Raw genomic sequence first — 115,343 nt, forward strand, 5'->3', positions numbered from 1 at the left:
CAGCCTGCAGCGCCCTTCCAGCAGCTCGCAATTGATCCACACCTGGGCCGACCTTGCCGGGTTGAGCTTCGATGAATGGGACCGCAGCAAGAGCCTGGTCAATGCCAGCTTCAAGCCGCGTCCGCTGATGATTGGCGATCCTTATATCGGCCAGAAAAAGGGCCTGATCGATTTCAGCATGCTCCAGCCGAAGAAGCCGAATGCCGCTGAAGTGGTCATCAAGTAGCCAGGGCTTTGTAACAGAAAGATAACAATCATTCTCGTTTAAACCTAAAGTTCCACGCCTCCTTTCGTCTTTGAGCCATGGCCTTCCCTTTCCGGGGTGGCTTCAAAGACGACAAGGAGTCTGCCGCGATGCTCGCGCCGTTTACCCGTTCCATGACCCTCACCCTTGGCCTGTTCGGTGCCGTTCTGAGCCCGGACCTACTGGCCGAAACCGACCCCGAACACCCGCCGACCAACACGCTGGAGCTGGGCGCCACCAGCATCACCGCCGAAGGCCTGGGCGCCACCACCGAGCACACCGGCGCCTACACCACCGGCGCGATGAGCACGGCGACCAAGCTCAACTTGTCCATCAAGGAAACCCCTCAGTCGGTCTCGGTGGTCACCCGTCAGCAGATGGATGATTTCAACCTCAACACCCTGACCGAGGTGCTGCGCCAGACTACCGGTGTCAACGTCCAGCACTATGACTCCGACCGCGTCTACTACTCCTCCCGTGGCTACGCCATCACCAATTACCAGATTGACGGGATGCTCAATACCTTCGGCTATATGAAGTCGGACGCCGACACCATCATCTACGACCATATTGAGGTCGTACGTGGCGCCACGGGCTTGACCACCGGCGCAGGTGACCCTTCGGCCACCGTCAACATGGTACGCAAGCGCCCTACCGCGCAATGGCAGGCAAAAACCGGCGTGAGCGGTGGCAGCCACGACAACTACTACAGCTACGTGGACGTGGGCGGCCCGCTGGCATTTGACGGCCGCTTGCGCGGGCGCAGCGTGCTGGCCTACCGCGACAGCAAGTCGTTCCGTGACAACTACGGGCTGCAGCGCACTGTCGGCTACGGCATTCTGGAAGGCGATCTTTCAGACGACACCGTGCTGGCCGTAGGCTTTGATTACCAGGACAAACACGTGCAAGGCACGTCCTGGGGCACAGTGCCCTACTGGAACAGCCAGGGCGGCAAGGCCGGGCTGTCGCGCTCCACCAACATGGCGGCAGACTGGAGCTCCTGGCCGCTGACGGACAAAACCACCTTCGCAACGCTGGACCATCGGCTGGCGGGTGACTGGCATCTGAAGGCGGCGTATACCCATCGCCAAAGCGATACGGATGGCAAGGTCTACTACGGCGGCGCGGGCTTTCCCAATGATGATCGCAGCGGCATGAAAGCCTGGAACAGCCATATGCTCGGCACGTCCAGGATGGAAGCGATTGACCTCAACCTCGCCGGCACTTATACGCTGCTAGGCCGCGAACACAAGCTGATGGTGGGTTATGGCGAAGCCGCTCAACGCGACACCTCACCGTTTATGCGCCCGGGCAAGACGCCCGCCGGGTACAACAACATCGACGACTGGAAACACATGGGCGGGATCGCCAAGTTTCCTGACACGGTCACGTCGCTCAAGGGTGAGCACAGCTCTAAAAAACAGAAGGCGGGTTACCTGGCCACTCAACTGAACCTGACAGATCGCCTGCACGCGGTGCTGGGCAGTCGCTATGGCAGTTGGGAGTACGAAAAAGCCGAACCTGACTATGACGCCAATGACCAGTTGAAGAAGAGCGGCAAGACGCGTCAGACCCACAATGACATGTGGACGCCTTATGCGGGGCTGCTCTATGACCTGACGCCGGAGTACACGGTCTACGCCAGTTACACCGATATTTTCAAGCCACAGGATTCCGTCGACGTGGGTAAGAAGTATCTGGAGCCCGTTGTGGGCAGCAACTATGAAGTGGGGCTCAAAGGCAGCCTGCTGCAGGAGCGCTTGAATGTGGCCGCGGCTTATTTCTGGAGCACCCAGGACAACGTCGCAGAACTGGACGACTCGGTGCCGCCGAACCCGGTCACGGGCGAGGAATACTACAAATCCGGCGGCAAGGGTAACAAGGTCAATGGCTTCGAACTCGAGGTTGCCGGTGAAGTCATGCCCGACTGGAATGTGACCGCAGGCTATACCTACACCCACTCGTTGAATGGCTCGGGCAAACGTAACAATACCCAGCAACCACTCAACCTGCTGAAGCTCTCCAGCGCTTACCGGCTGCCGGGCCAATGGCGCAACCTCACGGTGGGTGGCGCGGTGAATTGGCAGAGCGACATGTATGACTTCAGCAACCGGCCGACAGGCGCGCGGGATGACAAGGGCAACCTGATCACCACCCGGGCCAAGATCACCCAACAGGCTTACACCGTGGTCAACCTGATGTCGCGTTACCAGTTCGACGAACATGTTTCGGCGTCGATCAACGTGAACAATCTATTTGATAAAAAATATTACGAACGTGTCGGCTTTTATAACGGCGTGTATTGGGGAGACCCGCGCTCCATCACGCTTGCCCTGGACTGGCAGCTGTAAGCCCTGCCCCGGAAGTTAACAAAAACGTTAACTTCCGGGTGGTTCCACGTTAATTCCCACTTAATAAGACGCCGCCATAGTCGCCCCATGAACCGGATCAAGGAGTGATCGGACACCTTTCACTTTTAATCGGAATACTGCCATGAAACTCTCCACCTTGATGCTCGCCAGCCTGATGACCGTGACCTCCGTTGCCGCCTTTGCAGAGGGCGGTTCAGAGCGCTCCAAGCAGTTCTACAACGACTTCACCTTCATGCAGCAAAAGACACACGGCACGAATGACAAAACAGCGATTGCCGATGGCAAGACTGTAAAGCCTCGCACTACCGAACAACCGGATGCCGAGCAAAAACCGAACAGCTGATTTAATACTTAGTTAATCCGCATTACCCTGTGCCATCCCGCTCCGTTGGTAAAGGCTAACTTGGCGCCATTTAATGGCGCCTTTTTTTTGCCCTGCGTTTAATCAGAGCAACTATTAAAGCGGTTTACTCCAGAACAACATGCGCCCGTGGGCCGGGTCAAAGATCGAATCATCAAACCCAAACTTGCGATACGCCGCCTGAGCCACGTCATTGCCTTCAAGCACCTCCAGGGTGATCTTGCAGCAACCTCGCTGGCGCGCGATTTCCTCGACCTTCTGCAACATTTTCTGACTCAACCCCAGGCCACGAAACGGGTTCATCACCACCACGTCGTGAACGTTGACCAGCGGGCGGCAGGCAAACGTCGAGAACCCTTCAAAGCAGTTAACCAAACCTGCCGGCTCGCCACCGACGAACGCCAGTACGCTGAACGCGTGGGGGCGCTTGGCCAACTCGGCCGGCAATTGCTGCAACAGGTCGGCAGGCAAGGTATGACCGCCGCCCATCGGGTCTTCGGCGTAATGGTTAAGCGCCAGGCCAATCGCCTCGGCATGCACGGGGTTGGTGTAGCTGGCTTGCAGCACCAGGATGTCAGGGGTGTCCATTTCCTTCCTCAATAACGACAACAAGGGAACAGGCTCCCTTTGAGAGGACGATTGTAAGCGCGGAGTCGGCCCTGGATGAAGGAGATTAACTACAAATGCCTGCCTGAAAGCACGAAGGTTGGGCTCATCAACAGGCGCCTTCAGCCTGGGATTTGTCCTATGCGCCGAAACGCTGAAGTTGCATCTCCTGTAATCGGCTCAGGGTGCGGCGGAATGCAAACTCCAGATAGCCTTCGGTGTAGAGATGTTCCAGCGCCACACGGGCCTCGATAAACAACGGCACTTTGCGGTCGTAGCACTCGTCCACCAGCGCGATGAAGCGCCGCACACTGTCATCGTGCACCGACAATTGCGGCAATTCGCGATCACCGGCCACCACGCGCTGGGCGGCATCCTCTGTGCCACGGGCAATACGACCGGGGCGTTTCTGCGCACTCAGGTTGGGAACCTCACCCAACAAAATAGCGCTGAAGCGATCACACACCAGCATAAAGTCCATGGCGGCCAACGGCTGCTCGCACAGATCGCAGTAGCGACACCAAAGCACCGTATCGCTGGACAGTACCGCCACAATCGAGCGATGGCCGACACTGACCGGCCCGCTGCTCACCGCCTGCCCTTCGCTCAGCTGTTTGAACACCGTGCCGAGTGCCTCCGGCTGATTCACCCAATAGCGCTGCAAGCTCGCGCCGGGATGCAAACGGTGATCTTCCTCACCGTCTACCGCCACCACCTGCATATGCTGCTTGATCGCCGCGATGCCCGGCAGGAAGCGTTCGCGGTTGAAGCCATCGGCATACAGCTGGTCAGGAGGCTGGTTCGAGGTGCACACCATCACCACGCCTTCTTCGAACATCACCTGGAACAGGCGACCGAGAATGATCGCATCACCAATGTCACTCACGAACAGCTCGTCGAAACACAGCACCCGCACTTCCTGGCTGAGCTCACGGGCCAAGGCCTGCAACGGGTCGTGGATGCCGCTGAGCTGGAACAAACGCTGGTGCACCCAGCCCATGAAGTGATGAAAATGCTGACGCCGCGCGGGCACCCGCAGGGTCTGGTAGAACTGGTCCATCAACCAGGTTTTACCGCGGCCCACCGGCCCCCAGAGGTAAACCCCGGTGATCGGTGAACGGCCTTGGTGCAAGGCTTCGTGGCAGTGCTGCAAGGCGTCCACCGCCCGGCGCTGGGCGTCGTCGACGACGAAACCTGGCTGGGCGATGGCGTGTTGATAAGCGGCGAGAGGCGAGTCGAAAGTCATGCGTGCCAGTATGACTTACAGGGAGATATCCAGCCGTGAAATCTTGCCCTGCTCGTTCAGGCGAAAGGTGTAGCGCAGCTCAAGCGGGCTGCCGGGGAAATTGCCGGACACCCCATTGCTGACCAACACCTTGCCGGTGCGATGCTGCACATTCAGCACTTCGACCCGCGGCTGATAACGGCGCCCGGTGTCTTCCATCCAACGAGCAATGGCGGCGATACCGACTTGATGCTCGCCTTCATCGAACACATTGGCATCGTCAGCAAAACAATGGGCGATGGCCGAGGTATCGCGGGTATTGGTCGCAGCGATATAGGCGACGATGGCCGGGGCCAGTTCAGGCAGGCTCGACATGGCACAGCTCCTTTTTAGTAATGTATAGCGCCATGCTAAGCCAGGGACGTGTCAGTTTTTGTCAGGAGTAAAGGGCCCGGATTCATTCTGCTCCATCAGCTTGCGCCAAGCCCGCAGCCAGTCGCTGCGCCGTCCCGGATAACGGTCGCCCTGGGCATTCGCGGCGGCTACACGGTCGGTGCGAAAGGTGCGATAGGCACCGCGCAATTCGCACCACGCCACAATCACCCGCACTTCATTCAGAAAGCCCAGCGCCAAGGGCCAGATCAGCCGCTGGCTTTGGGTCTGGCTGGCGTCTGCGTAGTCGATATGCAGCTTGGCCTGGTTGCGAATGGCCTCGCGAAACACGTTGAGCGGCACGCGGTTTTCCGGGTAGCCAAACCCCGGCGGGCCCGGCAGCAGCGTTGGGTTACGCAAGGCTTCCTGCGCGGTGGGATCGAGCACGTCGGCAATCTTTGCCAAGGCATTGGCTGCGGCGCGGCTGAGCACGTCATCGCCACGCTGATCCACGTAGCGCAAGCCGAGCACGATGGCCTCGGTTTCCTCGGCGTTAAGCATCAACGGCGGCAGAAACAAGCCACTGCGCAACACATACCCAACCCCCGCCTCGCCGAAAATCGGCGCGCCCAACGCAGTCAATTCAGCGATATCGCGGTACAGCGTGCGCTCCGACACCTCCAACTGTGCGGCCAGCACGGCGGCAGTCACCGGGCGTTTTTTGCCCCGCAGGGCCTGGAGCAAGGTCAGTAGACGAGTGGTACGCGACACGTTGATCCCGCCGAAAAGGAAAAAGTGCCGCAGCTTAGCAGAGCCTCCTGTCAGAAAACGTCAGCAGTAAAAAACCCGCTTGACCGAAAACATTACAGGCATCATATTATTTACATGTTACTGAACATTTAATAAAACCGAACGGTCAGGAGTTCTCCTATGCGCAATAAAGTCTTTGGCCGCCGCAGCGGTCTGCAAGTCTCTGAACTGGCCTTGGGCACCGGAAATTTCGGTACGGGTTGGGGCCATGGCGCCGAGCGCGAGGAAGCCAAGCAGATCTTTGATGGCTACCTGGAAGCCGGTGGCAACTTCCTCGACACCGCCAACGGCTACCAGTTTGGCCAGGCGGAAAAACTGCTGGGCGAATTTATCGCCACCGAGCGCGACAACCTGGTCGTCGCCAGCAAATACAGCCTGCGCACTCAGCCGTCCGATGCCGGTACGATCAAACTCGGCAACAATCGCAAGAACCTGGTGCGCGCCGTCGAAGAAAGCCTCAAGCGCTTGAACACCGACCGCATCGACCTGCTCTGGGCGCACATGAGCGACAACGTCACGCCCATGGAAGAGATTCTGCGCGGCTTCGATGACCTGGTCCGCGCCGGTAAAATCCACTATGCCGGCCTCTCCAACTTCCCGGCCTGGCGGATTGCCCGCGCTGACCTGCTGGCCGAAGTACGCAGCTTCGCGCCGATTATTGGCGTCCAGGTCGAATACAGCCTGGTCGAACGCAGCGCCGAACGCGAACTACTGCCAATGGCCGAAGCACTCGGCCTGGGCGCTACGTTGTGGTCGCCCCTGGGCGGTGGCTTCCTCACCGGCAAGTACCGCGAAAGCCTCGACGACAACCGCGCCAACAAGCTGGGCATGCTGATCCACTCGGAAACCAGCGCGCGCGAAACCGCCGTGCTCGACACCCTGCTGGCAGTCGCCGCTGAACTCGACGCCAGCCCAACCCACGTCGCCATCGCGTGGATAAGGGCAAAGGCCCGCCGTTCGACCACCGCACTGATCCCGATCCTCGGCTCACGCACCCGCGCGCAGTTTGACGCCACATTGGGCGCGTTGGACGTGGAGTTGTCGGCCGAGCACGTCGCGCGCCTGGACACCGCCAGCGCCATACCGCTGGGTGTGCCGCACGGGATCATCGCCGAGCGTTTCCCCATCGATAACGGCTTGGACAGCCCTCGCCCTCCGGTTATTTGAGACGAAAAAAAACGGCCTGAACAGGCCGTTTTTTTTAAACGCAGAACTTACGCAAGGCTTTTGCTGACCACCTCGAACACATCACTCGACAGCTCGCCGGATGCACGAATGCGCTCCAGCTCTGCCTTCATCAGCGCCTGGCGCGCGCTGTCGTATTTACGCCAGCGGGTCAGTGGCGCCAATTGGCGCGAGGCGATCTGCGGGTTGAAGCCGTTCAACTGGATCACCAGGTCGGCGAGGAAACGGTAGCCCGAGCCATCGGCGGCGTGGAAGTTGATCAGGTTCTGACCGGCAAACGCGCCGATCAGCGCCCGCACCTTGTTCGGGTTCTTGATGTTGAACGCCGGGTGTTCCATCAACGCTTTAACCCGTGCCAGCCCGCCCGGCAACGTGCAGCCAGCCTGAACGCTGAACCATTGGTCCATGACCAGCGGGTTGTCTTTGAAGTTCTCGGCAAACACCGCCAGCGCCTGGGCCTTCTCCGCCTCGAACGGCGAATTCACCAGCACCGCCAGCGCGGTCAGGCGTTCGGTCATGTTGTCACTGGTGTCGAACTGGTCCAGCGTTGCCGCCAGCACTTCAGGCTTGCCGCTGAGCATCAGATAAGACAGCGCGATGTTCTGCAAGGCGCGGCGCGCAAAGTGCTCGGCCGCCGCCACGTAAGGGGTTTGCTTGGACAGCTCGCGGTTGGCCTGGTAACGCAGCCACAGCGATTCGTACAGGTTGTCGGCCAGCTGCTTGCGGGCGAATTCACGGGCAGCGTGGATGGCATCCACATCCGCCACTTCACTGATTTCCGTCAGGTAGGCTTCGCTTGGCAACGAGAGCATTTCGGCGACCATCGCCTGGTCCAGGCTTTCATCACTGAGCACCGTGCGCAACGCGTCGATCAGGCGCTGATCGAGCTTCAACGGCTGACCGGCTTGATGCTGAGCAATCAACTCCTGCAACACCTGCACCGACAGTTGCTGGCCGGCGTCCCAACGGTTGAACCCGTCGCTGTCGTGCTGCATCAGGAACATCAGTTGGTCGCGGTTGTACGGGAAGCTCAACTTCACCGGCGCCGAGAAGCCGCGCAGCAGCGAAGGCAACGGCTTTTCAGCGATATCGACGAAGGTGAACGTCTGCTCGGCTTCGGTCACCGAGATCACCCGCGAGGTGCCGCCCGCTGCTGCCTCACCGGCCAGGCGCAAGGCAATGCCGGCGCCCCTGGCGTCCAGCAGGCCCAATTCCACCGGAATCACGAATGGCAGCTTTTCAACCTTGTCCGGGGTTTGCGGGCAGCTCTGGCGGAAGGTCAGGCTGTAGGTCTTGGCGGCGGCGTCGTAGGACTCGCTCACCGCCAGGCGTGGCGTGCCGGCCTGGCTGTACCAGCGCTTGAACTGGGTCAGGTCGGCGCCGTTGGCGTCTTCCATGGCCTTGATGAAATCGTCGCAGGTCACGGCCTGGCCGTCGTGGCGCTCGAAATACAGGTCGCTGCCTTTACGGAAGCCTTCGGCGCCGAGCAAGGTGTGGATCATGCCGACCACTTCCGAGCCCTTTTCGTACACGGTCAGGGTGTAGAAGTTGGAGATTTCGATGAAGCTGTCCGGGCGCACCGCGTGGGCCATGGGACCGGCGTCTTCGGCGAACTGGTGCGTGCGCAGGTAGGCCACGTCCTGGATGCGCTTGACGGTGGCCGAGTTCATGTCGGCGGAAAAACCCGAATCACGGAACACGGTGAAGCCTTCCTTCAGCGACAGCTGGAACCAGTCGCGGCAGGTCACGCGGTTGCCCGACCAGTTGTGGAAGTATTCGTGGGCGACGATGGCCTCGACGCGCTGGTGCGCGGCGTCGGTGGCGGTTTCGGCGCGGGCCAGCACGGCGCTGGAGTTGAAGATATTGAGGCCCTTGTTCTCCATGGCGCCCATGTTGAAGTCATTCACTGCGACGATCATGAAGATGTCGAGATCATACTCGCGGCCGTAGGTCTCTTCGTCCCAACGCATGGACTTTTTCAGGCTGTTCATGGCGTGCTGGCACTTGTCGATGTTTTCCGGCTCGACGTAGATGCGCAGCGCCACGGTGCGCTCGGTCATGGTGGTGAAGGTGTCTTCAACGCACCACAAATCACCGGCCACCAGCGCGAACAGGTAAGCGGGTTTCTTGAACGGGTCTTCCCAGGTCGCCCAGTGGCGGCCGTCTTCGCCGGGGCCGCTGGCAATCGGGTTGCCGTTGGACAGCAGCACCGGGTAGCTGTGTTGCTCGGCGATCACCGTGGTGGTGAAGGTGCTCATCACGTCCGGGCGGTCGAGGTAATAGGTGATCTTGCGGAAACCTTCGGCCTCGCACTGGGTGCAGAACATGCCGCTGGATTTGTACAACCCTTCCAGCGCGGTGTTGGTTTCCGGGTGGATGCGCACGCTGGTGTCGACCGTGAAGGTCTCGCTGGTCGGGTGCAGGGTCAGGTGGCTGTCGGTCAACTGGTAGTCGGCTTCGCTCAGTTCGCGGTCGCCCAGGTTGACGGTCAGCAGTTCAAGCTGCTGGCCATCGAGCACCAGCGGCGGCAGGCCGGGGCCACGCTCAGGGTTGCGGCGCATCACCAGTTGCGCGTGGACCAGGCTGTGGTCCTCGAACAACTCGAAGGTCAGGTGCGTTTCTTCGATCAGGTAGTCCGGCGCCTGATAGTCCTTCAGGTAAATCATCTTCGGTTGTTCGGTGCGCATGGGTGGCATCCTTCTACTGATGCACGGCGAGCTGATAGGCCGTGTACTTACGAATGTTGATAACGCCGGTGTCGAAGATCAGGTATTGGCCCTTGATCCCCAGGAGCGTGCCTTCGGCAATTGGGTTCTTGTCCAGGTTGAAGCTGACAATCTTGGTGGGATACTGCTCCACCGGGTAGCGGATTTCGAGCGGTTCGAGGTCGGTTACCGGTTGGATGGCCTGCAGGCCAAAGCGTTCCTGCAAACTCAACAAGCCTTCGGCGCAGGAGGCGAACAGCGCATCGCGCACCTGCTTGAGGTCCACCGATTGCGCGTCGCCCTTGAGCAATGCGCGCCAGTTGGTCTTGTCCGCCACCTGGCTGCGGAACAGGTCTTCGACGAAGCCGGATTGCTGGCGAGTCGCGACGCGCATGATCGGCAACGCCTGGCTGGCGCCCTGGTCAAGCCAGCGGGTCGGCAACTGGGTGGCACGGGTGATGCCGACCTTGATGCCCGACGAATTGGCCAGGTAAACCACGTGGTCGGTCATGCAGAACTGCTCGCCCCAACCCGGGTCACGGCAGGTGCCGGCGTCGTAATGGCAACGCTCGGGGCTCATGATGCACAGGTCACACTGGGCCAGTTTGGTCATACACGGGTAGCAGTAACCCTGGCTGAAACTGGTCTTGGTCTTGCGGCCGCAATGGCTGCAATGGATGGCACCGAGGAACTCCAGACGCACGTGAGTACCGATCAATGGGTTGACCGGCACCTCGGTATCGCCTAGACGAAACGCGTATTGAACAGTCGGCTCACCGAGTTGCGCCGACATTTTGCTGACTGCACCGCGACCAATTTCAATCAATGGATCGCATCCGACTTGAACAGGATATTCGGCACCGGCGCCGATTTGGACGCGCATTCCTGCGGGCCCATGTAGCCGGTGCGCTGCTCTTCCGGCAGGTTCTGGATTTCCCAGGCAATCACCGCTTGCAGCGACAGCTCGCGCTGCTCGGCGGTGAGCTTGCGGCCATCGGACCACTTGCCGATTTCCACGGCCAGCTTGAGGCTCTCGTAGATGTCCGGGGTGATGTTTTCGATCATTTCAGCAAAAGAGGACATTAGGCTCTTCCTTATCAAATGGAGGCTTTGCGGCGGTTGTACAACCCACCCAGCAAACCCGTCAGGCAACCGATGACCAAGCCGCTCAGATGAGCCGCGTTGGCGATTTCGCCGAAACCGATCATCGAGATCAGCCCCGACATGCAGAGCACAAGCCATATCAGCATCATCGCCAGCACCCCACGTGGCAGGCGATAAGCCGGGTTGGGCGAAAGCAACTGGAAAATCCAGCAATGCCCAAGCAAGCCATACAACACACCGGACAGGCCGCCAAACAGGCTCGGGCCGCCATAAGCGTATTGCGCGTAATTGGAAACCAGGCTGAACAACAGGGTCAGGCCCAGCAGGTTGATACTGCCCTGGCGCACTTCAATGCGCCGGCCGAGTTCCCAGTACCACATGCCGTTCATGGCCAAATGCAGGATGCCGAAGTGGATCAGCATCGGCGTGACCAACCGCCACCATTGCCCCGACGCCATAGTCTCGGCAAATGGCGTGAACTGGAGGTACTCGCCCGCCACATGGAACGGCAGAAACGTCAGCCAGCTCATGGTTTGCAGGTTTTCACCCAGCAAGGTCACCGCGCCGACAATGATGCTCGCCAGCAGCACCAGCGCCGTCACCGGGCTGTGGCGTACCTGCTGAACAAAGCTGGGACGCGTAACGGGCGCCTGCTCGGGGATGTCCAGTTGCTGGTCTGGGTCCCCGGCGGGAAAGCGTTGGTACAACACGCGCACGTCGTCGCTGATGCTCTCGGGCACCCACAACACCTGCTCGCCGGCCTCTTCGCTGACACGATGGGGCACTTGCATGCGTTGCAGCAACTTGACGAAACCCGCCAGGTCGACACTCAGCGGCAAGCGCAAAACAGCTACGGTGCTCATGAAATAACCTCAGGGCGCTCAACGTCGACCCATACAAATTTACGCGGATCCAGCTGGGTTTCCTGATCCAGCCGATACGCCACCAGCTTGCCGTACAGCACGGCGCTGTAATCCAGGCAAGCCAGGTTCTCGCGAATCGGCGCGGGTTTGCCGCTGCGCCAGTAATGGCCGACGAACAACAACGGTTCGTCGACGCCATAACGCAGCAGGGAATTTTTTTCAGTCGACGACAGCGGCGTACGCGCCACCGGCTCCGGCAGTGCATCGGGCTGGAACACAATGTCGCCGTAGGTCTTCGGGTCGTCTTCCCAGAATTTGGTGCGAAAGAACGAGCGCGTCAGGCCATCGCCACCGGTCAGCGTCAGGCCGTCCGGCAGGCGCATGTCGGTGCCGCGCAGCAGGCGGTCGAAGGCGTTGCAGGCAAAACTGCCGGGCACGGCGGCGGCCTGCAGGAAGTGCTGGTCGATGCAGCCATCCGGGAAGGTGGCGCGCAACGGCGCGATAAACCCGTCATCCCAGCACGCGTGCACCACGCGGAAACGCCCGGCGTCGACAAACAACGGCATGTCGTAGAACCAGCCGAGAAAGTCATGCCAGTCGGCCGGGTGGTGCTCGAACTGGGTCAGGGTTTCGTGGATCAACCGCGCGTGGCGTGGGTTGTGTTCGCGCACGAACTGCTTGCCACTGCCCGGCGGCGCCGGCGTGGTCCAGCCCAGCGCGTTGAACTCGTGGTTACCCATGATGCACAGCGCCTGGCCGGCTTCGGCCATGTCGTGGACGATGTGCAGCGCTTCGCGAATGCGCGGGCCACGGTCGATGATATCGCCGAGGAACACCGCCATTCGCGTCGGATGGCGCCAGGTGCCGCCCTGTTTCTGGTAGCCCAGCCGGTCGAGCAAGTGCTCAAGGGTATGGGCGCAACCGTGCACGTCACCAATCAGGTCGTAGCTACGCGCGGGATCGAGCATCAGTCGCCTCCACCCCCCAAGCGGCTGCCCCAGCCCAGCTTGGTGCGGCACACTTCGTAGTAGTTGTGATCCAGCGGGTGGATCAACCGCAACTTCTGCGCCTTTTTGCTCACGGTGATGGTGTCACCGGGGGCACAGGTGAAATGGTTCTGCCCGTCACAGGAGACTTGCGGGTAAATCTGCATGTCTTTGGACACCACGATTTTCAGCTCACTGTTGCCGTCGACCACAATTGGCCTGCTGGACAACATATGGGGGTACATCGGCACGATCACAATGGCATCCAGCTTGGGGTGCATGATCGGGCCGCCCGCCGACAGCGCGTAGGCCGTGGAACCGGTCGGCGTGGCGACGATCAGGCCGTCGGCCTTCTGGCTGCACACGAACTGGCCGTCGATATACAGCTCGAACTCGATCATCCGCGTGGACTTGCCGGGGTGCAGCACGACATCGTTGAGTGCATCGCCCTGGCCGATGGCTTCGCCGTGGCGGCGCACTTCGGCCTGCAGCAGGAAGCGGTTTTCCACCAGGTAATGGCCGTCGAGCACCTTGGCCACTTCGACTTCCAGGTCATCGGGGCGGATATCGGTGAGGAACCCCAGGCTGCCCCGGTTGATCCCCAGCACCGGCACGTTGTGCCGCGCCAGGGCCCTGGCCGCACCCAGCAGGCTGCCGTCACCGCCGACCACGATGACCATGTCGCAGACTTCGCCGAGCATCTTGCGCGACGAGGTTTGCAAGCCGTGGCCCGGCAGGATTTCGGCGATGGTGTCTTCGAGGATCACGTGCAGGTGGCGCTCGAGCAGAAACTTTTTCAGTCGGCGGACGGTGTCCAGCACCTGGGTACTGCCCAGGCGACCGATAATGCCGATATTGCGAAATTGCTCCATGGGGCTCCTGCGGGGTTGGGGTGTGGCGAAAAACAACGATTATGGGCGAAAGGCCGCGTCAGGCAAAATCCTTTGTCGCCGTGAACCCTTGATGACAATGGTTCTCAGCCACCTGCGCGGCGGTTAAAAGGCTATGCTCGGACCATGACTGTGTTCCCGGATTTGCACAACCTGCCCCGCCAACTGCGCCACCCCGAAGTGCGCGACTTGGCGTGGGTGATGCTCGCCCCGCCGATGCTCGCGCAAACGCCCTGGCCGCAGCGCCACCCGCTGGCGGGCAGTGACTGGGTGCAGGCACCGCATCGGCTGGAACAATGGTTGCGCGCGCTCGATCAAGACAGCAGCGCCTTGCAGCATTGGCTAAGCCTTGCCCGCACCCGGCGCCTGGGCTTGTATTACGAGCGCCTGTGGCAATTTGCCGTGCAGCACGCGCCGGGCGTTGAATTGCTGGCCGCCAACCTGCCGATCCGCCGCGCCGGGCACACCCTGGGCGAGCTGGACATGCTGCTGCGCGACCGCGACGGCGTGCACCATTTGGAACTGGCGATCAAACTCTATCTGGGGCCGCAGGACGGTAACGGTCAGGACGCGGCGCAATGGCTGGGCCCCGGCTGCCATGACCGGCTGGATCGCAAGCTGGCGCACCTGGCCCAGCACCAATTGCCGATCTCGGCACGCGCCGAAAGCCGCGAAGCACTGGCAGCGCTGGATATCCAGCAGTTTGATGCGCATTTGTGGCTTGGCGGGTATTTGCTCTACCCCTGGCCCGGCGAGGCGGAACCACCCCACGGCGCCCATCCCCAGCATTTGCGTGGGCGCTGGCTGCACCAGCGCGATTGGCCGGCGTTCGTGCGTGGCAGCCCGTCAGGGCGCTGGCAACCCCTGCCCCGCCACGCCTGGCTGGCGCCGGCGCATTACGCACCGGTTGAGGTGTGGAGTGAGGAACAGATGCACGGCTGGCTGGCGGAATTGGACCCCATGGCGCCCGCGCAGCTACTGGTGCGGCTGGTTCGCAATGGCGAAGATTGGGAAGAAGCCGAACGCCTGTTCCTGGTGGCGGACCTGTGGCCAAACGTCCCCGGCGTTACTTGACCTTCAAGTGCCGCGCATACCAGGGCCGTCTCGGCACACGTTTGAACAACGCCTGCAACCCCTCATCTTCAGCAGCAAACGTAATCCGTAGCGCCAGCTTCATGGTCTCCGGGTCCATTTCCATCGACCGGCCCATCTGCAAGCCCGGCGTGGTGCTGCAGCCATGGGTATCCGGCCCCAGCCACGGATCGCCCACTTCCACCCAGCGCCCCTGGGCGAACCAGTTCACGCCATTGACCTCAAGCCGGCTGACCTCGCCTGGATTAAAGCGCTCATGGGCGCGAAACCAATCCTCGACACGGTCATCGATCCAGCCGTGGAAGTGCCAGAACACCGGGTTTACATGGGATGAAAACGGGTCGCCAAGAAAGTCGTTCTCGGCCGCGTACCAGCGCGCGGCAAAGTCCGACGGGTCGCGGGCGAACGGCACCGGCGCGCCATTGGACGGGTCGCGGGGCACCGAGGCCCAGCGCATGTGCAGCCAGTCGTGCAGGCCCAGTTCCATCTCGGAACCGAGTTGCCCGAGGGTCAGTTTGGCCAGGTAACGCGGGTCGCGGTACTGGGATTCCCAGACCTGGAAGTTGCTGTGATACGTCTGGGCGGCCTTGATATCGCCGACCCATTGGGTGTAATCGGCGTCATCCGGCGCCGACCAACTGGGCGGCAGGGCAAAGCCGTCATGGTTGTCGAAGTAACGCACAAAGCCCAGGCGATCACGCTCCAGGGCCGGCTGCGGCTCTGGGAACTGCGGCCACGAGGGCAAATCTTGCATCGAGCGTGCAGTGCCGAGCATATGGCGGTGCATGAAGAAAAAATCGATCCCCGAACCGTTGCGGTCCTTGCGCTTGCCACGGGCGTCGCGCTCCTGGCCGCGCGGCCCGGGCTGCCAGCCAATGCCGCGCAGGGCGTCACGTTTTTCTTCCGAGAGCTTGTGCCACTGATCACGCGTGGCGTGCCAGAGCTGGTGAAACAGGCGGTGTTCGGGTGAAATCAGCCAGGCCAGCAGCGTCGGATTAAGGCCGATGCGTTGCCGGGCTTCGGGAAACAGCTGTTTGTGGGCGACAAAGCGGTTGTCACGTTCGGTCAACGCCAGGGGGCGATCGAGGTTGAGGATCTGCCCGCTGAGCGTGCTGCTGCCGGCATTGGCGAAGTCGGCCCAGACTTCGTCGAGGGTCATCTTGAATTCATAAGCCGGTGCGCCGTTGGCGGCGTCGCGGTCGATCAGCCGCCAGTAGAGCAACGCGCCGTCACCGCTCAGCAGGTCACCGAGCACGCGGTAGCGCGGCTCACCTTCGCCCCGCAGGTTTTCGGCGGTGTCCAGGTAGCCGCGCAAGCCGCGCCCGCGCGGGGCGATATCCAGCAGCAATTCCAGGCCGTGCAGCGGCAAGCCTTTCAGGCCGGCATCGCGGCCTTCCAGACGCAGGCTCCACACACCGCGCAGGATATTCGCCAAATGCTGGCCCGCCGTGTCAGCCAGATCCACCGTGGCCTCGCCCGGGGTGATGGGGAATTCTTCTTCACGCGTCAGCTCGCGATGGGCATAAAAGGCCGCGGGCACGGCGGCGCCTGTCAGCGCCAGGCCTGCGATGAACCCACGTCGAGAGATCGTCATTGTCTACCTTAGGAAACGGCTTAATCAGAGCTAGAACGTTGGCGGCTCGAAGAAATTTACCGGCGCGCCGCCCAGGCCTAAATTTCCCCCGCCATGGCTCGTTCTTCCCTGATAGCAAAGGCCTCAACTGACTGAGATGGCAATGACAAAACCACGTTCGAAAAAGGCGCTGTATATCGGCCTGCCACTGGCATTGGCGATCGGCGCCGGGGCGGGCTTCCTGGCCTGGGACTATTGGTTCCGGGGCAATGCGGGTTACCCGCTGGAGGTGATCAAGCAGGCCAATGAAATGCAGGACCGCCTGCTGTCGTTCGACAGCCATATCACTGTGCCGATGGATTTCGGCACCGCCGGCAATGAGGCCGATAAAGACGGCAGCGGCCAGTTCGATCTGGCCAAGGCTGCGCGAGGGCGCTTGTCGGGCGCGGCCCTGACGATTTTCGGCTGGCCGGAAATCTGGAACGGCCCCAACGCCCCGCACAAACCCACCGAGGGGTTTGTCGAGGAGGCCCGTCACGAGCAGGAAGTGCGCTACAAGATCATCTCCGGCATGGTCCGCGACTTTCCCAACCAGGTCGGCATTGCCTACACCCCGGACGATATGCGCCGCCTGCATGGCGAGGGCAAGTTTGCGGTGTTTATCAGCATGCTCAACGCCTACCCGCTGGGCAACGACCTGAACCAGTTGGACCTGTGGGCGGCGCGCGGCATGCGCATGTTCGGCTTCAGCTATATCGGCAACAACGCCTGGTCTGACTCGTCGCGCCCGCTGCCATTTTTCAATGACAGCACCGACGCCCTCGAAGGGCTGTCGCCCATCGGCCAGCAAGCGGTGCATCGCCTCAATGACCTAGGCGTGATCATCGACGTGTCGCAAATGTCGACCAAGGCGCTGGAACAAGTGGCGCAGTTGAGCCGCACGCCGATGGTGGCCTCGCACTCGGCGCCGCGCGCCTCGGTGGATATCCCGCGCAACCTCAGCGACAAAGAACTGCAACTGATCAAGAACAGCGGCGGCGTGGTGCAGGTGGTGGGCTTTCCTGCGTATTTGCGCCCGTTGAGCCAGCCGACCCAGGACAAACTCAACGCCCTGCGTACGCGTTTCGATTTGCCGCCGCTGCCTAACCTGGCCATGGCCTTGATGCCCGGCGACGCGATTATCGCCGCCTGGTCCGAGCAGAAGTTCGGCCAGTACGCCAGCGCGCTGTACGCCATTCTCGAAGAAGAACCCAAGGCCACCCTCAAGGATTGGGGCGATGCCATCGACTACACCGTGCGCAAGATCGGCATTGATCATGTCGGTATCTCGTCGGACTTCAACGACGGCGGCGGCATCCAGGGCTGGGAGAACGTCGGCGAGGTGCGCAACGTCACTGCCGAGCTGATCCAGCGTGGTTATTCCGAAGCCGATATCGCCAAGCTGTGGGGAGGCAACTTCCTGCGCGTGTGGGACCAGGTACAAAAAGCCGCCAAGCCATTGGCCAACCGCTAATCAATCAGAAGCAAGTCCATGACCGACCGCCGTACATTTCTCAAGCAGGCCGGCGTATTCGCCGCCAGCCTGCCGCTGGGTGCCGCCCTCCTCCCGCAGGCCTTGGCGGCCAATCCGGCACCTGCTGCGAACGACCCATGGACGGGGTTCAAACAGCTGTTCACCCAGGACCCGAACTACCTGCATTTTTCCAATTTCCTGGTGACTTCACACCCCAAACCTGTGCGCGACGCGATTGACCGCTACCGCCAGCAGATCGACCATAACCCCGGCCTGGCGATGGACTGGGGCCTTGAGGAAACCTGGAAACGTGAAGGCCAGGTGCGCGAATGGGCCGGCCGCTATCTGAATGCCACGCCACCACAAATCGCACTGACCGGCAGCACCTCGGAAGGCCTGGCGATGATCTACGGCGGCATCAAGCTGCGGCCCGACCAGGAAATTCTCACTACCGAACACGAACACTACGCCACGCAGAACGTGCTGGATTTTCGCGTCGCCCGGCAAGGCACGCAGGTGCGCCGCATCCGCTTGTTCGAGCAGGCCAGCCAGGCCTCCAGCGACGAAGTGCTGGGCAATATCAAGCGCAACATCCGCCCCAACACCCGCGTGCTGGGCATGACCTGGGTGCAGTCCGGCAGTGGCGTGAAGCTGCCCATCGGTGAGATCGGCAAGCTGGTTGAAGAACTCAACCGCAACCGTGACGAGCAGGACCGCATTCTCTACGTGGTCGACGGCGTGCACGGCTTTGGCGTGGAAAACCTCGACTTCCCGGCCATGCACTGCGACTTCTTTATCGCCGGCACCCACAAATGGATGTTCGGCCCGCGCGGCACGGGCCTTGTCTGCGCCCGCGAAAGCCAGAACACATACGTCACGCCGATGGTGCCGACGTTCTCCGAGGACACCAATTTCGCCACCACCATGACGCCCGGCGGCTACCACGCCTTCGAGCATCGCTGGGCCGCCGACGAGGCCTTCAAGCTGCACCTGCAGCTGGGCAAGGCGCCGGTGCAGGCGCGTATTCATGCACTTAACACTGAGCTCAAAGACCAACTGCTGGCCCACCCGCAGATCGAACTGGTCACGCCGCGCAGCCCCGAGCTGTCGGCAGGCTTTACCTTCTTCCGCGTCAAGGACCAGGACAGTGAAGCCGTGGTGGCCCACATGATGAAAAACCGCGTGGTGATCGATGCCGTGGACCGCGACGTCGGCCCAGTGATTCGCACCTCGCCCGGCCTGCTTAACAGCTCAGATGAGATCCAGCGCTTCATGACCTTGCTGAGCCAACGGTTGTGACGGCTATTTTTTCCTTTGAACGAGATGCCCCAATGACTCCATCCCGACTCAAGCCCCTCACAGCCCTGGCGCTGACCGCCCTGTGCGGCGCGCTGTTGCCCGGCCTGGCCCAGGCCGCCACTGTGCAGCCGGGCAAAGTATTCAAGGACTGCAAGGACTGCCCGGAAATGGTGGTGCTGCCTGCCGGCACCTTTACCATGGGCACTCCGGAAGACGAAGTCGGCCGTGAGCCCGATGAAGGCCCGATGCATGAGGTGACCTTCGCCAAGCCCTTTGCCATGAGCCGCTTTCACATCACGGCCGGCGAATGGGACAGCTATGTGCGCCAGACCGGGGTCAAGATCGCCAATGGCGACGACCGCCCAGGCCGCGAATGCATCGCCAGCAAGCCGCGCTACCCGCAAGGCCCACGCCAGCCGGCGGTGTGCATGGACATGGACGACATCAAGAACTACGTGGCCTGGCTGTCGAAAAAGACCGGGCAGAAATACCAGATGGTCAGCGAAGCGCAGCGTGAATATGCGGCCCGCGCCGGCTCGACCGGGCCCTTCCCTTTCCCTTTCGATGAAGGCAAGGGTTACAGCATCGCCGAACATGCCAACACCTACGGCCCGGCCGATGGCTACAGCTACTCATCGCCGGTGGGCAGCTACCCGCCGAATGCGTTTGGCATGTACGACATGCATGGCAATGTTTACGAGCGAGTTGCCGACTGCGAACACCCCAACTACATCGGCGCACCCACCGACGGCAGCGCCTGGGTGGAACCGAACTGCGAGAGCTACCAGATTCGCGGCAACGACTGGGGCGAAGCGCCGGTATTTTCACGCTCGGGTAACCGCAACAATATCTACCCGCAGACACGCGGCGACTGGATTGGCTTTCGGGTAGTGCGCGAGCTCTAAGCGCAACCCCTTCCAATTGTGGGAGCGGGCTTGCTCGCGAAAGCGGTGTGCCAGTCACCAGCAATATCGACTGATCCGCCGCCTTCGCGAGCAAGCCCGCTCCCACATTTTGCCTGCGTGCACCGATCAATAACCGAAGCGGACACTCTCCAGTGTGGGAGCTGGCTTGCCTGCGATAGCGGTCGGTCAGGCAAATAATGTCAACCGGCCTGCCGTCATCGCAGGCAAGCCAGCTCCCACATTTGGCTTGCCTATATCAGGTAAAAATTTGCAGCAATGACTGCGGGAATTGAGCTCAAGGTCGTGTGCGAACCCTAAGGCCGGCGCCGCCCAAATGTGGGAGCGGGCTTGCTCGCGAAAGCGGTGTGCCAGTCACCAGCAGTATCGACTGATCCACCGCCTTCGCGAGCAAGCCCGCACATTTTGCCTGCGTGCACCGAACAATAACTTAAGCGGACACGCTCCAGTGTGGGAGCTGGCTTGCCTGCGATAGCGGTCGGTCAGGCAAATAATGTCAACCGGCCTGCCGTCATCGCAGGCAAGCCAGCTCCCACATTTGGCTTGCCTATATCAGGTAAAAATTTGCAGCAATGACTGCGGGAATTGAGCTCAAGGTCGTGTGCGAACCCTAAGGCCGGCGCCGCCCAAATGTGGGAGCGGGCTTGTTCGCGAAAGCGGTGTGCCAGTCACCAGCAGTATCGACTGATCCGCCGCCTTCGCGAGCAAGCCCGCTCCCACAGTTTCGATCTGAATGTGCCAATCAGCCTATGTTCAGGCCTGCTTGGCCAACAGCTCCAACCCTTCATGCAACGCCGGGAACAGGCTGTTGTTGAAGTTGTTCCAGCGCAGTTCGAGGATGGTGTCCTCGGGCGAAATCTCGGTTTTCAGTACGTCGTGGAACACTTCGCCAGAGTCGATGCCGTTGTCCACGTAGTGGAACGACGCGCCGGTGAGGTACAGCGGTTCTGACGGCGTGGTGGCCTTGGTCGCCCAATCCACCACGGTTTGCCCACGCGCGCCGTAGAGGGCATTCCAGGTGGCATAGGCACCACGACGCTCATAGGGCGACTCGATGCGGGTGATACCAGGATGAATGTTCATGATCCGCCGCGCGAACGGCGCGCCCGGCCGCACCAGCTCATCCAGAATCACCAGCAAACCATCCAGCACCACGATATCGGCCTTCAACTCCACCAGCGTGTCGTGCAGGCGACGCTCGAAATCCTGCTTGCCGGCGATGTGTTCCGCACTGCCGCGCGGCAGGCGGCGATAGGTGGACGGCACGCTCAACAGCAGGTCGTTGACCAGACGGCCCTGTACCTGCAGATCCGCCGGATATAGCCATTGGCGGCCCGGCTTATAGGCAAAGCCGTAATCGCTGACCAACTGCTGGTCCCGCGGGTTCTGCTCATCATCGTCGTAGACCACGCCGACCAGGTTGTAAGCCTCGCCCAACGGGGTGTCGTTCAGCGACCCCACCAGAAACTCCAGCACCGACTTCATATAGCGCTCGTGGTCCTTGTAGGCCACCGGCTGCCCGGCCTTGTCGGCGGCGGCATTTCTCAGGGACCACACATACACCAGGTTCTTTTTCGTCATTTTTCGCTCTCGCTGAGTGGGCTGCGCAGCGCGTCGATGCACGTGCGCCTACAGCACAAGAACGAACCAGCCCCGGCGCAATTTATCCCGCTGCGCTGGCGCCGAGCACGCCGAGCTAAATAGTCGCACCGACGCTTCGTTTGTCATGGGTAAGGGTCTGTGTGCCCAGCCCCTCTTTTCACTCTCCGGGATGTATTTATGACCGACCCCAAACGCAGCGCCTTCAAGGGCCTGCTCGCCTTGCTCAGGCCCTTCCGTACCATCGTGACGGTCTCCGTCGCCCTCGGCATGGCGGGCGGCCTGGCCATCACCTTGCTGCTGGCCACCATCAACAATGCGCTGCATTCGGCCAACGGCATGACCCAAGGCGTGGTCCTGACCTTTGCGGCGTTGTGCGTGCTGGCGCTGGTCAGCTCGATCATTTCGGACATCGGCACCAACTACGTCGGCCAACGCATCATCGCCGCCTTGCGCAAAGACCTGGGTGAAAAAGTACTGTCGGCGCCCATCGGCCAGATCGAGCGCTACCGCTCGCACCGCCTGATTCCGGTGCTGACCCATGACGTCGACACCATCAGCGATTTTTCCTTCGCCTTCACGCCGTTGGCCATCGCCGCCACCGTCACGCTCGGTTGCCTGGGTTACCTGGCCTACCTGTCGGTGCCAATGTTCCTGATGATGGTGGTGGCGATCATTATCGGCAGTGCCGTGCAGTTCATTGCCGGCGGCAAAGGCATCCAGGGTTTCGACCTGGCGCGCAGCCATGAGGATGAGCTGCAGCGCTACTACAACGCGATCGCTTCCGGTGCCAAGGAACTGCGCATGCACCGGCCACGGCGTTTTCGCATGAACACCCATCGCATCCAGGAAACCGCCGACCGCATCAGCGACATTCAGGTGCGTTCGGTGAACATCTACATCCTCGCCAAGACCTTCGGCTCTATGCTGTTCTTCGTGGTAATCGGCCTGGCCCTGGCGATGCAGGCCTACAACCCGAACCCGGACCCTACGGTAATCACCGGCTTCGTGCTGGTACTGCTGTACATGAAAGGCCCGCTGGAACACCTGCTTGGTTATCTGCCGGTGGTGGGCAAGGCCAAGATTGCGTTTGGCCGGATCAGCGAGCTGTCGGAGCGCTTCTCTTCCCCCGAACCGCACCTGCTGATGGATGACAGCGAAGCACCCAAACCGGTGGTCAACAGCCTGGAACTGCGCGGCGTGAGCTACAGCCCACCGGCGATTGAAGGCAGCGAACCGTTCCACCTGGGGCCGATCAACCTGAGCATCAAGCAAGGCGACATCGTATTCATCGTCGGCGAGAACGGCAGCGGCAAGACCACCCTGATCAAACTGCTGCTGGGCTTGTATCCGCCACAGGCCGGCGAGATTCGCCTCAACGGCGAGGCCGTCACCGACCCCGAGCGCGATGACTACCGCCAACTGTTCACCACGATTTTTTCCGACTACTACCTGTTCGACGACCTGGTTCAAGGCAGCGCCACCCAGTCACTCGACAGCGCGGCCAAATACCTGGAGCGCCTGGAAATTGCGCACAAGGTCAGCGTCAAGGACGGCGTGTTCAGCACCACCGACCTGTCCACCGGCCAACGCAAACGCCTGGCATTGGTCAACGCCTGGCTCGAAGAACGCCCGGTGCTGGTGTTCGACGAATGGGCCGCCGACCAGGACCCGGCGTTCCGCCGGATTTTCTACACCGAGCTGCTGCCGGACCTCAAGCGCCTGGGCAAAACCATCATCGTGATCAGCCACGACGACCGCTATTTCGATATCGCCGACCAGTTGGTGCGCCTGCGCGCCGGCCAGGTGGTGCACGAAATGGAACCGGCCTGAAATTTATTTTCCGGTTTCTCCAAGTAGGAACGTCTCACTAGTGGTAATGAGAATAATACTCAATAGTCACCTATAACTTGCCCACTTAAACATAGAAGAGAACGCATCCATGCCAGCAAGACTCGGTCTCAGCCCCCTGAGCAAAGCGCTATCCATGCGCCGGGCCCTGAACATCAATCTTCTTCCGAGCGCACTCGCCCTGGCGATATCACTGCCGGTTGCAGGCTATGCGCAGGCACAGGAGATCGAGCTGGATATTCCTGCACAGTCGCTGGGGAGCGCGCTGCAGGAGTTTGGGCGCCAGACCAACGTGCAGGTGCTGTACAGCCCGAGCGATGTGCAGGGCAAGAGCAGCCGCGCAGTCAAAGGCAAACTGGACCCGCAGCGGGCAATCGACACCTTGCTGGGTGGGACCGAGACAACCCACACCCTCAGTGGCAACTCGCTGACCGTGACCGCCGTCGGCACCTCCGCCGGGCTGGAATTGAGCCCGACCCAAGTGACCGGCAACGCCTTGGGCAATATCACCGAAGACTCCGGCTCCTACACGCCGGGCACCATTGCCACGGCAACCCGCTTGACCCTGACGCCGCGGCAAACCCCGCAGTCGATCACGGTGATCACCCGCCAGCACATCGAAGACTTCGGCCTCAATAACGTCGATGACGTGATGCGCCACACCCCGGGCATCACCGTGTCGGCCTATGACACCGACCGCACCAACTACTATTCCCGTGGTTTTTCGGTCAATAGCTTCCAGTACGACGGCATTCCGTCCACCGTGCGCAACGTCGGTTATTCGGCAGGCAACACCCTGAGCGACATGGCGATCTATGACCGCGTCGAAATCCTCAAGGGCGCCACCGGCCTGCTCAACGGTGCCGGCTCCCTGGGCGCGACCATCAACCTGATTCGCAAGAAACCCACCTCGGAATTCAAGGGCCATGTGCAACTGGGCGCGGGTTCCTGGGACAACTATCGCAGCGAAGTCGACGTCAGCGGCCCGCTGACCGACAGCGGCAACGTCCGTGGTCGCGCAGTGGCGGCGTACCAAGACAAAAACTCCTTCATGGACCACTACTCGCGCAAAACCGAAACCTACTACGGCATTACCGAATTCGACCTGTCCCCCGACACCATGCTGTCCGTGGGCTTCGACTACCAGGACAGCGTTCCACAAGGTTCCAGCTGGTCCGGTTCCTTCCCGCTGGTGAAATACGACGGCAGCATCAACAAGATGCCGCGCTCCTACAACAACGGCACCACCTGGAGTTCCTGGGAACAAAACACCCGCACCGCCTTTGCCATGCTCGAGCATGACCTGGGCGATGGCTGGGTCACCAAGTTCCAACTCGACCACAAGATCAACAGCTACCACGCCGACCTTGGCTCGATCCAGTTCGTTGAGCCCCAGTCCGATGGCAGCGCGTCGATCAACGGGCAGAAGTACACCGGCGAAACCAAAAGCACCTCGGCCGACCTGTATGCCACCGGGCCTTTCAGCTTGTTCGGCCGCGACCATGAATTGGTCGTAGGCGGCTCGATCGGCACCTCGCGCTGGCAGGGCAAGGGTTATTGGTCGCCGGAATGGCCAGGCGGCAACAAAGTCGATTTCTACAACTGGAATGGAAAGATCGCCAAGCCTATCTACGGCCCGGTGCAACAGTACACCGACGACAATATCCGTCAGACCGGCTACTACGTGACCACACGCTTGAACGTGATGGATGACCTGAACGTGATCCTCGGCGGGCGCGTCGCCAACTATCACGTCACCGGTATAAACCCTTCCTACAAGGAAACCGGCCGGTTTATCCCGTATGCGGGTGTGATCTATGACCTGAACGACAATTTCTCGGTGTACACCAGCTATACCGATATTTTCCAACCTCAGGAAAGCACCTATAAAGATCGCAACCAAACGCTGCTCGAGCCGGACGAAGGGCAGAACTACGAGATAGGGTTAAAAGGCGAGTTCTTCGACGGCCGCTTGAACACCAGCCTTGCGTATTTCGAGGTGCATGAGACCAATCGCGCTATCCCGGACGATGCCTACAACAACCAAACCCCGACACCCGACAACTATGCGTTCAGGGGTTCCAAGGCCGTTACCAAAGGCTACGAGGCAGAAATCTCCGGTGAGTTGAGTCCAGGCTGGCAAGTGCAGGGCGGTTACACCCACAAGATCGTGCGCGACGAAGACGGCAAGAAAATCTCCACCTTCGAGCCGGAAAATCAGGTCAACCTGAACACCACCTACAAGCTCAAGGGCGCTCTGGACAAGTTCACCGTCGGTGGCGGTGTGCGCTGGCAGACCAAGGCCTGGAACGAGATCTGGAACCAGCCGTTGAATAAAAACCAGGACATTACCCAGTCGTCCTACACCGTGGTGGACCTGATGACCCGCTACCAGGTCACCAAGAACCTCTCGGCCACCGTCAACCTCAACAACGTCTTCGACACCACCTACTACACCAACGTGGGCTTCTATAACTCGGCCGCCTACGGTGAGCCACGCAACGTGATGTTCAGCACCCGCTGGGACTTCTGATCGAATGCACTGATCGCCCCAGGCGATCAACCCAACGCCCGATGAAAAGCACCGCTTTCATCGGGCTTTTTTATGCCTGTGTGTTAAGCCCATGCTCGGTCAACTGTGGGAGCTGGCTTGCCTGCGATGCAGGCACCTCGAACTATCAGGCACCCAGTCGATGCCATCGCAGGCAAGCCAGCTCCCACACAAAAGCATGTCTGCCCGGGCTGAAATCCAGCAAAAAAAACCCGGATCGATGATCCGGGTTGATTCATGAGTCGCCCCCCTTAGTCCATGGCGGCCACCAGGCTGTTGATGAACGCGGCGCTGTCGATGATCCCGTCATGATCAGTGTCGATCATGACCGAACGCTCAATGCGCCCCTGGCCAATCACACCGGCCATGCTCTGTTCGATCAGGTCCTTGAACTGCCCCGCGCGGCTTAACGAGGCCCACCAGCAACTGACCGGCGCCTTGATCGGTTTGAAGTCCGCCGCCTCCAGGCGCTCGCTCAACGCACGGTCAACCTCCCAGGAAATCTGCGCCTCATTGCCACGCAGCAATTCTTCCTTGATGCCGGTAAACGCCTCACCCAGAGTCTGTTCGGCCCAGACAACAAACGCCTGCCATTGTCCGTCTTCATCCGCAGCCTGACGCTGGCATTGCTGCCACGCGCCTTCAATCTGCTCGGCAAACGCCGGGAACATCACACCAAGCAACGCCGCACGGCGCTCATTGGCGCAGGCCTCGCGCCCCTGCTCGACGACCACCGCGTCCCAATACGGCGTGAGCCACTGCGGCGGCGCCGAATCGATCCAGCCGACAAACTCCACCTCGCGACCTGCTTGCTCCAGTGCGTAAGCGACCTCCATCGCCAGGTTGCCGCCCAACGACCAACCCGCCAGGCGATAGGCGCCCTGGGGCTGAGCCGCGAGTAATTGCGCGGCGTAATCATCAACCATCGCCTGCCACTCAGGCACCGACGCGCCCTCTTCCACCAGCGCACGGCAGATCACTCCGTAAACCGGGCGTTGCTCGCGCAGCGCCAAGGCAATCGCGGTATAGCAATGCACCGAGCCAAAACTCGGGTGGAACATGAACAGCGGCGTACCTTGAGCCTGGCTGTTGAGCTTGACGATCAACTCGCTGCGCGCGCTGCCCTGCAGGCAATTGACCTGCCCGCGCACGGTAGGGTTAAGCATCAACTGGCTGACAGACAGGTTGACCCCGCTGACCTGCCGGATACGTTCCTTGAGCAACAGCACACGCAAGGAATGCCCACCCAATTCAAAGAAGTTGTCGTTCAGCCCTACCCGCTCAACACCCAGCACCTCGCTCCAGATCGCAGCCACCTGTTGCTCGATCTCGCTGTGCGGCGCCTGGTATTCCTCTGCGCCGTTGGCTTCAGGCTTGGGCAGCGCCTTGCGATCCAGTTTGCCATTCGGGCTCAGCGGCATCTGCTCAAGCACCACCCACTGCGCGGGCACCATGTAGTCCGGCAAGTGCGCAGCCAAGTGTGCGCCGACCAGGGTTTTCCAATCCGCACTCGGCGCCTGCAATACCACGTAACCCACCAAGTGCGTGCCGTCCACGGCCAGCACGGCTGCTTCACGCACAGCGTCATGCTCCAGCAGACGCGCCTCGATTTCACCCAACTCGATGCGCAGCCCGCGCAGCTTGACCTGATGGTCGATGCGGCCCGCGTACTCGATCACCCCGTCGTCGCGATAGCGCGCCAGGTCGCCCGTGCGGTACAGCCGTTCCCCGCTGCCGAAGGGGTCAGTCACAAAACGTTCAGCGGTGAGCGCCGGGCGACGGTGATAACCCCGCGCCAAGCCGATACCGCCCAGGTACAACTCGCCCAACACGCCCACCGGCGCTGGTTCCAGGTTGCTGTCCAGCACGTAGCAGCCCAGGTTGGCGATAGGTCGGCCAATCGGCACGGTGTCACTGCCTTCGTCAACGCACGTCCAGTGGGTCACATCAATCGCGGCCTCCGTCGGCCCGTACAGGTTGTACAACCGTGCAGCAGGCAACTTGGCAAAGACCTGTTGCTGGGCGTCCACCGGCAAGGCTTCACCGCTGCACACAATGCGTTGCAGGCTGTGGCAGGAACCCACCGCCGCATCCTGCAAGAAGGCCTGCAGCATGGACGGCACAAAGTGCAGCGTGGTGACCTGCTCGGCGTTGATCAAGCTGACCATCCGGGCCGGATCGCGATGATCCCCCGGCGCCGCCACCACCAGGCGTGCGCCGGTCATCAGCGGCCAGAAGAACTCCCACACCGACACGTCAAAACTGAACGGGGTTTTCTGCAGCACTGTATCGCCGCCATCCAGGCCATACGCCTGCTGCATCCAGCAGAGTCGATTGGTCAGTGCCGAATGCCGATTACCGGCGCCCTTGGGCTGCCCGGTAGAACCCGAGGTGTAGATCACATACGCCAGGTTCTCGCCATCCACTGCGACATCAGGGTTGTGCTCGCTGTAGCCATCAAGCCACGCCTCGCCGCTCTCCAGCACCAGGCTCTCCAGCACCAGGCTCTGCACGCCTGCCGGGAGCGGCAGGTGCGCCAACACATGAGCCTGGGTCAGCAGCAGATTCACGCCACTGTCTTGCAGCATGTAGGTGAGTCGGTCACGCGGGTATTCCGGGTCCAGCGGCACATAGGCGCCACCCGCCTTGAGCACGGCCAGCAGGCCGATGACCATCTCGATGGAGCGCTCCACCGCCAAACCGACCAGCACGTCCGGCCCCACACCCGCCGCCATCAGGCGATGCGCCAGGCGGTTGGCACGGCGGTTCAGCTCGGCGTAACTCAGCTGCTGACCGGCAAAGGCCAGCGCCGGGGCGTCCGGCGTACGCAGCACCTGAGCCTCAATTAACTGATGCACGCCCTGTTGCAGCGGGTAAGGCTGCGCCGTGGCGTTCCAGGCTTGCAGCATCTGGCGCTCGGCCTGCGTCACCGACGGCAGCGCGCCCAGGCGCTGGTCGGCATCGACAATCAGCGCGTTCAGCAACTGCTGGAAGTGCTCGGCCAGGCGCTGGATATGCGCAGCGCTGAAGGCCTGCCGGTCGTAGTTGAATTCAAGCCCGAGGCTGTCGCCCATGCCCAACAGCACGGTCAGCGGGTAATGCGTCTGCTCCAGGCTGTGCACGGCACCAAAGCGCAGGCCCGACGGCGCGCCCTGCTCCAACGCTTCGGACACCGGGTAGTTCTCGAACACCAGGATGCTGTCGAACAGCGCCTCGCCGCCCAACCCGGCCCAGCGCTGAATCTCGAACAGCGGCGTGTGCTCTTGCTCGCGCAAGCGCACGTTCTGCGCCTGGATCTGCTGCAGCCACTGGCTGACCGACAGCTGCGCCTCAGGCGTGGCCACTACGGGCAGCGTGTTGATAAACAAACCGACTTGCTGCTCGATACCGCGCAGCTCGGCCGGGCGCCCCGCCACGGTGGCGCCGAAGGCCACGGTGGCCTGCCCGGTGTGATATTGCAGCAGCAATAGCCAGGCGGCTTGCACCAAGGTATTGAGCGTGACCTTATTGCTTTGCGCGAACGCTTTGAGGCGTTCGGTATGAGCGGCATCAAAGCTCAAACGATGTTCGCCGTTGGCCTCCAGGGCCGCAGGCGCTTCAGTCGAAAGGTCACGCGCCAGACGCGTAGGCGCCTGCAGGTTGGCCAGTTGAGCTTTCCAGAAGGTTTCGCTGACGGCCTCGTCCTGGGCCTGCAGCCAGGCAATGTAGTCGCGATAACGCCCGGTCGGTGCCGCAAGCGGCTCGCCGGCGTAATGTTGCAGCACCTCGCCGAACAGCTGCGAACCGCTCCAGCCGTCCATCAGGATGTGGTGGTTGGTGTAAATCAGGTGATAACTCGACGCCCCCGTGCGGATCACCGACAGGCTCAACAGCGGCGCCTGTTCCAGCACAAAACCCTGGGCGCGTGCCGACTCGGCCAGGCTGTCGAGCGCTGTGAGGCAATCCGCGCGGCCTTGCCAATCAAGCTCGTCCAGTGGCATGCGCCGCTGCTTGTAGACCACCTGCAACGGTTGCTCCACATCGGTCTGCCAGAGGAAGCCGCTGCGCAAAATCTCATGGCGATCCACTGCCGCCTGCCAGGCATGGCGGAAGCGCGGCACATCAAGGCCGTCCACATCGATGCGCATCTGGTTGATGTAGTCGCCCGAGCCCTCGCCATACAGCGACTGGAACAACATGCCCTGCTGCATCGGCGACAAAGGGTACAGGTCTTCAACCTCGGCGACGCTCAGTGGCAGCGCGTCCAGTTGACCTTGAGACAAGCGCGCCAGCGGGAAGTCCGACGGCGTCACGCCTTGATGGGCCGCCGCGCAGCAATGCTCGATCAGGGCTTTGAGTTCCTGCGCGTAGTCATCCGCCAATTGCTGCACGGTGGCTTGCGCGAACATTTCCTGACTGAAACTCCAGTTCAGTTTCAGCTCACCGCCGTACACCTGGCCATTGATCTCCAGCCAGTTACCCAGCGGCGCATCCAGGCTTTGCTCGGTGCCACTGGCGTCACCGGAAGGCGCGAACAGGCCTTCTTGTTCGCCGCCTTCGAAACTGCCGTCGAATTGCCCCAGGTAGTTGAACGTGATGCGCGGTCGCGGCAAGGCGCTCAATGCCTGTTGCGCCTTCGCATCGCCCAGGTAACGCAAGGCGCCAAAGCCAAGGCCTTTGTTCGGGACGGCGCGCAGTTGTTCCTTGATCAGTTTGAGCGAGCCTGCCAGCGAGTCGGTCGGCGCCAATTGCAACGGATAGAGGCTGGTAAACCAACCGACGGTGCGGGTCAGGTCGATCTCATCGAACAGGTCTTCGCGGCCGTGACCTTCCAGGCGGATCAGCATCGATTCATCACCGGTCCAGCGCACAATCACGCGCGCCAGGGCGGTCAGCAACAGGTCGTTGATCTGGGTTCGATAGGCACTTGGAGCGTCCTGCAGCAAGCGACGGGTAAACCCTTGATCCAAGTGCGTCGTCACGCTCAGGGCGTGACGGTTACTCACGCTGGCCTGCGGGTCGGCGCCCGGCAAACCGGCGCGACTGCCCTGCAACTGCGCCTGCCACCACACCAACTCCCGCGCCAGCGCCGGGGTGGCTGCGTATGCCTGCAGCCGCGCGGCCCAGGCGCGGGTGGAGCTGGTTTTGGCCGGCAGTACCACGCGGGCGCCTTCGGCCAGTTGACGGTAAGCGGTTTGCAAATCTTCCAACAGGATGCGCCAGGACACACCGTCCACCACCAAGTGATGGATCACCAACAGCAAGCGCTGCGCGCCGTCAGCCATGTCCACCAACACCGCGCGCAGCAACGGGCCTTGATTCAAGTCGAGACTGCGCTGAGCTTCATCGCCCAGGGCCTCCAGCTCTTCGACGCTGTTCAGCGTGGTTTGCCACAGCACCTGTTCGGCCTGATGCTGCTGGGCGCCTCGGTACGCCGCGCTCCAGCCATTCGCACCTTGGGTAAACGTGGTGCGCAGGGCATCGTGGTGCACAATCAACGCCTCCAGCGCCGCCACCAGCACCGGCACTTCCAGCCGTTGGTGCGGTTGCAGCACCACGGACTGGTTCCAGTGCTCACGCTGCGGGATGTCATCGGCAAAAAACCCGTGCTGGATCGGCAGCAGCAGCAACTCGCCGGTCAGCGCCGACTGATCCAGCACCACCGCGCCCTCGCCCTCGCGGGCCACGGCTGCCAGGCTCTGCACCGTCTGGTGCTGGAACAGGTCCTTGGGCGTGAAGCGCACACCCGCTTGGCGGGCACGGCTGACCACTTGGATCGAAATGATCGAGTCACCGCCCAGTTCGAAGAAATTGTCATGCAAGCCCACACGCGGCAGGCGCAGCACGTCGGACCAGATCGCGGCGATTTTCTGCTCCAGTTCGCTCTGCGGCGCGACATACACCTGCTGCATCTGGCTCACGTCGGGCAGCGGCAAGCCTTTGCGGTCCAGCTTGCCATTCGGCGTCAGCGGCATGCGCGGCAAGAACATCAAGTGCGTGGGCACCATGTAATCGGGCAGCCGGGTTTTCAAGGCGCGGCGCAGCGCTTCGCGGCCGTTCGATTGCGCCACGGCATCGTCGATCAACGCCGGGTCCAACGGTACGACATAGGCGACCAACTGCTTGCCGGTCGGGCCCTCCTGGGCCACCACCACGGTTTCACCGACGCTGTCCTGCTCACGCAGGCGCGCTTCGATTTCACCCAGTTCGATACGGAAACCACGAATTTTCACCTGATGGTCGACACGCCCCAGATAATCCACCACACCGTCCGGGCGCCCACGGGTCAAGTCGCCGCTGCGGTACACGCGGCTGCCGGGTTTGCCGAACGGGTCCGGCACGAAGCGTTCGGCGGTCAGTGCAGGGCGCTCCAGGTAACCCCGCGCCACACCCTCGCCGCCCAGGTACAACTCGCCGGCGACGCCGATGGGTTGCAGGTTCAACTGCGCGTCCAGTACGTAGCCGCTGCGGTTGCCCAGCAACGTACCAATCGGTGCGTAGACGGCTCCGCATGGGTCGCCCTTGCGCGCCTTCCACAACAGCGGCGTCACCACGGTTTCAGTGGGGCCGTAGCCATTGAACAGATAGGTCGGCTTCAGCGCGCGCCAGGCCAGGTCGTAGCTGGCTTGGGCGACAGCATCACCACCAAAGCAGTAAACCCGTACGGCCGGTGGGTTGCCGTCACGCTCGGCGTGCTCGGCCAGTTGTTGCAGGTAAACCGGCGGGAACACCGCCATCGTCACGTTGTGGCGGTGCATCTGCGCGTAGGTGTATTCCGGCAGCCACAGGCTGTCATCGCGGATCAACACACTGGCGCCGTTGATCAGCGGGTGCATCCAGCCCTCGTGGGAACCGTCAAAAGCGAACGACATAAAGTGCAGTTCGCAGTCGGCCGGGCCGGTTTCATAGCGCTCGCCGGTGGCGATGATATGTGCCACCAACGGGCCGTGGGACACCGCCACGCCCTTCGGCATGCCGGTGGAACCGGAGGTGTAGATCACGTAGGCCAGGTTGTCACCATCCAGTGCGACCTGTGGAGCGCTATCGTCAACGTTCGCCCAGGCTTCGACCTGATCAACTGCCAGTGCTTCCAGGCCTTCGGGGATCGGCAAGCGCTGCTGCACCGCCGAGTGGGTCAGCAACAGTTTGGCGCGGCTGTCTTGCATCATGTAGAGCAGGCGATCGCGCGGGTATTCCACGTCCAGCGGCACGTAAACGCCACCGGATTTCATCACCGCCAGGAACGCCACCATGATCTCGGCACTGCGCGGCATGGCGATGGCCACGCGCACTTCCGGGCCGACACCGCGGGCGATCAGCGCATGCGCCAGGCGATTGGCCTGGCGGTCGAGTTCACCGTAGGTGAGGGTTTGCGCATCGAATTTCACCGCCACGGCAGTCGGGGTTTCCCGTGCGCGGTCGGCGACCATTTCGTGTACCAGGCGCTTGGCCGAGAAGCCCGAGTCGGTACGATTCCACAGCTGAAGAATCTGTTGCTGCTCGGCACTGTCCAGCAGTGGCAATTGGCTAAGGCTTTGCTGCGGGTCGGCGACCATGCCCTGCAACAGGTTCTGCCAATGGCGAGCCATGCGTTGCACGGTGGCGGCTTCAAACAGGTCTTGGGCATAACCCAGCGTGGCCCAGATACCCTCGTTGGATTCTTGAATATCCAGGTCCAGATCGAAGTGCGCGGTCTTGCTCTCCCAGTCCAGCCCTTCTACCCGCAGCTGCGGCAGTTGATGCTGGACCTGGGCCTGGCCGACATCGGTCTGGTGGTTGAACATCACCTGGAACAACGGGTTGTGGCTGAGGCTACGCTCCGGTTGCAGGGCTTCCACCAGTTGCTCGAACGGCAGGTCCTGATGCGCCTGGGCATCCAGCGCGCGTTGGCGTGTGTGCTGCAATAGCTGCTCAACGCTCATCTGCCCATGCAGGTCGGCCTTGAGCACTTGGGTGTTGACGAAGAAGCCGATCAGGCGCTCGGTTTCGCTGCGATTGCGGTTGGCAATCGGCACGCCGACGCGGATCTCTTCCTGGCCGCTGTAGCGGTGCAGCAAGGTCTGGAACGACGCCAGCAACAGCATGAACAGCGTCACGCCTTGCTGCTGGGCCAAGCCTTTGAGGTCGTGGGCCAGTGTCGGCGCCAGCTCGATAGGCAGGCGCGCGCCACGGTGGCTCTGCACCGCCGGGCGTGGGTGATCGAAGGGCAACTCCAGTACGCTCTGCTCACCACCCAGCACCTCGCGCCAATACGCCAACTGACGGGCTTTTTCGCCGGCGTCCATCCAATTGCGTTGCCACACGGCATAGTCGGCGTACTGAATCGGCAGCGGCGGCAGCTGCACGCCCTGCCCTTGACTGTAAGCGGCGTAAAGCTGCACCAGTTCTTCCACCACCAACTGCATCGACCAACCATCGGACACGATGTGATGCTGGACCAGCACCAGCACATGCTCATCCTCGGCCAGGCGCAACAGCGTCACGCGCAACAACGGCCCTTGTTGCAGGTCGAACGGCTGGGCGATTTCTGCTTCTACACGGGCCTTGAGCTGGGCTTCGTCGACATCGCCCAGCGCGATTTGCACCGACACCCGCGGGTCAATCACCTGCACCGCACCGTCGTGGGTCTGGCGCACACAGGTGCGCAGGCTTTCATGCCGGGCCAGCAAGGTGTCGAAACTGCGCTGCAACGCGGCAATGTCCAACCGCCCTTTCAAACGCAAGGCGCTGGGCACGTGATACGCCGCGCTTTGCGGCTCCAGTTGCCAGAGGAACCATTGGCGCTCCTGGGCATACGACAACGGCAGCGGTTGTTCACGCCCTACCGGCACCAGTGCCGGCGCCTTCGGTGCAGTCGGGGAATGGGCTTCAATGGCGGCGACAAATCCATCCAGGCGCGGCTGCTCGAACAGGGCCTTGAGCGGCACTTCCAGGTTCAGCGCGTGACGAATACGCGAGACCACCTGCATCGCCAGCAACGAATGCCCACCCAGCTCGAAAAAATGCTGGGTCAGGCCTACACGCTCAGTGCCGAGGATATCGGCCCAGATCGCCGCAACCTGCTGTTGCAAGGCGGTGACTGGCGCTTGCCAATCGGCTTGCACCGCGGCGGCATCGGGTGTTGGCAGGGCCTGACGGTCCAGCTTGCCATTGGGGTTCAACGGCATGCGTGGGAGGAAGATCAGGTGCGCAGGCACCATGTAATCCGGCAATTGCTCGCGCAGTGTGGCCTTGAGCTGTTCACCCACCACAACCTGCTCGTGCTCGGGCAGCGCGTGAGTGGGTACTACGTAGGCCAGCAGTTGGTTGTCAGCCGCCAGAAGCAGGGTTTCGCGCACGCCTGGCTGGGCCAGCAGCAATGCTTCGATTTCACCCAGCTCAATGCGGAAACCACGGATCTTGACCTGATGATCGACCCGCCCGACGTACTCGATCACGCCATCGGCGCGACAGCGAGCCAGGTCACCAGTGCGATACAGGCGCGCGCCCGAATGACTGAAAGGGTCGGCGACAAACCGTTCCGCCGTCAGCGCCGGGCGTTGCAGATAGGCACGCGCCAGGCCGCTTTCACTGGCGATATACAGCTCACCCACGGCACCGACCGGCAGCAGGTTCAAATCCCGGTCGAGCACATACAACCCACGCCCCGCCAGCGCGCGGCCGATAGGGCTGGCGCTGGCGCCGATCATAGTGGTGTCGGCGCTGCAGTCCAGCACGCTGGACACCACGGTCGCCTCGGTCGGCCCATAAGTATTGAGCAGGCGTACATGCCCAAGCCCTGCACGACGCCACAACGCCGGGCCATCCAGCGGCATGGCTTCGCCGCCGATATGCACCTGGCGCAGTGCGCCGTAAGCACGCGGGCCGGCTGCCAGGCAATCCTGCAAAAAGAGTTTCCAGTAGGCGGTGGGCAAGTCGGCCAAGGTGATGCCCTGAGCAATAATCTGCCGGTACAGCTCGGCACCGTCCCACAGTTGCGGGCCACGCAGCACCACGGTGGCACCTAGGGTCAGGGCCGGGTACAACTGCTCGACGAAACCGTCGAAGTTCAACGTCGCGAACTGCAGAACTCGGTCGTCCGCAGTCAGGCACGAATAGTCAGCGGCAATGCTCGCGAACTCACTCAAGGCGGCATGGTTGATGGCGACACCCTTGGGCTTGCCGGTAGAGCCTGAGGTGTAGATGACGTAGGCCAGGTTGCGCGGTTCGAAGTCGAGCCCTGGATTGTGCTCGGCACAGTGCGCCAGTTGCGCATCCGCCAGGTCGATGTCCAGGGTCGCCAAGTGCTCAGGCAGCGGCAGGCGCTGACGCAGCGATGATTGCGTGAGCACCAGCCGCACGCCGCTGTCTTCAAGCATGTGCAGCAGGCGCTCACGCGGGTATTGCGGGTCGAGCGGCACGTAAGCACCGCCCGCCTTGAGCACCGCCAGCAGGCTCACCACCATGGCAAACGAGCGCTCCACGGCGATGCCGACCAGCACTTCCGGGCCTACGCCCTGGGCGATCAGGTAGTGGGCCAGACGGTTGGCCTGGCGGTTCAACTCGCCATAGCTGACGGCCTGTTCGTCCAGCGCCAAGGCCTGGCGTTCAGGGTGCTGCCGGGCCTGAGCCTCGAACCGTTGATGCACCGCGTGCAGTTCGATGCTGGTAGCCGGCGCGTTCCAGGCCTTGAGTACCCCCGTTTGTTCGGCGGCGCCAAGCATCACCACATCACTCAGACGACTCTGCGGTGCGTTCACCACTGCTTGCAGCAGGTTCTGCCAGTGCTGCGCCAAACGCTCGATCGTCGCGGCCTCGAACAGGTCGGTCGCATAGGTCAGCGCCGCCCAGATGCCTTCTGCGGACTCATGGGTGTCCAGGCTCAAATCGAAGTGCGTGGTCTGGTTGTCCCAGTCCAGTTCCGAGACGCGCAGGCCCGGTAATTGCTGGCCCTCGCGCCCGCCCTGGGCGTCGGTCTGGTGGTTGAACATCACCTGGAACAAGGGGTTGTGGCTCAGGCTGCGCTCGGGCTGCAACGCCACCACCAGTTGTTCGAACGGCAGGTCTTGATGGGCCTGGGCTTCCAGCGAGCGACGCTTGGTCTGCTGCAGCAGTTCGACGAAGCTCATCTGCCCGTCAAGGTCGGCCTTGAGCACTTGGGTGTTGACGAAAAAGCCGATCAGCCGCTCGGTCTCGACCCGGTTGCGATTGGCAATCGGCACGCCGACACGGATGTCCGACTGCCCGCTGTAGCGATAGAGCAAAGTCTGGAACGCAGCCAGCAGCAGCATGAACGGGGTCGCGCCCTCTTGCTGCGCAAGGCGCTTGATACCACTGACCAGCATCGGTGACAGATGCACCTGCAAACTGGCGCCGCGATGGCTTTGCTGGGCCGGGCGCGGGTGATCGAGGGGCAATTCCAGCACCGGTTGCTCGCCGCCCAGCAGTGCCTGCCAGTACGCCAATTGACGGGCTTTCTCACCCGCTTCCATCCAGCCGCGCTGCCACAGGGCATAGTCAGCGTACTGGATCGGCAGCTCGGGCAATTCCAGGTTGCGGCCCTGGCTGCTGGCGGCGTAGAGCTGCACCAGCTCCTCGACCATGACCTGCATCGACCAGCCATCGGAAATGATGTGGTGCTGCACCATCACCAGCACATGTTCATCGTCGGCCAGTTGCAGCAGCGTCACGCGCAACAGCGGCGCCTGGAGCAGATCGAAAGGCCGCGCAACTTCGGCTTCCACCTCAGCCATCAAGTGCTGTTCGTCCGTGCGCCTGTGCACGATTTCAACCCGGGCCTCAGGCATCACGGCCTGGGTCAGCTGTTCAGCGTCCTGCACCAGGCGGGTACGCAGGCTTTCGTGGCGGGCCAGCAGGCGGTCGAAACTGTGTTGCAGCGCCGCCAGGTCCAACTGGCCTTGCAGGCGCAGCGCGCCAGGGATGTGATAAGTGGCGCTGTCAGGGTCCAACTGCCACAGGAACCACTGGCGCTCCTGGGCGTATGACAAAGGCAATGCCTCGACACCCTCGCGGGTGGGCGCAATCGGCAATTGCGCGAAGCTCATGCCGCGCGCTTGCAGGCGCTGATAAAACTGCTGGCGTTGTTCAAGCGGCAGGCGAAGAAAGCGCGAGACCAGATCGATATTAGGGTTGGAAAGCATGGTTCAAATCGCCTCTAGTTCGCTCAAAAAGTCACGAAGATCATCAAAATCTTCCGCGCTGCCGGCGCGGAAAGTGGCTGCGGCCTGCACATAGGCGCGCAGCGTTTCGGTCTGGAACACTTCAACCAGGGGCACTTCCAGGCCCAGTTCGGACTGCACCCGCGAGGTGATCTGGATCGCCAGCAAGGAATGGCCGCCGACTTCGAAGAAGTTGTCGTCCAGGCCCACTTGCGGCAGGCGCAGCACTTCGGCCCAGATCGCCGCGACCTGCTGCTCCAGTTCGGTTTCGGGGGCCACATAACGTTGCTGCATCAAGCTCGCATCCGGCGCGGGCAAGCCTTTGCGGTCGAGCTTGCCGTTGGGTGTCAGCGGCATCTGCGCCAGGCACATAAAGTGCGTGGGCACCATGTAGTCCGGCAGGCGGGTCTTGAGCGCACGGCGCAAGGCATCGCGGAACTCGGCCTGGTCGATCAGGGCCGGGTCAGCCGGCACTACATACGCCACCAGCTGCTTGCCGGTCGGGCCTTCCTGGGCCACCACCACGGTTTCACCGACGCTGTCCTGCTCGCGCAGGCGCGCTTCGATTTCACCCAGCTCGATACGGAAACCACGGATTTTCACTTGATGGTCGACACGCCCGAGATAATCCACCACGCCGTCCGGGCGGCCACGGGTCAAGTCGCCGCTGCGGTACACGCGGCTGCCAGGTTTGCCGAATGGGTCCGGCACGAAGCGTTCGGCGGTCAGGGCCGGGCGCTCCAGGTAACCCCGCGCCACGCCCTCGCCGCCCAGGTACAACTCACCGGCGACGCCGATGGGTTGCAGGTTGAGCTGCGCGTCCAATACATAGCCGCTGCGGTTGCCCAGCAACGTACCAATCGGTGCGTAAACGGCGCCGCAAGGGTCGCCCTTGCGCGCCTTCCACAGCAGCGGCGTTACCACGGTTTCAGTGGGGCCGTAACCATTGAACAGATAGGTCGGCTTCAGCGCGCGCCAGGCCAAGTCATAGCTGGCTTGCGCCACCGCATCACCACCAAAGCAGTAAACCCGCACGGCCGGTGGGTTGCCGTCACGCTCGGCGTGCTCGGCCAGTTGTTGCAGATAAACCGGCGGGAACACCGCCATCGTCACGTTGTGGCGGTGCATTTGCGCGTAGGTGTATTCCGGCAGCCACAGGCTGTCATCGCGGATCAGTACACTGGCGCCGTTGATCAGCGGGTGCATCCAGCCTTCGTGGGAACCGTCGAAAGCGAACGACATAAAGTGCAGTTCGCAGTCGGTCGGGCCGGTTTCATAGCGCTCGCCGGTAGCAATGATATGCGCCACCAACGGCCCGTGGGACACCGCTACGCCCTTCGGCATGCCGGTGGAGCCGGAGGTGTAGATCACGTAGGCGAGGTTTTCGCCATCCAGTGCAACCTGCGGTGCGGCATCGCTGTAGTCGGCCCAGTCTTCGCTGCAATCGATTGCAAGCGTGTTCAGCCCTTGCGGGATCGGCAATTGCTGCAAGGCGCTCGTATGCGTGAGCAGCAATTGGGCGCGGCTGTCTTCCATCATGTAGAGCAGGCGATCACGCGGGTACTCAATATCCAGCGGCACGTACACGCCACCGGCTTTGAGTACGGCGAGGAACGCCACCATGATCTCGGCACTGCGCGGCATGGCGATGGCCACGCGCACTTCCGGCCCGACACCGCGGGCGATCAGCGCATGCGCCAGGCGATTGGCCTGGCGGTCGAGTTCGCCGTAGGTGAGGGTTTGCGCATCGAATTTCACCGCCACGGCATCCGGCGTTTCCCGCGCGCGGTCGGCAACCCTTTCGTGCACCAGGCGTGTCGCTGGGAAGCCCGAATCGGTGCAATCCCACAATTGCAGGATGTGCTGTTGTTCATCCGGGTTCAGCAGATTCAGTTGCCCGATGGCCTGCTGTTGATCGTCAACCATGGCCTGCAAGAGGTTCTGCCAGTGCCCGGCCATACGCTCGATGGTGCCGGGGGCAAACAGATCGGTGGCGTAACTCAGGGACGCATGCAGCGCCTCGCGGGATTCCTCCACATCCAGCGCCAAGTCGAACTGGGCCACGCCTTCATCCCAGCTCAACACGTCGACCTGCAGGCCGGGCAAGTCCTGCAAATGACGGCGTGCCGAGGTCACGCGGTGGTTGAACAGCACTTGGAACAACGGGCTCAGGCTCATGCTGCGTTCCGGCTGCAGCGCCTCCACCAGTTGCTCGAACGGCAGGTCCTGATGCGCCTGAGCGTCCAGGGAGCGTTGCCGCACCTGATCCAACAGTTGCGCCACGCTCATCTGCCCGTTGATGTCGGCCTTGAGCACTTGGGTGTTGACGAAGAAGCCGATCAGGCTTTCGGTTTCCAGGCGGTTGCGGTTGGCAATCGGCACGCCCACGCGCACATCTTCCTGGCCGCTGTAGCGGTGCAACAAGGCCTGGTAGGCGGCCAGCAGCACCATCGGCAACGTGACGCCGGCCGCGTTCGCCAGGCTGCGCAAGCCGGCCAGCAGTTGCGGCTTCAACTCAACGCCAAGACGCGCGCCGCGATGGGTCGGCAATGCCGGGCGCTGGTAGTCGAACGGCAACTCCAGTACCGGTTGCTCGCCGCCCAACTGCTCGCGCCAGTAAGTCAGCTGCCGCGCTTTCTCACCCGCTTCCATCCAGTTGCGCTGCCACAGCGCGTAGTCGGCGTACTGGATCGGCAGCGCCGGCAGCTGCGGCGTGTGGCCGGCGCTGAAGGCGGCATACAGTTTCACCAGTTCTTCGACCATCAACTGCATCGACCAGCCATCGGAGACGATATGGTGCTGCACCAGCACCACAACGTGATCGTCCTCGGCCAGTTGCAGCAACTTGACCCGCAGCAGCGGCCCGCGCAGCAGATCGAACGGCCGCGCGACCGCCTCGGCCACCTGCGCCTTGAGCCCGGCTTCATCGGTGCTGGCCCGTTCGATGTCGATCAGGCCCAGTTCTTCGATCACTTGCACCGCGCCGCTGGCGTCCTGGCGCAGATGCGTGCGCAGGCTTTCGTGGCGCGCCAACAAGGTGTCAAAACTGCGTTGCAAGGCAGCCACGTCGAGCACGCCTTTCAAACGCAAGGCGCTGGGGATGTGGTACGCCGCGCTGTGCGGGTCGAGTTGCCAGAGGAACCATTGGCGCTCCTGGGCGTACGACAGTGGCAACGGTTGTGTGCGGTCGGCCTTGAGCAGCGCCGGTGCGGTAACGCCCTGCTCGCCCAATGCACGTACGAAGTCACCGAGCACCGGCTGTTCGAACAGGGTTTTGAGCGCCACTTCCAGCGCCAGCGTCTGGCGCACGCGCGACACGACCCGCGTGGCCAGCAGCGAATGCCCGCCGAGTTCAAAGAAGTGGTCATCGAGCCCCACCTGCGCTACCTCCAGCACGTCGGCCCAAATCGCCGCGACGTGCTGTTCGCGCTGGCTGACGGGCGCCACATGCGCTTTGTGTAGCACGCTGGCATCGGCGTTGGGCAAGGCCTTGCGGTCGAGTTTGCCGTTGGGGGTCAAGGGCAGGCTATCGAGGAATATCAGCTGCGCAGGCACCATGTAATCCGGCAGGCGCTCGCGCAAATCGGCTTTGTAGCGGTCACGCAGCGCCGCCTGTTGGTCAGGGGCGAAGGTCACCAGGTAGGCGATCAGGCGGTCGTTGTCGGCCAGCACCACGGCCTCACGCACCGCTGCATCTTCACGCAGGCAGGCTTCGATTTCGCCCAGCTCGATACGGAAACCACGCACCTTGACCTGATGATCCACACGGCCGATGTACTCCACTACGCCGCCTGGGCGATAGCGCGCCAGGTCGCCGGTGCGGTACAGGCGCTCGCCGGGCGCGCCATAAGGGTCAGGCACGAAGCGTTCGGCGGTGAGCGATGGCCGCGCGTGATAACCGCGCGCCAGGCCAACCCCGCCGATCAGCAATTCACCGGCCGCGCCCTGCGGGCATGGCGTCAGCCCGGCGTTGAGAATGAACAGCGACGTATTGGCAATCGGTCGACCGACAAAAGGCTCGGCCGCCAATAAACGATGGGCGGCCGACCAGATGGTGGTTTCCGTCGGGCCATAGAGGTTCCACACCGGGCCCTGCAGGTCGAGCAGCCGTTGGGCCAGGTCGACCGGCAACGCTTCGCCGCCACACAGGCACTTGATGCCCTTGAGCAGAGCGGCACGCGGGCTTTCCAGCAGCATGCGCCAGGTCGACGGGGTGGCTTGCAGCACCGTGGCGGATTGGTTATGCAGCAGATCGAGAATCGCCTCCGGATCGAGCGCCAGCGCCTGGTCGCTCAGCAGCACCGTGGCGCCGACGGTCAGCGGCACGTACAGCTCGAGGGCAAAGATGTCGAACGAGAAGGTCGTCAGCGACAGCACCCGCGCATCGGCGCCAATTTCCAGCGTATCGGCCATGCCGCAAGTAAAGCTGCACAGTGCCTGATGACGCACCATGACGCCCTTGGGCTTGCCGGTGGAACCGGAGGTGTAGATCACGTAGGCCAGGTGCTCCGGCGTGACATTGACCTGCGGGTTGTGTTCGTCGCCGCCTGCGTCATGGACCAACAGCACACGCAGGCCGTGCGGTTGCGCCAGGCGACCGTTCAGGTGGGGCTGGGTCAGCAATACCCGCGCGCGGCTGTCTTCAAGCATGAACGCCAAGCGGTCGGCCGGGAATTGCGGGTCGAGCGGCACATACGCGCCACCGGCCTTGAGGGTTGCGAGCAAGCCGACCACCATGTCCAGCGAGCGCTCGACATGCACCGCCACCAGCACATCCGGGCCGACGCCCGCTGCGATCAGGCGATGGGCGAGGCGGTTGGCGCGGCGGTTGAGTTCGCGGTAACTCAGGGTGTCGCCATTGAATTGCAGCGCACTCGCCTCCGGGGTCGCCAGTACTTGCGCTTCGAACAGCTGATGCACGCAGCGTGTATGCGGGAACTCAACGTGGCTGTCGTTCCAACCGTGCACGGTCTGCTGCCATTGCTGCTCGCTGAGCATCGGCAGCTCATCCAGCGTTCTCGATGCGTCGTTCACCACCGCACGCAGCAGGTTCTGCCAATGCTGCGCGAGGCGCGTCAGCGTCGCGGGCTCGAACAGGTCCGTGGCGTAGGCCAGCGAAGCCCACAGGCCTGCGGCGGACTCTTCGGTCTCCAGGCTCAAATCGAACTGGGTGGTGTTGCCTGCCCAATCCAACGGTTGCAAGGCCAGGCCCGGCAGATGCACCGGGCCGGCACGCAAGGTGTCCTGATGATTGAACATCACTTGGAACAATGGGTTATGGCTGAGGCTGCGCTCCGGTTGCAGCGCTTCCACCAATTGTTCGAACGGCAGGTCCTGATGGGCCTGGGCTTCCAGGGCGCGCTGCTTGACCTGGGCGAGCAATTGGTCAAAAGGCATTTGCCCGTCAAGGTCGACCTGGATGACTTGGGTGTTGACGAAAAAGCCGATCAACCGCTCGGTTTCCAGGCGGTTGCGGTTGGCGATTGGCACCCCGACACGCAGCCTGGACTGGCCGCTGTAGCGATGCAGCAAGGTCTGGAACGAGGCCAGCAAGAGCATGAACAGGGTCACGTCTTCGCGCTGGGCCAAGGTTTTCAGGTCGGCCAATAGCGCAGGCTCGAGTTGAACCTGCTCACGCGCGCCCCGGAAGCTCTGCACTGCCGGGCGCGGGTGGTCCAGCGGCAGTTCCAGCACCGGATGTTCATCGCCCAGGTGCTGTTGCCAGTAATCGAGCTGGCGCTGTTTTTCACCGGCCGCCATCCAGTTGCGCTGCCACACGGCGTAGTCGGCATATTGGATCGGCAACACCGGCAGCGAAGCCTGGCCCTGATACAGGGCCACCAGTTCATCGACCATCACCTGCATCGACCAACCGTCGGAGATGATGTGGTGTTGGGTGATCACCAGCACATGGTGATCGGCCGCGACCACCAGCAGTTTGACGCGCATCAGCGGGCCGTTGCGCAGATCGAACGGGCGCTGAATCTCTTGCTCCACACAGGCTTGGATTGCCGCGGCCTCCGCCCTCGCCTGCTCGACAGGCACTCTCAGGTCGGGATGAATCACTTGCCAGGTCTGCTCAGCGTCCTCAACAAAGGTGGTGCGCAACGGCTCATGGCGCAGCACCAGCGCCTGGAACGCGCGCTCCAGCGCGGTGATGTCCAGTTGGCCGCGCAGATGCAGCGCCGTGGGTACGTGATACGCGGCGCTGGTGGGGTCCAGTTGCCACAAAAACCATTGGCGTTCCTGGGCGAACGACAGCGCCATCGGCTGCCCACGCTCCAGCGCCACCAGCGGCTGAGCGCTGTGTTGCTGCAAGCCCGAACAGGCCGTCGCAAACCCTTGCAGCGTCGGCTGCTCAAACAGTGCGCGCAGCGGCACTTCCAGTTTCAAGTCATGGCGCACACGGGAAATCACCTGGGTCGCCAGCAACGAGTGCCCACCCAGCTCGAAGAAGTGATCCGTGAGGCCGACCTGCTCCACCTGCAACACCGCCTGCCAGATCGCCGCCAGCTGCACTTGCAGCGGGCTGTGTGGCGCCACATACGCCTGTTGACGCAGGTTCAGGTCTGGCGCGGGCAGCGCGCGGCGGTCGAGCTTGCCGTTGTTGTTCAGTGGCAAGGCATCCAGCACCTGCCAGTGCGCCGGCACCATGTAGTCCGGCAGTGACTGGCGTAGAGTGGCCGCCAGGTTCTGGGCGTCCAGGGTGTGACCGTGGGCGGGCACCATGTAGGCGACCAGTTGCATGCCGACTGCACTTGGCTGGGCGATGACTGCGGCTTCTCGCACTTGCGGCAAGGCTTGCAGGCAGGCCTCGATTTCGCCCATTTCGATGCGATAGCCGCGAATTTTCACCTGATGGTCGATCCGCCCGACGTACTCCAGCGCGCCGCTTTCGTTGTAGCGCGCCAGGTCGCCACTGCGGTAGAGCCGTGCACCCGGCACCGCGGAAAACGGGTCCGGCAGGAAGCGTTCGGCGGTCAAGGCCGGGCGGTCGAAATAACGCTGGGCCAGGCCCGCTTCGGCACCGATGCACAGTTCGCCTACGCCGTCGGTGGCCAGCAGTTCGAAACCACTGTCGAGCACATACAACGAACGGCCGGCGATGGCGCGACCAATCGGCACGCCGAACGCATCACTGGCATCCGTCAGCTGGCAATCGTGCACGCTGGACACCACCGTCGCCTCGGTCGGCCCGTAGGTGTTGACCAGGCGCACACCGCCCAGCCCTGCCGCGTGCCAGGCGCGCACGCCTTCTACCGACATAGCCTCGCCGCCCACGTGCACTTGGCGCAGGTTGCCCAGCGTGCGTGGGTCGGCGGCGCATTCCTTGGCGAGCAAATACCAGTAAGCGGCCGGCAAGTCGGCCAGGGTCACGCCCTGCTCGACGATCTCGCGTGCCAGTTGGCCGGCGTCCCACAGCTCATCGCCGCGCATGATCAAGGCGGCGCCCACGCACAGCGGCGGGTAGCACTGCTCGACAAAACCGTCGAAGCTGAAGGTCGCAAATTGCAGTACGCGGTCGTCTGCACTCAGCCGGCTGTAGGCCTCGGCGCTGTCGCAGAACTGGCCAAGGGCGGCGTGGTCGATGGCTACGCCTTTGGGCAGGCCGGTGGAGCCGGAGGTGTAGATCACATACGCCAGGTCGGCCGCCGCCGCTTGGTTGGGTGGGTTGGTCGCCGGGTAGCTGTCCAGCTCTTCACCGGACGTGCTGAAGTCCACACGGGTCAAGCCCTGCGGCAATGGCAAGTCGGCAAGCAACCCGGCTTCGCTGAGCAGCAGGTCCAAACGGCTGTCGGCCAGCATGTAGGCCAGGCGTTCGGCCGGGTAGTTCGGGTCCAGCGGCACGTAGGCGGCGCCGCTTTTGAGCACTGCCAGCAGGCTGACAATCAGCTGCGGGCCACGCCGACTGGCCAGGCCTACGCGCTGGCCCGGCGCTACGCCGAGTGCCAACAGGCGATGCGCCAGGCGGTTGGCTCGCGCGTTGAGCTGGGCGTAGCTCAGGCGCTCACTGCCCGCCTGGACTGCCAGCGCGTCAGGGGTGGTCTGGGCTTGAGCAGCGATGCGCTCATGTACCCGCTGAGGGCGCTGGGCGGCACCGGCAGATTGGCTGAGGGCAAGTACGTGGTGCTGCGCGGCGGCGTCCAGCAGTTGCAGGTTGCCCAGCGGCGCACTGGCGTCCGCCACCAGTTGCACCAGCAGGTGACGCAAGTTGGCGCCCAGCCGCGTGACCTGTTGCTCGCTGAAATGCGCGCGGTCGTAGCTGAAGTCCAGGCGCAGACCGGCACCCAGCTCGACGCCCAGGGTCAGCGGGTAGTTGGTGCGTTCATGGTTGTGCATGCGGCCGAAGCTCAGGCCTGCGGGTGCGCCTTGCTTCAATGCTTCGGCCACCGGGAAGTTTTCGAACACCAGCAGCGTGTCGAACAACGCGGCACCTTGCTGACCGGCCCACGCCTGGATGTCGTAGAGCGGCACGTGTTCGTGGTCACGCAAGCTCAAGTTCAGGGCTTGCAACTCACCAAGCCAGGCGCCAGCCGTTTGCGCGGGCGACGCGGCACTGATCATCGGCAAGGTGTTGATGAACAAGCCCAACTGCTGCTCGATCCCCGGCAGCGGCGCTGAACGCCCGGCGACGGTGGCGCCGAACGCCACGCAATCCTGGCCGCTGTAGCGTTGCAGCAACAGGCTCCAGGCGCCTTGCAGCACGGTGTTGAGCGTAACTTTTTGCTGGCGGGCAAATTCGCCGAGTGCTTGGGTAAAGTCGTTGTCCAACAGCACGTGATGGTCAGCCATCCCCGCGCCATCGACCGGCGCACGCAGTGCTTGCGCCAGCAAGGTTGGCGCTTGCAACGGCGCCATGGCCTGTTTCCAGAACGCCTCGCCCGAAGGCTGCTGTTGCAGCCAGCCCAGGTAATCGCGGAACTGCCCCAGCGGCGCCGGCAACGCCTGGCCTGCGTAGTGAGCAAGCACTTCGCCGAGCAACTGCGCGTTACTCCAGCCATCCATCAGGATGTGGTGGCTGGTGAACATGAAGTGCCAGGCAGAACCGGCACCGCGCACCAACATCAGGCGAAACAGCGGTGCGGTATTTAATTCAAAGCCGCGTGAACGCTCAGCATCGGCGAGCGCGTCGAGGTCGGCATTCACGTCTTCGATCACTTGCAACTGCACGTCGACATGACGCTTGATCAGCTGATGGGCGCTGTCCAGGCCCAGCCAGTGGAAGCTGCTGCGCAGGATGTCATGGCGGTCGAGTACCGCTTGCCAGGCACGGCCGAACGTCAGCAGGTCGAGGCCATCGATGTCCAGGCGCAGTTGGTTGATATAGGCCTGGGCCTCGGGTGCGTACAGGGTGTGGAACAGCATGCCCTGTTGCATCGGCGACAGCGGGTAAAGATCGGCGATGTCGGGCCCGGCCACGGGCAGTGCGTCCAGCTGCTGCTGGGTGAGGCGTGCCAGTGGGAAATCCGACGGCGTCACCTGCCCGGCCGGCGTGGCGCAGCAATGCTCGATCAACGCCTTGAGTTCCGTGGCGTAGTCATCCGCCAGGCGCTGGACGGTGGCGGCGTTGAACATCTCGCGGCTGAAGCCCCATTGCAGCGACAGCTCACCGCCATACACCTGCCCTTCCACCGTCAGCCAATTGGCCAACGGTGCTTCGGTGTCCTGGGCCTGGCCGCTGCTCTCGCTGGCGGGGACAAACAGCGCCGCCTCGTTGAACTGGCGGTCGAACTGGCCCAGGTAGTTGAAGGTGATACGCGGCGCAGCCAGGCCCGCCAGGGTTTCGCGTGACTGGGGGTTACCCAGGTAGCGCAACAGGCCGAAGCCCAGCCCCTTGTCGGGGACGGCGCGCAGTTGCTCTTTGACGGATTTAATCGCGTCCGACAGCTCACCATCGGCCTGCAAACGCACCGGGAACAGGCTGGTGAACCAACCGACCGTGCGGCTCAGGTCGATGCTGTCGAACAGGTCTTCACGACCATGTCCTTCCAGTTGAATCAAGGCCGTGTGGCCGCTCCAACGGCTGATCACCCGCGCCAGCGCGGTCAGCAGCAGGTCGTTGACCTGGGTGCGATAGGCCGCCGGAGCATCCTGCAAAAGCTGACGGGTGAGCTCGGCGTCCAGGCGGGTTTCGAGCTTGGCGCCCAGGCGGTTTTGCAGGCCGCCGTGGGGGTTGTCGCAGGGCAGTTCGACGTCGCTGGTCTGCGCCCGCCAGAAAGGCAGTTGGTCATCGAGGGTGTGTGCGTGGGTCTGCAACTGCTGCGCCCATTGCTGGTAGCTGCTGGTCTTGGCCGGCAAGCTGGCTTCTCGATAAGCCTGTTGCAGGTCTTCCAGCAGGATGCGCCAGGACACGCCGTCGACCGCCAGGTGATGCACCACCAACAACAGGCGCTGGCTGCCATCGGCCATCTGAACCAAGGCCGCGCGCAGCAGCGGGCCTTGCTCCAGGTTCAGACTGCGCTGGGCTTCATCGCACAGCGCGGCCAATTGTGTGTCGTCGCTTGCAGCGGATTGCCAAAGCGCTGGCGCGTTGACGGGCGCACCGTGGGTTTGCTGCCACGTGTCGCCCTGCTGCACAAAACGCAGGCGCAGCACGTCGTGATGGTTGATCAGTTGGGTCAGCGCCGCTTCCAGGCGTGCAGGCTCCAGCACCTCACGCGGGGTCAGCAGCAGGGACTGATTCCAATGCTGCCGCGCCGGGATGGCCTGGGCGAAAAAGTTTTGCTGCACCGGGGTCAGGATCACGTCGCCGGTGACCGGGCCTTGATCGATAGCGGCCGCCTCTTCAAAGCTCGCCACCAGCGCCAGGCTGCGCACGCTCTGATACTGGAACAGGTCGCGCGGGCTGAGACGAATGCCGGCCTGACGGGCACGGCTGACCACCTGGATGGAGATGATCGAATCGCCGCCCAGCTCGAAGAAGTTGTCGTCCAGGCCAACCTGTTCGACGCCGAGCACATCACTCCAGATCGCCGCCAGGGCTTTTTGCAACGCGCTCGAAGGTGCGACAAACGCCTGCTGCGGTGCCGCATCCGGCAGCGGCAGCGCCTTACGGTCGAGCTTGCCGTTGGCGGTGACGGGCAGCTTGGCCAGTTGCAGGAAATGCGTCGGCACCATGTATTCCGGCAGGCTGCTGAGCAGCCACGCCTTGAGATCGGTCGGCGCTTCGCCCTCAAGCACCCAGTACGCGACCAGTTGTTTGCCGCCCTGCACCAGCACCACCGCTTCACGCACGCCAGGATGTTGCATCAGGCGCGTTTCAATTTCGCCCAGCTCGATACGCAGGCCGCGCAGCTTCACTTGGTGGTCGAGGCGGCCGAGGTATTCGATCACGCCATCGGCGCGCTGGCACACGCGGTCGCCGGTGCAATACAGGCGCTCGCCGTGGATAAACGGGCTGGGCACAAATCGCTCGGCGGTCAGCGCCGGGCGGCGGTGGTAGCTGCGCGCCAGGCCGACGCCGCCCAGGTACAGCTCGCCGGACACGCCGGCCGGCACCGGGTTGAGTTGCGCGTCGAGCACGTAGGTGGCGAGGTTGGCGATCGGGCGGCCGATGGGCACACTGTCGGCGCCTTCGTCGATGCAGGTCCAGTGGGTCACGTCGATGGCAGCTTCGGTCGGGCCGTAGAGGTTAAACAACCCGGCTCCCGGCAACTTGGCGAAGACGTGCCGTTGCGCGTCCAATGGCAGCGCTTCACCGCTGCACACAATGCGCTTGAGGCTGGCGCAGGCGTGTACGCCCGGCTCATGGATAAACGCCTGCAGCATCGACGGCACGAAGTGCAACGTGGTGATGGCGTGACGGCCGATGGTGTCGATCAGGCGCGCCGGCTCGCGGTGTTCGCCAGGGGCTGCGACGACCAGGCGGGCGCCGGTCATCAATGGCCAGAAGAATTCCCATACCGAAACGTCAAAGCTGAATGGGGTTTTCTGCAGGACGGCGTCGCTGGCATCCAACCCGTAGGCGTGTTGCATCCAGCACAAGCGGTTGACCAACGCGCGATGGCTATTGCCTGCGCCTTTGGGCTTGCCGGTGGAACCCGAGGTGTAGATCACGTAAGCCAGGTTCAACGCCTGGATCTGCACCGCAGGCGATTGGCTGCTATAGCCGTCGAGCCAAGTGGGTGCCTGGTCGAGGGCAATCACCTGGACGCCGTCGGTGGGCAGCAACGCCAGCAGACTGTGTTGGCTGAGCAGCAGCGCAATGCCGCTGTCTTCGATCATGTAGGCCAGGCGTTCCTGCGGGTATTCCGGGTCCAGCGGCACGTAGGCGCCGCCCGCCTTGAGAATCGCCAGCAGGCCTACGACCATTTCGACGGAGCGCTCCACGCAGATGCCCACCAACACATCCGCGCCCACGCCCTGCTCACGCAAGGCATGCGCCAACCTGTTGGCGCGGGCGTCGAGCTGGGCGTAGGTCAGTGTGGTGTCGCCAAAAATGAGGGCTGGCGCATCCGGCGTGCGCTGCACCTGGTCTTCGATCAGGTGATAGATGCCGCGCTCGGTCGGGTATACCTCGGCGGTCTGGTTCCAGGCATGCACCAGCACGTGCTGGTCTTGCGCCGCGAGCATCGGCAACTCACCGATACGCTGTTCGCCATCGGCCACCATGGCCTGCAACAGGCTGATCCAGTGCTCGGCCATGCGCGCGATGGAAGGCGCATCAAACAGGTCGTTGGCGTACGTCAGCGCGGCGTGCAAGGTGCCGGACTTTTCATAGGTGTCGAGGGTCAGGTCGAACTGCGTGGTACGGCCCTGCCACTCCACCAGGGACAACTCCAGGCCGGAAGCCGTGCTGACCGAGGCAATGTCGGCCACCGCCGGCTGATGGTTGTACATGACCTGGAACAGCGGGGTATGGCTGAGGCTGCGCTCGACCTTCAGGGCTTCCACCAAACGCTCGAACGGTAATTCCTGGTGGGCCTGGGCACCCAGTGCATGCTCTTTGATGCCTTGCAGCAGCTCGGCAACGCGGGTCTGCCCGGTCAACTCGGTGCGCAATACTTGAGTGTTGACGAAGAAGCCGATCAGCCCTTCGACTTCACTGCGGTTACGGTTGGCGATGGGCACGCCGACGCGGATATCGCCCTGCCCGGTGTAGCGATGCAACAGCACATTGAAGGCGCCCAGCAGGAGCATGAACAGGGTGACGTTGTGCTGCTGCGCACAGCTGCGCAGCTGCGTGGCCAGGCCTGGATCAATCGCAAAATTGTGGCGTGTGCCCTGGTAGCTGGGCATGGCCGGGCGCGAGCGATCCGTCGGCAGTTCCAATACCGGATGCTCATCGCCCAGACGCGCCTGCCAGTACTCCAACTGCCGCGCTTGCTCGCCGGCTTCCAGCCAGCGGCGCTGCCACAGGGCGTAGTCGCTGTACTGGATCGGCAGCGCCGGCAATTGCGGCGCCTCGTTGCGCTCATGGGCGTCGTAGCAGCGGATGAACTCGTCGATCAGCACGTTCATCGACCAACCGTCGGAGACAATGTGATGCAAGGTCAACAGCAGCACGTGCTCCTGGGCGTCGAGCTTGAGCAGTTGCACACGCAGCAGCGGGCCGTGTTCCAGGTCGAACGGCAGCAGCGATTGACGCGTCGCCGCCTCGTTGACGGCCTGCTCGCGCTCGGCAGCAGCCAAGGCGCTGAAATCCAGCTGTTCGACGACAAGCGAGCGCTCTACCGACACTTGCTCCAGGCGCTCATCGGCCTGGCGCTGGAACACTGTGCGCAAGGTTTCATGCCGCGCCACCAGGCTGGCGAACGCTTGCTCCAGCGCACGCAGACTGAGCGCACCCTTGAGCCGCACGGCGCCGGGCAGGTTGTAGGCGCCGCTGGCCGGGTCCAATTGCCACAGAAACCACATGCGCTGCTGCGCGTAGGACAGCGCCTGGCGGTCCTCGGCCTCCACCCCTGCCGGAATCGGAAACCGGGAAAAATCCACGCCTTCTTTCTGCAGGGCTTGCAGGAACACGTGGCGTTTTTCCAGGGGCAACCCGATAAACCGGCGAGCAAGTTTCAAGGAGTCTTCAGCATTCATTTCTTGGAGTCCGGAACAATAGGCAGGAAGCACAAAGGCACGTCGTCCCTATAAAACGAACCGGGAAGGGAAAAATTAGCGGGGGATGAAAGGTGTGGAGCGAGCTGTCATCAAGGGTTACATCAATCTCAGGAAGAAACCGCTAAGCGAGGCTAGCATTGACGAACACCACTTTTTGCAACTACATTTAGTTACACGCAGGGAACGCCGTGTCCAAAAATGAAAAGCTGCTCGCCAAACTGCTCAACCAGAACATGGCCTTTACCTGGCCAGAGCTCGTAACGCTGCTGCAGCGTCTTGGCTACACACAGATTGAAGGGGCCGGAAGCCGGGTCAAATTCGACATCGGCGACCCCAGTGCAATGATCACCTTGCACAGGCCTCACCCCGGCAACGAACTGAAACACTACATTCGGCGCCAGATCATCGAACAATTGAAATCAGGAGAACTGATTCAGTGAACAATCAACTGAAACACAATGGCTACATCGGCTCTATCGAAGCCAGCCTCGAAGACAACTGCCTGTTCGGCAAAGTGCTGTTTATCAAGGCGCTGGTCAGCTATGAAGGCAAAACCGTCGCGGAGCTGGACGTGGCGTTTCGGGAGGCCGTGGAAGACTATCTCGCTACGTGCCACACCCTCGGGCAAACACCGGAAAAACCGTGCAAGGGTTCATTCAACGTGCGGGTCGGCCATGACCTGCATCTGGCTGCAGCCCTGGCAGCGACCCGTAAAAAAGTGACGCTCAATGACCTGACACGCCAGGCGCTGAATGAGTTTTTGCAACATCATTGCGCAGAACCTTTCCCGGCGATCGGCTGATCAGCCCAACCTTCGGTAGCCCAGCAGCGCTGAGCACAGCACCACCGCACCCGCCACCAGCGCCACCCAAAACCCGCTGGTGGCGCCAAAATGGTCGATCATCCAACCCGAGCTGGCGGCACCAATGGCCACACCGATGCTCAGGCCGGTGATCAACCAGGTCATGCCTTCGGTCAGGCGGCTGGGTGGGACGATTTGCTCCACCAACGCCATGGACACGATCAGCGTGGGGGCAAAGAACAGCCCGGAAATAAACACCGCCACGGCCAATCCGGGAATGTGGGTTACCAGCAGCAACGGCAAAGTGGTCAACGCCGTCGCCACACCGCAGAGCAGAAACTGTCGGGGCAACGGCGCCTTGAGCTTGAGCGTGCCAAAGGCCAACCCCGCCAGGCACGAACCGATGGCATACACCGAGAGCACGATGCTCGCCGCCGCCGGTTGGCCCTGCTGTTGGGCAAAGGCGACACTGACCACATCGACCACGCCGACGATGACGCCCATGGCCAGCAGCAGGGTCATCAGGATCAGTACTGAGGGTGAGGCGATCAGCATGCGGCCGTGCTGGCCGTGGTGTTCATGCACCGGCGGCTCAGTCGCGCGTTGCAGCACGAAGGTGGTCACGCCCACCGCCAGCAGCAGCGCCGCTACCAATGGCCCGGCTTCCGGGAACAGCACTACACTCAGGCCGACCGAGATCGGCGGGCCGATAATGAAACACACCTCATCAAGCACCGACTCCAGGGCAAACGCGGTCTGCAATTTGGGTTGCCCCCGATACAGTTCAGTCCACCGCGCCCGCACCATCGCCGACATATTGGGCATGCAACCGGCCAGGGCCGCACACACAAATAACGTCCAGCTGGGCGCCTGCAACCGGGTGCATAACAGCAACAGCAACAACGCCCCGCCGCCGATCAGCGCCGCCAGCGGCAGCATCCTGCCCTGACTGTAACGGTCCACTAAACGCGAAACCTGCGGCGCGCAAAAGGCCGTGGCCAAGGCAAATACCGCCGCCACCGAACCCGCCAGACCATAACCGCCATGCACCTGCGAGAGCATGGTGATCAAGCCGATACCGGTCATTGATATCGGCATGCGCGCCAGCATACCGGCCAATACAAAAGCCCGGCTGCCTGGGGCCTGGAACAACTCGGCGTAGGGGTTTGCCATCCTGCTCAACCTCTTCCTCAACGCCTTGAAACTTGCTATCTGCAATCATCAAGGCAAAATACATACGGTGCGTATGTGGCAAATCATGCGTAACATACGTAGCGTATGTCAATCATTCAAAACCCCATCGTGAGCCTTACCCATGAGCCGAGCCCGTGCTGAACAGATCGAAGAAACCCGCGCTCGCCTGATCGCCAGCGCTCGCGAGGCCTTCGCTGCGCAGGGGTATGCCCACACGTCGATGGACGACTTTACCGCCCGCGTTGGTTTGACACGGGGCGCGTTGTACCACCACTTTGGTGACAAGAAAGGCCTGTTGGCGGCAGTGGTGGCCCAACTCGACAGCGAGATGGATGCGCACTTGCAACGCATCACCGATGAGGCAACCGACCTCTGGGACGGATTCCGCGAACGCTGCCGTGCCTACCTGCGCATGGCACAGGACGCGGAAATTCAGCGCATTGTTTTACAAGATGCACCTGCGGTTCTAGGCGCCACTGAATCAAGCCATCAGCAACACTGTGTGGATTCCCTGGCCGCCGTGCTGGAACACCTGATGCGTGAGCGTATCATCGAACCGGCTGCCAGCCAGGCGTTGGCGCGTCTGATCAATGGCAGCCTGGTCAGTGCCGCCTTGTGGATCGCTGCCGATGAAGACCCGAATCAGCGACTGGAAGAAAGCCTGCAAGGGCTGGAACTGTTCCTGCGGGGGCTGAAGCAGCCACCGGCAGCCCTTCCAGGCAAAACCTAAACACTCGAGACAGCCCGCCAGCCCTTTTCCCGGAGCCCATCATGCAGCGCATCGGTTTCATCACCTTTCCCGGCTTCGGCGTCATGAGCTTCGCTGCGCTGTGGTGGTGCAATTCGGCGAGCCGCCACGGGTGATACGACGCAAGGCGCAAAACCACGACGATGCGAGCTCAATGTCCAGAAACGAGGGTTAAATGGCCTTTGCCGGTGTTTGAGATGGCCTAAGCTTGACCTCAGCGACCATCCCCTGAGGAACCCTTATGAAACGTAGTGCACTCGCCGTTGGCGCCCTCTTCTCGTTACTTGCTCTGCCCCCTGCTTTCGCGACCCCGCAAGAGGACGAAACCCGGGCGTTCTTCACGCAATTTGTCGCAGCGCAAAACGCTCATGACCTCACCCGGATAAGGGCCATGCTCTGGGATTCACCTAAGATGCTCTGGTTTGCCCGGGGCGAAGCCAACTGGGGCCCGGATGCCGTCGTCAACAAACTCAAGGAGTACTACAAGGGCACTTGGCAGCTGCAACCCGACATGAGCCACTTCAGTGTGGTGATGCTGAACGACGACGTGGCCCAACTGATGGTGCCGGTCGCCTTTACCCGAGGCCATCCAGGCGAGGCCGCTCAGGTGGATACCTTCCTGATCAGCCAGACGTTATTGAAAGGCAAGGACGGCTGGCATGTCGCAAGCATCATGCCGCTGGCCGATACCCACTTCAAATAATCACACCAACCGCGTGATCTGCTTATGCCGCCACACCAACCGGTAATAAGCAGTCTGCAGCGCCAGCATCGCCAGGTAGGTCACCGGGAATGCCATCCACACGCCTTCCAGGCCGAAGTGCGCATTGAGCACATATGCCATCGGCAACTCGACACACAGCACGCAGAAAATCGAGATGGCGACCGGCATCAGCACCACGCCGCTGGCGCGCATGATCCCGCCGACCACGGCCTGGAAGCCGAACACCAAAATGCTCCACAACATGATGTGCAGCAGGTGTTCGGCATTGGTTCGCGCCGCATCGTCGGTAATGAACAGGCCCAGCAACCAGTGCGACAGCACGTAGCCAAGCACAATCAGGCCGCCCGTCAGGCAGGTGTTGATCAGCAAGCCGGTACGCAGGATCGGCCCGATACGCTCCAGGCGCCCGGCACCAATTGCCTGCGCACCAAGGATCGAGGCGGTGATCGCAATCGACAGCGCTGGGAATTGCACGTAATTGACGATCTGCGTCACCGCGCCATAGGCCGCCGTGGCCTGGGAACCGTGGCTGTTGACCAGCGCGAGGATGACCAATTCCGACAGCGACAGCACCACCATCTGCAAGCCGGTCGGCAGGCCGATGCGCAGGACTTTGCCGAGGATCACGCGGTCCAGGCGCAAAGCGGTGAGCAGCTCACGGTCGGGCGCCATCACATGGTTCTTGTGGCGCAGGCGCAGGATCAGGAACAGCATCGCCGCAGCGTTGCCCACCAGCCCGGCATACACCGCGCTCTGGATGCCCATGGGCGGCAAGCCGATCCAGCCGCGAATCAGTGCGGGGGTCAGCAGCAGGCCAACCAGGGTCGAGACCATCAGCGCCAGCAACGGCGAAATCGTGTCGCTGACGCCGCGCAGCAGCTGGGTATAGAGAATGAAGACCAGCAGCAGCGGCATGATCAGCATCATCATCTGGGCATAGCCAACGGCATCGTCTAGGACATCAATCGGCGTACCCAACGCCTGCAAGGCCGGGCGCGCGAACAGGCTGCCGAGCACGGCCGCGATCAACCCCACCAGCGCGCCCAAGGTCAGGGTCGCGCCCGTAATCACCTTGACCAACCCGGTTTCCCCGGCGCCCCAGGCCTGGCCGATCAGCACCGAAGCACCGGCGCCCAAGCCGATCACCAAGGCGATAAAGAAGAACACGATGGGAAACATCCCCGACACCGCCGCCAGCGCCTGGGTGCCAAGCATTTGCCCGACATAAATGCCGTTGAGGGTGCCGGAAAAGCTTTGCAGGAAGTTGGACAGCACCATCGGTGCCAGAAAGATCAGGTAGACCTGCCACAACGGCCGTTGCTGGGTGACTTGCATGGTGGTTCGAGTCCCGGAATTATTGTTAGACGGGGAAAGCATTGCGCGACAGCCAGGCCAGGTAAGCCTGCACGTCGATGGGCCAGTGCGCGATCCTGGTCGCAAACGCCGCCGCATCCTCAGCGAACAGCGCGCGCGAGGCTTCTTCAAAACCGGGCAAGTCGCCACCGATGGCGCTCATGAAACGATAGCTGGCTTCCTTGGCTTGGCGCGCCTGATCACGCGCGGCGCTGGCATTACGCGCTTCATCGACCAAACGGCGCAAGGCCGCCGAGGCACCGCCGCGTTGTTGGCCCAGCCATTCCCAGTGACGCGGCAGCAGCGTGACTTCCCGCGCGACCACGCCCAGCTTGGGGCGCCCCACCGAAGGGGCAGCAGGCAGTTCTTCCTCGATTGCCGCGTCTGCGGGTTGCTCAGGGGCATAACCGCTTGGCCACGGGTAATCGACCTGGGTGCCAGTGGCGTCGTCAAAGACCAGAAAGGCGCCCGCTGTCAGGTCCTGGCCCGCCAGGGCAGCGGCCACAGCCGAATAGGAACCGGCCGCCACACGCTGGTGACGGACGAAGGCAGTGCACAGCGGCGTGTGTTGCGTAGGCATGATTTATTACCCGGATGTTATTTGTTTTACCCGGATCATATTAGCGGTAATTTCCCAGCATGCAAAGCTATTGTCGTGAAACGTCCAAATGCTCGCCACGCATCGCGACCTGCATGCCCTACAGCGCCTGGGCGAGCAGGCGCGGCATCTTGTAGTTCACCACCGCGACACCGATGGTGTCCGGGCCGCTGGAAATGTCGCCATGACGCATGACAATGCTCCTGGTCTAGTGACTGATCATCCACGGCCGAGGCCCGGTCCTGGTCTTGAGGCCCAAAGGGTTAGCCTTGCTCGGCGCGACTTTCTTGCGGGTGCCGCAGCAGTTGCAACCCGCCGGATGTTTGCGGCTTTGCTGGTATTCGCCGACCGTTTGCGGCGCATGGGCGCTGCGCTCGTTACCGGCGATGGCCTTGCGCTGGTTGGCCGACAGCGTTTGCAGTGCCGGGGCCGAGACCATCAGGTGCCGCAGGTGGCACAGGCGTATTCGTAGGTCGGCATGGCTACAGGTCCGGGGCGATGGCCAGGTCGCCCACCGACAGCCCGGCACCGTTGACGTAGACCGGGAAGAAAATCTTCGAGCCACGCGACAAACCCTTGATATCGCAATTACCGCCATGCTCACGCGGCGGCACCGTGCGTGCGCGGGTGGGGTTGGTGTCGATCAGTTCGTGCTCGCGGCGGTTCCAGTCGGCGAGCATCACCGGGTCGGACAGGCAGCCGATCAGGCCGGGGTGGATCGGGCCGGCAAAGTTAACCCCCGGAATGTGCCGCGAGCGGGTGAACATGCCCTTTAAATCCCAGATCGCTTTTTGTGCGCCGGGGAAATGATCGGTGAGAAAACCGCCGCCGTTCTGCCGCGAAAAGAAGCCGTTGAAGCCCCACTGCGAATCCGCCTTGGCGCCGATGTCGAGCAAGTCCACTACCAGCAAATTACCCGACTCGGCGCCAGGTAATGCACGGTGGAGAGGTCGACGTCACGCACATCACTGGCGTAGTCGTTGTTCTTGATCGCGCCGGCGGTACAGTCGTAGGTTTCCAGGACGAAGTCATCACCTGGCTTCACCCAGCACGCCATGGGCATATCCGGGTGCCAGCGGTTATGGACCTGCTCGTTCTCGGTGACGGGCTGGTTGAGGTCGACTTTAATCAGCGTTCGGTCATGGACTGGCTCCTGGACGGATGACGGGATGCGTTCAATCCAGTCTCGTGGAGCCAGGTAAAACGGGGAATACGTTGGATGACGTATGAGCGACCGCCAGCGCAGAAAGCAGACAGCGCGAGGGTCAGCCCGGCAACGGAATCACCCGCAACCGCCGCACCGACTTATACGAAAAACTCGAATAAATCTCCTTGACGCACGGCAACGTCTGCAACACCTCCCGGGCGAACTCGCCAAACGACTCCAGGTCCCTGGCCACTACCTCCAGCAAAAAGTCATAGCGCCCCGACACGTTATGGCACGCCACAATCTCGGGAATCTCCAACAGCCGCTGCTCAAACGCCCGTGCAATCTCCTGGGTATGGCTTTCCATCATGATGCTGACAAAGGCCGTCACCCCATACCCCAACGCCTTGGGTGACAAGATCGCCTGGTAGCCGCTGATCACCCCGCTCTCTTCCAGGCTGCGTACTCGCCGCCAGCACGGCGACGTCGTCAACGAAACTCGATCAGCCAGCTCGGCCACGGTCAGTCGGGCATTGCCTTGCAACGCGTTTAAAAGAGCCTTGTCAGTGCGATCCAGATTGACGGGCATATCTTGCCTCTATTCATTATTTTTATGGATGTTTCGTCCCTTGGCGTGGGATTTGGCAGCAAACTTTGCAAATTTCTTCTTGAGTTATGAGCATAGCATTGTAGGAAATAAGGAGCGCCCGACATGAACAATAAACACAATACATTCGGCTTTTCCACCCGCGCCATCCACCACGGCTATGACCCCAAAGACCACCACGGCGCCCTCGTGCCGCCGATCTATTTGTCCGCCACTTTCGCCTTCCCCACCGCCGAATACGGCGCCGCCTGCTTTGCCGGTGAAGCCAGCGGGCACTTCTACACACGTATTTCCAACCCGACCCTGGCCCTGCTCGAATCACGCATGGCCACCCTGGAAAACGGCGAGGCGGCCGTGGCCTTCAGCTCCGGCATGGGCGCCATTGCGGCGACGTTCTGGACCCTGTTGCGCCCAGGCGACGAAGTAATCGTCAGCCAGACTCTCTACGGCTGCACCTTCGCCCTGCTGCACCACGGCATTGGCGAATTCGGCATCAAGGTGCGCCATGTCGACCTCACCGACCTCGCCGCCTTGCGCGCGGCACTGTCGCCCGCCACGCGCATGATCTACTGCGAGACGCCGGCCAACCCCAACCTGCGCCTGGTGGACATCGCCGCCGTGGCCCAGCTCGCCCACGCGCAACCCAACATCACCGTGGTGGTCGACAACACCTATTGCACGCCGTACCTGCAACGGCCGCTGGAGCTGGGGGCTGACGTGGTGGTGCATTCGGCCACCAAGTACCTCAGCGGCCATGGCGATATCACCGCGGGTATTGCCGTAAGCAACCACGCCTTGGCGCAACGCATCCGTCTGCAAGGGCTCAAGGACCTCACCGGTGCGGTGATGTCGCCCCAGGATGCATCCTTGCTGATGCGCGGCCTCAAGACCCTGGCCCTGCGCATGGATCGCCATTGCAGCAATGCCCAGGCAGTGGCCGAAGCCTTGCAGGCGCACCCGATGGTGCAATGGGTGACCTACCCTGGCCTGCGTTCTTTCCCACAATACGAACTGGCGGCGCGGCAGATGAGGCAGTCCGGCGGCATGATCGCCTTTGAGCTCAAGGGCGGGATTGAAACGGGACGGCGCTTCATGAATGCCCTGAAGCTCTTCACCCGCGCGGTCAGCCTCGGCGATGCCGAATCACTGGCCCAGCACCCCGCCAGCATGACTCACTCCACTTACACCCCAGAGGAGCGCGCGCAGCACGGTATCAGCGAAGGCCTGGTGCGTTTATCGGTCGGGCTTGAGGACATCGCCGACCTGCTCGCGGATGTGCAGCAGGCGCTGGCCAAATGCGCCCGCGCCGCGCCACGTCAGGCGAGGATAGAAGAGCACGCCGTAAAATAAGGCCTACGCGCCAGGTAATGCTTTCCCACGCAGGATGGTCGGACAGGTCCGACCATCCTTATGCGTTTTTAATCTGATTTTTTCCAGATTGGATCCCCCTCATCTCGCGATGCTGTACTAGCATACGTCTCGGCGGGAGCACTATCACTGTAGGTTATTCATACACGCTACCTTCTTAACCCCCGTCGCTATAAGGCTGGATACCTACACTCGAAACTCATGGACGAATTGATGAACTCACACCTGTTCCCACATATAGGCAAGGTCATCGCCAGCACCGGCAGTCGCCACTTCCCACGTATGCTGCATGATCTGATCCTCACCCAACTGGCAGTGGACGCCACCCATATCACCCAATTACGGGTGAGCGCCGAAGGCCAAACCCGGCGCCTGATCAGCCCGGTCTACACCGATTCGGTGGTGGCTTTAGGTGAAGAGCAACCCGCCGCGCAACTGCACCTCACGCGCCGCAAGGACGACATGCGCTACGTGCTGTCGGTGTACCGCGCGCACCACTCCGAGAGTTTCTCAGCGCAGGAACGCAGCATGCTGCAGGACTTCTCCACGCTGTTGCTGCCCATGGTGGAAAAACACATCACCGCGATCCAGCCGTGCCACCCGAACAGCGAACCGCTGGTGCCGGAAAGCCAAGGCCTCGAAACCCTGCGCCGCCGCATCGAAGAACGCCTGGTGCAATCGGGGCTGACCCTGTCCAAGCGTGAGCTTGAAGTGTGCGTCGGCCTGCTGGCCGGGCGCACTGCGCCGGAGCTGGCGGAGCAACTGGCGCTGAAGGTCAACACCATCGAAAGTTACCTCAAGCGCGCGGCGATCAAGCTGGGGATCAGCGGGCGGCATTCGTTGTTGCGGTGGATGTATGCGACGGACGAAGGTCCAACCACCCCCCTGTAAATCACCACAAACCCTGTGGGAGCTGGCTTGCCTGCTCCCACAGTTCATGTGTGTTGCCAGGGACAAATCAGTCCCTGGCCAACGCCTCAATCGGGTCCAGCCGCGCCGCATTCCTGGCCGGCACAAAACCAAACACAATGCCGATCATCGTCGAGCAGGCAAACGCGGTGATGATCGAGCCCAGGGAGAACACCATCTCCCACTCCTTCACAAACAACGAAAACAGATAACCGATCGCGAACGACAGCGAGATCCCGATCATCCCGCCGATCAGACACACCATCACCGCCTCCACCAGAAACTGCTGGCGAATATCCGATTGCCGTGCGCCCACCGCCATGCGAATACCAATTTCGCGGGTGCGCTCGGTCACCGACACCAGCATGATGTTCATCACGCCGATACCGCCCACCAGCAACGAGATCACCGCGATCAGCGACAACAGCAGTGCCAGGGAGCGGCTGGTTTTCTGCACCGTCTGCATGATGCTGTCGAGGTTGTTGGTAAAGAAGTCCTTGGTGCCATGGCGTTGCAGCATGAGTTTATTGACGTTGTCTTCCACCACCTTGCTCGGCTGGCCATCCTTGATCCGCACGGTGATGCTGTCCAGATGACGCTGGCCCAGAAGCCGCCCCGCCGCGGTTTCGTAAGGCACCCACACGTTCAGCGCCTTGCTGGCGGCGAACATGTTTTTGTTGTCGGCCGTCACGCCAATCACCGTGCACGGCAGGTTGCCCACCAGGATCACCTGGCCCAACGGGTCGACATTCGGGCCGAACAGGCGGTGCCGGGTGTTGTGGTCGATCACCACCACCTGGGCCTGGCGTCGCGCGTCGCTTTCACTGAAGGCGATCCCGGCCTCCAGCTTCAACCCTTTGACCTTGAAGTAGCGGTCGCTGACGCCATTGACCTGCGCATCCAGGTCGATATTGCCAAAACGCAGCAGCAGGTTACGACCCACCACCGGGGTGGCGCTGTCGACGTAATACAGTTGGTTCAACGCCTCCACATCCGAGGGCATCAACGTCTCGATGGCTGACGCGCGGCTGTCACCAAAGCTGGTGCCGGAAAAGATATCGATGGTGTTGCTGCCGATCGCCTGGATGTCCTTGAGCACATAGCGCTTGGCGCCCTCACCGATGGCCGAGATCGACACCACCGAGGTGATGCCGATGACAATCCCGAGCATGGTCAGCAAGGTGCGCATGCGATGGGAAATCAGCGCGACCCAGGCCATGTTGAAGGCTTCCTTGAACAACCCCAGGCTCGCCACCAGCCGGCGTGCGCCGCTGCGTCGGGTTTCGATCGGGGCCTCGCCGGGCAGCTCCAGGCCGACGCTGTCGTTGGCCTTGTCGCTGACAATCTCGCCGTCGCACACCTCGACAATGCGCTGGGCATTCGCCGCCACCTTGGGGTCGTGGGTGACGATAATCACCGTGTGCCCGGCCGCGTGCAGCTCGGCGAGGATGCGCATCACCTCCTTGCCGCTGAGGGTGTCGAGGGCACCGGTGGGTTCGTCGGCGAGGATCACTTCACCGCCGTTCATCAACGCACGGGCAATACTCACACGCTGCTGCTGGCCACCGGAAAGCTGGCTCGGCCGATGAGTCGTGTGCCCCGCCAGACCCAGGCGCGTGAGCAACTCGCGCGCGCGGCTGTGGCGTTGAGTCTCCGGCGTGCCCGCATAGATCGCCGGCATTTCGACGTTGTGCAAGGCACTCAGGTGCGCGAGCAAATGGTAGCGCTGGAAGATAAACCCGAAGTAATCGCGGCGCAGTTCCGCCAACTGTTCATCGCCCAGCGAACGGGTTTCGATGCCATTGATCTTGTAGCTGCCGGCAGTGGCGTAATCCAGGCCGCCGAGGATGTTCATCAGGGTCGACTTACCCGAGCCGGAAGCGCCGATAATCGCGACCATTTCCCCGGCATGAATCGTCAGGTCGATGCCTTTGAGCGCAATGAATTCGCGTTCGCCAGCCATGAAACTGCGGGTGATGCCCTTGAGTTCCAACAGGGGTTGGGTCATGGCTCAACTCCCCGCCACAGCAGGCGTGGCGTCGCCGATCACGACTTTATCGCCTTCGGCCAGGCCGTCCAGAATCTGCACTTTGACGTTGTTGTTGATCCCGGTCTTCACAGTGCGCGACATGGCTTTGCCCTTGGCGTCGAGCACGCGCAGCGAATAGCTGCCATCGGCATTGCGCGCGCCAAGTGCCGCCACCGGCACCATCAACGCGGCCTGGGCGGTGTCGAGCACAATACGCACTTGGGCGGTCATGGCGATGCGCAGGCGGTGGTCGGGGTTGGGCACGTCGAACAACGCGTTGTAGAACACCGCGGTGTTCTGCTTCGGCGTGCCGGCGGTCTGGGTTTCAAGGAAGTTCTGCGGCGCTGGCTCCGTGCCGCGCAGCTTGGCGTAGTAACGCTTGTCGGCCTCGCCGAGGATGGTGAAATACACCTGCTGGCCGGGGCTGATATGAATCACATCCGCCTCAGACACCTGGGCCTTGACGGTCATGGTGTCCAGGTCCGCCAGCTTGAGCAGTACCGGCGCCAACTGGCTGGCGATCACGGTCTGGCCTTCCTGGGTGACAATGCCGACCACATCGCCGTCGATGGGCGCGACAATGCGCGTATAGGCCAGGTTGACCTTGGCGGTGTCGATCTGGATATGCGCGCTTTTGATCTGCGCGTCCAAGGACAACAAGTTGGCCTGCTGCACCTGAAAGGTTGACTCGGCATCCTCGAAATCCTGACGCGAAACCGACTCGTCAACCTGCAAACCTTTGTAGCGTTCATAGACGGACTTGGCCTGCTTGAGCTGCGCCGCCGTCGCCCGGCGCTGGGCCTGCAGGTTTTCCTCATCCACCTGGGCTTTGCGCAGGGTGTTCTGCAGGATCAGCGGGTCGATTTCGGCGAGCCACTGGCCCTTTTTCACCTTGTCGCCGACCTTGACCTTGAGCGACTTCAACTGCCCGGACACCTGGGCGCCGACGTCAACTTGCTTGACACCTTCAAGCAGGCCGGTGGCTAACACCGCGTTTTCAATATCACCGCGTTCAGCCGTGGCGGTGAGGTATTGCGGGGCATCGGCGGGTGCTTGCACCGTGTACACGACAAGGCCAATGGCAACCGCCAACACCGCGAGCATTCCGAGTTTGCGAAACTTTGACTTTTCCATAAATGACCATAAAAAGATGAAGAGGACCTACAGCTAACACGCTTTAGTGTGGGAGCTGGCTTGCCTGCGATTGCAGACTGTCAGTCACAAAGTGCTTGACTGATACACCGCTATCGCAGGCAAGCCAGCTCCCACATTTGGATCTCCATGCATCAGGAACGGATGACTCGGCTTTGGATCTGCTGTTGATCTTGATCTGGCTTTTGATCTCAAGCGCCCCGTTAAACCACGCTGGCCGCCCGCAGGCTTGAATCCGTGGGTAACCCGGCAGGACGCCGGGTTAGCCGCGCTGGGCCAAGGATGGCCCATCGCGGCGGCCCACGGATTCAAGCCTGCGGGCGGGCACACCGAGCCTAGGCGAGGTGCCGAGTGGTGGGGCGAGGACTTTTTGCTTACTTTTTGGTCCTTCAAAAAGTGAGCCGCTGTAAGAGCGGAACCATAAGCCGCCGTTACCGCAGCAACGGATATGTCCCCCAGACAGGTCCCACATGTGGACCGGTGTTCACCCCTCACGACACCACCTCCCCAATCACCACACCCTCAAGCCACCACCGCGACAACGCCACCACATTCGGCGCCTTGAGCAACGTAAAGTGATTCCCCGGCCCATACCAAACCTGCAACCCACTGCCCTGCCGCCGCCAGCCTTCAATCATCACCCCCTGCTCGCGCTGATTCCCGGCGGCATCCAGCGAAGGATCCTCAGCCAACACCAACCGCACCACCCCGTGGTAACGCTGCTGCGGCCGATACACGGTGCGCAACGCCGCCGCATAGGTGCGCGCCGGGCCGTCCATCGCGTCAACCGAGGCACGCCCCGGCAACAACCCCACCGCTACCATCCCCGCATGCAAGCCCGTGCGCTGCTCCACCTCATCACGCTCGGCAAAATCCACCAGGTCGATGCCCAGCGACTGTCCAGCTGCCAGCTGCATCGCCTCGATCAAGCGCAGCAACGCCGCCGTCGTCGTGTAAGGCCGCCCCGCGCCGCCTGGCGCTTCACTGTCAATCACCGTCAACGACGCCACCTCACGGCCCTGCGCCTGCAACCGCAGCGCCAGCTCCAGCGCGACCCAGCCGCCGAACGAATGCCCTACCAGATGCACCGGCCCCCGGGGGCACTCCTGCGTCAGCGCCGCCAGATAACACTGCGCCGCCGCCTCCACCTGGCTATGGGGCACCGCCTCGCCATCCAGCCCGCGCGGCTGCAAGCCAAACAAAGGCCAGTCACGCCCGAGTGCCTCGCTCAAGCCCACATAACCGGTAACGCTGTCCCCGGCCCCTGGCACACAGAACACCGGCGCATAGCCTGCTCGCCCACTCTGAATGCGCAACAGCGGTTGATACGCCGCCTCGGCGACCGGCACACCCACCGCCAGCGCCTCAGACATCGCACGCCCCAACGCCTGGATATGCGGCGCCTGCATCATGCTCTGGTGATCGCCTGGCACTTCCACTTGGCGCAATTGCCCCGGCGCCAGCGCGTCCTCCCAACCCAGCGAAACACGACGGCGCGACAACTCGGTGGGCCGCTCCTGCGCGCTGAACAGATGCACCGCCACCGGCAGTGGGAACAGGCTGTAATGCGCCAGCGCATGCCCGTGCCCCACCTCACGTTGGATAAAACTCAAGAGGTCCGCGTCCGTCGCCGCCGCCATTTGCGCGTACAGCAGACCTTCATCGCGACAGCGTTGCAGCAGACCTGCAAAGTCCAGCTGTCCAATGCCCGCCTCCAGTTGTTCAAGGCTCGCCAGCTCATCCACACCTCCCTGTGCGTTCCAATACGCCGTGCACTGCAGCAGCAGATGCCGCTTGAGCGCATCCGGCCCGCTCCAGCGCGCCTTGCCCTGGTCGGTCATGCGCGGCACGTAGCTGTCGATCAAACCGAGAAACGCCACCGGCTCATCCAGCCCAAGCAATTGCATCGCCACTTCATACGCCAACACCCCGCCAAACGACCAACCCGCCAGCCGGTACGGCCCATGGGGTTGCAGGCCACGAATCAACCCGACCAGGCGCGCTGCCAGGCCTTCCATGGTGTCCAGGTGCGACTCGCCAAGCGCCGCGCCCGGCAGGCCATAGATCGGGTAGTCACCGGGCAGGTGCTGGCCCAGCGCCGGGAAGTACACATCCATGCCGCTGAACTCGTGGACTAAAAACAGCGGCGGCTGCGAACCGCTGCTGCGCACGGTAATCACCGAACTGTCGCGCACCGGCTCATCCGTGCGCTGGTGCAGCATCGCGGCCACGGAGGCCACGCTGGCATGCTGGAACAGCTCCGCCAGCGACACCTGCAACCCCGCCTCTTCCAGCAGGTTGACCAGTCGAATCGCCAGCAACGAATGCCCGCCCAGCTCGAAGAAACTGTCATGCCGCCCGACCTGCTCCAGCTTCAACACCTCGGCCCACAGTTGCGCCAGGGTCTGTTCCAGCGCATCGGCCGGCGCTTCGAAATCTCGCCGGTGCAACGCCTCCAGGGCCGGCACCGGCAAGGCTTTGCGGTCGATTTTGCCGTTGGCCGTCAGCGGCAACTGCTCAAGCGCTACATAGGCCGACGGCAGCATGTAATCCGGCAATTGGCTGTGCAGGTGGGCACGCACGCTGTCGACCTCTGCGGGTTCGCCCGCCCAGGTGAAATACGCCACCAGGCGCTTGTCACCCGGCACGTCTTCACGCGCCAGCACCACCACCTCCTGAATCCCCGCACAGGTCGCCAGGCGCGCCTCCACCTCGCCCAGCTCAATGCGGAAACCACGGATCTTGACCTGATCGTCATTGCGCCCGATGCACTCCAGCAAGCCCTGCGCCGTCCAGCGGCCGAGGTCGCCGGTGCGGTACATCAAGGCGCCTGGGTTGAGCGGGTCTTGTACAAATTTCTCGGCCGTCAGCTCGGGCCGGTTCAAATAACCCTTGGCCACGCCGTCGCCGCCGATGCAGATTTCACCAGTCACACCCACCGGCACCGGCTGCAGCTGCGCATCCAGCACATGGATTTGCGTGTTGGAGATCGGCCGCCCCACCGGCACGCTGTCGGCGCCTGCGGCAAGCGTGCGCACTTCATAAGTGGTGGCGTAGGTGGTGGTTTCCGTCGGCCCGTAGCAATGCACCAGACGCAACGCCGGTGCCTGGGCCAGCAGCGTGCGGAACGCCGCCGGGTCGGCACGCTCACCGCCGCACAGCAGGATGCGCAAGCCGGCCAGCGCCTCGGGAATCATCTGCACGTATTGGTTGAACAGCGCCGTGGTCACAAACAGCACCGTCGCGCCTTGCAGCGCAGTGCCAAAGGCGCGCGGGTCGAGCAAAGTCGCGTGGTCGATCACCTGCACCTGGCCGCCGTTGAGCAATGGGCCCCACACGTCCATGGTGCTGGCGTCGAACGCCGGGTTGGAGGCGAAGGCCACGCGGTCGGCCGCATTGAAGTCGGCGTAACCGTTGTTGAGCACCAGCCGCGTGATACCGCGATGCGGCACCAACACGCCCTTGGGCGTGCCGGTGGAGCCGGAGGTGTACATGATGTACGCCACGCTGTCCGAAGACTGCGACAAATCCGGGTTGTGGCTCGGTTGCGGGTCGAGGGTCAGGGTGTCGAGGGTAAGGGTGTCGAGGTCCAGGCGCTGTGCCGAGTACTCGACGACTGCTTCACTGCGGGTCAACAAAAGGGCCGCGCCGCTGTCCTGCAGCATAAAACCCTGACGCTCGGTGGGCGCGTTGATATCCAGCGGTACATACGCCGCCGCGCACTTGAGCACGGCCAGCTGGCTGACCAGTAGATCCATAGAGCGCGGCAGCAGGATCGCCAGCGTGTCGGCGGGCCGCACGCCCAGGCTCAACAGGTGATGGGCCAGACGGTTGGCGCGGGTGTTCAATTCACCGTAGCTCCACGCCTGCTCGCCGTGCAGTACCGCCACGGCGTCAGGGCGCGCCAGCGCCTGGGCTTCAAACAGCCGCTGCACCGTGTGTTCACGGGGGAACGCACGGGCAGTCGCGTTGAACGCCGACAGCTGCTTACGCTCGGCAGCAGGCAGAATCGGCAAGCAACTGATCGCGCTTTCAGTGTTGTGCTCCAGCGCCTCAACCAATTGCTCCACGGCGACTTGCAAGTAGCCACACACACGCCGGGCGCCCTGCCCCGTGGCTTCCAGGCTGAAGCCCTCACCGAGGTCATCGACACTCACCGACAACCCGTAATTGGTGTGTTCCTCGGTTTTCAGCAGTTGAATGCCCTGCCATGCCTCGGCCACGGCGCCCTGTTGCGGCGCACTGTGACGGTAGTTGAACAGCACGTTAAACAACGGCGTGGCCACCGGCACCGCGCTGCAGCGCTGAGCCAGGGCCAGCGGTGCATGTTCATGGCTGAGCAGTTGGGTCAGGCGCGCATGGGTGGCGCGCAATGCGCTACGCACCGACTGCTCACCCAGGTCGACACGCAACGGCAAGGTGTTGATGAATACGCCCATGGCTCGCTCAGCGCCTTCGCCACCTTGCAGGCGGCCGAGCATCACAGTGCCGAACACCACCTGCTCGCGGCCGCTGACTTTGCCCAACACCTGCGCCCAGGCCAAGTGCATCAGGCTGGCGGCACTCACACCCGCATGGCGCGCCTGGGTGCGCAGGCGCTGGCTCAACTGCGGGTCAATCGGCAGATGCGCCTGTTCATCGACGCCCAGGTTGTCGACAGTGGTCGGCTCGTCAACCTCACCCAGCATTTCGCGGAAGAACGCTTCGTGGTCGTCTGCACCCAAACGGGTCTGGGCGACGTAATTGCGATACGGCACCGCCGCACCCAGCTCACCCTCACGACCGAGCAGGAAGGCCTGCATTTCATGCTGCAGGATATCCAGCGCTATGTGGTCCATCACCAGGTGATGGAACAGCAACGTCGCCACCACACGCTGCGGCTCTTGCACATAAACCAGGCGCATCAGCGGCGCTTGGGCCAGGTCGAGACGCTCCGGCAACGGGCCGGTTTCGACGCTCAGCCTGGCTTCACGCCAAACCACCTGCACCGGCTCATGCAGGCCATCCCAATGGAACGATGAGCGCAGCACGTCATGGCGCTGGACCACCGCCTGCAATGCACGGGCGAACGCCTCCAGGCGCAACAGGCTGTCGAAGGCAAACTGCGCCTGCAACAGGTACGCATCGCCGGTCGCTACGGCCCGATGGTGATAGAGAATGCCGGCCTGCAACGGCGCCAGCGGGTAGATGTCCTGCACATTCGCCGCGCCGCCAGGGATGCAGGCGACGAGTCGGTCGATGGCCGCCTGGTCCAGTTGAATCAATGGCAGCATGGCCGGCGTGATCTGCGTGCAGTCGGCGGCAATGCCATTGGCCGGCACCGCCACTTCGCGACCGCCGCCCAGTGCCGCCGCCAGGGCCGAGAGTGTCGGTTGGCCAAACAGCACCTTCACATCCGCCGACAACCCGAGCCGGCGCATACGCCCCATCAAGCTGACAGCCAGCAACGAGTGCCCGCCCAGCTCGAAGAAGTTGTCGTGACGGCCTACGCGTTCCACATTGAGCAACTCGGCCCAGAGGCTGGCCAAGGCAATTTCCGTGTCGCCCTGGGGCGCTTCGTATTCGTGTACCACCACCGAATCCAGCCCCGGTTCGGGCAAGGCCTTACGGTCGAGTTTGCCGTTGGGGCTCAGCGGCAACGCGTCGAGATGCACGAACACCGCCGGCACCATAAATTCCGGCAAGTGCTGCAGCAGATGGCTGCGCAGCGCGTCGATGTCGCTGTGTACGCCGGTGTAGTACGCCACCAGCCGTTGCTCGCGGGCGACCACGGCGGCTTCATTGACCGACGGGAACTCGGTCAGCCGCGCCTGGATTTCCCCCAGTTCAATACGCAAGCCACGGATCTTCACCTGGTCGTCATTGCGCCCCAGGTACTCGAGAGTGCCGTACGGCAAATAGCGCCCGACGTCACCGGTGCGGTACATGCGCCCCTGGGTAAACGGGTCATCGAGGAAACGTTCGGCAGTCAGCTCCGGCCGGTTCAGATACCCGCGCGCCACTTGCACGCCACCAATAAACAGCTCACCGACCACGCCCAGCGGCACCGGCTGCAACTGGCTGTCGAGCACGTACATGCGCGTATTGGCGATGGGTTTGCCGATTGGCGTGTTGTCCGGCACGTCAATGCCTGCGCAATTCCACGCAGTAACGTCGACGGCGGCCTCGGTCGGACCATACAGGTTATGCAATGCACTGCCCGGCAACTGCTGCTTGAAGCGCCGCACCAGGCTGCCTGGCAAAGCTTCGCCGCTGCACATCACGCGCACCAGCCCGGCTGCCTGGCTCACATCGCCATGGGCGAGGAATACATCAAGCATCGACGGTACAAAGTGCAGCGTGGTGATCTGCTCCGCCTCGATCACATCACACAGGTACTCCGGTTCTTTATGCCCGCCTGGGCGCGCCATCACCAGGCGTGCGCCGGTGAACAGCGGCCAGAAGAATTCCCACACCGACACGTCGAAGCTGAACGGGGTTTTCTGCAGCACCGAGTCGTGCGCCGTGAGGCCGTATTCGTCCTGCATCCACAGCAGGCGGTTGACCACGCCACGGTGGTCGTTGATCACACCCTTGGGCTGCCCAGTGGAGCCCGAGGTGTAGATGACATACGCGGCCACGCCCGCTACGTCGGGGTTGTCGACAGGTTGCTGCTGCCAGCAAGGCCTGTCCAGATCGACCACCGGCACCGCGCCGAGCAACTCGCGCGTAGCACCCTGGGCCAGCACCACAACCGGCGCACTGTCCTCCAGCATGTAGGCCAGGCGGTCCAGCGGGTACGCCGGGTCCAGCGGCACATAAGCGGCGCCGGCCTTGAGAATCGCGTACAGCCCGACCACCATCCCAAGGCCACGCTCCACGCAGATCGCTACCCGTGAATCCGCCTGCACGCCCAGCGCCAGCAGGTGATGGGCCAACTGGTTGGCCTGTGCGTTGAGTTCGGCATAGGTCAGTTGCTGCGTGCCCGCCTTGACGGCAATCGCGTCCGGCGTGCGCTGCACCTGCGCTTCGAACAGGCCGTGCAAGGTCTGGTCGAGGTTGTAGTTCACCTCGGTGGCGTTGAAATCCACCAGCAGGTGCTGGCGCTCACGCTCATCCAGCAGCGGCGCATGCTCAAGCACCGCCTGGTCGTTATCGACCATCGCCTGCAACACGCGGGTGAAATAGCCGACGTAGCGCTGCACGGTCGACTCATCAAACAAGGCCAACGCATATTCGAGCGCGCCGAGAATGCTGCCCTGCACTTCGCCGAGGTTCAGCGACAAATCGAACTTGGCAAAGTGGCTGTTCTCGACAATGCCTTCCAAGGCCAGGTCGCCCAGCGCCAGGGTCGGCGCGCTGCTGTCCTGCCAGCTCAGCAGGGTCTGGAACAACGGGCTATGGGCCAGGCTGCGCACCGGCCGGGTGATTTCCACCACTTGTTCGAACGGCAGATCCTGATGGGCCTGGGCTTGCAGCGTCAGCGCCTTGACCCGCGCCAACAACGCCTCGGTGCTCAACTCGCCCGAGGTGTCGATGCGCACCGCCAGGGTGTTGACGAACAAGCCGATCAACCCTTCGACTTCGCTGCGCGTGCGGTTGGCCACCGGCGAGCCGATCACCAGGTCCGACTGCCCGGACAGCCGCGCCAGCAACGCGGCCCAGGCCGTCATCAAGGTCATGTACAGCGTGGTGCCATGGCGTTGGCTCAAGGCCTTGAGCCCAGCGGTCAGGCGTTCATCCAGGCGCACTTCGACGCTGCTGCCGGCGTAGTCCTGTTGCGCAGGGCGCGGTCGGTCGGTGGGCAAGGCGAGCAAGGCCGGCGCCCCCGCCAGGGCGGTTTGCCAATAGCTGCTCTGGCGCTGCAACACTTCACCGCTGAGCCACAAACGCTGCCACACGGCGAAGTCGCCGTACTGGATCGCCAACGCCGGCAACGGGTCAGGCAGGCCGTGGCTGAAGGCTTGGTACAACGCCATCAGCTCGCGGGTCAGCACGCCCATCGACCAACCATCGGAGACGATATGGTGCAAGGTCAGCAACAGCACATGGTGATCGTCGGCCATCACCACCAGGCGCCCACGCAGCAACGGGCCGCGCTCCAGGTCGAACGGTGCCGAGGCTTCGCCGTGGATCAAGGCGTCCAGCGCCTGCTGCGGTTGCGGGTGGCGGCGCAGGTCCTGCACTTGCAGCGGCAGCACGTCTTCGGCGGGCACGATCAGCACCTTGGCGTCGTCGCCGTGCTGGGCAAAACGACTGCGCAGGGTTTCGTGACGCGCGACGATACGCGCCAGCGCCCGTTGCAGCGCCTCGACGTGCAGCTGCCCACGCAGGCGCAGGCCGATAGGAATGTTGTAGGCGGTGTTGGCGCCTTCCATCAGCGCCAGGAACCACAGGCGCTGCTGAGCGAACGACAACGGCACGTCGTCCTCACGGTTGGCCGGCAGAATATCCGGCAAGGTGCTGCGCCCGGATTGGGCCAGCACTTCAGCCACGGCCGCCAGCTCGGCATTCGCAAACAGGTCGCCGAGGATCAACTCGACACCCAGGCGCTGGCGCACTTGGGAAACCATGCGCATTGCCAGCAGCGAGTGGCCGCCCAGTTCGAAGAAATGGTCGCGACGCCCGACGCGCGCGACGTGCAGTACATCGGCCCAGATCTGCGCCAGGACGCTTTCGATCTCGCCCTGGGGCGCTTCGTACTCGCGGGTAAAGACCGCGGCCATGTCCGGCGCCGGCAAGGCCTTGCGGTCGAGCTTGCCATTGGCAGTGAGCGGCAACGCATCGAGCTTCACGTAGGCAACCGGGACCATATAGTCCGGCAGGTGCGCCACCAGGTGGGCGCGGATATCACCGACCGCCAGCGGGTCGAGCTGCGGGTTTTCAGTGAAGTACGCCACCAGCCGCTCGTCACGCACCAACACCACGGCTTCCTGAATGCCGGGCAACTGGTTGAGCTGGGTTTCGATTTCGCCCAATTCGATGCGCACGCCACGGATCTTCACCTGGTCGTCATTACGCCCCAAATACTCAATGTTGCCGTCCGGCAGCCAACGCGCGAGGTCGCCGGTGCGGTACATGCGGCCCGCATTGAACGGGTCTTGCAGGAAGCGTTCGGCGGTCAGCTCCGGGCGATTCAAGTAACCACGCGCCACGCCCTTGCCGCCCACATACAGCTCACCGGCCACACCCAACGGCACCGGCCGCTGCTGCTCGTCCAGCAGGTACACCGTGGCATTCGCGATAGGCTTGCCGATATGCAACGGCTGGCCCGCCTCGACCTTGCCGGAGGTGGCGACCACGGTGGCCTCCGTCGGGCCGTAGTTGTTGATCAGCTCGAAACGCTGGGCGCGCGCGAACTGGCGCAGGCGATCACCGCCGATCAGCAAGGTGCGCAACGTCGGGTGTTCGATCTGTTGGCTAAAGGCGTACTCGGCCACCGGCGTTGGCAGGAAGCACACGTCCAACGGTTGCGCGCACCACCAGGCGAGCAAGGCGTCGATGTCTTCGGCACCGTCGTTGGCCGGTGGCAGGTGCAAGGTCGCGCCGACACACAGCGCCGGCCACACTTCCCAGGCCATCGCATCAAAGCCGAAACCGGCGACGCTGGCCGTGTGGCGCCCGGCGCACAGGTCAAAGGCGCGGCAATGCCAGTCGACCAGGTTGGCCACGGTGTGGTGTTCGACCATCACGCCTTTGGGCAGACCGGTGGAGCCGGAGGTGTAGATCACATAGGCGAGGTTCGAGGGCGTGACATTGACCCTGGGGTTGCTCGCCGAGTGGTGCTGCCAGGTGAAGCGGTCCAGGTCTATCACCGGCACGTCCAGCGCGGGCAGGCGCTCCAGCAGCGACTGCTGGGTCAGCACCGCCACCGGCGCGCTGTCGGTCAGCAGGTAATTCAGGCGCTCGGCCGGGTGCGACGGGTCGACCGGCACGTAGCAGGCGCCGGCCTTGAGAATCGCCAGCAGCCCGGCCAGGGTGTCCAGGCCACGGCGGGCGACGATGGCGACGCGGTCGTCGGGCTTGACCCCCAGCGCCAGCAGGTGATGGGCCAGCAGGTTGGCTTGCTGGTTCAGCTCGGCGTAGGTCAGCTGCCGGCCTTGGTAAACGGCGGCGATGGCGCTGGGCGTGCGGGCCGCCTGGGCCTCGATACGCGCGTGCAGCGTGGTGCCCTGGGGGAAGTCGGCGTGGGTCGCGTTGAACTGGTCCAGCAGCTGTTGTTGCTCGGCGGCAGGCACTACCGAAACGTGATTGAGCGGTGTCTGTGGCGCCTGCTCCAGCGCAGTCACGAGGTTTTCCAGCGCGGTTTGCAGGTAGGCGCAGACGCGCTGCGGGTCCACCTGAGTGCTGGCGAGCAAGCTCAAGCCAAAGCCCTCGCCGAGGTCATCCACGCTCAAGGTCAGCGGATAGTTGGTGCGTTCCTCGGCGCTGAGCGCGGTGATACCTTGCCAGGCCGATACGGCTTCGGCACTGGCGGCCGGGGCACTGTGACGGTAGTTGAGCAAGGCACTGAACAATGGCGTCGGCGCCACCACGCCGCTGCAGCGCTGGGCCAGGGCCAACGCCGCGTGTTCGTGGCGCAGCAAGGTGGTCAACCGCGCGTGAGTGGCCTTGACGCCGGCGCGCACGTCCTGGCCATCCACATCCACGCGAAACGGCAGCGTGTTGATGAAAATCCCCAGCGCCCGATCCGTGTCATGGCTGCCCTGCATGCGGCCCATCAGTACCGTGCCAAACACCACCTGCGCTTTACCGGCCAGCGCCCCCAGCACCTGCGCCCAGCCCATATGGAACAGGCTGGCGGCGCTCACCCCCAGTTGCCGGGCTTGCGCACGCAAACGCTGGCCCAGCGCCGGCGGCAACGGCAGGCTGACTTCGGCAATCCCACGGGCATCGCCCTGCACGTCCTGTAAGCCGAACGGCAAGGTCGGCTCGCTGATGTCGCCGAGCATCTGGCGAAAGAAACTTTCGTGTTCCTGCTCGCTGATCCCCAGCCGCGCCTGCGCCACATAGTTGCGAAACGGCACGGCCTGGCCGAGCGCCGCGCCCTGCCCCAGCAGGCACGCCTGCATCTCGTGGCACACCACTTCGAGGGCGCTGTGGTCGAGGGCCATGTGGTGGAACAGCAAGGTGGCGACGATGCGCTGGTTGGCCGGATCGTGCGCGTGCACCAGGCGCAACAGCGGCGCCTGGGTCACGTCGAGGCGATAGTGGCGCGCATCGAACCGCGCGTGCAGTTGCGCCGCGATATCGCCGTCGGCCGGGTCCAGCGCCAGGGCCTGCACCGGCAGCTGCGCCTGGCGCCACACCACTTGCGACGGCTCCTGCAAACCGTCCCAGACCACGCCGGTACGCAGAATGTCATGGCGGTCCATCACCCGTTGCAGGGCTTGGGCAAACGCCTCGAAACGCGCCAGGTTGTCGAACGCAAACTGCGACTGCATCACATAGGGGTCGCCCTGCTCGGCACTCACATGGTGGAACAGAATGCCTTCCTGCAACGGCGCCAGCGGGTAGATATCCTGGATATTCGCCACACCGCCCGCGACTGTCGCGACGATGCGGTCAATGTCGTCCTGGCTCAACGTCGACAGCGTGAGCATGCCCGGCGTGATGTGCACCGCGCCCGGCGGTATGCCATTGGCCGGCACCTCGACGTCACCGGCCTTGGTCGCCGAATACTCACCGGCCTTGATCAACTCGATCAGCGCCGGCTTATGTTCACGCAACGCGGCGAGGATCGCCGGGTCGCTCAAGGCCTGTTTGTTCCCTTGCACCGACAACTGCTCGCCCTTGAGCGCCAGTTGGATGTCCTTGGTTTTCAGCGTCGCCAACAGCTCAAAAATGCTCACAGGACGATCTCCATTCGTTCAGTTATGGCGGCGTAGCCGGCCAGTGTCGGCTGCTCGAACAGCGCCCGCACGTCGGCTTCCATGCCTTCCTGGCGCAGGCGCCCGATCAAGCTCACGGCCAGCAGCGAGTGCCCGCCCAGTTCAAAGAAATTATCGTCACGCCCGACCCGCTCCACCTTGAGCAATTCCGCCCAGAGCCTGGCCAGGAGGATTTCGGTGTCGCCTTGCGGCGCCACGTACTCACGCACGATCAGCGCTTCCATGCCCGGCGCAGGCAAGGCCTTGCGGTCAAGCTTGCCGTTGGGGCTCAGGGGCAGTGCGTCGAGGTGCATGAACAGCGCAGGCACCATGAAATCCGGCAGGTGCTGCAGCAGATGGGCGCGCAGCTGTTCGATGTCGGTGTGCAGGCCGGTGTAATAGGCGATCAGTCGGTCGTCGCGGGCAACCACGGCGGCCTCGTTGACCTGTGGATGCTCCAGCAGCCGCGCCTGGATCTCACCCAGCTCGATGCGCAAGCCACGGATCTTCACCTGGTCATCGTTACGGCCCAGGTATTCGATATTGCCGTCGGGCAGGTAGCGCCCGACGTCCCCCGTGCGGTACATGCGCCCGCCATGGAACGGGTCGTCGAGGAAGCGCTCGGCGGTCAACTCTGGGCGGTTCAGGTAACCGCGCGCCACCTGCACGCCGCCGATAAACAACTCGCCCACCACACCCAGCGGCACCGGCTGCAATTGCGTATCCAGCAAGTACATGCGCGTGTTGGCAATCGGCTTGCCGATCGGGGTGTTGTCCGGCACGTCAGGGCGTGCGCAGTTCCATGCGGTCACGTCCACCGCCGCTTCGGTCGGACCGTACAGGTTGTACAGGCCGATCCCCGGCAATTGCGCTTTGAAGCGGCGCACCAGGCTGCCCGGCAAGGCTTCGCCGCTGCACATCACGCGCACCAGCCCGGCTGCCTGGCTGACATCGCCATGGGCGAGGAATACCTCCAGCATCGATGGCACGAAGTGCAGCGTGGTGATGTGTTCGGCTTCGATCACCGCGCACAGGTACGCCGGTTCCTTGTGGCCGCCCGGGCGCGCCATCACCAGCCGCGCGCCAGTGAACAGCGGCCAGAAGAATTCCCACACCGACACGTCGAAGCTGAACGGGGTTTTCTGCAGCACCGCATCATCGGCGTTGAGGCCGTAGGCGTCCTGCATCCACAGCAGGCGGTTGACCACCCCGGCGTGTTCGTTGATCACGCCTTTGGGCTGGCCGGTGGAGCCGGAGGTGTAGATCACGTAGGCCTGGTGCTGGGCAGTCAGCCCCGGCACATGCGGATTGCTCTCGGGCTGGTGCTGCCAGGTGTCGTGGTCCAGATCGATCACCGGCACGTCACCCAGCAGCTCACGGGTTGCGCCTTGCGCCAGCACCACCACCGGTGCGCTGTCTTGCAGCATGTAGGCAATGCGTTCGGCTGGATACGCCGGGTCCAGCGGCACATAACCGCCACCGGCCTTGAGGATGGCGAACAGGCCGACAACCATCTCCAGGCCACGCTCGACGCAAATGCCCACGCGCGAATCCGGTCGCACACCGAGTTCGCGCAAGTGATGGGCCAGCCGGTTGGCGCGCGTGTTCAGCTCGCCATAGGTCAGGAACCTGTCACCGGCCTTGACCGCCAGCGCATTCGGGGTGCGCTCGACCTGCGCCTCAAACATTCCGTGCAGGGTTTGGTCGAGGTTGTAGTCGACCGCGGTGGCGTTGAACTCCACCAGCAGTTTCTGGCGCTCTTCGGCACCCAGAATCGGCAGGCGATTGAGCGGCTGGTGCGGCGCCTGTTCCAACGCGGCAACCAAGCCGGACAAGGCCATCTGCATATAACCGCACACGCGTTGCGCGTCGGTTTGCGCCAGGGCGGTGACGTCGTAGCCATCGCCCAAATCATCCACGTTCAATGTCAGCGGGTAGTTGGTGCGGCCGTCGTTGACCAGCGTCTGCATGCCTGCCCAGGCTTGTTGCGCGTCGGCCGAGCGCGTCGCGGCGCCGCGATGGCGATAGTTGAGCATCGAACTGAACAACGGCGCCGGTGCCGCTACGCCGCTGCAACGCTGGGCCAGGGCCAGGGACGCGTGTTCATGCCCCAGCAATGCAGTCAGCCGTGCATGCGTTGCACGTACCGCAGCGCGTGCGCCTTGTTCGTCGATATCCAGGCGCAGCGGCAACGTATTGATGAACACCCCCAGCGCGCGGTCGGCGCCCTCGCCGCCTTGCAGGCGGCCGACCAGCACGGTGCCGAACACCACGCTGTGGCGACCCGAGGTGGCCGCCAGCACTTGACCCCAAGCCAGGTGGAACAGGCTGGCCGTGCTCACGCCAAGCAAACGGGCCTGGCTGCGCAGGCGCCGGTTGAGGTCGCCGTCGAGGTGCAGGCAGTGTTCCTGGATGGCACTGCCGTCGCCGCGCACGTCCTGCAAGCCGAACGGCAAGGTCGGTTCATCGACATCACCGAGCATCTGGCGAAAGAACCCTTCGTGCGCCTGCTCGCTCACCCCCAGACGCGCCTGGGCCACGTAATTGCGGTACGGCATAGGCGCGGCCGTGGGTGCCGGGTGGCCGAGCAAATAGCCCTGCATTTCCCGCAGCACCACGTCGAACGCGGTGTGGTCGAGGGCGATATGGTGATAAAGCAACACCACCACCACGCGGCCGTTGGCCGGGTCGTTGGCGTACATCAGGCGAATCAGCGGTGCCTGGCTGATGTCCAGGCGATAGCGCCGCGCGTCGAAACGCTCGTGCAAGCCAGCCAGCACATCGCCGTGCAAATGCAGCTCCTCAACACTCAGCTGCGCCTGGCGCCACACCACTTGCAGCGGTTGCGCCAAGCCTTCCCAGACCACGCCCGTGCGCAGGATGTCATGCCGGTTGATTACCTGTTGCAGCGCCTGGGCAAAAGCGTTCAGACGCTCGACGCTGTCGAAGGCCAGGTGCGATTGCAGCAGGTACGGGTCGCCGCTTTCGGCGGTGATGTAGTGGTACAGAATGCCTTCCTGCAGCGGTGCCAGCGGGTAGATGTCCTGCACGTTGGCCGCGCCACCGGGCACGCCGGCAACCACTTGATCAATCGTCGACTGGTCGAGATCGACCAAAGGCAACATGTCCGGGGTGATGCGCTGGCAGTCGGCGGCGATACGGTTGGCCGGCACTTGCACTTCCAGGCCACTGCCCACGGCGGCGGCCAGGGCAGCCAGAGTTGGCTGGCTGAACAGCACGCGCACGTCACAGCTGAGACCGACCTGGCGCATGCGCTCGATCAGGCTCACGGCCAACAACGAATGGCCGCCCAGCTCGAAGAAGTGGTCATGGCGACCGACCTGCTCAACCTGCAGCACCTCGGCCCAGATCCGCGCCAGGGTGGTTTCCACCTCGCCTTGCGGCGGCGCATAGTCGCGGCTCAGCAGCGCGGTCTGGTCAGGCTGTGGCAAGGCCTTGCGGTCGAGCTTGCCGTTGGCGGTCAGCGGCAGCGCATCGAGTTTGACGTAGGCCACCGGCACCAGCGCCTCGGGCAATTGTGCTTGCAGTTGTGCACGCAGGGTTTCAATCGCCAGCGGGTATTGTTCAGTGAACCAGGCCACCAGGCGACCCTCACGCACCAACACCACGGCTTCAGCGACGCCGTCCAATGCCGCCAGGCGGCTTTCGATTTCGCCGAGTTCGACGCGTACGCCGCGCACTTTCACCTGATCATCGTTACGACCGAGGTACTCGATATTGCCATCGGGCAACCAGCGCACAAGGTCGCCGGTGCGGTACATGCGCCCGCTGTTGAACGGGTCTTGCAGGAAGCGTTCGGCGGTCAAATCGGCGCGGTTCAAATAGCCCCGCGCTACGCCGCTGCCGCCCACGTACAGCTCACCGGCGACACCCACCGGCACCGGGCGCAACTGCGCATCCAGCACATACACACTGGCATTCGCGATGGGCCGGCCGATATGCAGCGCCTGCCCGGCGCGCACGCGGCCAGAGGTGGCAACCACCGTGGCTTCGGTCGGCCCGTAGTTGTTGATCACCGCAAAACGTCGCTCGTGGGTGAACTGGCGCAGGCGATCGCCGCCGATCAGCAGGATGCGCAAGGTCGGATGCTGCAAGTTCTGGCTGAACGCGTATTCGGCCACTGGCGTGGGCAGAAAGCTCACGTCCAGTGGCTGCGCCAGCCACCAGGCGAGCAGTTCGTCGATGTTTTCATTGCCGACCTGGGCAGGCGGCAGGTGCAGGATGGCGCCTGCGCAGAGTGCCGGCCAGACTTCCCAGGCCATGGCGTCGAAGCCAAACCCGGCGACGCTGCTGGTGTGGCTGCGCGCATCCAGGCCGAAGGCCTCGCAATGCCAGTGCACCAGGTTTTCCACGGTGCGGTGTTCCACCATCACGCCTTTGGGTTGGCCGGTGGAGCCGGAGGTGTAGATCACATAGGCCAGGTGCGCCGGGGTCAGGCTCGCCAGTTGCGGGTTGCCGACAGACGGGTGCAGCAAGCGTGCGTCGAACAGGTCGACCGTGGCCTGCGTACCCAATAGATCACGGGTGCTTGGCTCAGCCAGTACCGCGACCGGCGCGCTGTCCTGCAGCAGGTAGGCGATACGCTCGGCGGGGTAAGCCGGGTCGATGGGCACGTAGCCCGCGCCGGCCTTGAGAATCCCCAGCAGCCCGACCAGCATCTGCGGGCCACGGCGGCAGCAGATAGCCACGCGGTCGTCCGGCTGCACGCCGAGCGCCAGCAGGTGATGGGCCAACTGGTTGGCGCGCTGATTGAGTTGCTGATAGGTCAGGACTTCACCGTCCTGCTGCACGGCAATCGCGTGGGGCTGGCGTTCGACCTGGGCTTCGAAGGCACCGTGCACGGTGAACCCGGTGGGGAAATCCGCAGCGGTCGCATTGAATTCACGCAACAGGGTTTCGCGTTCTGCCGGGGGCAAAATCGGCAGGTGATTCAGCCCGGTGGGTGCCGAGTTTTCCAATGCCGCGACCAGTTGCTCCACGGCGCTGTGCATGTAGCCACACAGGCGCTGGGCGCCGATCTGCGGCAGCGCCAGCACGCTCAGGCCAAAGCCTGCGCCGCCACAGCCTGCGCCAAAGTCGTCGACGCTGAGGGTCAGTGGGTAGTTGCTGCGTTCTTCGCCGCCCAGCAGTTGCACGCCCTCCCAGATGCCGTGGCCATCGCGGGCCATTTCGCCGGGGCTGCTGTGGCGGTAATTGAGCAACGCGCTGAACAACGGCACCGTCGTCGGCACCCCGCTGCAACGCTGGGCGAGTGCCAGGGACGCGTGCTCATGACCGAGCAGTGCGCTCAAGCGCGCATGGGTGGCCTTGACCGCGACAGCGGCGCCAGCAGCTACGTCGACACGCAGCGGCAAGGTGTTGATGAACATGCCCAACGCGCGGTCGGCGCCCTCACCGGCCTGCATGCGGCCCATGAGTACAGTGCCGAACACCACATCATCACGCCCGGCGACCAGCCCCAACACTTGCGCCCAGGCCAGGTGCATCAGGCTGGCTGCGCTGACGCCCAGCGCCCGCGCCTGTTCACGCACACGCACGGCCAGTGCCGCGTCCAGGTGCAGCTCGGCCTCTTCGATATCGCGGCCATCGCCCTGCACATCCTGCACGCCAAACGGCAAGGTCGGTTCATCGACCTCGGCGAGCATGTCGCGGAAGAACTGCTCATGCTCGGCCACGCTGACACCGAGGCGCGCCTGGGCGACATAGTTGCGAAACGGCGCCGCTTCGGGCAATGCATCCGCCTGGTTGAACAGAAACGCGCGCATCTCCTGGCCGACCACTTCCATGGCGGTATGGTCCAGCGCCAGGTGGTGGAACAACAGGATCGCCGCAACCCGGTTGTTCGCCGGGTCCTGGGCGTAGACCATGCGCAGCAGCGGCGCCTGGGTGATGTCCAGGCGATAGTGACGGGCATCAAAACGCTCGTGCAGTTGCTCGATAATGCCGCCATCGGCCGGGTCCAGCGTCACGGCCTGTACCACCAGCTGCGCGTCGCGCCAGACCACTTGCACCGGGCTGTCGAGGCCTTCCCAGACCACGCCGGTGCGCAGGATGTCGTGACGCGCCACCACCTGCTGCAGTGCGCCCATAAAGGCGTGCAAGCGTTCCAGGCTGTCAAACGCCATGCGCGATTGCAGCAGGTACGGGTCGCCCTGCTCGGCGCTGATATGGTGATAAAGAATGCCTTCCTGCAACGGCGCCAGCGGGTAGATATCCTGCACATTGGCGGCGCCGCCCGGGACGTTGGCGACGATGCGGTCGATAGCCGTCTGGTCGAGCTGCACCAGGGTCAGCATCGACGGCGTGATGTGCGTGCAACCCGCTGGAATGCCATTGGCCGGCACCACAATTTCACGGCCGCTGCCGACTGCCGCCGCCAGTGCTGCCAGGCTCGGCTGGTTGAACAACACGCGCACGTCACAGCTCAGGCCGACCTGGCGCATGCGTTCAATCAGGCTGACAGCCAGCAACGAATGCCCGCCCAACTCAAAGAAGTGATCATGACGCCCGACGCGTTCCAGCTTGAGCACGTCCTGCCAGATCTGCGCCAGCAGAGTTTCCACTTCGCCTTCCGGCGCCTCGTAGCCGCGGCTGAGCAACGCGCTCTGGTCCGGCACCGGCAAGCCCTTGCGGTCGAGCTTGCCGTTGGCGGTCAGCGGCAGCAGCTCCAGCCACACATAGGCCGACGGCACCATGTAGTCCGGCAACTGGCCTTGCAGGTGGGCGCGCAGTGCTTGGATATTCAACGCAGCCTGGGCGGTGTAGTACGCCACCAGGCGCTTGTCGCCCGGCTCGTCTTCACGGGCCAGCACCACGGCGTCTTTCACGCCTGGGAAGGCGGCCAGGCAGCTTTCGATTTCGCCAGGCTCGATACGGAAACCGCGAATCTTCACTTGCAGGTCATTGCGCCCCTGGTACAGCAAAGTGCCGTCGGCCTGCCAACTGGCCAGGTCGCCGGTGCGGTACAGCAGGCCTTCGCCGAAGGGGTTCGGGATAAACTTTTCAGCGGTCAATTGCGGCTGGTTCAAGTACCCCTTGGCCACACCGGCACCGCCGATATATAGCTCGCCGACCACGCCCAGCGGCAGCGGTTGCTGACGCGCGTCGAGCACATAGGCCTGGGCATTCGCAATAGGCCGGCCAATCGGAATGCCGCCCTCGCCCAGCGCGGTGATTTCAAAGGTGGTGGAGAACGTGGTGGCTTCGGTCGGCCCGTAGCCATTGAGCAGATGCTGGGGTTTGCCGTGCTTGAGCACGCGGCCGATCACCTGCGGGTCGAGCACGTCGCCGCCGACGATCAGGTAGCGCAACTGGCGGAACACCGGCAGCAACGCATCGGCGTATTGATGGAACAGACCCGCCGTCATCCACAACACGCTGACGGCTTGCTCTTGCAACAGCGCGGCAAACGCCGCCTGGGACAGCAACACCGCATGCTCGACCACCACCACACAACCGCCATTGAGCAACGGCGCCCACACGTCGAGGGTGCTGGCATCGAACGCCGGGTTGGAGGCAAAGGCTACGCGGTCGCGGTCGTTGAAATCGGCGTAGCCGTTGTTCAGCACCAGCCGCGAGACGGCGCGGTGCGGCACTTGCACGCCTTTGGGGGCGCCGGTGGAGCCGGAGGTGTACATGATGTACGCCACGCTTTGCGAAGACTGGGCCAAGTCGGGGTTGCGGGGTGACTGCGCGTCCAGGTTCAGGTCGGCCAGGGTATTGAGTACACGATGCGCGCCGCTGTCTTGCACGATAAAGGCTTGGCGCTCGAGCGGGGCATTGACGTCCAGTGGCACATACACCGCTGCGCACTTGAGGATCGCCAGTTGGCACACAAGTAAGTCCAGCGAACGTGGCAGTGCAATCGCCACGCTTTCGCCGGGCTGCACACCTTGATTGATCAGGTGATGGGCCAGGCGATTGGCGCGACGATTGAGGTCGCGATAACTCAAGGACAAGGCGCCATGCACCGCCGCCACAGCTTCGGGGCGCGCCAGGGCCTGGGCTTCGAACAACTGGTGCACGGTGAGCTGCGACGGGTATTCGCGGGCGGTGGCGTTGAAGTCGACCAGCAGTTGGTGGCGCTCGCCTGCCGGCAGAATCGACACCGCCTGCAAGGCCGTGGTCGGCGCTTGCTGCAACGCAGCCACCAGGTGGCCCAGCGCGGTAAGCATATAGTTGCCCACGCGCTGTACATCCACGCTGGCCACGCCTTGCACCGTCAGCGCAAAGCCGCTGCCCAGGTCGTCGACGTTGAGCACCAGCGGGTAGTTGCTGCGCTCTTCGGAACTCAGAATCTCGATCCCGGACGCCGCAAACGGGCTGTCGCCCGGCGCCTCGCCCGGCGCACTGTGACGGTAATTGAGCAAGGTGCTGAACAACGGCAGCGAACCCGGTACGCCACTGCAACGCTGGGCCAGTGACAGCGAGGCGTGTTCATGCCCAAGCAACTGCGCCAGGCGCGCGTGGGTGGCGCGCACGCCGGCTTGCACGCTGACGGCACCGAGGCTGACGCGCAACGGCAAGGTGTTGATGAACATCCCCAGCGCGCGGTCGGCGCCCTCGCCGCCCTGCATGCGGCCCAGCAACACGGTGCCGAACACCACGTCTTGCTGGCCGGAGACTTGCGCCAACACCTGCGCCCAGGCCAGGTGCACCAGGCTGGCGGTGCTCACGCCCAGTTGCCGCGCTTGTTCACGCAGGCCGTGGCTGAGTGCCGGTTCCAATGGCAAATGCGCTTCGACGATGCCGCTGCCGTCGCCATTCACGTCCTGCAAACCGAACGCCAGCGTCGGCTCATCGATGTCGCCGAGCATGTCGCTGAAAAAGGCTTCGTGTTGTGCCTGCGTGACACCCAGGCGCGCCTGGGCCACGTAATTGCGGTACTGCACCGCGTCCGGCAACTGCGCGCCTGTGCCGGCCAGGCTGGCGCTCATTTCTTCGACCAGCACTTGCAAGGCGGTGTGATCGAGCAGGATATGGTGCAGCAGCAGAATGCCGACGTAGCCGCCCGGCTGCTCGGCGTAGCCAAAATGCATCAGCGAGGCGCGCGACAGGTCGAGGCGATAGTGCCGCGGGTCGAAGCGTTGTTGCAGCTGCGCCAGCGCGTCAACGCCGTGCACGTCAATGCGCTCGACCGCCAACGGCGCCTGGCGCAACACCACTTGCACCGGCTCATCGAGGCCTTCCCAGAGAATGCTGGTGCGCAGGATGTCATTGCGTTCAATCACGCTGTGCAGCGCGCGGATAAACGCGTCCACCGCCGTCTGGTCGGCGAAGCTGAATTGCACCTGCAGCACGTAGGGATCGCCCTCGGTGGTTGCCAGGTGGTGGTAAAGAATGCCCGCTTGCAGGGGCGCCAGGCCGTAGATGTCCTGCACATTCGCGATGCCGCCGGGCACGCTGTTGACGATATGATCGATCGCGGCCTGGTCCAGCGTCACCAGCGGCAGCATGTCCGGCGTGATCTGAGCGCTCGTCGCGCTGATCAGGTTGGCCGGCACCTGAACTTCCTGCTGCCCGCCCACCGCCGCCGCAAGCGCAGACAGTGTGGGTTGGCCAAACAGCACGCGTACGTCGGCGCTCAGGTCCACCTGGCGCATGCGTTCGATCAGTTTGACCGCCAGCAGCGAGTGGCCGCCGAGTTCAAAAAAGTTGTCGTCACGGCCGACCTTGTCGAGCTTCAACAGCTCCTGCCAGATAGCCGCGATGGCGGTTTCCACCGCGCCTTGCGGTGTCGCGTAGCCACGCCGGGCCAATGCGTCGGCATCCGGTGCGGGCAAGGCCTTGCGGTCGAGTTTGCCGTTGGTGGTGAGCGGGAATGTATCCAGCAGCACGAAGGCGCTGGGCACCATGTACTCGGCCAGGCTCAGCAGCAAGTGGTCGCGCAATTCGGCAGCCCCGAGTTCACGCTCGGCAATCACGTAGGCCACCAGGCGTTTGTCACCCGGTTGGTCTTCACGGGCGATCACTACAGCGTCGCGCACGCCGTCGGCGGTGGCCAGGCGCGCTTCGATTTCGCCCAGTTCGATCCGGAAACCGCGGATCTTTACCTGGTCGTCATTTCGGCCCAGGTACTCGACGCTGCCGTCCGCCAGCAGGCGCCCGAGGTCACCGGTCTTGTACATGCGCAGGCCGGTGGCCGGGTCGGCCAGGAAGCGTTCGGCATTCAGTGCGTCACGGTTGAGGTAACCACGCGCCACCCCGGCGCCGCCGACGTACAGCTCGCCGACCACGCCCATCGGCAGCGGCTCGCGGCGCTCGTCGAGCACGTAAAGTTGCAGGTCGGGAATGCGCACGCCAATCGGGCTGACGCCCACCAGTTGCGCGTCCGCCGCCTCCAGCGCGCGGTAGGTGACGTGCACGGTGGTTTCGGTGATGCCGTACATGTTGACGAGTTGCGTACCGGCGTTGATGGCGCGGGCATACCACGGCTTGAGCATGCCGGGCTCAAGGGCTTCGCCGCCAAAGATCACCTGGCGCAACGAATGCGACTGGCTGCTTTGCGCGGCGATCAGTTGGCGGAATGCGCTGGGCGTCTGGTTGAGGATGCTCACACCGGCTTCGCAGATCAGCGCATAACACTCATCCGGCGAACGGCTGACCAGTTGCGGCACGATCAGCAATTGGCCACCGTGCATCAGCGCGCCCCAGATTTCCCAGACCGAGAAGTCGAACGCGAAGGAATGGAACAGCGCCCACACGTCGTTGCTGTTGAAGCCGAACCAGTGCTGGGTGGCGGTGAACAGCCGCGCGACTTGGCGGTGTTCGATCATTACGCCTTTGGGCAGGCCGGTGGAACCCGAGGTGTAAATCACGTAAGCCAGGTTGGCCGGGCTGAGTTGAATGCGAGGGTTGACGATGGACTCACCGCGCAGGCTGTTGAGGTCGATCTGGGCCAGATCGCCCACCAAGTGGCGGGTGTTGGCTTGCACCAGCACGGCCAAAGGTTCGCTGTCGGCCAGGGTGTAGGCGATGCGCTCCAGCGGGTACGCCGGGTCAATCGGCACGTAGCCCGCGCCAGCCTTGAGGATACCCAGCAGGCCGATGATCATCTCCGGGCCGCGCTCTACGCAGATGGCCACGCGATCATCCGCGCGCACGCCTTGGGCCAGCAGGCGGTGGGCGACCTGGTTGGCGCGTTCGTTGAGTTGGCGGTAGGTCAGGCGCTGATTGTTGAAGCGCAAGGCAATGGCTTCAGGCTGGGCGGCGGCGTGGGTTTCGACGTGCTGGTGGATCAGTGCGGTGTCGGCGTAGTGCGTGGAGCTTTGGTTGAGGCTGTGCAGCAGGTGGTGGCGCTCGGTGTCAGGCAGGATGGTCAGGCCGCTCAGCGGCTGATCCGGTCGCTGCTCCAGGGCATCGGCCAGGCTGTGCAGCGCGGTCTGCAGGTAGCCGGCGACACGTTGGGCGCCAATGCTCGCGTCGACCATGACGGTCAGCGCGAAGTCTTCGCCCAAATCATCCACGTTGACGGTCAGCGGGTAGTTGGTGCGCTCCTCAGCGCCCAGCACCTGAATGCCTTCAGCGACGTCGATGACCGCGGCCATATCGGTGGCGGCGCTGTGACGGTAGTTGAGCATCGCACTGAACAGCGGCGTCGGCGCGGCCACACCACTGCAGCGCTGGGCCAAGGCCAGGGACGCATGTTCGTGGTTGAGCAAGGTGGTAAGGCGTTCATGGGTGGCCTTGACCCCGGCGCGCACGCCCTGTTCGCCCACGTCCACGCGCAGCGGCAAGGTGTTGATGAACATGCCCAGGGCGCGTTCACCGCCCTCGCCTGCGCCCATGCGGCCGAGCATCACGGTGCCGAACACCACGGCGTCACGGCCGGACACCACCCCCAATACGCGCGCCAGCGCCAGGTGCATCATGCTCGCCACACTCACGCCGAGGGGGCGTGCCAGGCTGCGCAGACGACGGCTCAAGCGGCTGTCGACGGCGACGCGCGCCTCATCAATGCCCTGCCCATCGCCTTGCACATCCTGCAAACCGAACGGCAAGGTCGGCTCATCGATATCCGCCAGCATCTCGCGGAAGAACGCCTCGTGCGCCTGCTCACTGACGCCATGGCGCACCTGGGCGATGTAGCTGCGAAACGCGACCGGCTCAGTGGCCTGGGCCTGCTCGCCGGCCAGGTACAGCTGGATTTCGTGGCGCACCACATCGAGGGCGGTGTGGTCGAGGATGGTGTGGTGAAACAGCAGCATCGCCACCACGCGTCTGTTAACCGGGTCGTCGGCAAACACCAGACGCAGCAGCGGCGCCTGGCCCAGGTCCATGCGGTAAGTGCGCGCGTCGTAGCGCGCCAGCAGCTGGGCGAGCACGTCGCCGCCGTTGAAGTGCGCCTCGTCGCAGGCCAGGGTTGCCTTGCGCCACACCACCTGCAGCGGCTCGTCGAGGCGTTCCCAAGCCATGGACGTGCGCAGGATATCGTGGCGATCAATCACCCATTGCAGCGCTTGCGCGAAGGCCTCGAAGCGGGTGCGGCTGTCGAACACAAACTGCGCGTGCAGCACGTAAGGGTCGCCCTGCTCCGCCGAAAGATGGTGGTAGAGCATGCCTTCCTGCAGCGACGCCAGCGGGTAGATGTCCTGCACATTCGCCGCACCGCCGGGGATGGCGGCGACGATGCGGTCGATGGCCGGCTGGTCGAGGTTGACCAGCGCCAGCATGTCCGGGGTGATGCGATACGCCGGGCTCAGCCAGTCGCCGCCCTGGGCGGCCACCCATTCAAGCAAGCGCGGCTTGTGCGCGATCAGTTGATCCCACAGCGCGTCATCAAGCGCTTCATCGTCGCCGAGGATGATCAGGTCGCCTTCTTCCAGTTGCAGACGGATCGCGTGAGTGGAAATCGCTGCCAATAATTCGCTGAACTGCATGGGGGTAACCTGCCTGATAAGTCACGGTGGAGGAGAAAATCCGTTTTCAGCTGCCGTTTTGGATCGGGTGTGCTGGGCGCCGCAAAAAAGCAGGCGCAGCCGCAAGCCTGGAGAGGCTTCCGACAGGCTTGGAAAATTAAGGGATTTGGCAGGCGGGGGGTGACATGGGAAGCGGGGACAAGCGGGAATCAGGCAACGTTCAGTTTTTTTACGACGACACGCTGTCGATATGCCGATAGTCCAGGTTCAGCTCACGCGCCAGCTGGGTGGCACGCCCGAGTTTGATCGGCCCGCGTTCGATATCCACCAGCAGCCCGGGGCAATCGAGCAGCGGTAAACCGGCGATATTCTTGAGGCGCCCATCGGTAATTACCAGCAGACGCTGTTGCTCGGCGGGATAACGCTGGCGTCGCGCTTGCAGCCACTGCCCGGCCTCGGACAAGGCCGCCAGCAACGGCGTGCCGCCGCCCGCACCGAGCCGGGACAGCCAACCGGTCAGACCTTGGGCGGCCTTCAAACCCTGCACCTGCCAGGTGGGCGCTTGCCCGCTGGCGGTGAGTAACGCCATGCGCGCGCGTTGCCGGTAAGCATCGTCGAACAACTGGGCGAGCAAGCCTTTGGCGTCAGTCAACGCGCCATGGCGCCGGGTGGACGCCGAGGCATCCACAATCACCAGCCACAGCTCATGGGCCGCGCGACTGCGCAGGTGGTAGAGCAAATCCGCGCGGCTGCGCGGCCGACCGCCAAGCAAGGTGCCCGGCCAGTTGATCGCACCGTGTTTGGCGCTGCGCGCCTTGCCGTGCCTGCCGTTGTCCAGTCGCCCCAGCTTGGGCCGGGCATCCGCCCCCGCGTCAGGTCGAGGGCGAATGCCTAGGGCTTTTTTGGCCAGGTGGGTACTTCGCGGCGTGCGCCCGTGGGCAAGGCCGGCGCCGGCATGTCGCCCCACTGGCCCTGACCGGGTGACGTGTCTGAAGGCTGGGGCGCCTGGCCTTGTTTGGGCGGACTCGACGGCGGGTTTTGCGCTTGGCGGCGGTGGCGCAAGGCAAATTCGGCCACCGCTTCGATGTCTTCTTCGGCGATGGCGGCAGCACCGCGCCAGGCCGCATGGGCGCGTGCGCCACGCAACCACACGAGGTCGGCGCGCAAGCCGTCGACGCCAGCGGCGAAACAGCGCTCGGTGATCTGCGCCAAGGCCTGGTCATCCAGCTCAATGCTCTCAAGCCGCGCCCGCGCCTGGGTGCAGCGCTCGCGCAGGGCGGCTTGTTGCTCGGCCCATTGGGTGCAAAACGCGGCCGGGTCAGTGTCAAAATCCAGGCGCCGACGGATGATTTGCCCACGCTCGGCAGGCAGGGTGTGCCCACTCAACGCCACGTTAAAACCGAAGCGGTCGAGCAGTTGCGGGCGTAACTCGCCCTCCTCCGGGTTCATGGTGCCGATCAGCACGAAGCGCGCCGAGTGACGATGGGAAATGCCATCGCGCTCGATCAGGTTGGTGCCGCTGGCGGCCACGTCCAGCAGCAGGTCCACCAGGTGATCGGGCAGCAAATTGACTTCATCGACGTACAGCACGCCGCCATCGGCCTTGGCCAATACGCCGGGCGAGAATTGCGCACGGCCTTCGCCCAGTGCGGCGTCCAGGTCCAGGGTGCCGACCAGGCGTTCTTCGGTGGCGCCCAGCGGCAGGGTGACGAACTGACCGCTGGCGAGCAGATCCGCCAGGCCTCGCGCCAGGGTGGACTTGGCCATGCCGCGCGGGCCTTCGATCAGCACGCCGCCGATTTTGGGGTCGATGGCGGTCAGGCATAGCGCGAGTTTTAACTCGTCGGCGCCGACCACGGCGGACAGCGGGAAATGTGGAATGTCGGTCATATTCAACTCTAAATGGATCGTTCCCACGCTCCCGCGTGGGAACGCCTTACTGGACGCTCTGCGTCCGCTCTTGTGACGCAGAGCGTCACGGGCTGCATTCCCACGCAGAGCGTGGGAACGATCGGTCAGCTGTCTTCTTCTATGTCCATTAACAGGTTTTCCAATGCCTCGCGATACGCGCCCGGCTCCTGCCACAGGCCGCGTTGCTGAGCTTCGAGCATGCGCTCGGTCATGTCGCGCAGCGCCGCGGGGTTGTGCTGCTGCACAAAGGCGCGGGTGTCGGGGTCGAGCAGGTAAGCGTCGGCGAGCAAGGCGTATTGGTGATCGTCGATCAGCGCGGTGGTGGCGTCGAAGGCGAACAGGTTGTCCACGGTCGCCGCCATCTCGAACGCACCTTTATAGCCGTGACGCTTCACGCCGTCGATCCACTTGGGGTTGGCGGCGCGGGAACGGATCACCCGGTTCAGCTCTTCCTTCAAGGTGCGGATCTTCGGCAGGTCGGGCTGGCTATGGTCGCCATGGTAGCTGGCGGCCTTGTCGCCACTCAGGGTTTCCACGGCGGCGAGCATGCCGCCCTGGAATTGATAGTAGTCGTTGGAGTCGAGCAGGTCGTGCTCGCGGTTGTCCTGGTTCTGCAACACGGCCTGCACCTGGCTCAAGCGCTGGGCAAACTGGTCACGGGCGGCAGTGCCTTCATCCGAGCCGCCATAGGCGTAGCCGCCCCAGTTCAGGTAGACCTCGGCCAAATCCTCGCGACTCTGCCACAGGCGCCCGTCGATTGCGCCCTGCACGCCCGCGCCATACGCCCCCGGTTTGGCGCCGAAAATACGCCAGCCGGCCTGTTTGGCGGCGGCGTCTTCGTCCAGGCCCGACAGGCGCAGGGCTTCGCGCTCGCTGCGCACCTTGGCGGCCAGCGGGTTCATGTCATCCGGTTCATCCAGGGCCGCCACCGCCTGCACCGCCGCGTCGAACAGGCGGATCAGGTTGGCGAAGGCATCACGGAAAAATCCGGACACCCGCAGCGTCACGTCAACGCGCGGCCGGTCCAGCAAGCTGATCGGCAGGATCTCGAAGTCATCCACCCGCTGGCTGCCCGTGGCCCACACCGGGCGCACGCCCATCAGCGCCATGGCCTGGGCGATATCGTCGCCGCCGGTGCGCATGGTCGCGGTGCCCCACACCGACAGGCCGAGCTGGCGCAGGTGGTCGCCATGATCCTGCAAGTGCCGCTCAAGAATCAGGCTGGCGGATTGAAAGCCGATACGCCAGGCCGTGGTGGTGGGCAAATTGCGCACATCCACGCTGAAGAAATTGCGCCCGGTGGGCAGCACATCCAGACGCCCACGGCTCGGCGCACCGCTGGGGCCAGCCGGTACGAAGCGACCGCTCAAGGCATCCAGCAACCCGCGCATTTCCGCCGGCCCGCAGGCGTCCAGGCGCGGCGCAACGACAATGCGCAGGCTCTCGATCACCGACTTCACGTCGTGCCAGCCCGGCTCTTCCAGCTGTTCAATCGGCCCTTCCAACGCCTGCTCGATCAAGCGCGCGGCATACAACTCCAGGCGCTCGCGGGTATCGCCCGCCGTGCGCCAGAGCTGCGCATCGATGTTCTGCAACACCTGCGGGCGGCGCCCGGTCCAGGGTTCGGCCAGGGCGCAATCGAGTGGGTCGAAGCCCAGCTCGAAGGCCTTGGCCAACACCCGCAGCAAGCTCGATTGCGGGCCACGGCCATCGCCGCGCGGGATGCGCAGCAAGGCCAGCAAGGTGTCGATGCGCAAACGGCCTTCGGGCGACTCGCCAAAGATATGCAGGCCGTCGCGGATCTGCGACTCCTTCAAATCGCACAGGTAAGTGTCCAGGCGCGGCAACCACACGGCCGCGTCGGCGTCGTTGTCGAGTTCAAGCTCCTGGTCGATACGGGTTTCGCGCACTAGCTTGAGAATGTCTTTTTGCAGTTCAAGGGCGCGGCGCGGGTCGAGCAGTTGCGCCTCGTAATACTCGTCCGCCAACAGCTCCAGGTTACGCAGCGGGCCGTAGGTTTCGGCGCGGGTCAGCGGCGGCATCAAGTGGTCGATGATCACCGCCTGGGTGCGGCGTTTGGCCTGGGCGCCCTCGCCCGGGTCGTTGACGATAAACGGGTAGATATTCGGCAGCGGCCCCAGCAGTGCATCGGGCCAGCAGTTTTCCGACAGGCCCACGCCTTTGCCCGGCAGCCATTCAAGGTTGCCGTGTTTGCCCACGTGGATCACACCGTGGGCGCCATAGGTGTGGCGCAGCCAGAAGTAAAACGCCAGGTAGCCGTGGGGCGGCACCAGGTCCGGGTCGTGGTACACCGCACTGTGGTCGACCTGATAACCGCGTGCCGGCTGGATGCCGACGAAGGTCAGGCCCAGGCGCAGGCCGGCGATCATCATGCGGCCGTCGCGGCACATCGGGTCGTTGTGCGGGCTGCCCCAGCGCGCCAACACGGCTTGGCGATTGGCTTCGGGCAGGCGCTGGAACATCGCCTCGTAGTCGTCCATGCCAAGGCTTTGATGGCAGGGGCGCAGGTCAAGGCTGTCGAGGTCGTTGGTCACGCCGCCGAGCAGTTCATGGATCAGGGCGGTGCCGCTGTCGGGCAACTCCGTGGGCACCGGGTAACCTTCAGCGTGCAGCGCGCGCAGGATATTCAGCGCCGCCGCCGGCGTGTCCAGGCCCACGCCGTTGCCGATACGGCCGTCGCGGGTCGGGTAGTTGGCGAGGATCAGTGCGATGCGTTTTTGCGCATTCGGCACCCGCGCCAGTTCGACCCAGCGCCGCGCCAGCTCGGCAACGAAATCCATGCGTTCGGGCGCGGCGCGGTAGCACACCACGTCGGATTGGCTGCGTTCACTGCGCCAGGCCAGGTCCTTGAAGCTGATCGGGCGGCTGATAATGCGCCCATCCAGCTCCGGCAAGGCAATGTGCATTGCCAAGTCGCGCGGGCCGAGGCCTTGTTCGCTGGCTTCCCAGCCGGGCTGGTTGTCCTGGGCGCAAATCGCCTGGATCACCGGGATATTGCGGCGAAACGGGCGCAAATGCGGCGCTTCGGGGCTGGATTGGGCAAAGCCGGTGGTGTTCAGGATCACCGCCGCCTGCACGTCATCCAACAGGTCCTCGACCACCGCGAGGCAGCCGGGCTCTTTCAAACTGGCCACCGCCATCGGCAACGGGTTAAGGCCCGCTGCCTGCAAGCGCTGGCAGAACACGTCGATAAAACCGGTATTGGCCGCCTGCAAGTGCGAGCGGTAGAACAGCACCGCTGCCACGGGCCAGTCGGCATTCCAGTCCGCCTGCCAATCGTTCAGTCGAGCGTTGGCGTTGTGCGGGTGGTAAATCGCGGTGCGCGGCAGGGTTTGCGGCTCGGCCCAGGCGTAATCGCGGCCCAAGCAGGTGCTGGCCAGGCAGCGATAAAAATCCAGTGCGTTGCCCAGGCCGCCTTGGCGCAGGAAGTGCCAGAGGCGGTCGCGCGCCTCCTCGCCCACGGTACTCAGACGGCTGAGTTCCGGGTCCGGGCGGTCATCGCCGGGCACCAGGATCAGTTGCACGCCGCGCTCGGCCAACTCCACCAGGCGCTCGATGCCGTAGCGCCAATAACCGATGCCGCCGTGCAGCGAAATCAGGATGACCCTGGCGTGGCGCAATACCTCATCGACGTACAGGTCGACCGAGGCATGGTTTTGCACCTGCATCGGGTTGGCCAGGCGAAAACTTGGGTAATCGTCGGGCAGCTGTTGGGCCGCCTCGGCGAGCAGCGCCAGGCTGGAGTCGCCGCTGCACAGGATCACCAGTTCAGCGGGGGTTTGGCCTAAGTCGGCAATATTGTCGTCGGAGACAAAACCACCGGGCTGGGTCCTGAGCAGGTGCATGGGTTAAACGCTGAGGGCGGCGCGCAGTTGCGCTTCGAGGCCCACCGCATCCAGCTCCTGGCCGATCAGCACCAGGCGCGTGATGCGCGCTTCGTCGGCGCCCCAGGCACGGTCGAAGTGTTTGTCGAACCGCGTGCCCACGCCCTGGATCAACAGGCGCATCGGCTTGTTCGGGATCGCGGCGAAACCTTTGACGCGCAGGATGCCGTGCTGCACCACCAGTTGAGTCAGGGCGTCGAGCAGCAGGGCTTCGTCAGCTTGAGGCAGGTCGATGGAGATGGAGTCGAAGGCATCGTGATCGTGATCATCGTCGTCACCGTCATGGTGATGATCGTGATGGCTGTGGCGGCCGTCGATGTGCTCTTCGGAGCCGGCGCCCAGGCCGATCAGCACGTCCAGTGGCAGGCGGCCGCTGCTGGCTTCGATGATCTTCACCGCTGGCGGCAGTTCTTGGGCGACTTCCAGGCGCACGCGGGCCAGGTCTTCAGGGCTGATCAGGTCGGATTTGTTGAGGATCACCAGGTCGGCGCTGGCCAGTTGGTCGGCGAACAGCTCGTGCAGCGGCGACTCGTGGTCCAGGTTCGGGTCGAGTTTGCGCTGGGCGTCGACCTGGTCCGGGAAGGCGGCGAAGGTGCCGGCGGCCACAGCCGGGCTGTCGACCACGGTGATGACCGCGTCCACGGTGCAGGCGCTGCGGATTTCCGGCCACTGGAAGGCTTGAACCAGCGGTTTAGGCAGGGCCAGGCCGGAGGTTTCGATGAGGATATGGTCGAGGTCACCGCGACGGGCAACCAGTTCGCGCATGACCGGGAAGAACTCTTCCTGCACGGTGCAGCACAGGCAGCCGTTGGCCAGTTCGTAGACGCGGCCGTTGGCTTCTTCTTCGGTGCAACCGATGGAGCACTGCTTGAGGATTTCACCGTCGATGCCCAGCTCGCCGAATTCGTTGACGATCACGGCGATGCGACGGCCCTGGGCGTTGTCGAGCATATGGCGCAGCAAGGTGGTTTTGCCCGAGCCGAGAAAGCCGGTAACGATGGTGACGGGGAGTTTGGCCAGTGTTTTCATCGGATGCCCTTTGGGGCGGGCATACGGGACGAGGGGCCCTGCGGCGGCGCGCAGAAGCGGATTTCGTCACCGGATCACCCCGCCCGGTTGAATTGGAAAATCGGTTGCGAGGCAGGTCTCCTGGCTTGGGGCTTGCGGGTCTTGCGACCGGCGCTGGCTGCGCCTTCCCGCCGTATTGGCAGTGGCGTGGCAGTCAGTTGAACCCTTCACAGTTGCGGGGGCAGCCGCGGCTTGGACCGCGTTCCCTTCTTAGCTTCGGCGTGGGCCGAAGAACCTCGAAGGTGCAAGGCTACGCAGTGCAGGGAAACGGGTCAATGTTGATTGATACACGGACCGGGACGCTCGCCGCCAAGCGGGTTGAAATACTTCCAAATCTTTTCAACGGAATGCACCCGGAACGCAATCAATGCAATGGGCACATAGAAGCGACACTCACCCTAAAATGGAAATAATCATGTCGCTCTCAATCTCCCCCTCTGTCAATTCACATTTGCCCGTCTCTCCCCTCACCCAACAAGCAGCGCCAACAACTGCAATTTGGAGAGAGCCTATTAGCCAACTCCAGCCACGGGAACTGGCGCAAGCGCTGCAAACCTATTTTGATGCCATGATCGACCCGCGCTTCGGCGAGACTATTACCAAAGCGTCCCTCCAGCGAGTGGCAGATGGACTACCGCTGAACGGGGTGCCCCCCACACAAACGCAGATCGAGATCGCCCAGGAAGTATTGAAGCGTAAAGACCTGTTCCAGCAGTTGGACTTCACCAGCGGTAAGGACGGTAAAGTCAGTCGAGACGATCTCGCAACTGAAACAGGTAACTTCCAATACCTGAGCGATCAAGCACTGATCACCCTGGTTGGCAAAAATTTCAATGAGTACGGCGGCGGCGACACATATGTGAACTTCACCGAGTTGCGAGAAGCCGCCGGTGAACTGCCAAGCGCCCAAAAATTTAGTCCGCAGGCGCGGGGGGTCGCTCAGGAACTGCTCAAGCGCACAGAGTTGCTGGACCGGTTGGATATCGGCGTAGGCTTTTTGGGGTTCGCAGGCACACAAGATCAGCGCTTCGATCTGCGCAACGTTGAGTACACACGCATGCACAGCTCTCCCCAATCCCGTTACCCAGACTGATCGATTCACCCCGTTGGCCGACAGCGGCTCCCGAATGTCGAGAGCCGCAAACCTCTATTTGACGCCTATCCCCCGCCCATGCTCTCCTACACATCTTGTTTCGGGTGCCCTTCACAGGGTGAAACGGGAAACCGGTGAGTCATGCCTGCGTGACGAGTCCGGTGCTGCCCCCGCAACGGTAAGCGAGTGAAACGTCAGATCCACTGTGCCTTTTACGGCATGGGAAGGCGATGTTTTCAAGACCCAGCGTCCCTCGCAAGCCCGGAGACCGGCCCGAAAAATCACATAACAAACCCGCGGTGGGCGGGCGCTGTTCAGACTCTGCGTGCCTGGCTCGCGGGGTTTTCATGCGCTCGTTTCACCCTGACACCCTGAAGGGACGCGCCATGTCGATCATCAGCAGCACCTCGCACGCCACCAGCAGCACCGCCACCTTGAGCCAACGCCTGACCGCCGCCATCGGCGCGTCGATCCTCGGCGCGTGCCTGGTGTATTTCGCCGGCTTCTCGCACATCGAGGCAGTGCACAACGCCGCCCACGATACCCGCCACAGCGCCGCGTTCCCGTGCCACTGAGACCTGCCGACATGATCAAGCGTATCGCCCAAACCGCAGGTTTCACCGGCTTGCTGGCCGCCCTGCTGCTGACTCTGCTGCAAAGCTTCTGGGTCGCCCCGCTGATTTTGCAGGCGGAAACCTATGAGAATGCCCCCGCCGCCGCCGAAGTCGTGCCCCATGCACACGCTGATGGCGCCGCTGCCCACACCCACGATGCCCAAGCCTGGGAACCTGAAGACGGCTGGCAGCGGGTGCTGTCCACCACCGGCGGTAACCTGGTGGTGGCGGTCGGTTTCGCCCTGATGCTGGCCGGCCTCTACACCTTGCGCGCGCCAACCCGCACGGCTCAAGGGTTGCTGTGGGGCCTGGCCGGTTACGCGACGTTTGTGCTGGCACCGACCCTGGGCCTGCCACCGGAATTGCCGGGCACCGCTGCCGCCGACCTGGCACAGCGGCAGATCTGGTGGATCGGCACCGCAGGTTCCACGGCTGCCGGTATTGCGCTGTTGGTGTTCGGTCGCAACTGGCTGCTGAAAATCCTCGGCGTGGCGATCCTGGCCGTGCCCCATGTGATTGGCGCGCCGCAGCCTGAAGTGCATTCGATGCTGGCCCCGGAAGCCTTGGAAGCGCAATTCAAAATCGCCTCGCAATTGACCAATGTCGCCTTCTGGCTGGCCTTGGGCCTGATCAGCGCCTGGCTGTTCCGCCGCAACCGTGACACTCACTACTCGGCATGACCTTGGTGGTCGGCATGGGCTGCCAGCGCGGCTGTGATGTTCACACCCTGCTGGGCCTGTTTGACGCTGCCCTCGCCGAGGGCGGCATCGAGCGCCAGCGCATTACTGCGCTGGCCAGTATCGACCGCAAGCGAGATGAACCGGGGCTGCTCGCCCTGGCGCAGGTGTTGAACTTGCCATTGCAGTGTTTCAGCGCCACGCAATTGGCCGTGTTTGAACCGCGCCTGAGCCACAAATCCGCGCTCGCGTTTGCTCACACCGGCTGTTATGGCGTCGCCGAGAGCGCCGCACTGGCCCTGGCGGAACAGCTCTGCCATGGCCCTGCCCGCCTGCTGATCACGCGCAAAAAAGTCGCCCAGGCCACCTTTGCATTAGCCTGCGCCGACTAAAAACCCGATAATCGCCCTTCTCGATCATGAGCAATTTTCATGCTCGCCCGTTTTTCAACAGGAATTCCCCATGACCGTCTACTTCATCGGCGCAGGCCCCGGCGACCCGGAATTGATCACCGTCAAAGGTCAGCGGCTGATCCGCAGTTGCCCGGTGATCATCTACGCCGGTTCCTTGGTGCCGGCAGCAGTGTTGGAAGGTCATCAGGCGGAACAGGTGGTCAACAGCGCCGAATTGCACCTGGAACAGATCATTGAGCTGATCCAGGCCGCCCACGCCAAGGGCCAGGACGTTGCGCGCGTGCACTCCGGTGACCCAAGCCTGTATGGCGCGATTGGCGAGCAGATTCGTTATTTGCGCGAGTTGGGCATACCGTTCCAGATCATCCCGGGCGTCACGGCGGTGGCGGCGTGTGCGGCGTTGCTGGAGACGGAGCTGACCCTGCCGGATATCGCGCAAAGCGTGATCCTGACCCGCTATGCGGATAAAACCAGCATGCCGGCCGGTGAAGACTTCGACAGCCTGGCGCGCCACGGCACGACCATGGCGATTCACTTGGGCGTCAACCACCTGGACAAGATCGTCGCCGAGCTGCTGCCGCATTACGGCGCAGACTGCCCGATTGCCGTGGTGCACCGGGCGACGTGGCCGGATCAGGATTGGGTGGTGGGTACGCTGAGTGATATAGCCGAGAAGGTCGCGGCTAAAGGTTTTCGGCGGACGGCGCTGATTGTGGTCGGGCGCGTGCTGGCGAATGATAGCTTCAGTGAATCCTCGCTGTACCGTGCAGGCCACGCGCACCTCTATCGCCCCTGAATGTGGGAGCTGGCTTGCCTGCGATGGCGATGTGTCAGTCGGTAATTCTCTTGGCTGGCTTATCGCTATCGCAGGCAAGCCAGCTCCCACAGTTGATCCTGTTTGGCAGGAATACCGCGCAAGGCACTGAATTTAAAGCATAAAAAACGGCGCTCACGGGGCGCCGTTTTTTTGTTCGCAGCGAACACCTTACTCAGTAGTAGGCGTTTTCTTTCTGCGTGTGGTCAGTCACGTCACGTACGCCCTTGAGCTCGGGAATGCGCTCGAGCAGGGTGCGCTCGATGCCTTCGCGCAGGGTCACGTCCGCCTGGCCGCAGCCTTGGCAGCCGCCGCCGAACTTGAGGACGGCGATACCGTCTTCGACCACGTCGATCAGGCTGACCTGGCCGCCGTGGCTGGCCAACCCTGGGTTGATCTCGGTTTGCAGATAGTAGTTGATGCGCTCGTTGACCGGGCTGTCGGCGTTGACGTTCGGCACCTTGGCGTTGGGCGCCTTGATGGTCAACTGGCCGCCCATGCGGTCGGTGGCGTAGTCGACCACGGCGTCGTCGAGGAAGGCTTCGCTGAAGTTGTCGATGTACGCGGTGAAGCTTTTCAGCCCCAGGGCGGTGTCTTCAGGCTTCTCTTCCCCGGGCTTGCAGTAGGCGATGCAAGTCTCGGCGTATTGGGTGCCGGGCTGGGTGATAAAGACGCGGATGCCGATACCCGGGGTGTTCTGCTTGGACAGCAGATCAGCCAGGTAATCGTGGGCGGCGTCGGTAATGGTTATGGCAGTCATGGAAACTCCTCACAGGCTTGCCGCCAGTTTACGCCAAATTATTACCCAGATACAAAGTCCTAGTATTTTTGTCGGGATAAATTCGACCGTTCGTCGCCATCAAACCAGCCTTTAAGCAGACGATAACTGCCCTGCTCAAGCCATCGGTAGCTGCCCAGGGCGCCCAGGCCGATGATGACCACGCACATGGCCAGCACCGCATACGGGTTAAGGCCGTAGCGCTGGGCAACATAGCCACCGGCCGAGAGCACCAGCACGTGCAGCAAATACACGGAATACGAGCAGTCCCCCAGCACTTTGAGCAACCGATTGTTCGCGAAGAACCGCTCCAGCGCCATGCACGCAACCACCAGCACCGCGCTGGGCAAGCCCCAGGTCAAGGCGCGCGGCGATGCCGGCCAATGATAGATGGCCAGCAGTGCAGCGGCGATGCCGAGTAGCGGCAACCACACGCCCGGCCGGATCCAACCCTGGCGGTACAGCATGCCAATGCCGATGCCCAGCAGGAATTCGACGACAATGTCCGAGCGATAGAACGTGCTGATCCAGCCAAACGAGGTCCAGGCCTCGCACACCGCGAACAGCAACGCCGCAACCACCAACAGTCGCCACTGCCGACGAAACAACAGCGCCCAGGCAAACAGCAGGTAGAAGAGCATCTCGTAGTTGAGTGTCCAGCCGACATTAAGGGTCGGGTACACACCATAGCCACCGGGATTTTCCGAGGGAATAAACAACAGCGACATCAGCACATGGGCGGCATCGACGCTCTGGTCCGGCAACATTGGCCGGGCGACCACCACCAGCAACGCCATCAACAGCGTGTAGAACCAGTACGCGGGCACGATGCGCAGCAGGCGGTACAACAGGAAGCGCCAGGGTGGCAGGTCCTTGTCCTGGGTAGACAGGAAGATCACCAGGCCGCTGATGACGAAAAACACATCCACGCCCGCAGCGCCCTTTTCCACAAATAATCTTCCCAAGGCGGTATCCGCCTTGAAACCGAAGAAAATCTGCATAAAGTGGTGCCCTACCACTGTCCAGGCCGCCAACGCGCGCAGCGCCTGTACCGAGATCAACATCGTCCGCCACCCTTCCCAACTCATCGACATGAAGTTGGGACCGTGACGGACGGTCAAAGGTCGATCAAAGATTCTCGTAGCGGTTCATGTCCAGCACGCCTTCTTCCAGTGGCGTGGTTTCGCGGATGTACTGCGACAAGTCATGGAAATATTGCCAGAACAACGGATGGCTGCGCCGTACGCCCCATCGGTCGACGATTTTTTCAAAGCGCTTGGCGTCCTTGGCATTTTCCATCGCCGCAACAAACGCGGGCACTTCCTGCGCCGGAATGTTGAACATGAAGTTCGGATAACTGCTCAGCACGCCAGGATAAATAGTCAGCGTATCCAGCCCCGGTTGATAGCGATAAGCCTCACCCAGCAAAAACGCGACGTTACTGTGGGCACGGTTGCGCAACAGGCTGTAAACCACCCGCTTGCCGCTGGCGGTCTCAACGCGCAGCATGGTGGCCTCTGGCAACTGGTCGATCACCTTGAGCCCCGCCGCCGGGCGCGAGGTCAGGCGACTCAGCGCCTGCTCCGCATCCTGCAACGCCGGCTCGATCCCATCGCGCGAGCAATAGGCGCCGGTGCAACGGTTGATCGGGTCCGGGCTGGCGTTGAGGTCGCCATAACGCGTCAATAACTGATTGGCAAAATCACGCTTCGGGTGTTTTTCATCCAAATGCAGCCCAGTCGGCTTGTCATCATCGATCGCTTCATAATCCAGCCACAGCTTGAGCTTGCCGCTGTTCTGATACCAATCATCCATAAAGTCATCGCGGGTATCGGCGGGCATCAAGCGTAGAAAGTTCTGCTCGGCACCATTGCGAATCAAATCGAAGTACAACCGCGTCTGGGCCTGGTGCGAAACGTTGCCGAACACATCGAAGTTCACCGCCAACTGATAATAGGTGCGCTCCAGCAACGGGTAATCGAACAGCCACATGGTTTGCGGCACCTCGCCGATCAGGCCTTTGGTCACCGAAGCGCTGTCGAAATGTCGGAATATGCTCAACAAGGCATTGTCATTACCAGCCCACAAGGTCGACCAACTCGGCGGCGGCACATCCGCGTAGCTGTCACGGCGCAAGGCCTCGTACTGATTGCGTTTGTCACGATAGGCCAGCCACAGGCTCAGCACGCTGCCCACATCATCGTTCTGCCCCGGCATCGCCAGCAACGGCGTGGCCTGGCCACGGTAACGCGCGTCGGTGATGTACAGGTCGTGGTCCGGGTCCTGGAACAGGGTCCAGAAGTTGTCACGGATCACGTCCGTCGCGATTTGCCCACGGCACACCGGCCCGCGAATAAAGGTGCGCACGAAGTATTCGGCGTTATCGAGCATGAACTGGTAACGCGCCTTGGCCGGAATCGCCTCAAAGGTTTCGAACGGGTTGGCGCGGCGCCCCGGGCCGTAGCCCGGCAAGGCATTGACCTGCCAGTCGCCGGCGTAGAACAGCTGCTTGATCCGCGCCATTTTCGCGGCGCTGAACGGGTACGTGATGTGGGTTTTATGCACGATCACGCCCTGTACCGGCCACAGGCGGTAATAGACCTGGGTGCCGGGGTCATCGTTGGGGCGACGGGTGGCGATCAGGTCAATCGGCTGGCCGCTCGGCGTGCGCGATCGCACCCACTGGAAGAAATGCCCCGGCTCGCCGTTTTCAAAATAGATGTGTGCCAGGAATAGATGCTCATACAGCCAGCGTGCCACCAGGCTTTCGCGGGCGCCCGGCTGGTTGAACAGGTTTTCCCATTGCTGCACCTGCAAGGCTTCCTTGGCGCTGGGTGCCAGGCCTTGCTCATCAATCGGGGCGCCGGATGCCAGCCAGCGCTGCAGCGTCTGGTATTGCTGGTCGGTCAGGCCGGTCACCGCCAGCGGCATGCCTTCCTTGGGATGGGCGCCGGCGTAGGCATCGAATTCGCCGGGCATGGCGCACATGTTCTGGCGGTTTAGGCCGAGCACGATGTCGTCGGGCAATTTGGCGTTCGGCTCAAGCGGCGCGTTATGCCCCAACTCCAGCATGCGCGCCATCAAGGCCGCCTGGCTGCCCTGGGCGTCGAGCACCGAATAGAAGCCCTTCTGCTGCCAGGCCTGCTTGCCGAAGGCGTCATAGAACAAACGGGTGGTCGGCGTGGCCTGGCTGCGTTCGCCGTCGTAGACGGGCACTTTGGTCGCGCCACGGGCCGCGCCCTCGGCACTGCCCAGGTTAAGTTGGCACGCGGAGTCGTAGCAGGCATGGCAGGCCACGCACTTTTCGGTGAAGATCGGTTGAATGTCGCGGGTGTAGGAAATAGCCGGGGCGGGACTGTTTTCCGGTAAAACGTCTGCCTGGGCAGTACTGGCGATCAAGGCCAGGACGGCGCTGATGATGAGGCGAAGTGACATGTATCCGGTCCCGATTCAATGCGTGCGGTCTATAAGTGCCGGCAAGTCTACCGGGCCAGGACAGCCCCCAACATGAACGATATTCATGCAAAACCTGTACATGCTCTAAATCGGCACAGGTTTGTTATGATTCACGCCCTCCGAAATGCCTGACCAGAGTAGTCCCATGTCCGATCGTAGCGCTCGTCTGCAAGCCCTTCACCAAGCCCTCAAGGAACGTATCTTGATCCTCGACGGCGGTATGGGCACGATGATCCAGAGCTACAAGCTTGAGGAAAACGACTACCGTGGCAAACGCTTCGCCGACTGGCCGAGTGACGTCAAAGGCAACAACGACCTGTTGGTGATCACCCGTCCGGACGTGATCGGCGGCATCGAAAAGGCCTACCTGGATGCCGGCGCCGACATTCTGGAAACCAACACCTTCAACGCCACGCGCATTTCCATGGCCGACTACGGCATGGAAGAACTGGCCTACGAACTGAACGTAGAAGGCGCGCGACTGGCGCGCAAAATCGCCGACGCCAAGACCCTGGAAAACCCGGCCAAGCCGCGCTTTGTCGCCGGCGTGCTCGGCCCGACCAGCCGCACCTGCTCGCTGTCGCCGGACGTGAACAACCCCGGCTACCGCAACGTGACCTTTGATGAGCTGGTGGAAAACTACACCGAAGCCACCAAAGGCCTGATCGAGGGCGGCGCCGACCTGATCCTGATCGAGACCATCTTCGACACCCTCAACGCCAAGGCCGCGATCTTCGCCGTGCAAGGCGTGTTCGAAGAGTTGAACGTCGAACTGCCGATCATGATCTCCGGCACCATCACCGACGCCTCCGGCCGCACCCTGTCGGGCCAGACCACCGAAGCGTTCTGGAACTCGGTCGCCCATGCCAAGCCGCTGTCCGTAGGCCTGAACTGCGCCCTGGGCGCCAGCGAGCTGCGCCCGTACCTGGAAGAGTTGTCGAACAAGGCCAACACTCACGTTTCCGCACACCCGAACGCCGGCCTGCCGAACGAATTCGGCGAGTACGACGAGCTGCCGTCGCAAACCGCCAAAGTCATCGAAGAGTTCGCCCAGAGCGGCTTCCTCAACATCGTCGGCGGCTGCTGCGGCACCACGCCAGGCCACATTGAAGCCATCGCCAAGGCCGTGGCCGGTTACGCGCCGCGCCCGATCCCGGATATTCCCAAGGCCTGCCGCCTGTCGGGCCTGGAGCCGTTCACGATTGATCGCAGCTCGTTGTTCGTCAACGTCGGCGAGCGCACCAACATCACCGGTTCCGCCCGCTTCGCCCGCTTGATTCGTGAAGACAACTACACCGAAGCCCTGGAAGTCGCCCTGCAGCAGGTCGAAGCCGGCGCCCAGGTGATCGACATCAACATGGACGAGGGCATGCTCGATTCGAAGAAGGCCATGGTGACCTTCCTCAACCTGATTGCCGGCGAGCCGGACATCTCCCGCGTACCGATCATGATCGACTCCTCCAAGTGGGAAGTGATCGAAGCCGGCCTCAAGTGCATCCAGGGCAAGGGCATCGTCAACTCCATCAGCATGAAGGAAGGCGTCGAACAATTCATTCACCACGCCAAGCTGTGCAAGCGCTACGGCGCTGCCGTGGTGGTAATGGCCTTCGACGAAGCCGGCCAGGCCGACACCGAAGCGCGCAAGAAAGAAATCTGCAAACGCTCCTACGACATCCTGGTGAACGAAGTCGGCTTCCCGCCGGAAGACATCATCTTCGACCCGAACATCTTCGCGGTCGCCACCGGTATCGAGGAACACAACAACTACGCCGTCGACTTCATCAACGCCTGTGCCTACATCCGTGACGAGCTGCCGTATGCGCTGACCTCCGGTGGCGTGTCCAACGTGTCGTTCTCGTTCCGTGGCAACAACCCGGTGCGTGAGGCGATCCACTCGGTGTTCCTGCTGTATGCGATCCGCAACGGCCTGACCATGGGCATCGTCAACGCCGGCCAGCTGGAGATCTACGATCAGATCCCGGCCGAGTTGCGCGACGCGGTGGAAGACGTGGTGCTCAACCGCACGCCGGAAGGCACCGACGCCCTGCTCGCCATCGCCGACAAGTTCAAGGGCGACGGCAGCGTCAAAGAAGCCGAGACCGAAGAATGGCGCGGCTGGCCGGTGAACAAGCGCCTGGAACACGCACTGGTCAAGGGCATCACCACGCACATCGTTGAAGACACCGAAGAATCGCGCCAGTCGTTTGCGCGCCCGATCGAGGTGATCGAAGGCCCGTTGATGTCCGGCATGAACATCGTCGGCGACCTGTTCGGCGCAGGTAAAATGTTCCTGCCGCAAGTGGTGAAGTCTGCGCGGGTGATGAAGCAGGCCGTGGCCCACTTGATCCCGTTTATCGAGCTGGAAAAAGGCGACAAGCCGGAAGCCAAGGGCAAGATCCTGATGGCCACGGTGAAGGGCGACGTGCACGACATCGGCAAGAACATTGTCGGCGTGGTGCTGGGTTGCAACGGCTATGACATTGTCGACCTCGGCGTGATGGTGCCGGCAGAGAAAATCCTGCAGGTGGCCAAGGAGCAGAAGTGCGACATCATCGGCCTGTCCGGCCTGATCACGCCGTCGCTGGACGAGATGGTGCACGTGGCCCGCGAGATGCAACGCCAGGATTTCCACCTGCCGCTGATGATCGGTGGCGCGACCACGTCCAAAGCGCACACGGCGGTGAAGATCGAGCCCAAATACAGCAATGATGCAGTGATCTACGTCACCGACGCCTCCCGCGCCGTGGGCGTGGCCACGCAGTTGCTGTCCAAGGAACTCAAGGCCGGTTTTGTCGAGAAAACCCGCCTGGAATACATCGATGTGCGCGAGCGTACGTCCAACCGCAGCGCGCGCACCGAGCGCCTGAGCTACCCGGCCGCGATTGCCAAGAAGCCGCAGTTCGACTGGAGCACGTACACGCCGGTCAAGCCGACGTTTACCGGCGCCAAGGTGCTGGACAATATCGACCTCAAGGTGCTGGCCGAGTACATCGACTGGACGCCGTTCTTTATTTCCTGGGACCTGGCCGGCAAGTTCCCGCGCATCCTCGAAGACGAAGTGGTCGGTGAAGCCGCCACGGCGCTCTACGCCGATGCCCAGGAAATGCTCAAGAAGCTGATCGACGAAAAACTCATCAGCGCCCGCGCCGTATTCGGCTTCTGGCCGACCAACCAGGTGCAGGACGATGACCTGGAAGTCTACGGCGACGACGGTCAGCCGATTGCCAGGCTGCACCACTTGCGCCAGCAGATCATCAAGACCGACGGCAAGCCGAACTTCTCCCTGGCCGACTTCGTCGCACCCAAAGACAGCGGCGTGACCGACTACATCGGTGGCTTCATCACCACCGCCGGCATCGGCGCCGAAGAAGTCGCCAAGGCTTATCAGGATGCGGGCGACGACTACAACTCGATCATGGTCAAGGCCCTGGCCGACCGCCTGGCCGAGGCCTGCGCCGAATGGCTGCACCAGCAGGTGCGTAAAGAGCATTGGGGCTACGCCAAGGACGAGCAACTGGATAACGAGGCGCTGATCAAGGAGCAATACAGCGGCATCCGCCCTGCCCCGGGCTACCCGGCGTGCCCGGATCACACCGAGAAAGCCCAGCTGTTCCAACTGCTCGACCCCGAGGCCCGCGAGATGCACGCCGGGCGCAGCGGTGTGTTCCTCACCGAACACTATGCGATGTTCCCGGCAGCGGCAGTCAGCGGTTGGTATTTCGCCCACCCACAGGCGCAGTACTTTGCCGTGGGCAAGATCGACAAGGACCAGGTGACAAGCTACACCACGCGCAAGGCTCAGGACCTGAGCGTCACCGAGCGCTGGCTGGCACCGAACCTGGGGTATGACAACTAAACACGCGTTGCGGTATCCCAATGCCGCCTGCGTCATCGCAAAATCCGTTTTTCTGTGCCGGGCCGATCATTCGGTCCGCTGGCCCGGCAGCTCGCCCAACACCGGGGTGCACACAGAAAAAAGGAATTTGCCATGCCCGATCTACCCATCGCCCTGAGCGCATTACCCGCCCAGGCCATCCATGCCCATTTCGCTACCCGCCCGGCCTTGTTTTCAGTGGTGTTCAAGGCACTGCTCGGCGGTATTCGCGAGCGTTATCCGCGCCTGAAGCTGGACCTGCTCACGCTCAAACTGGCCAGCCCCACGCCCGCCGGCGGCTATACGTTCCCGCTGCTGATCAGTGTGGCGGTGGCCCACGTCCTTAACCCGCGCCTGCTGGACCTGCGCCCCCAGAACGGCCTGCCGTACTATCTGTCACCCATTACCGGCGGCCGCCTGGCCGATATCGACATGCAGGTGATTGCGCACATCATCGACGAGCTGCCAGGCTCGCTTTACCTGCATTTCCAAGCGGACCTCGCCGCCTACTGGAGCGAGACCGACAGCCTCGGCAGCAGCCGCTGGCAATGGCTGGGCGAGTGGCTCAATGGCCAGATGACCGCAGCGGCAGCCGGTCGCCAGGGCCTGAGCGACACCCACAGGGATATGCTGGCCACCACCGCCGCCTGGCCGTCACGCGTGGAACGCCTGCCCCGCTCCACACCCACCACCTACGCGTATTTCATCGAAACCACACTGTCTAAAGCCGGCAAGGAGGTGTGCCTGTTGACGCCGGACCTGCTGCTGGTGCGCGACAGACAGGTGCTGTTGTGCAGCGTGGCAGGCATTGTCGAGCCGTTTGGCTCCCTGGACGCCTTTGGCGAAGCCTGGGGCGCGCGGATGCAGGCGCAGTTTCAGTTCGACAGCCTGACCTGGCGGCGCAATGAACCGGACGGCAACGTGTTTGAACAACAGGCCGGGCTTATCCTCAATCAGCAACTGGAAGACCTGGAAACGCTGGCCTATCAAGGGCAAAGCGAAGCGGCACTCGACCGCACCCTGGAAACGCTCACGGACCCGGCCTTGCTGTTTACCCAAACCGCCGTGCCAGCCCCTGCGCACCTGCAGAAGGTCGACGAAAAACTCCCGGCGTGGCTCAAGCAAGCGAGCGCCAACGAGCGCTTTGCCTACCACCGCCACCTGCAGGACATGGCCCAGGTGCTGCGGCTCAATCAGGGGCGCTCATTCAATGAGGGCGTGGAAAACATCCATGCGTTCAGCCGCAATGCGTTGCGCAAACAGATGCAGGCCGACCACGGCGACCAGGACCCCGACGCTGTACTGCTGGACTTCGCCGTGGCGGCCGGTTACCCAGGCGGCGCCGGCATTATCGAGCATGTGCAGCTGTCGCTGACGGAACTGGCGGTGAAGAACCTCGCCGGCAAGCCTAAGGGCACGCTGACGCTACGGTCCAAAACCGCCGGCGCGCTGCCAGGCTGGCTGAGCGAAGATTACCTGCTGGGCAGCCAGGGCCTGATCCAGCGTGTCGACATCGGAACGGCCTACCCGCAGAAGATCAAAGACCTGTTGCTGTCGGACACCGCCGACGCGCGCCGCCGGGAAAAACTCTTCACCCGCGAACTCAAGATGCAGCTGCCGATGCGCGCCCTGGAATACGCGATTCGGCAACAACACGGGGTCACCGCCACCGGCTATCGCTATGTGAAAGCGCTGATGGGCGAGACCCCCGCAGACCGGGTCGTCGACGCTCAGGAAATCGTCCTGCGCCCACTGGCCCTGTGCCGCAAAGCCGGGGCAACGCCCGACGCCGTCAACAACTTCTTCGTGATCGAACCCCGGGACGCTGGTGTTGGCCCACACGTGTTGTACCGCCCGCTGTACGCCCAGGCCCTGTCTCAATACCCGACACGCCAGGCCCTGCTCGAGGCGCTTGCCAGCCCCGGCGAACTGCAAAGCAGCGTGTTGACCTGGCTGAGCGATACGGCTCGGCCGATTTATGACCACGGCGGGATCAAACAGCCGCACATCATTCGCTTCCTGCCGGGGGATGAGTTCGCGCCGCCTGAAGACCCTGCACCAGCGACGCTGGCCGTCGATGAGGGCGCCGAGGAATGGCTGCAGTCACAGATCAACGGCCAACTGCTGAGCCACTTGTTTGGCAGCACTGCGCGGGCGATGGTTGACCTGGCGGACCGCGAGTCAGTGTCCAACCACGAAAGCCGCTGGGCCATTGTGATGGAGGGCGCATGGCTGCTGTTCAATACCCTGTTATTGCCGTTGGTACGCGGCCCGGCCATGCTGGCCGGCTGGTTCCTGGTGTTGGTCAGCAGCCTGGAGCAGGACCTGGCCGGCCTGGACAGCAGCGACCCGACCACGCGTGAACTGGCGCTGATTGACCTGCTGCTCAATACCGCCATGCTGTTGTTGCACGCCACCAGCGCCTCCCCTCGAAGCCGCCAGCCCTTGGCGCGCCCCGCGCCCGAAGAGAGTGTCTTGCGCCTGGCCACCTGGCGCCATCCGGCGGGCCAAACGCCTCAGCCCGGCCCCTCGTTGATTCGCCACGGCGCCGTGACGCTGCCCGGCGAACCCCCGGCAAGCGGCCGCACCGCCCTGGATTTCAGCCGCTCGCTGGCCAGCCCGCAGGCGAGTGCGAAGTTGCTCAAGGCGCTGCTCGACGTCCACGTGCCCTGGCCCGAAACCTTGCCGCCACCAGAGGCCAGCGGCCCGCTTATGGGGCTGTACCGCATTGGCCAAACCTGGCACGCCAGCGTCGGCGGGCTGTTGTTTCAGGTCAGCGTGGTGCCGGGGTTTGGTGAGGTTTACCTGGTGGATCCACAACGCCCACTGCACCCTGGTTTCAAGCTGGTCGGCGACAATCAGGGGCATTGGCGCCTTGAACGCAAGGCGCGTCTTGAAGGCGGCATGCCCAGGAAAAAGCTGGATGCACAGCTGCGCAAACAACGCGATCGAATCGCGGCGCTCAAGCGCGACCTGAGTGCACTCGAGGAGCGATTCGTGCCGGTGGCGATAAAATCGGTAGAGCTTAAAGTCGCGCTGGACGACGCCCGCGACCGGCTGGCGAAAGAGCTGATCGACCTGCGCGCAGATTGGTCAAGGCTTACCACCTCGGCCGCGATTCCAGAACTGCACGCGCGAATCACTCAACGCCATGAGCATCGGCGCCTTGCCACGGCACGGGCCAAGGTCGAGTGGGAGATCGCCCTTGAGCAGTATCTGCAACAAGGTCTTGAGTCGGTTTCCATGCTGCAGGACATGCAAACCCTCGCCGGTGAATTGGTGGCAGCCGACAGGACCGATCCGGAATATGTAAAGCGTCGCAACAGGAACACCAGGGCCCTGTTTAATTACTGGGGCGCGGTCTATGAGGTCATGTCGCAAAAACTCCTGGACACGCTTCAAACCGAGCGCGGCGAAGCTGAAGATGAAGTGCAGGCCCGTGCCAATACGCAATTACCCAATGGCATCACCGACGCCTACGAGGAATTCAGGAATATCAGGAAGCAGCAATTTGAGGTGCTCAAACAGAAGATCGAGCCTGCTCAGCACGTCGAGAATATCCTCCAGCAAGCGGACCCTGCCTTGCGCCAACTGCTATTGCAGGACAGCCCCAGCGATCAAAACATCTCCTCAAGCACGCTCAACCAGCATGCACTGATCTTCCTGACTGAACTGGTGCTTGACCGCACTCACCCCTCCCGGGAACTCGCCGAGTTTCCATACCTCATGGTGCTCACCGACGCCAAAACCGTCACCAGTGTGTTGGCGCATACGGAAATGCGCACCACCCGTGGCTACTCGACGCTTGAACAAATTGACGTGCTCAAGGACGTCCTTGAGCGCTATGAACGGCTGGAGAACGCCGTCAGGTCGCTGGCTGAAATGGGCTCCGGCTTTGTGCGCGAGGAATATCGAGCAACGTTCCTCGATGAGATCGGCAGCGCCCGTACCAGCCTTGAAGCCCAGCTGGCGGACCTGATTCTTTCGGAGGAAGGGTTCGCTCACCAACCCAGACTACCTGCCCCCACGCGCGAGAAACCCGCCACCCGCCGAGTTATCAGGACGCGTAACCAACGCACGCTGGTGGGTGACTTGCGCGCGCCTCAGCCAGACATGCCGGGTAATTTTGTCGATATCACCGACCCGTACACCAAGAAGATTGTCGCCAGCTACCACGAACACGCCGCTGAAGGCGTATGGACTGAAGTTGTCCAAGCGGCGCCGGTCGTACCACCGAGCGCGCCGGTAAAGCGCTCGTTGAACACGATTAAACGCAGTGCAGAATCCGTATTGGCCGAAAGGGCAAGAATTGAGCGCACGATACGCGACCAACAGCGAAAGCTCCTGGATCCCACCCGACGTGAAACCCTGCGCCCGGTGGAATGGGAAGACATGTTGACCCAGCATGCGAGCAAAATCGAAGCCTTGGCCAATGAGATCAAAGAAGACCATGCCACCCACGCCGAGGCTGACGACTTGATCAAGGCTTACGGTGACAGGGCGCGGGCCGCTCGCATCCTGGCTCACGAGGTGCGCGCGCAGGGCTACATGCAACAGCTCCCCAAAGCTGAAAACATCGACTACCTGCACAAGAAAGGCTTCATCGATATCAACCTGGTCAAAAGCCGAAAACTACTGGCAGCCGGTGATTTCCTGACCGAATACTCAGTGAAGGACAAACAAACGCTCAAGGTGTTGTGGTATGCGCACTTCCATTACCCCACGGCGCTGACGCCGGCAGCGCAACACAGCTTCGCCCACTTGAAACTCCCGGAGCAGCAATCATTGACGCGCCGGCAGGTGATCGAACAAGCCGCGGCAGATAACCGCACTGCCGTGCTGATGGACAAAGCCTTGATCAGACCGCCTCTGGATCAGAAATTGTTCCTGATACTGGAACCCCCGCTGCAAGCGTAACCTGCCAACCAATGGCCCCCATACCCGCACCTGCGGGTATGGGGGCTTGAAAAACTACTGCCTCCAGGACGGACCGGGTTGCGGCGACGCCGGTCTCGGCGGTGAGGTCTCAACCGTGCCGGTCGATAGCTCCAGCACCTCCTTTCGCGACAGCTCAAGCAGCTTCTGCGCCCGCGCGCTGCCCAACTCGATCTCCAACAGGGTCAACGCCTCGTCATAACGCTGCTGGCTCTCAGTGCCCGGTTCCCTGGCACTGTGTTCGTCCTCCACAGCGTCCTGGCGCCTGAGCGCGTTTTGCTCCAGGGCATCGAACGCGTCGGGATAGCGCTCGCGCAAGTAGTTGAGCCAATAATCACGGGCAATCAGGCTTTCATAAAACCCATCGGCGCCTTCCGCCGCGAGCACCAGGGCACGCGCGCTATTCAACGCCTGCCCGCTGAGCGGCGTAGCAAACGCCATGTAGGTGGGTTGCCCTGGCAGGTCGAGGCCGTCTGGCCAACCGTGAGTCATGCCGATGCGGTACTGCAAGCGTACCTCCGCGCGGTCCAGCCCCTGGGCATTGCGTTCAGCCAAGGTGTCGACCTGGTCGAGTCGGAACAGTTGCCGGGACAGGTCCAATAACCGTTGGCCGCGCAGCCTCACGTTGTGGACCGGAACGTCACGCAATACACGCTCCTCGAACACCAGCACCTCCATTGCACTGAACGTAAGGGTGCGCCCATCGATACAGGTGTTGTGGGTTTGCGAGGCCGCGAATAACGTCTCGCGCTGTTGCGCATTGCTGGCGGCCGCGTCGATCACCTCCCACACCCGCCGGGTCAGATCAGTGCGGGTGAACCTGAACTCCTGGGTATCACGCAATCGCGAGAGCAAATGAAAAAAGGGTGCGTGCCCGGGCTCCTGGGTTAGTTGCAGCCACAGTTGCTGCCTGGATGCGGCCAGGGCCGACGGCGTGTTCATCAGCCAGGATGCCAACGCCGCTTCACTCGCCTCACCCGACGGGTCAGGAATGATTTCCAGGGGCTCATAGGCCGCCCCGGCGTCATTATCATCGTCGGAGTCACCGTCCGAATCAGCGCCGGAGTCGCTTCCAGAGCCGATGTCGGAGTCGCTTTCAAGCGCGGCAATCCTGAGGTTGATGTCCTCGCGGGTCAGGCCCATGACGCCCTGCCCCTGGTGGGCATCGCTGTAGTGCCTGAGCTGCTCCAGCGCGTTGAGCGACAGCTGGTGATTGTCGGCCAGGTTCGTACCGCTCACCAATTGATCGTGACTGCCACCCAGCAAGCGGTCCGGAAATGTCGTCAGGGCATTACCGCTGAGGTTCAGCGTACGCAGGTCGGTGGCCTCCAATGCGCCGTCGGGCCACTGGGCAATGTCGTTGTAGCCGAGGTCGAGGGCTTCCAGGCGGCTGAAGGCGCTGGTGCTGAACTCGCTCAGGTTGTTGTGGCTTAGGTCCAGACGGCGCACGCGTTCACCGCCCAATTGGCGGTACAGGGGCTCGGGGTCGCTGAAAGCGTTGGCGGCCAATTCCAGTTGCTCCAGCTGGCCCATGTGTTGCACCGCCTCGGGCAACGCCGTCAGCTCGTTGCCGCTCAGAACCAGCTTGCGCAAGGCCGGGAAGCTGTTGAGAAAGCCATCGGCGCCTTGCCCCGAAAAGCGCACACCGGTCAAGTCCAGGCTGCGCACCTGCTGAAACCGCAGGTCCAATTCAGGCAGACGGTCGATTTGCAGGCCGTGCAGGCTCAGCTCAGCCTCTGCATCACCAGACACGCCGCGCTGCCAGCATTCACTGATTTTGGCCGCTGCCAGTTGCCGTTCTACGGCCAGGACACTCACGTCTGCGGCCTGCAGTTCGCGGGTATACAGCCAGCCATTGAGCTGGCGCGTCAGGGACTCGCACTCCCGGCGCCATGCGCTCAGTTGCGTGTCTATCTGTGGGTCGCTCAACCCGCTGTCACGCAGTTGTTCCAGCCGTTGCAGCGCCTGATCCTCGGTCAGCGCCGGGTTCAACTGTTGCAAGCGCTTGGCAAAGCCCGCAACACCTTCCAGGCTCGCGATGGGCTCTGGCAATGGCAATAAATAACGCGCCATCGACAAGCCGGTTTCTTCCGGTGGAAAAGCGCCTGGCACAGCTTGCTGTTCAAACCGGCTC

General features: G+C 62.9%; 53 protein-coding genes, 3 pseudogenes and 2 riboswitches (2 of these 58 running past the window's edge). Of the genes and pseudogenes, 23 read left to right on the forward strand and 33 right to left on the reverse strand.

The features are described 5' to 3' along the window. From L8I05_RS08595 to L8I05_RS08605, 3 genes are all read left to right on the forward strand, one after another. Positions 1–226, forward strand: the 3' portion of a protein-coding gene (locus tag L8I05_RS08595) for a phosphoethanolamine transferase CptA (RefSeq protein WP_242168266.1). 1,517 nt of this gene lie to the left of the window's left edge; the window shows 226 of its 1,743 coding nt (coding positions 1,518–1,743); the start codon falls outside the window, past its left edge; the stop codon is at positions 224–226. 128 nt (positions 227–354) lie between these two features. Continuing rightward, positions 355–2,595, forward strand: coding sequence for a TonB-dependent siderophore receptor (locus tag L8I05_RS08600; protein WP_242168420.1), 2,241 nt, complete (start codon positions 355–357; stop codon positions 2,593–2,595). Between the two features lie 142 nt (positions 2,596–2,737). After that, the gene (locus tag L8I05_RS08605; RefSeq protein ID WP_177015693.1) at positions 2,738–2,959 is read left to right on the forward strand and encodes a hypothetical protein; all 222 of its coding nucleotides are present in this window, start codon (positions 2,738–2,740) and stop codon (positions 2,957–2,959) included. A gap of 114 nt (positions 2,960–3,073) precedes the next feature. On the opposite strand, the gene L8I05_RS08610 is transcribed toward L8I05_RS08605, so the two are convergent. From L8I05_RS08610 to L8I05_RS08625, 4 genes are all read right to left on the reverse strand, one after another. After that, the gene (locus L8I05_RS08610; RefSeq protein ID WP_242168267.1) at positions 3,074–3,565 is read right to left on the reverse strand and encodes a GNAT family N-acetyltransferase; all 492 of its coding nucleotides are present in this window, start codon (positions 3,563–3,565) and stop codon (positions 3,074–3,076) included. 157 nt (positions 3,566–3,722) lie between these two features. Beyond that, on the reverse strand, positions 3,723–4,829 hold the full coding sequence (gene zapE, locus L8I05_RS08615) for a cell division protein ZapE (RefSeq protein WP_242168269.1): 1,107 nt from the start codon (positions 4,827–4,829) through the stop codon (positions 3,723–3,725). Positions 4,830–4,844: 15 nt separating this feature from the next. Next, positions 4,845–5,183, reverse strand: coding sequence for a nuclear transport factor 2 family protein (locus tag L8I05_RS08620; protein ID WP_177015696.1), 339 nt, complete (start codon positions 5,181–5,183; stop codon positions 4,845–4,847). A gap of 51 nt (positions 5,184–5,234) precedes the next feature. Continuing rightward, positions 5,235–5,951 (reverse strand): YafY family protein, encoded by a 717-nt coding sequence (locus L8I05_RS08625; protein WP_177015697.1) that lies wholly within the window; start codon positions 5,949–5,951, stop codon positions 5,235–5,237. A gap of 159 nt (positions 5,952–6,110) precedes the next feature. Here L8I05_RS08625 and L8I05_RS08630 point away from each other — a divergent pair, with 159 nt between their 5' ends. Beyond that, positions 6,111–7,157: an aldo/keto reductase gene (locus L8I05_RS08630; protein WP_177015698.1), complete on the forward strand. Its 1,047-nt coding sequence runs from the start codon at positions 6,111–6,113 to the stop codon at positions 7,155–7,157. Between the two features lie 47 nt (positions 7,158–7,204). On the opposite strand, the gene pepN is transcribed toward L8I05_RS08630, so the two are convergent. From pepN to L8I05_RS08660, 6 genes are read right to left on the reverse strand one after another with little or no spacing between them, the layout of a single operon-like run. Continuing rightward, a complete protein-coding gene (gene pepN, locus L8I05_RS08635) occupies positions 7,205–9,862 on the reverse strand; it encodes an aminopeptidase N (protein WP_242168271.1) in 2,658 nt (885 codons plus the stop codon). 13 nt (positions 9,863–9,875) lie between these two features. Further along, positions 9,876–10,706: a DUF2797 domain-containing protein gene (locus L8I05_RS08640; RefSeq protein ID WP_242168273.1), complete on the reverse strand. Its 831-nt coding sequence runs from the start codon at positions 10,704–10,706 to the stop codon at positions 9,876–9,878. Then, entirely contained in the window at positions 10,703–10,963 is a 261-nt protein-coding gene (locus L8I05_RS08645; RefSeq protein ID WP_017138108.1) for a DUF1315 family protein, read from the reverse strand. Before L8I05_RS08645 ends, L8I05_RS08640 begins: the two co-directional genes overlap by 4 nt. 14 nt (positions 10,964–10,977) lie before the next feature. After that, the gene (locus tag L8I05_RS08650; RefSeq protein WP_242168276.1) at positions 10,978–11,847 is read right to left on the reverse strand and encodes a rhomboid family intramembrane serine protease; all 870 of its coding nucleotides are present in this window, start codon (positions 11,845–11,847) and stop codon (positions 10,978–10,980) included. Then, positions 11,844–12,815 (reverse strand): metallophosphoesterase, encoded by a 972-nt coding sequence (locus tag L8I05_RS08655; protein ID WP_242168278.1) that lies wholly within the window; start codon positions 12,813–12,815, stop codon positions 11,844–11,846. The genes L8I05_RS08650 and L8I05_RS08655 overlap by 4 nt, the downstream gene beginning before the upstream one ends. Then, complete coding sequence (locus L8I05_RS08660; RefSeq protein WP_010210870.1) at positions 12,815–13,705, reverse strand: NAD(+) kinase; 891 nt, start codon at positions 13,703–13,705, stop codon at positions 12,815–12,817. Before L8I05_RS08660 ends, L8I05_RS08655 begins: the two co-directional genes overlap by 1 nt. A gap of 144 nt (positions 13,706–13,849) precedes the next feature. Between L8I05_RS08660 and L8I05_RS08665 the strand changes: the two genes are divergently transcribed. Beyond that, a complete protein-coding gene (locus L8I05_RS08665) occupies positions 13,850–14,797 on the forward strand; it encodes a DUF1853 family protein (RefSeq protein ID WP_242168279.1) in 948 nt (315 codons plus the stop codon). Here L8I05_RS08665 and L8I05_RS08670 read toward each other — a convergent pair. Continuing rightward, positions 14,790–16,409 carry a PvdJ/PvdD/PvdP-like protein gene (locus tag L8I05_RS08670; RefSeq protein ID WP_242168282.1) on the reverse strand — a complete coding sequence of 540 codons (1,620 nt, stop codon included), beginning with the start codon at positions 16,407–16,409 and terminating at the stop codon, positions 14,790–14,792. The two genes, L8I05_RS08665 and L8I05_RS08670, sit on opposite strands and share 8 nt — an antisense overlap. Before the next feature lie 142 nt (positions 16,410–16,551). On the opposite strand from L8I05_RS08670, the gene pvdM reads away from it, so the two are divergent. From pvdM to L8I05_RS08685, 3 genes are read left to right on the forward strand one after another with little or no spacing between them, the layout of a single operon-like run. After that, complete coding sequence (gene pvdM / locus L8I05_RS08675) at positions 16,552–17,901, forward strand: pyoverdine-tailoring dipeptidase-like protein PvdM (protein WP_242168284.1); 1,350 nt, start codon at positions 16,552–16,554, stop codon at positions 17,899–17,901. A gap of 18 nt (positions 17,902–17,919) precedes the next feature. Beyond that, positions 17,920–19,200 carry an aminotransferase class V-fold PLP-dependent enzyme gene (locus L8I05_RS08680; protein ID WP_242168286.1) on the forward strand — a complete coding sequence of 427 codons (1,281 nt, stop codon included), beginning with the start codon at positions 17,920–17,922 and terminating at the stop codon, positions 19,198–19,200. 32 nt (positions 19,201–19,232) lie between these two features. Continuing rightward, positions 19,233–20,105, forward strand: coding sequence for a formylglycine-generating enzyme family protein (locus L8I05_RS08685; RefSeq protein ID WP_177015708.1), 873 nt, complete (start codon positions 19,233–19,235; stop codon positions 20,103–20,105). Positions 20,106–20,876: 771 nt separating this feature from the next. On the opposite strand, the gene L8I05_RS08690 is transcribed toward L8I05_RS08685, so the two are convergent. Then, complete coding sequence (locus tag L8I05_RS08690) at positions 20,877–21,704, reverse strand: N(5)-hydroxyornithine transformylase PvdF (RefSeq protein WP_094950653.1); 828 nt, start codon at positions 21,702–21,704, stop codon at positions 20,877–20,879. A 198-nt stretch (positions 21,705–21,902) separates the two neighbouring features. On the opposite strand from L8I05_RS08690, the gene L8I05_RS08695 reads away from it, so the two are divergent. Together L8I05_RS08695 and L8I05_RS08700 are read left to right on the forward strand one after the other, a co-directional pair. Further along, positions 21,903–23,555 carry a cyclic peptide export ABC transporter gene (locus L8I05_RS08695; RefSeq protein WP_242168288.1) on the forward strand — a complete coding sequence of 551 codons (1,653 nt, stop codon included), beginning with the start codon at positions 21,903–21,905 and terminating at the stop codon, positions 23,553–23,555. A gap of 154 nt (positions 23,556–23,709) precedes the next feature. Further along, positions 23,710–26,106 (forward strand): TonB-dependent siderophore receptor, encoded by a 2,397-nt coding sequence (locus L8I05_RS08700; protein ID WP_277931699.1) that lies wholly within the window; start codon positions 23,710–23,712, stop codon positions 26,104–26,106. 269 nt (positions 26,107–26,375) lie between these two features. Here L8I05_RS08700 and L8I05_RS08705 read toward each other — a convergent pair whose 3' ends face one another. Further along, a complete protein-coding gene (locus tag L8I05_RS08705; protein WP_242168292.1) occupies positions 26,376–38,243 on the reverse strand; it encodes a non-ribosomal peptide synthase/polyketide synthase in 11,868 nt (3,955 codons plus the stop codon). A 3-nt stretch (positions 38,244–38,246) separates the two neighbouring features. Next, on the reverse strand, positions 38,247–52,292 hold the full coding sequence (locus L8I05_RS08710; RefSeq protein ID WP_242168294.1) for a non-ribosomal peptide synthase/polyketide synthase: 14,046 nt from the start codon (positions 52,290–52,292) through the stop codon (positions 38,247–38,249). A 209-nt stretch (positions 52,293–52,501) separates the two neighbouring features. Here L8I05_RS08710 and L8I05_RS08715 point away from each other — a divergent pair, with 209 nt between their 5' ends. Both L8I05_RS08715 and L8I05_RS08720 read left to right on the forward strand, forming a co-directional pair. After that, positions 52,502–52,753 carry a type II toxin-antitoxin system HicA family toxin gene (locus tag L8I05_RS08715; protein ID WP_242168296.1) on the forward strand — a complete coding sequence of 84 codons (252 nt, stop codon included), beginning with the start codon at positions 52,502–52,504 and terminating at the stop codon, positions 52,751–52,753. Then, positions 52,750–53,115 carry a type II toxin-antitoxin system HicB family antitoxin gene (locus L8I05_RS08720; RefSeq protein ID WP_177015713.1) on the forward strand — a complete coding sequence of 122 codons (366 nt, stop codon included), beginning with the start codon at positions 52,750–52,752 and terminating at the stop codon, positions 53,113–53,115. Before L8I05_RS08715 ends, L8I05_RS08720 begins: the two co-directional genes overlap by 4 nt. On the opposite strand, the gene L8I05_RS08725 is transcribed toward L8I05_RS08720, so the two are convergent. Further along, the gene (locus L8I05_RS08725) at positions 53,116–54,288 is read right to left on the reverse strand and encodes an MFS transporter (protein ID WP_242168298.1); all 1,173 of its coding nucleotides are present in this window, start codon (positions 54,286–54,288) and stop codon (positions 53,116–53,118) included. It abuts the gene before it with no gap. 142 nt (positions 54,289–54,430) lie between these two features. Here L8I05_RS08725 and L8I05_RS08730 point away from each other — a divergent pair, with 142 nt between their 5' ends. Both L8I05_RS08730 and L8I05_RS08735 read left to right on the forward strand, forming a co-directional pair. Next, a complete protein-coding gene (locus L8I05_RS08730; protein WP_242168300.1) occupies positions 54,431–55,039 on the forward strand; it encodes a TetR/AcrR family transcriptional regulator in 609 nt (202 codons plus the stop codon). Positions 55,040–55,298: 259 nt separating this feature from the next. After that, entirely contained in the window at positions 55,299–55,760 is a 462-nt protein-coding gene (locus tag L8I05_RS08735; RefSeq protein WP_242168302.1) for a DUF3225 domain-containing protein, read from the forward strand. Here L8I05_RS08735 and L8I05_RS08740 read toward each other — a convergent pair whose 3' ends face one another. The 6 genes and pseudogenes from L8I05_RS08740 to L8I05_RS08765 form a co-directional block, all read right to left on the reverse strand. Then, positions 55,761–57,116 carry an MATE family efflux transporter gene (locus tag L8I05_RS08740; protein WP_242168304.1) on the reverse strand — a complete coding sequence of 452 codons (1,356 nt, stop codon included), beginning with the start codon at positions 57,114–57,116 and terminating at the stop codon, positions 55,761–55,763. It abuts the gene before it with no gap. 25 nt (positions 57,117–57,141) lie between these two features. Beyond that, positions 57,142–57,714 (reverse strand): DUF2239 family protein, encoded by a 573-nt coding sequence (locus L8I05_RS08745; RefSeq protein ID WP_242168306.1) that lies wholly within the window; start codon positions 57,712–57,714, stop codon positions 57,142–57,144. 136 nt (positions 57,715–57,850) lie between these two features. Next, positions 57,851–57,925 (reverse strand): annotated as a pseudogene (locus tag L8I05_RS08750) (hypothetical protein); the annotation flags it as partial. A 15-nt stretch (positions 57,926–57,940) separates the two neighbouring features. Then, a pseudogene (locus L8I05_RS08755) lies at positions 57,941–58,212 on the reverse strand (zinc ribbon domain-containing protein). Positions 58,213–58,235: 23 nt separating this feature from the next. After that, positions 58,236–58,903: pseudogene (locus L8I05_RS08760) on the reverse strand (acetamidase/formamidase family protein); the annotation flags it as partial. A 94-nt stretch (positions 58,904–58,997) separates the two neighbouring features. Further along, positions 58,998–59,468, reverse strand: coding sequence for an Lrp/AsnC family transcriptional regulator (locus L8I05_RS08765; RefSeq protein WP_177015723.1), 471 nt, complete (start codon positions 59,466–59,468; stop codon positions 58,998–59,000). Between the two features lie 123 nt (positions 59,469–59,591). On the opposite strand from L8I05_RS08765, the gene L8I05_RS08770 reads away from it, so the two are divergent. Together L8I05_RS08770 and L8I05_RS08775 are read left to right on the forward strand one after the other, a co-directional pair. Continuing rightward, a complete protein-coding gene (locus L8I05_RS08770) occupies positions 59,592–60,836 on the forward strand; it encodes a methionine gamma-lyase (protein WP_159955860.1) in 1,245 nt (414 codons plus the stop codon). A 231-nt stretch (positions 60,837–61,067) separates the two neighbouring features. Beyond that, a complete protein-coding gene (locus L8I05_RS08775; protein ID WP_242168309.1) occupies positions 61,068–61,745 on the forward strand; it encodes a helix-turn-helix transcriptional regulator in 678 nt (225 codons plus the stop codon). A 67-nt stretch (positions 61,746–61,812) separates the two neighbouring features. Here the strand turns inward: L8I05_RS08775 and L8I05_RS08780 are convergent, their stop codons facing one another. The 8 genes from L8I05_RS08780 to cobW form a co-directional block, all read right to left on the reverse strand. After that, positions 61,813–63,771 carry a MacB family efflux pump subunit gene (locus tag L8I05_RS08780; protein ID WP_242168310.1) on the reverse strand — a complete coding sequence of 653 codons (1,959 nt, stop codon included), beginning with the start codon at positions 63,769–63,771 and terminating at the stop codon, positions 61,813–61,815. A gap of 3 nt (positions 63,772–63,774) precedes the next feature. Beyond that, positions 63,775–64,926 (reverse strand): macrolide transporter subunit MacA, encoded by a 1,152-nt coding sequence (macA, locus tag L8I05_RS08785; protein ID WP_242168313.1) that lies wholly within the window; start codon positions 64,924–64,926, stop codon positions 63,775–63,777. A 509-nt stretch (positions 64,927–65,435) separates the two neighbouring features. Beyond that, a complete protein-coding gene (locus L8I05_RS08790; protein ID WP_242168315.1) occupies positions 65,436–76,775 on the reverse strand; it encodes a non-ribosomal peptide synthetase in 11,340 nt (3,779 codons plus the stop codon). Then, complete coding sequence (locus tag L8I05_RS08795) at positions 76,772–89,692, reverse strand: non-ribosomal peptide synthetase (protein ID WP_242168318.1); 12,921 nt, start codon at positions 89,690–89,692, stop codon at positions 76,772–76,774. The genes L8I05_RS08790 and L8I05_RS08795 overlap by 4 nt, the downstream gene beginning before the upstream one ends. Positions 89,693–89,900: 208 nt before the next feature. Continuing rightward, complete coding sequence (locus tag L8I05_RS08800; protein WP_242168422.1) at positions 89,901–90,509, reverse strand: VWA domain-containing protein; 609 nt, start codon at positions 90,507–90,509, stop codon at positions 89,901–89,903. Positions 90,510–90,562: 53 nt separating this feature from the next. Then, positions 90,563–91,561: an AAA family ATPase gene (locus tag L8I05_RS08805; RefSeq protein ID WP_242168320.1), complete on the reverse strand. Its 999-nt coding sequence runs from the start codon at positions 91,559–91,561 to the stop codon at positions 90,563–90,565. A 125-nt stretch (positions 91,562–91,686) separates the two neighbouring features. After that, a complete protein-coding gene (cobN, locus tag L8I05_RS08810) occupies positions 91,687–95,448 on the reverse strand; it encodes a cobaltochelatase subunit CobN (RefSeq protein ID WP_242168322.1) in 3,762 nt (1,253 codons plus the stop codon). A gap of 3 nt (positions 95,449–95,451) precedes the next feature. Beyond that, complete coding sequence (gene cobW / locus L8I05_RS08815; protein WP_277931700.1) at positions 95,452–96,516, reverse strand: cobalamin biosynthesis protein CobW; 1,065 nt, start codon at positions 96,514–96,516, stop codon at positions 95,452–95,454. A gap of 92 nt (positions 96,517–96,608) precedes the next feature. Continuing rightward, a riboswitch (cobalamin riboswitch) is annotated at positions 96,609–96,809 on the reverse strand. 161 nt (positions 96,810–96,970) lie between these two features. On the opposite strand from cobW, the gene L8I05_RS08820 reads away from it, so the two are divergent. The 5 genes from L8I05_RS08820 (at position 96,971) to cobM (ending at position 100,148) form a co-directional block, all read left to right on the forward strand. Further along, on the forward strand, positions 96,971–97,648 hold the full coding sequence (locus tag L8I05_RS08820; RefSeq protein WP_242168324.1) for a hypothetical protein: 678 nt from the start codon (positions 96,971–96,973) through the stop codon (positions 97,646–97,648). Positions 97,649–97,733: 85 nt separating this feature from the next. Then, positions 97,734–97,940, forward strand: a riboswitch (cobalamin riboswitch). A 94-nt stretch (positions 97,941–98,034) separates the two neighbouring features. Continuing rightward, positions 98,035–98,223, forward strand: a complete 189-nt coding sequence (locus L8I05_RS08825) for a CbtB-domain containing protein (RefSeq protein WP_177015734.1) — start codon at positions 98,035–98,037, stop codon at positions 98,221–98,223. Positions 98,224–98,234: 11 nt separating this feature from the next. Further along, positions 98,235–98,942, forward strand: coding sequence for a CbtA family protein (locus tag L8I05_RS08830; protein WP_242168326.1), 708 nt, complete (start codon positions 98,235–98,237; stop codon positions 98,940–98,942). Then, positions 98,939–99,331: a cobalamin biosynthesis protein gene (locus L8I05_RS08835; RefSeq protein WP_242168328.1), complete on the forward strand. Its 393-nt coding sequence runs from the start codon at positions 98,939–98,941 to the stop codon at positions 99,329–99,331. The genes L8I05_RS08830 and L8I05_RS08835 overlap by 4 nt, the downstream gene beginning before the upstream one ends. A gap of 70 nt (positions 99,332–99,401) precedes the next feature. Then, entirely contained in the window at positions 99,402–100,148 is a 747-nt protein-coding gene (cobM, locus tag L8I05_RS08840) for a precorrin-4 C(11)-methyltransferase (RefSeq protein ID WP_242168330.1), read from the forward strand. A 193-nt stretch (positions 100,149–100,341) separates the two neighbouring features. Here cobM and nfuA read toward each other — a convergent pair whose 3' ends face one another. From nfuA to L8I05_RS08855, 3 genes are all read right to left on the reverse strand, one after another. Next, positions 100,342–100,926: a Fe-S biogenesis protein NfuA gene (nfuA, locus tag L8I05_RS08845; protein ID WP_017136914.1), complete on the reverse strand. Its 585-nt coding sequence runs from the start codon at positions 100,924–100,926 to the stop codon at positions 100,342–100,344. 59 nt (positions 100,927–100,985) lie between these two features. Then, the gene (locus tag L8I05_RS08850; RefSeq protein ID WP_242168332.1) at positions 100,986–102,008 is read right to left on the reverse strand and encodes an acyltransferase; all 1,023 of its coding nucleotides are present in this window, start codon (positions 102,006–102,008) and stop codon (positions 100,986–100,988) included. A 64-nt stretch (positions 102,009–102,072) separates the two neighbouring features. Beyond that, on the reverse strand, positions 102,073–104,379 hold the full coding sequence (locus tag L8I05_RS08855) for a fatty acid cis/trans isomerase (RefSeq protein ID WP_242168334.1): 2,307 nt from the start codon (positions 104,377–104,379) through the stop codon (positions 102,073–102,075). Between the two features lie 166 nt (positions 104,380–104,545). Between L8I05_RS08855 and metH the strand changes: the two genes are divergently transcribed. After that, positions 104,546–108,256 (forward strand): methionine synthase, encoded by a 3,711-nt coding sequence (metH, locus tag L8I05_RS08860; RefSeq protein ID WP_242168336.1) that lies wholly within the window; start codon positions 104,546–104,548, stop codon positions 108,254–108,256. Between the two features lie 132 nt (positions 108,257–108,388). Beyond that, on the forward strand, positions 108,389–113,191 hold the full coding sequence (locus L8I05_RS08865) for a DUF6543 domain-containing protein (protein WP_242168338.1): 4,803 nt from the start codon (positions 108,389–108,391) through the stop codon (positions 113,189–113,191). A gap of 54 nt (positions 113,192–113,245) precedes the next feature. Here the strand turns inward: L8I05_RS08865 and L8I05_RS08870 are convergent, their stop codons facing one another. Continuing rightward, positions 113,246–115,343, reverse strand: partial view of an NEL-type E3 ubiquitin ligase domain-containing protein gene (locus L8I05_RS08870; protein ID WP_242168340.1) — the 3' end only. It continues 5,144 nt past the right edge of the window; the window shows 2,098 of its 7,242 coding nt (coding positions 5,145–7,242); its start codon lies off the right edge, out of view; the stop codon is at positions 113,246–113,248.

The organism is Pseudomonas sp. MONT-RG-20F-20-E-7-02, from assembly GCF_022662395.1.
In the GTDB taxonomy this organism is placed as follows: Bacteria; Pseudomonadota; Gammaproteobacteria; order Pseudomonadales; family Pseudomonadaceae; genus Aquipseudomonas.

What these genes read in the sequence shown, in the direction of transcription:
- L8I05_RS08780 (WP_242168310.1), bottom strand. Translation starts at nt 63,771, where the DNA reads ATGACCCAACCCCTGTTGGAACTCAAGGGCATCACCCGCAGTTTCATG.
- cobM (WP_242168330.1), top strand. Translation starts at nt 99,402, where the DNA reads ATGACCGTCTACTTCATCGGCGCAGGCCCCGGCGACCCGGAATTGATC.
- L8I05_RS08740 (WP_242168304.1), bottom strand. Translation starts at nt 57,116, where the DNA reads ATGCAAGTCACCCAGCAACGGCCGTTGTGGCAGGTCTACCTGATCTTT.
- L8I05_RS08725 (WP_242168298.1), bottom strand. Translation starts at nt 54,288, where the DNA reads ATGGCAAACCCCTACGCCGAGTTGTTCCAGGCCCCAGGCAGCCGGGCT.
- L8I05_RS08855 (WP_242168334.1), bottom strand. Translation starts at nt 104,379, where the DNA reads ATGTCACTTCGCCTCATCATCAGCGCCGTCCTGGCCTTGATCGCCAGT.
- L8I05_RS08830 (WP_242168326.1), top strand. Translation starts at nt 98,235, where the DNA reads ATGATCAAGCGTATCGCCCAAACCGCAGGTTTCACCGGCTTGCTGGCC.
- zapE (WP_242168269.1), bottom strand. Translation starts at nt 4,829, where the DNA reads ATGACTTTCGACTCGCCTCTCGCCGCTTATCAACACGCCATCGCCCAG.
- L8I05_RS08605 (WP_177015693.1), top strand. Translation starts at nt 2,738, where the DNA reads ATGAAACTCTCCACCTTGATGCTCGCCAGCCTGATGACCGTGACCTCC.
- L8I05_RS08630 (WP_177015698.1), top strand. Translation starts at nt 6,111, where the DNA reads ATGCGCAATAAAGTCTTTGGCCGCCGCAGCGGTCTGCAAGTCTCTGAA.
- L8I05_RS08645 (WP_017138108.1), bottom strand. Translation starts at nt 10,963, where the DNA reads ATGTCCTCTTTTGCTGAAATGATCGAAAACATCACCCCGGACATCTAC.
- L8I05_RS08600 (WP_242168420.1), top strand. Translation starts at nt 355, where the DNA reads ATGCTCGCGCCGTTTACCCGTTCCATGACCCTCACCCTTGGCCTGTTC.
- L8I05_RS08775 (WP_242168309.1), top strand. Translation starts at nt 61,068, where the DNA reads ATGAACTCACACCTGTTCCCACATATAGGCAAGGTCATCGCCAGCACC.
- L8I05_RS08865 (WP_242168338.1), top strand. Translation starts at nt 108,389, where the DNA reads ATGCCCGATCTACCCATCGCCCTGAGCGCATTACCCGCCCAGGCCATC.
- cobN (WP_242168322.1), bottom strand. Translation starts at nt 95,448, where the DNA reads ATGCACCTGCTCAGGACCCAGCCCGGTGGTTTTGTCTCCGACGACAAT.
- metH (WP_242168336.1), top strand. Translation starts at nt 104,546, where the DNA reads ATGTCCGATCGTAGCGCTCGTCTGCAAGCCCTTCACCAAGCCCTCAAG.
- L8I05_RS08700 (WP_277931699.1), top strand. Translation starts at nt 23,710, where the DNA reads ATGCGCCGGGCCCTGAACATCAATCTTCTTCCGAGCGCACTCGCCCTG.
- L8I05_RS08665 (WP_242168279.1), top strand. Translation starts at nt 13,850, where the DNA reads ATGACTGTGTTCCCGGATTTGCACAACCTGCCCCGCCAACTGCGCCAC.
- L8I05_RS08620 (WP_177015696.1), bottom strand. Translation starts at nt 5,183, where the DNA reads ATGTCGAGCCTGCCTGAACTGGCCCCGGCCATCGTCGCCTATATCGCT.
- pepN (WP_242168271.1), bottom strand. Translation starts at nt 9,862, where the DNA reads ATGCGCACCGAACAACCGAAGATGATTTACCTGAAGGACTATCAGGCG.
- nfuA (WP_017136914.1), bottom strand. Translation starts at nt 100,926, where the DNA reads ATGACTGCCATAACCATTACCGACGCCGCCCACGATTACCTGGCTGAT.
- L8I05_RS08735 (WP_242168302.1), top strand. Translation starts at nt 55,299, where the DNA reads ATGAAACGTAGTGCACTCGCCGTTGGCGCCCTCTTCTCGTTACTTGCT.
- L8I05_RS08835 (WP_242168328.1), top strand. Translation starts at nt 98,939, where the DNA reads ATGACCTTGGTGGTCGGCATGGGCTGCCAGCGCGGCTGTGATGTTCAC.
- L8I05_RS08705 (WP_242168292.1), bottom strand. Translation starts at nt 38,243, where the DNA reads ATGCTTTCCAACCCTAATATCGATCTGGTCTCGCGCTTTCTTCGCCTG.
- L8I05_RS08765 (WP_177015723.1), bottom strand. Translation starts at nt 59,468, where the DNA reads ATGCCCGTCAATCTGGATCGCACTGACAAGGCTCTTTTAAACGCGTTG.
- L8I05_RS08680 (WP_242168286.1), top strand. Translation starts at nt 17,920, where the DNA reads ATGACCGACCGCCGTACATTTCTCAAGCAGGCCGGCGTATTCGCCGCC.
- L8I05_RS08650 (WP_242168276.1), bottom strand. Translation starts at nt 11,847, where the DNA reads ATGAGCACCGTAGCTGTTTTGCGCTTGCCGCTGAGTGTCGACCTGGCG.
- L8I05_RS08770 (WP_159955860.1), top strand. Translation starts at nt 59,592, where the DNA reads ATGAACAATAAACACAATACATTCGGCTTTTCCACCCGCGCCATCCAC.
- cobW (WP_277931700.1), bottom strand. Translation starts at nt 96,516, where the DNA reads ATGAAAACACTGGCCAAACTCCCCGTCACCATCGTTACCGGCTTTCTC.
- L8I05_RS08660 (WP_010210870.1), bottom strand. Translation starts at nt 13,705, where the DNA reads ATGGAGCAATTTCGCAATATCGGCATTATCGGTCGCCTGGGCAGTACC.
- L8I05_RS08685 (WP_177015708.1), top strand. Translation starts at nt 19,233, where the DNA reads ATGACTCCATCCCGACTCAAGCCCCTCACAGCCCTGGCGCTGACCGCC.
- L8I05_RS08820 (WP_242168324.1), top strand. Translation starts at nt 96,971, where the DNA reads ATGTCGCTCTCAATCTCCCCCTCTGTCAATTCACATTTGCCCGTCTCT.
- L8I05_RS08730 (WP_242168300.1), top strand. Translation starts at nt 54,431, where the DNA reads ATGAGCCGAGCCCGTGCTGAACAGATCGAAGAAACCCGCGCTCGCCTG.
- L8I05_RS08670 (WP_242168282.1), bottom strand. Translation starts at nt 16,409, where the DNA reads ATGACGATCTCTCGACGTGGGTTCATCGCAGGCCTGGCGCTGACAGGC.
- L8I05_RS08695 (WP_242168288.1), top strand. Translation starts at nt 21,903, where the DNA reads ATGACCGACCCCAAACGCAGCGCCTTCAAGGGCCTGCTCGCCTTGCTC.
- L8I05_RS08825 (WP_177015734.1), top strand. Translation starts at nt 98,035, where the DNA reads ATGTCGATCATCAGCAGCACCTCGCACGCCACCAGCAGCACCGCCACC.
- L8I05_RS08690 (WP_094950653.1), bottom strand. Translation starts at nt 21,704, where the DNA reads ATGACGAAAAAGAACCTGGTGTATGTGTGGTCCCTGAGAAATGCCGCC.
- L8I05_RS08745 (WP_242168306.1), bottom strand. Translation starts at nt 57,714, where the DNA reads ATGCCTACGCAACACACGCCGCTGTGCACTGCCTTCGTCCGTCACCAG.
- L8I05_RS08805 (WP_242168320.1), bottom strand. Translation starts at nt 91,561, where the DNA reads ATGACCGACATTCCACATTTCCCGCTGTCCGCCGTGGTCGGCGCCGAC.
- L8I05_RS08655 (WP_242168278.1), bottom strand. Translation starts at nt 12,815, where the DNA reads ATGCTCGATCCCGCGCGTAGCTACGACCTGATTGGTGACGTGCACGGT.
- L8I05_RS08610 (WP_242168267.1), bottom strand. Translation starts at nt 3,565, where the DNA reads ATGGACACCCCTGACATCCTGGTGCTGCAAGCCAGCTACACCAACCCC.
- L8I05_RS08710 (WP_242168294.1), bottom strand. Translation starts at nt 52,292, where the DNA reads ATGAATGCTGAAGACTCCTTGAAACTTGCTCGCCGGTTTATCGGGTTG.
- L8I05_RS08795 (WP_242168318.1), bottom strand. Translation starts at nt 89,692, where the DNA reads ATGCAGTTCAGCGAATTATTGGCAGCGATTTCCACTCACGCGATCCGT.
- L8I05_RS08850 (WP_242168332.1), bottom strand. Translation starts at nt 102,008, where the DNA reads ATGTTGATCTCGGTACAGGCGCTGCGCGCGTTGGCGGCCTGGACAGTG.
- macA (WP_242168313.1), bottom strand. Translation starts at nt 64,926, where the DNA reads ATGGAAAAGTCAAAGTTTCGCAAACTCGGAATGCTCGCGGTGTTGGCG.
- pvdM (WP_242168284.1), top strand. Translation starts at nt 16,552, where the DNA reads ATGACAAAACCACGTTCGAAAAAGGCGCTGTATATCGGCCTGCCACTG.